The organism is Actinomadura sp. 6N118 (assembly GCF_044326415.1).
GTDB lineage: Bacteria > Actinomycetota > Actinomycetes > Streptosporangiales > Streptosporangiaceae > Spirillospora.
Map to the genome: position 1 here is coordinate 1 of NZ_JBIRAZ010000016.1, position 110610 is coordinate 110610.

The following is a 110610-nucleotide window of genomic DNA, read 5'->3' on the forward strand; positions in this document are numbered from 1 at the left end:
GCGGACCACCACCACACCGGTCCGCAACCACAAAGCCCACCGACCCCGCAAGGTCGACCATGTTTCCTAGGGCATCTGTAAAGCATCACCTGGGATCAATCCGTCAAGCATCAGGTGGGACTAGACAAGGCTGTGGGCCTTGGGTCGGATGTCGGTCAGCCGACTTGCTGCTGGTCCTCGTACCGGCGACGCCATGCTGCGCAGCGGATGACGTAGGCGGGAAGGTGCTTGGCTTCGAAGTCCTCGGCTGACCAGTCGTCGGTGCCCACTTCGGCTTCGGGGTTGCATGCGTAGGACCATGCATGGCGGCCGTCGACAAGGTCGATCCGCTTGAGCTCGTACACGGGGTCTTCGAACGCGTCCAAGGTGCGCCACTCGGCCGGGCTGAGTCCCGTCAGCAAATGACCCGTTGCGGTGGCGTCACCGGGGATGAGGCCGGGATAGACCCGTTCGGGAAGGGTGACGACTCGCCAGCCTTCGGCTGATGCGGGTTCGTGTTGAGGGACTCGGTCGATGAGGGCGAACAGGACCTCAGGAAATTGGAGGCTTCCATAGACGAACAGGGCCTCCGGGCCCACCGATAGCCGGTCCCTGTGGCCAGAGTTCTGCGAGGTCGGACGGGGTGAGCGGGGCTCGGTATGCGGCATGGAGTACCTCCCGGGACACCTTAGCGTCAGCCTCAGCGAGCGCGGCAAACCAGTCGAACCCGGCGGGATAGGCCCACATGTACGAGCGATGGGTGGCGTCGGTGCCTCGGTCGGTGAGGTACCCGGAGATCGTCTTATCTGTCCACCACGGGATCCAGGCGCGGAGGTGGTCGGCGCACTCGATTGCTGGGGTACCTGCGTTGAGCGCTCGGTGGACCTGGGCCAGGACGAGCTGTGCGTAGTGGGTGACCCAGACGCGTGTGATGAGCACCTTGTCGTCGGGCAGAACGAACAACGGCCATGCCTGGGCCAGCCCTTCGAGCATCACTTGCTGCGGCGCGTGGATGGACAACAGGCGGACCCACGGAACGTCTTCGGCCGCTGCTTGCGCGGTGAGGCTGGCGCTCTGGAGGCCGTGTCCGAGGACCTCGTGGAGTGCGAATTGTCGGGCGCCGACTTGGGTGAACTCGACGTTGGGGAGGTTGAGGCGGAGGCGGACGTCTTGGCCGGCGCCGTCCAGCCAGTACGTCCAGTACGCATCGATGTCGGCGGTCTCGATCGTCAGCCGGTAAGGCGCGGTGCTTGCGGTGGCTTCCCGGATGGCGGGTTCGAGGTCCTCGGCCGCCTGACGGATGGCGTCCGGCGCGTCACTGACGTCAAGCGGGCCTTCGAGCGTGCGGAGCTCGCTGTTGGTCTGCGGGCCCCATCCGATCCCCAGATCAGACAGTGCCGCGTGGGTGCGCTCGGCGCATTGCGCCATGTAATCCTCGGGCCACCCGGCGGCCGGGCACCCCTGCGTCGCGCGAACGTAGTCGTCAAGGGATGGACGCTCACCAAGGACGTGCCCGAGAAAGGCCAGATCTGCGTCCAGACGTGCCGCCAGGACGCCAGAAGCGGCGGGGCGTAGGGCCGCGAGTCTGCGATAGGCCGTGAGCCGGTCGGAGATTGGTTCGCCTTCCGGGCCGCCGGGGAAGCAGTCGAAATCAATGATCGGGGAGGCGCCCCGGCTGATCTCGTGCGTGTTCCATGCACGCAGAACGGCCTCGATGTCGTCACGCAGGCTCATGGGGTACATCCCATCGCAGTGTGAGGGCTTGATTGGGGCGTAGGTGGGTCCGCGTCAAGGTCATCACGACGTCGTCACCCTCGTAGTCCCACACAAGGTCGTCTTCGGCTGAGTTCTCCGACCCGTTCGGCTCCTCCTCGGTTGCCCAGCAACGCAGGAGCTGCCCGGCCCCCTGGTGACGAATGCGCAGCAAGTAGTGGCGGACGTAGCGGTGTACTGATTGCCGCCAGTAGTGGTCTGCAAGGAACTGTCCACCCTCACAGGTGAAACCGACCGTGGCCGACTCCCCCGGCTGGATCGGCGGCGAAATCTGGCAGGCGAACTTGGACAGGTTCGCTGTGTCATGCACCCGTTGAATCATGACGCGGTGGTCCGGGTCGCTGATGGGCACGATGCGGAGCTTGGCCTCTGTGTTCTCGAACCACACCTCACGGGCAAGCCTGCTCATCGGCTTGTCGCACAGGTTGAGCAAGTGGTGGCGGTAGGTCACACGAGACCAGCCATCAGGATCGATATCGATGTCTGCGGTCATCGACAACTCGACAATGTTCCCGGCGAGGCTGGCGAATTGCGCGGTCTCGTCATCGGTGAGCCGAAGTGCCTGCTGTAGCTCCAGCAGACGGCGGGCAAGCTTGCGGGCTTCCTCGGTGGCTTCTTCGACGGTGTCCAGTTGCGCGGGGGCAACCAGCGCAGAGGCGGGGGGTGGCGCCCCCCATTCGACGTCACCGCGTGGAGAGGCAAGGCGTTCATCGATGGCACTGAGGAGCTGAGTGGCGGTCTTCGACTGGACTGCCTGTGAGACGTCGGTGTCGTCTTCCGGGCCGTCATCCTGATCTCCGGGGACGCGCTCAAACAGTTGCTCAGCGGTCCACCCAGGGAACATCTTTTCCAGCACGCGGCACGCATCGGGGAAGGGCAGACCCTTGATCTCTCCGTTTGTCCAGCGGTGCAGCTGTGCCCGACTCGGCCCATGGCCGACCAGGGAAGGGTCAACCAGACGGGCGGCCTTGTCGTACTCGGCAGTGAATGTCCTGTGGGTCTGCCAGTGCCGCTCCTGGAGCAGAAATTTCAACCGCACAACGAGGGGGGTCGTCATGATCAAGCCTTCCGACACCGCGAACGTAGCACGAGACGAGACATAGAGGAGACGAGACGAGCACAAGGCGCACGAGATGCGCTACGCGCGGTATCGCTGTGCGACGCGTCTCCCGGTGAAGCTCATTGGTGTGATCGACGGCGGGACCGGTGACTGGGTGAGGGCGGCTCGATGGTCGTCCCCTGATCACCGGCCCCGTCTCCACCGAGGGGCGAACCGATGGAAACGAACATGGCGCTTGAGTTGGACCTTCTCGCCGAGTTGCGGGCCGCGCTTGTCGAAGAAGAGTTGACGTCCGACTTGCGCGAGGACTTGGCAGCGCTAGCGGTCTCCACCGATACGCCGGGCGTGTACCTGTGGGTTTTCGTCAGCTTCACCAACCGCTATTTCTCCTGGGCACGAGGTAACCACCAGCACCCGGTCAACGACGTGGCCGGGGCAGCCCGGCGCATCGCCACGCACGTCCGTGGTCTGCACCTGCTGGGCGGCGGCGAGGCGGGAGACGGCTCGTGAATGAGGCACAACGTGAGCACGAAATGCCCCGTGTAGTGCGAATCGACTCAGCGCGCTCAATGCAGCCAAACAGAAGGAGGGCGATCAGCCTGACAGAGGAAGAGCGGGAGATCCTGCTCAAGGAACTCGCCGAGATCATGGCCGAACTCGACGACCTCAAAGACCGGACAACTCAGGTGGCAGAGCGTGTCACCTCGGCGGAATCAAGCCCGATGGCTCACCCGGCATGACGTGTGTGATGCCGCCGATCTGGGAGGAGCGGACGTATGAGTTTTGAGCGGGGTCGGCATGCTGCGGCCGGTTGGGGGTTGTCGTCGGGTACCGGCCAGGGTTCGGCGCGGCAGAATTTTCGGCGTGCCTTTCTGGAGATGTTGAGCCGGGCTGCCAACGATCACCGGAACCTGGCCAGCGGGGTTGTGGAGCAGCGGGGTACCCCGATCACGAATGTGATCCGGGTCGATCCGGTGGCGGTGCGGGGTATGTCGGCTGACATTGCCGCTGATTTGCTGGCTGGCGAGTGGTGGTTCGTGTGGGCCAAGAACGGTGAACGCCTGGCCCCGTGCACGCAGATCGATCGGGCCGTGACCGTACTGGCCAACGAGTTGGGCTCTGGCCTGTGAGCCTTCAGGCCAGGAGCGGGGCCACTGAGTTTGCCGCTGTAGGCGAAGATCCGATCGACACCTCAGTTGCGCACTCGTCGCGGGTGTGGAACGGGTTGCTGGGCGGCAAAGACAACTATCCGGCGGATCGGCAGGCTGTTGAACAGCTGATCGAGCTGTATCCCGGCATCTTCGACGTGGCTGGCTGCTCGCGCTACTTCCATTCCCGGATGGTGCGGTACCTGGCTGGCGAGGAGGGCATCGGCCAGTTCGTCGATCTGGGTGTCGGGCTGCCGACCGTGGACAACACCCATGAGGTGGCAGGCCGGGTGACGCCCAATGCGCGGGTGGTCTACGTCGACAACGACCCCGTCGTGGCAGTGCACGCGCGTGCACTGCTGACCGGCCTGGGTGAAGTTGAGACCCACCACGTGCAAGCCGATCTGTGCCAGACCGGCGCGTTGATGACCGCCGTCGCTGAATCGCTAGACCTGACTCGTCCTGTCGCGGTGCTGATGACCTCGGTCATGCGGCACATCGACATTTGTGGCCCCGACGACGAGCAAGCCCGCGACATCGTGCGCCAGCTGGTGAAAGCGCTGCCTTCGGGTAGTCACGTGTCGATCTGTGAGGCCACGTCCACCGATCCGGGCCTGTGTGCTGCGGTCGATGACTACAACCAGTCCGGGGCTGATCCGTGGAGTCTGCGTACGCCTGACCAGCTCCGCGCGTGCCTGACGGTGCCCGACCTGCAACTGGTGCCACCCGGCATCGTCCCGGCCGAGCAATGGCATCCCGAACCTCAGCCCTTCGACACTCGGGACGTCCCTGCGTGGGGCGGGGTCTCTCGCGTCGTACGGCGGTCGGCGGCCGACTCGTGATCGGTCTCCCGGATCTGGGCGAAATGGTCGTAGCGATCCTCATCTACGGCACGGCCTGTCTCGGTGTCGGCCTGGCACTCGGCTACTTCATCGGCCGCACCTGACAGCCCCAGCCTCGGCCGTGGCGCGTCTATCTGCGCTGCGACACAAGGGCCGCGGCTTCCCTTTTCGCTGACAGGGTTGGGCCGGTCGATGGCCGCAGGCCACCCCGGAGGGAGTCAGCCGGCGCCGTGGCGGCAATTCCGTCTCAAGCATCATCCCAGGTAGAAGCCGCTGCCCGACCGCTACTCGCCTAGGGCGTGTTTTGAAAGTCGGAGGAGCCGTTAGCCGATGATTGGTGGCGGCGATGCGATACCGGGCGATGGGCCCGGACATCCACAGGGCGTCCATCGGGATCGCGAGCCGTCATCGTCCACTGCGTGGGCAGTGTCTCGATCTCTCCGACCGGGCACCCGGCAACCAGGATTTGTTCGCGAATCTCACACAGTTGCGCGTATGTTCCGACGCGCAGTCCCCATCCCGCCCGGCTCAGAGGGTCGAGATCAGCGGTGGGGGCAGTAGCGGTCTCGACGATCATCAGATGGTCGTCCCCGCCGACATCGATGACGGCGATCCGAGGATCAGAAGCAGTTGCAACGCGCCCGAACGCCAGCCGTGCTCCAAACACCTTCGTGTAGTACGTCACGAGCCGGTCGAGGTCGGTCGTGGACAGGGTCAGATGGTTGATTCCGTGCAGGTCAGGCATGATCAAGCCACTCTAGTACAGCCGCTATTCGGCGCCTGAGGCTTGTTTGGAACCGATCACAGCCACTCGTTTACCCACCGGCAACAGCGGCTCCAGCACGGCCCACTGCGCCGAGGTCAGATCACCACGACAACCCAAGATCATCCTGAAGTGGACCACCTTGTTGATCCACTTCTGAAACACGCCCTAGCCGTCCTTCGTTCGCTCGTCGATCTCGTCGAGCCTGGCGCCTAGGCGGCGGATCTGAGCCCGGATGTCCTGGAGTTGGGAGAAGAGGAGGGTGAACTCCTCACTCCGTTCCGCTGGGGCGGCTTCTCCGGCCTCTTGCGTGCCTGGGGATGCGATCACCGTGGCACCCCGCGCCCCCTGCCGGGTCGTGACCAGTCCCTCTTCTTTGAGGACTCCAATGGCGTTGCTGACAGTCATCCCAGAGACGCCGTACTGGGATGCGAGTTGGGTCCCTGGCGGGAGGGTCTCCCCCACCGGGTAGCGCCCTGACGCGATGTCCTGTCGCAGTTCATCTGCGATGCGTACGTACGGCTTGCGTCGGTCTACCGGGCCTTTTCCCATGTCAGCAAGTGTACGCCTCCGCCTAGGTCTCTAGGTACCTGAGGAAATTTCTGGCCAACCAGTTGACTTCGAAACATACCTAGGTACCTTTGTATGTAGGTAAGAAACCTCAACCCCTGGAGGGGCAATGCGCAACATCCCCGTCGACACCTCAGCTCTCACCTTCGTGTGCGTGTCCCCACCGCGCCCCAAGCTGATCAACCAGGACACCGGCGAGATCAAGCGAGACAAGAACGGCGACGACGTCTATCAGGTGGGTCTGTCGGCCGCGAACGAGTTGGGCCGCGTCGACCTGGTGAACGTGGCGATCACCGGCGACCCCGGCGTCACGATCGGCCAGATCGTCAACCCGGTCGGGCTGGTCGGCTTCTACTGGGAGCAGACCATCAACGGCGAGAAGCGCGCGGGCGTCTCCTTCCGCGCTGAGCAGATCGTCCCGGCGACGGTTGCGGCGGCTGCCTGATGGACGGGCAGACGTTCTCTGTGGTGCTCGGGGTCCTGGCCGCTGCGGCGGCCGGGCTCTGGGCCTGGCGTCGCTGGCACCCGCTGTCGTTCTGGTACGGCATCGGCTACCCGATCCGCATCGTGCGGGTCTTCCTGACCTGGCGGGCGGTGGCGGCGGGCTGCAAGCTCACGCGCTCCAAGCGCGCGTTCCGCGTCACGCTGGACGCGCTGCCGGTGGTAGGCCCGGCGGCCCGGTCGGCCGCTCAGGTGGTGGAGTACAAGCGGCGGGTCCGCCGTGTCGATGTCGAGCAGGCGCCCCGGCTGGGGCTGATGCTGCCGACCCCGTACGGGTGGCGGCTGCGGGTCAAGCTGCACGACGGGCAGATCCCCGAGGACTACGCCAAGGCCGCTGAACGGCTCGCGCACGCCTGGCGGGTGCACGGCGTGAGCGTCCTGGAGCACAAGCCCGGCCGTATCACCCTGCTCGCCACCCGACGTGACCCGCTGGTCCACATCACCCCGTCCGGTGGCGACTCGGGGGAGTTGCTGGTGGTGCGGTTGGGCCGTTTGGAAAACGGTGAGCCGTGGCTGATCGACTTCCGCACGGTGCCGCACTGGATGAACGTCGGCGCGACGCAGTCCGGCAAGTCCAACCTGTGCAACGCCATCATCAAAGCCTTGGCGCCACAACCGGTCGCGCTGGTCGGCTTCGACCTCAAGGGCGGTGTCGAGTTCACCCCATACCAACCGCGTCTGTCGGCGCGGGCCACCAACCGCAAAGAGTCCGTCGACCTCCTAGGGGATCTGGTGGGGGAGGTGGAGAACCGGATGGCGCTGTGCCGCGCGCACGGTGCCCGCAACGTGTGGCGACTGCCTGAGGAACTGCGGCCAATGCCGATCGTCGCCCTCGTGGATGAGGTGGCAGAGCTGTTCCTGATGGCCGACAAATCCGAGAAAGACGAGGTGTCCCGAACCGGTGTCGCGCTGCTGCGCATCGCCCAACTGGGCCGCGCGTTCGCCGTCTACCTCATCGTGTGCGGGCAGCGCATCGGCTCCGACCTCGGCCCGGGTGTGACCGCGCTCCGCGCCCAACTGTCCGGCCGCATCTGCCACCGCGTGAACGACCCCGAGACCGCCAACATGGCACTCGGAGACCTGGACCCCGCCGCCCTCGACGCGGCCCGTCTCATTCCAGCTGAGGCGCCCGGCGTGGCCATCCTGGCTGGGCAAGACGGCTCGTGGCATCGGGCCCGGTCGGAGTACGTCAGCGAAGAGGCCGCCGAAGCCGCCGCCTACGCCTACGCCGCGCTCGCCCCGGCCTGGGATGACCTGATCGGCCGCGACCTGACCGCCGCCGCCTAGCACCCCCCTTCACCCTTCGCGCCTGGTGTGAGCGCTGATCCACGCCACGTCCCTACCCGACCCATGCCACAAACCGCCCCGGAGGCTCCCATGGCTGCCCTCGTGATCACCCTCCGTCGTCCTCGTCCCGCCGCTCGTCCTGTCCGGTCTTCCTCGTCCGGGACGGCCGTCCCCGTCCCGGTAGTGGAGTGGGACGGCGTGCGGGGACTGCACATCGCGCACTGCCCGCGCTGCACCGACACTCACACCTCGTCCCTGTTCGATCAGACCGAGCAGTGGGCCGACACCCACCACTGCGATCCCGAACTGGCCGCACTCCTGGCCCACGTCACCGCACGGCGTACCGCATGACCAGGCGCATAGCCGGGGCCGTAGCCGACTCGGGGCCGGTACTGATCCTGGCCGTGATCGCGGCGGCGGGGTCGTTCACTCACATCCGTGACACCGCTGACGAGCACGGCCAGCACGGGTGGATGGCCTGGGCCATCGCGGTCTGTATCGACCTGACCTGCGTCATGGCCGCCCGCGAACGCCAGCGCGACAAGCGCCTGGGACGTGAGACGGCGTGGTTGTCGTGGCCGACGCTGGTCCTGGTCGGCGGCATCCTGCTCTCCCTGGCCGCCAACCTGGCCCAAGCCAACCCCACCGCGTGGGGCTGGATCACCGCCGCCACCCCCGCCGGCGCCTTCCTCGTCGCGGTCTCCATGCTCGAACGGCGCTCCTCCCGGCCCGAATATCCCGCGTCGGAGTCTGCGGTGCCTTTGGCCGCGATGGCCGCACCCCCGTCCTTCGGCCACCACACCGAACCGTCCCCGTCCGCACAGGTGCAGGACGGTCCCCGTCCCGAACTCCCGGCCGTCCCGGCCGCCAAGCCGCAGGACGGGCAGACCGCGTTGCCCGTCCCCGACTCCGCCCCCTCGTCCTCGTCTCCCGCGTCCGGTCCTGCGGCGGCGCTGGTGGAGTTCGCCCGCCGCGTGGCCGACGAGCACCAGGCCAAGCACGGCCGCCCCATCACCCGCGACACCTTGCGCGCCCGGCTCGGGGTGTCCAACCAACTCGCCTCTGACCTGCTCCGCCAGGTCCGCACCGAGACCGCCACCTAACCCAAGGGAGAGCCCGGCATGGAAAGCATCCTCGACACCCTCAAGACCTCGTCATGGCGGCTGCGCTGCCGGACCTGCAACCTCACCCGCCCTACCGACTGGGTCGCGCTGCTGACACTGCGCAGCGGCCCGTACTGCGCCGAGTGCGGCTCTGACCAGGTGACCGCCCAAGAGCCCACCACCGGAGCAGCCTTCGCGTTTCCCCGGCCGCTGGTGCCCGCGCTGGAACTGTCGGCGTGCTGCAACTGCGGCGGCGGTGGCCTGGACGCCTACGGCGACACCTGCCCGCACTGCAACGGCTACGGCAACTGCTCCCCGGCCACCAACTGACAGGGGATCGCTGATGCGCCGCTACTGCGTGCTCGCCGCGTTCTGGATCGTCCTGGCCCTGTTCCTGCTCCGCCACCCCACCGCAGCAGCCACCACCGTCAACGCCATCGCTCACGGCCTAGCCCTGCTCGCCGACGCCCTAGCCACCTTCGTCACAGCCCTCTGACCAGCCCGCAAGCGACAGGAACCGCCCTCATGGCACTCACGATCACCGACCACCACATCACCTCAGACCAGATCGACGACAGAGCCGAACTCCGCCCGACCGTCACGGGGGACGGCTCGGCCGCCTGGGGCGTGCACGGCCCGTTCACCGGCCCCCGCGCCAGTGGCCGACTCTTCGACCGCAACGCCGCCATCACGCTCATGACCCTCGCCGAAACCATCGCCCGCCCCCCAGCCGCAGACGACCGGATATGGCTCCACATCGCCGCCTGGTGCCAGGAGTTGCGAATCGCCCCGATCACGCCGGAACACCTCGGCCTTTGACACCCCCGGCGTGGCCGCACAAGCCGCCAAGCACATCCGGCCACGCCGGGGCTGGTCCCCAACCGCCTGATGCTCGGACAGGAGACGTCCCCATCGTGCCAAACCCCGTGGTGACCCCGGATGACGCTCGCCTGATGGCGTCCATCCTGGACCGCTTCGACTTCGACCAGTGGGCGGCCCGTGCCCGCGCGACTGGCGGTTGCGCCCAACCGGTGTACCTGCGTGGCACGGTCGACCACGTCCACGCCTCGACCGGCGAGAGTCTGCACCACTACACCACCGACCGTGAGCCGGATGGTGCTCTCCCGGTCGCGTGCAAGACCCGGCGGGCGTCCCGCTGCCCGGCTTGCGCCGAGATCTACCGCGCCGACACCTACCAGCTCATCCGCGCGGGCCTGGTCGGCGGCAAAGGCGTACCCGACACCATCACCGCACACCCGGCCGCGTTCGTCACCCTCACCGCGCCCTCGTTCGGACCCGTGCACACCCGCCGCGTCAAAGACGGCCGCCTGCTGCCTTGCCACCCACGCCGCGACGCCGTTCCATGCCCACACGGCGTTACACCCTCGTGCACGGCCCGGCACGGCGCCGACGACGCGCGGTTGGGTGAACCGCTGTGCCACGACTGCTACGACCATGCCGGGTCGGTGCTGTTCAACGCGCTCGCCCCGGAGCTATGGCGGCGCTTCACCCTGGCGCTGCGGCGCTACCTGGCCAAAGCCAGCGGACTGACACACAAAGAGCTACGCGAAGCACTGACGGTGTCGTTCGCCAAAGTCGCGGAATACCAGCGACGAGGCGTGGTCCACTTTCACGCCGTCATCCGCTTCGACGGCCCGGCCGGACCTGCCTCCCCGCCGCCCGCCTGGGCGACCTTCGGCTTGCTGGATGACGCTGTCCGGCATGCGGCGGGCGCAGTGTCGGTGACCTCCCCGGCCGCCCCCGGCATGCCCGCCCGGGTCCTGGCCTGGGGTGCCCAGGTCGACGTACGCGCCATCACCACCTCGGGAGACCTGACCGAGACGGCGGTTGCGGGCTACATCGCCAAGTACGCCACCAAAGCAACCGAATGTCTCGGCACCCTGGACCGCCGTTTGCACGCTGACGACGACCTGGCCGCTCTCAAGGTGACTGAGCACGCGCGGCGGCTGATGGCCGCATGCCTGCGCCTGGGCGCGCTGGAGGAATTGGCAGAACTCCGGCTCACCGCCTGGGCTCACATGCTCGGCTTCCGGGGCCACTTCTCCACCAAGTCCCGCCGCTACTCCACCACCCTCGGCGCGCTGCGCCAAGCCCGCATCGACTACATCCGCCAGCAGCAACCCGGCTGGCAACCCCCCGACAACATCGACCCCGCCCAAATCCTCGTCGTCGCCGAATGGCGCTTTGCCAGCCAAGGACTCACCCGCGCCGAAGCACTGGTAACCGCCGCCCTCACCGGCAGACAGCTACCGCCCGCCGACTCCACGCGGGTCGGCGCCAAGTTCCCCGACGCCCTGTGACACCTGACGAAAGGCCCTGCATGACTCCACTCCTGCTGACCGTTCCGGAAGCCGCAAAGGCGCTCGCGATCTCCCGCAGCAAGCTCTACCAACTCCTCGCCTCCGGCGCCATCCGGTCCGTCCGCATCCACGGCTCACGCCGCATCCCCACCGACGCCCTGACCACCTACATCAACTCCCTGATCGAGACCCGAGAGGCAGCCTGATGACCAACACCGCACTCGCAACACCCGACGAGTCCGACAAGCCAAAGAAGACACGCAAGGCCAAGCCACAACTTCGCGACGGCGTCATGAAGCGCGGCAATACCTGGTCCTACGTCATCCGCGTCACCGACCCCGAAACCGGCGTGAGCAAGCCCAAATGGGTCGGCGGCTTCGCCACCGAAGAAGCGCGCGACGAAGCACGCGTCAAAGCCCGGCGCGGCGAATACATCGACCGCAACACCATCACCGTGGCCGACTATCTCGATGAGTGGTTGGAGTCGCATGCGGTGGAGATCAAGCCCAAGACGCTCTCTGGCTACCGGTATCTGATCGAGCGGCACGTCAAGCCGCACATGGGCGGCATGCGTCTCCAGGCCGTTCGGCCGGCCCGGATTACCAAGCTCTACCGTGACCTCATCACCAGCGGCGGGCGCGACGGATCCGGGGTCTCACCTCGCACTGTGGCGCACGTCCACTCTGTGCTCCGTAAAGCGTTCGGGGATGCCGTCCTGGTCGACGAGATCTTGTCCTCCAACCCGACTCAACGAGCCAAGCGGCCACGCCTGCACCGGACTGAGCCTGGGGAGGTCTGGACTCCGGCTCAGCTTCGGGCCTTCCTGTCCGTGGCGAACGGGCACAGGCTGGCCGCGTTCTTCCACGTGGCCGCGTACACGGGTGCGCGACGCGGGGAGCTGCTCAATCTTCGCTGGTGTGACGTCGACCTCGACGGCGCCTCGCTCCAGATCAAGGGCTCGGCCGCGTTCGTCGATGGTCAGCGCATCGAGGGGACGACCAAGAGCGGCCGGTCCCGCGTCGTCAGCATCGACCAGGGCACGGTCCGGGTTCTGCGGGCGCACCGGCAGCGCCAGGCCGCCGACAAGCTCAAGGTGGGTGAGCACTGGAAGGGCTCCGACGACATCGACAATGGTCACGTCTTCACGACCGGATGGGGTGAGCCCGTGCACCCGGACACGGTCTCCTCGCTCATGCCCGCCTTGATCAAGCAGCACAACAAGCCCAAGGACGGCGAGGCTCCCGCCAGGCCGCTCCCCCATGCCCGGCTGCACGACCTTCGCCACATCCACGCGACGACACTGCTCCTGGCGGGCGTCCCGGTCCATGTGGTCGCCGCTCGTCTGGGCCACGCCGATCCCGCGATCACGCTCCGGGTCTACGCACACGTGATCAATGAGCAGCTTGCCGAAGCCGCTGACATCTTCGCCAACAAGATCAGCGGGGCGGCGTAGAGGCTGCTGTTAGCAAGCCTGTTAGCAAGAGGCCCCTTCCGATGATCGGAAGGGGCCTTTGACCTGGGAGCCGGCGAGGGGACTTGAACCCCTAACCTTCTGTTTACAAGACAGATGCTCTGCCAATTGAGCTACGCCGGCTTGCTCGTCCCGCATCGTAGTCGACTCTGCGGGTCGGGCGCTTCTGGGTATCAGGAGCGGAGGCGGGAGATCTCGTAGAGGGCGATGCCTGCGGCTACTCCTGCGTTGAGGGATTCGGCCTGGCCGGGCATCGGGATGGTGACCAGCATGTCGCAGGTGTCGGCTACCAGGCGGCCCAGGCCCTTGCCTTCCGAGCCGACTACCAGGACGAACGGGCCCGAGGCCACTTCGAGGTCTGAGACGGGGGTGCTACCTCGGGCGTCTAGGCCTGCCACGAAGCAGCCTGCTTGTTGGTATGCCTTCAGCTGGCGGGTCAGGTTGGTCGCCTGGGCTACGCGGACGGAGGCCAGGGTGCCTGCGGAGGTCTTCCAGGCGCCTGCGGTGACGCCGGCGGCGCGGCGTTCGGGGACTACTACTCCGGTTGCGCCGAATGCGGCGGCGGAACGGACGATGGCGCCCAGGTTGCGCGGGTCGGTGATGCCGTCCAGGGCGACGATCAAGGGGGCGGTGCCCTTGAGGAGGTCGTCGGGGTGGGCGTAGCGGTAGGGGCGGACCTGTAGGGCGATGCCTTGGTGGACGGCGCCGTCGGTGAGGCGGTCCAGCTCGTTCTTACCGGTCTCCAGGAGGGGGATCCGGCGGTCGGCGGCCATCTGGATCGACTCGCGGATGCGTTCGTCGGTGCCGGACATCACGTAGAGCGCGGTGCCCGGGACGCCGGCGCGGAGGGCCTCGACGACCGGGTTGCGGCCGGTGACGAGCTCAGGGCTGTCGCCGTCGCCTCGGCGCGCGCCGGCGGGGCGGCTGGAGGGGCGCGGTGAGTCGGTGGGGGCCGGGCGGCCTCCGCGGCCCATGGTCGGCGTGCCGGTGCGCTTGGCGTTCTTGGCGGCCCGGGCCTTCTGGCGCTTGCCGTGCCAGTGCCGGTCCTCGGCCTTGGGGGTCGGCCCCTTCCCCTTGCGCTTCGCCATTGTTCGGTATGCCCCTTGCGTCGGGTTGTTCGCCCGTCCGGGGCGACTCAGATGCGGGAGCGGACGCCCCCAAACAGTCAATTTTACGTGGTCTGGAGACTGCAGACGCTCAGTGGCGCTTGAGTTCCCAGCGGGGGCCGTGGGGGGTGTCCTCCACGAGGATGCCCGCTGCTGTGAGGCCGTCGCGGATGGCGTCCGCAGCGGCGTAGTCCTTGCGGGTGCGGGCGGCCTGGCGCTGTTCGAGTGCCACCTTGACCAGGGCGTCCACGACCAGGTGCAGATCGTCCTCGCCCTCCCTGGACCACTGCTCCGATAGCGGATCCAGGCCGAGGACGTCTGTCATTGCCCGGACGCTTGCCAAGTAGCGGCGGACCTGAGGCTCGTCCCCTGCGGCCAGCGCGTTGTTGCCTTCTCGGACGGTCTCGTGGACGACTGCCAGGGCCTGTGGAACGCCAAGATCGTCGTTCAGGGCCGCTATGAACGCCTCGGGTAGGGCTGCGGAGCCCGGGGCCTCCACAGCTGGCTCGGCTGCGCCGATTACCTCGGCGGCTCGTACTGCGAAACCCTCGATGCGCTGGTACGCGGAGACCGCCTCGCCCAGAGCCGCGTCGGTGTAGTCCATCAGCGACCTGTAGTGCGCAGCGGTCAGGTAGTAGCGGATTTCGGCTGGCCGAGCCTTGTCCAGGAGATCCGGCAACAGGACGACGTTGCCGACCGACTTGCTCATCTTCTCGCCGTCGACCGTGAGGAGCCCGTTGTGCAGCCAGTAGCGGGCGAACCCGTCACCGGCGGCCTGGGACTGCGCGATCTCGTTCTCGTGATGGGGGAAGATCAGGTCGACGCCGCCGCCGTGGATGTCGAACGTGGAGCCGAGGTACTTGGTCGCCATGGCCGAGCACTCCAGGTGCCAGCCAGGACGGCCCTCGCCCCAGGGGGTCTCCCAGTACGGCTCGCCCGGCTTGGCGCCCTTCCAGAGCGCGAAGTCGCGGGGGTCGCGCTTGCAGTCCTCGGTCGCGGTGTCCGCCGCGGAACGCATGTTCTCGATCTTCTGGTTGGACAGCCCGCCGTAGCGGTCCGTCCAGGAGTTCACGTCGAAGTAGACGTCGCCGCCCGAGGCGTACGCGTGGCCCTTCTCGATCAGGCGGCGCATCAGCACGATCATCTCGGGTACGTGGCCGGTCGCCCGCGGCTCGATCGTGGGCGGCAGGCAGCCGAGCAGGTCGTAGCCCTTGCTGAAGACGCGCTGGTTGCCCTCGGCCACCGCGAACCACGGCACGCCCGACTCGGCGGCGACAGCGAGGATCTTGTCGTCGATGTCGGTGACGTTGCGGGCGAAGGTGACCTCGTACCCCGAACGGCGCAGCCAGCGCAGCAGCACGTCGTAGATGACGCCCGAACGGAGGTGGCCGATATGCGGTGCGGCCTGCGGCGTCGCACCACACACGTACATCCCCACGCGGCCCTCTTCGAGAGGCTCGAACGTGCGGACGGTACGGGTGCTGGTGTCGTAAAGGCGCAAGCTCACCCGATCAGGTTATTGGATCCTCACCCGCGCGCGTGGCCGTGTTCAGGGAGAGAGGGCCGTGTTCAACGGGTTTGGGCGTGATCCGGCGTCACTCGGATGATCACGCGCTCGACCGATACGGGCGTCGAAGGCCCGGACCGGATCGCCGAGGCCGCTCCATGTCCTTGTCGCCGCCCGCAAGACTCCTTCGCCACCCATAACGGTCGGCTCTCCGCGTGTCGCACGCACTCCGGGATGATCAACGTGAAGATTAGGAGTAACCACCCCCCGGGCTGGTTAATCTCCCCGTGAAAGTTCCTGCACAGACCGCGAAACCCCCTGCCCAAGACCGCGCGACTCCCCGTACGGCCCGTCGGCACGCCCATCCGCTCTCCCCCGAGACGAGTTGAGAAGATGCCCTCCGATCGTTCCACCACTGCGCTGCGCCGCCTTCTCACCGTGTCCGCGGGCCTCGTCGTGGTCGTGCTCTTGGGCGGCGCGTTCGTCCTGACTTACGACGTCCTGCGGGAGCTCGCCGTAGCGGGCAAGGCCAGCAAGCGTTGGGCGCCCGTCTACCCGGTCATGGTGGACGCGCTCGTGGTGATGACGATCCTCTCCCTGGTGGTCAGCCGGCAGGCCAGGTGGTGGTCGAGGTGGATCCGATGGGTGCTCCTGCTCGTCCTGCTCAGCGGTGCTGCCGCGATCGGCGTACAACACTCGCTCTGGGGTTACGAATCCCTGCCTGACGAGCCGGTCAAGGCAGGCATCGCCGTCGCGCCCCACGCCATGCTCATCATCTCCGTATGGCTGTGGCTGACGATGTTCAAGCAAGTCCGTACCTCCACCGCCTCCGGCCCCACCGCAAGCCCCGAGCAACCAGACCACCCGGAACGCCCCGAACACTTCGAACACCCGGTGAACGAGCCTGCCGTCCCAGAGACAACCCACGCCGTCCCAGAGACAACCCACGCCGTCCCAGACCTGATCCCGTTCCCGGAGACCGCCCCGGCGCCGCAGCCACAGCCACACCCGGAACGAGAGCCCGAGCCGACCTACGAGACTGAACCCGACGAACGCGTTCCAGAGCCCCAGTCCCGGCCCCAGCCCCAGCCTCCCCGATTCCACACCCCCACCCACATCCCCGAGCCTGACCCAGAACCCGTCACGCGACCCGACGCCCACGACGAAGACCTCCAGGAAACCTCCCCTCGTCCTCCTGTGCCGGCGCTGCTTGCCACGGACGTCGAACTCGTACGAACGCGGCCGCGCGACGAGCCCAGCTCCGCCAACTTGGCGAAGACGACCCGTCCCGACATCGTCGTACCCCCTGCGCTTGACGCCGCCGAGGACGAAGCCGAGTTCCCCGTCATGGACCGCGCCGAGGACCCTGACGCCGGGGACGACGATCCCGTCACCCCAACTTCCCGCGAGCTCTGGGCAGGCGGCCCTCCCGAGCCGCCGCCCATCCCCGAGCCCATCCCCGAGCCCGAGTCCGAGCCCGAGTCCGAGCCCGAGGACGCGTCTGAGGATGCGCCCGCGCCTGCGCACACCCCTACTTCAACCCCCACTCCGGAAACCTCACTTACCTCCGACACCCCGCCCACCGCTGACACCCCGGCCTCGACTGCCAAAAGCCCCACGACCACCAAGGCATCCCTGGCGTCCACGCCACCCGCGACTTCCAAGGCTGAAGAAGAAGCCAAGGACGACGAAGACGAAGACGACAACGACGACAAGGATGGCGACCCTCGGATCTGGGATTGGCACCCGCCTTCGAGCAGGTTCCGCAGCTCCCCGACCCCGCCCGCCGACTGACCCGGGCCACCGCCACAGCCACAGCCACGGGTCGCCGCGCCTCGGCCCGAGTCAACGTAGGAACGTCGGGTAGACACCGGCCATGAGCCTCTTCACACGGCTCGTCGACGACGCCGCCCTCTTTTCTCCCTCATGTGCGCCCATGGAGGAAGCGCTGCCGGCCTACCGCGCCACGGCGCCGGCCTACCGTGCCGCGGCGACCGCCGCCGATCCAGTCGTGGGCCGCTTCCTGTGCTCCGCGTCCCGGATCGCCGAGTTGCGCACACATCTGATCCCCGAAGACCTGCTGGATCTCGGTCTGATCGCCGACACCGACCTGGCCGAGCTCCCCAAGGCCCTCGACGCCGTACGTTCCGAACCTCGCGTACGGCTCGTCGCGGTCGAGATCACGCTGCCCGAGGACGCCGACCAGGCCCGGGCCGCCGCCGTGACGATCGCCCGGCTGCCGTCCGACGTCCCCACGTACATCGAGGTACGGCGCGCGCCCGGCTGGCGGGACATCCTCGACCGCCTGGCCGCAGCACGCGCTCGCGGCGCACCGCTCGGCGCCAAGCTGCGCACAGGCGGGCTGGTCGGCGAGGCGTTCCCGTCGACAGCCGAGCTAGCCGCCTTCATCGTCGCCTGCGCTGAACGGGACGTGCCATTCAAGTGCACCGCCGGGCTTCATCGCGCCGTACGGCACACCGACCCGGACACCGGCTTCGGCCACCATGGCTTCCTCAACCTCCTCCTAGCGGTGTCCCGCGCCGTGACCCCCGCGTACGACCACTTCATGCAGCCCCTCGAACGAACGCTCCAGAGAATCCTCGACCGCACCGACTCCACCACCATGGCCGCCGACGCGACCAACAACACCTCACCCGAAACCACGCGCCGTCTCCTCACGTCCATCGGTTCGTGCGACATCGACTCGCCGCGCGCGGATCTGAGCGAGCTGGGCCTGGTCTAATTGGGCGATTTGGGGAACATAGGACCCCATGACGACGGTTTCGTGGGTTGAGGTCAGTGAAGACAGCGGCTTCGGCGTCGACCATCTGCCGTACGGAGTCTTCTCCAAGCCCGGCGAGTTGCCTTGTGTAGGCGTGGCCATCGGGGCCTACGTACTCGACCTCGCAGCGCTGTCCGCCGCGGGACTCATCGAGGACCGCCATTGGTTCGCCTCTGGCTCACTCAACGGCTTCATGGTTGCGGGACGCTCCGTCTGGCAGGCCAACCGGGCTCGCCTCACCGAACTCCTCACCGACGAAGCCCATCGCGGCGCCATCGAGCCGCATCTGGTGCCAGTCACAGAAGTGGACCTCCTGCACCCGATCGACGTTGCCGACTATGTCGACTTCTACTCGTCCCTAGACCACGCGACCAACGCCGGAAGAATCTTCCGGCCCACCGGCGACCCGCTGACGCCCAACTGGAAACACCTTCCGGTCGCCTATCACGGTCGTTCCGGAACGGTCTATCCCTCCGGAACGGCCATCGTCCGCCCCTGCGGCCAACGCCGCACCGCCCCGGACCAGGCACCCACGTACGGCCCCTGCCTCAAGCTCGACTTCGAGGCCGAGGTGGGCTTCGTCGCGGGCGTTCCCTCAGCCGCGGGCAGCCGCGTGGTTCCCGACTCTTTCGCCGACCACATCTTCGGCTTCGTCCTGGTGAACGACTGGAGCGCGCGGGACATCCAGTACTGGGAATCACAACCACTGGGCCCGTTCCTTGGCAAATCCTTCGCGACGTCCATCTCCCACTGGGTGACGCCGCTCGCCGCCCTGGAGGCCGCACGCGTCGTCCAGCCTGCCCAGGATCCGGCTCCGCTCCCCTACCTACAGGTGAACGAGCCGTGGGGACTGGACCTCGCCCTCGAGGTCCTGATCAACGATCAAGTGATCTCCCGGCCGCCGTTCGCCACCATGTACTGGAGCTCGCCCCAGCAGCTGGCGCACGCGACGGTGAACGGCGCGCCCCTGCGCACCGGCGACCTCTTCGCCTCCGGAACGGTCTCCGGCCCCGAGCGCGAACAACGCGGCTGCCTCCTGGAGCTGACCTGGAACGGCGAGGACCACATCGAACTCCCCGACGGAACCAAGCGCCTCTTCCTGGAAGACGGCGACACCGTCACCATGCGAGCCACGGCCCCGGGCACCTCCGGCGGCCGCATCAGCCTCGGCCAGGTCTCCGGCACGATCTACCCCGCCACCCCCTGAACCCCGCAAACAGAGCCCTGGCAAGCGCCGCTGCGTTGATGCGTGGGGACCGCGCAGGTTTTACGCGCGGGGACCAGGCTGGTTTACGCGCGGGGACCGGGCTGGTTTACGCCTGCGGACCGCGCAGGTTTATGCGTGGGGACCGGGCTGGTTTACGCGTGGGGGAAGACCAGGGCGGTGGCTATGGCGGCTATGCCTTCGCCTCGGCCGGTGAGACCCAAGCCGTCGGTGGTGGTGCCGGAGATGGAGACGGGGGCGCCGTGCAACGCCTCGCTGAGGGTCTTTTCGGCCTCGGCTCGGCGCTTGCCGATTCGGGGGCGGTTGCCGATGACCTGGATGGCGACGTTGCCGATGGCGAAGCCGGCTTCGTGGACGCGGCGTGCCACCTCGCGCAGGAGGGTGACGCCGGAGGCGCCGGCCCAGCGGGGGTCGGACGTGCCGAACACGGCGCCCAGATCGCCCTGGCCGGTGGCCGACAGGAGGGCGTCGCAGGCGGCGTGGGCCGCCACGTCGCCGTCGGAGTGGCCCTCGAGCCCCTGGCCGGGCCATTCGAGGCCGGCCACCCAGAGAGGACGGGGCTCGGCGTCAGGAGAAGCGAACGGGTGGACGTCGGTACCGACGCCCACCCGTGGAAGCTGTGTGCTCACGCTCAGGTCGCGAGGACCTCGTCGAGGAGGGCCTCGGCCTTGTCCTCGTTGGTCTTCTCCGCGAGTGCGAGCTCACTGACCAGGATCTGCCGGGCCTTGGCGAGCATGCGCTTCTCACCCGCGGACAGGCCGCGTTCCTTGTCGCGCCGCCACAGGTCGCGGACGACCTCGGCCACCTTGTTGACGTCGCCGGAGGCCAGTTTCTCCAGATTGGCCTTGTAGCGACGTGACCAGTTGGTCGGCTCTTCGGTGTAGGGTGCGCGAAGCACCTCGAACACCTTCTCCAGGCCTTCCTGGCCGACGACGTCTCGGACGCCCACGTCCTCGACGTTTTCGACTGGAACCTGAACTGTCAGGTCGCCCTTGTCGACCTTCAGGACCAGATAGGTCCTTTCCTCACCCTTGATGGTGCGAGTCTCGATGGCCTCGATCCGAGCAGCCCCATGGTGGGGGTAGACGACGGTGTCGCCGACCTGGAAAGTCATGTGACAAGTACCCCTTCCGCTACAGCCAGGGTAGCACGGACCCGGCAGTGGCTGAACCGGCCTTAAAGGCAAATCCGCAGGTCAACCCCCTAATTGGGGTCTTGACAAAGCTCCTGAACGGTGCATACCGCCCATGTTCCATGCCTAAAACGCACGTGCGACAGGACGGGCAGCGGCACCCAGAACACCTCCGAACATCCCCTCCCAGTATGCGGGAAGCGGCCCATACTGGGAGGTGCACATGCCGGACTGCCCGGGTACGAAGCGCCCGTATGGGTCGAATATGGGCGCGCGAACGAGGCTCGGCTGGACTGCAGGAGAGCGAGGTGCGGCGTGAGACCAGACGGCGACCCCGAGCCAGACGACTACGGCCTGCCACGTATCGACGTGGTGGTGCCGGATGACGCGCGAGAGCTCGAACGCGAGGTCGTCGCCTATCGCCGCGAGGAACGCCAGCGCCGTCGCCGGGCACGCACCCGCCGCCTGCTGCGCCCGTTCACCCGCTTCGGCGTCGCTGTGCCGATCATCGCCGGCGCCCTCCTGGTGGCCCTTTTGAGCGGGGCCCTGATGACCGCGTTCGGTCCGCGACCGGCCCCTCGCCCCACCACTTCGATGATCACCCCGTACCCCACGGCGCCCATCGGCCAGATCGGCGGCACCCTGCCCGACGGCGAGGTGACCGTGGTGTCCGGGCAGCGCAGGCGGCAGCGGCTCCAGGCGCTGCGGCCGGGCGTCCTCGCGGTCGTGCCGCCGTCATGCACCTGCGCCAAGCTGGTGGACGAACTCTCCACCAAGACCAAGGAGTACAGGGTCGGCTTCTGGCTCATGTTCGACCGCAGAGGCGATTCCACCTCACGCGAGGCATCCCTCAAGAAGCTGCGCGCCCTGCAGGGCGCCGTCCGCGGCGGGCCGGTCAACCTCGTCGAGGACGATCAGGGGTACATGGCCAGGACGTACGTGAAGCCCGGTGGCAAGCCGGCCGCCGTTCTCGTCGGGCCCGACGGGCTGGTGAGCGACATCGTGGACGACCCGCAGCCGGGGAACGAGCTGACCGAAAAGGTTCGGCGACTCCAGTGGCCGGCCACCCCGGCCACCCCCACCACCCGCAACGGATCCTGAGACTCGGCGCTGCGCCTGCGAAAAACCACCCCGACGCCGGAACTCCGGCCGGTCCTCGCTACGCTTCCCCTGGCGCTTCGCGCCGCCACTTTCTTCGACTACCCCTTTTTCGCGAGGAGATCGACGCCGTGATCCGTAACAGCCGTCGAGTGGTCGCGTTCGCCATCGCGGGCGCCGTCGCCATCGCGCCGGTGATTTCCGGCTGCGGCGCCGGCGAGACCCCTCAGTCCGCCGCCCCGACCCAGCTGACCGAGGCCGTCAACGCCTCGGTGCCTCAGGGCGACAAGGTGGCGAAGGTCGACATCCGCAACATGTTCCTGCTGGGCCCCGAGGCCGACAAGGTGTTCCCCCAGGGAAGCTCGCTGCCGCTCTACGCGACCTTGATCAACCAGGTCACGGCACAGGACCGGCTGGTCAGCGTCACCTCTTCCGACTTCGCCCAGGTGCAGATCTCCGGCGGCGCGGTGACGGTGCCACCCGCGCAGTCGGAGGGCGCCGGCTCCGCCGTGACGCTCGTCGGCCCCTCCTCCGCCGCCACCCCGGGCGCCAAGCCCACCGGCAACGCCACCAAGCCGACGACCAAGCCCACCGGCGAGACCAGCCCCTCACCGGGCGCGACCGGCAGCCCCACACCCACCGGTACTCCCGGCGCGACCGGCAGCCCGACACCCACCGGTACCCCGGGCGCGACCGGGAGCCCCAGCGCACCGTCCTCGCCCACGCCCACCGCACCGGCCACCGGCGCGCCGTCCGCTCCGGGCGCGGGGACCGGGAAGGCCCCGCTGGTCGTCCTGTCCGGTCTCACCCGCGAGCTGCGCGGCGGCGAGACCGTCAAGGTGAAGCTCCAGTTCGAGCAGGCCGGATCCGTCGAGGTCTCGGTGCCGGTGATCCCACAGCAGGGCGAGTTCGCCACGTACGCCCCGGTCTCCACCGGCGTCCCGGTGCCCGGCGCTGCCACCACCCCGGCCACCACGCCCAGCGGCGCCACCGAGCACGGCGGCGCCGAGAACGGCACCCCCACTCAGGGCGGCGGCCACGGAACGACCACCCCGACCGGCAGCCAGAGCCCGGCCGCTCACGGCTGATCCGCCCGCACCAGCTCGACCGTACGGCCTGCCTCACAACCCGAGGCAGGCCGTTCGCGTTCCACTATCGCCCGCCCGTGACAGGAACGGGCGCGGTCGTTCTTGGGATGCGGAACTGTTCTTGGCATGCGAAACGGCCCGCGCTGGGGCGGGCCGTTCGGGGTGAGCGCGGGGGTTTACGGCTCGAACTTATAGCCCAGGCCGCGGACCGTGACGATGTAGCGGGGGGTGGAGGGGGCGGTCTCGATCTTGGCGCGGAGGCGCTTGATGTGGACGTCCAGGGTCTTGGTGTCGCCCACGTAGTCGGCGCCCCAGACACGGTCGATGAGCTGCATGCGGGTGAGCACGCGGCCGGCGTTGCGGAGCAGCACTTCGAGGAGCTCGAACTCCTTGAGGGGAAGCTGGACCGCCTCGCCGTTCACGCTGACCACGTGGCGTTCTACGTCCATGCGGACCGGGCCGGCCTCCAGAGTGGCGGGGGCCAGTTCCTCGACCTCGCCCTGGCGGCGCAGGACGGCGCGCATCCGGGCGATCAGTTCGCGGGTGGAGAACGGCTTGGTCACGTAGTCATCGGCGCCCAGTTCCAGGCCGACGACCTTGTCGACCTCGCTGTCCTTGGCGGTCAGCATGATCACGGGGACGTTCGACTTGGCGCGGAGCTCGCGGCACACCTCGGTGCCGGGCAGGCCGGGCAACATCAGGTCGAGCAGCACGAGATCGGCACCGTTGCGGTCGAAGATGTCCAGCGCGTCGGGGCCCGTGGCCGCCACGGCGACCTCGAAACCCTCCTTGCGCAGGTTGTACGAAAGTGCGTCGCTGAACGACTCTTCGTCCTCGACGACGAGCACACGGGTCACGGTGTTGCCTCCCGGGCGGGTTTCCAAATTCGGCGGGTCGTTCCCTGATCAGGGGGTCGGTGGGGTCGGGTGAACGCTCGAGGCGTCGCCGTGCCTGCCCTCTCTTGTCTGAGGAGGCGGGTTGAGGAGCGGCAACCGGATGGTGAAGGTCGAGCCGGAGCCCTCCTTGCTCCAGACGACGACCTCGCCGCCGTGCTTGGTGGTGACGTGCTTGACGATGGCCAGACCGAGGCCGGTGCCGCCGGTCTGCCGGGAACGGGCCGGATCGACCCGGTAGAAGCGCTCGAAGATGCGTTCCAGATCGACCTCGGGGATGCCGATGCCCTGGTCGGTCACGTTGATCTCGACGTGGTGGTCATCGCACTGCCGGACGGCCACGACGACGCGGGTGTTGTCCGGGCTGTAGGCGACGGCGTTGTCGATCAGGTTGCGGATCGCGGTGGTGAGCAGTTCCTCGTCGCCGCGTACCTTCAGGCCGTCCTGGCCACCGCCGGTCAGCTCGATGTTCTTGGCGCCCGCCTTGATCTGGCACCGGTCCAGCGCCTCGACGATCACCCCGTCGAGCGCGACCGCGTGCAGCTCGGGCAGCGGCTCGTCACCCTGGATGCGCGATAGCGTCATCAGGTCCTGGACGAGGTTGTTCAGCCGGACCGACTCGTGCTGCATGCGGCCGGCGAAGCGGCGGACGGCCTCGGGGTCGTCTGCGGCGCTCTCCACGGTCTCGGCGAGGAGTGACAGTGCGCCCACCGGGGTCTTGAGCTCGTGGCTGACGTTGGCGACGAAGTCGCGGCGGATGGCCTCGACCCGGCGCATCTCGGTGAGGTCCTCGGCCAGTACGAGGACCTGCCCGTGGGAGCCGAGCGGCGCCACCCGGACGGCGAACCAGCGGCCCTCGGCCCGGTTGCGGCCCTTGGTCGGGGTCACCTGGATCTCCGTCTCGCGGATCTCACCGTCCCGGCGGGACAGCCTGGCCATCGCCAGCACCTCATCGACCACCAGCCGGTCGCCGCTGACCAGCCCGAAGGCGCGCGCCGCCGAACTGGCGCGCAACACCCGATCCTCGCTGTCGACCACGACGGCAGAGGACCGCAGGACGCTCAGCACCGACGCGACACCCGGCGGCAGCCCACTCTGGGGCGCGGCCGGGGCCGTGACCTGCTGGGCTCGCTCGCTCACGCGCACCGCCAATCCCGTAGCGAGCCCGATTGCGAGCCCGGCAAGCCCGGCAAGGCCTGCAACTATCTCTACCTCCACACTTCGGATCGTAAGTGCCATTCAGGCGGTTCCTGCACCAAGGGGCTATCCGACACGGTCTCGTTAGCCCAAAGTTCACCTCTATATGTAAGTTCATTCATGCAGATCAGGCAGGCTGTTGCGTGGACGAGTACGTCCTGCGATCAAGCATGGAGCCGTCCGTCAACCCCATACGCACCGAGGATGTTCAATTGCGCGACGCCTATCACGAGGAACTCGACTCCCTCTCCGACAAGCTCGTGGAGATGACCCGGCTGGTCAGGTCCGCAATGGCCCGCGCGGTGACCGCCCTCCTGGACGCCGACCTGCGGCTCTCCGAGGAGGTCATCAGCTCGGACGAGCATGTCAACAAGATCGACGCGGAGATCGAGGAGACGGTCTTCGACCTGATGGCACGCCAGCAGCCGGTGGCGGGCGACCTGCGGACGTTGGTCACCGCCATGCGGATGAGCGGTGACCTGGAGCGCATGGGGGACCTGGCCGTGCACATCGCCAAGACCGCCCGGCGCCGTCACCCCGAGTCCGCCGTTCCGCCGGTGTTGCAGGCCACGGTCCTGGAGATGGGCCAGATCGCGGAACGCATGATCGCCAAGACGGGCAGCGTCATCGCCTCCCAGGACGTCGAGATGGGCCTGGAACTGGACGCCGACGACGACCGGATGGACCAGCTCCACCGCAAGGTCTTCGACATCCTGCTGTCCCCGAAGTGGAAGTACGGCGTCGAGCCGGCCGTCGACATCACCCTGGCGGGCCGCTACTTCGAACGTTTCGCCGACCACGCGGTGCACGTCGCCGAGGACGTGGTCTACATGGTCACCGGGCAGCGCCCGGAGGAGATCATCGACTCGCCCGAAGCCCGTTCCTGATTTACACCGCGTTCCTAGCTCACACCGCATTCCTGACTCACACGCACTCCTGACTCACACGACAAAAGGGGCGCCTCCCTCTCCGGGAGGCGCCCCTCGTGTTCGTCGTGCAGGGCTTACTTCTTGCGCTTGCCCCTGCGGCCGCCGGAGGGGGCGGGCGGAGCGGGTGCGACCGGCGCGGGCGGGACCGGGGCCTTGGCCGCGGGGGCCTTGCCACCTGCGCCGGCACCCTGGTTCTTGACGGCCTCGATGGCTGCCTTGGCGGCCTCCGGGTCGAGGTACTCGCCGCCGCGCTTGAGGGGCGCGAAGTCGTCGTCGAGCTCGTACACCAGCGGGATGCCGGTGGGGATGTTGAGCTCGGTGATCTCCTCGTCCGAGACGTCGTCCAGGTGCTTGACCATGGCGCGCAAGGAGTTGCCGTGCGCGGCGACCAGCACGGTGTGGCCGGCGGCCAGGTCGGGCACGATCGCGTCGTACCAGTACGGCAGGAGCCGGTCGACCACGTCGGCGAGGCACTCGGTACGCGGGATCAGCTCGGACGGCAGGCTCGCGTAGCGCAGGTCGTTGACCTGGGACAGCGGGTCGTTGTCCTTGATCGGCGGGGGCGGGGTGTCGTACGAGCGGCGCCAGATCTTGAACTGGTCCTCGCCGAACTCCTCGCGCGTCTGCGCCTTGTTCTTGCCCTGGAGCGCGCCGTAGTGCCGCTCGTTCAGCCGCCAGGAGCGGCGCACCGGGATCCACAGGAGGTCGGCGACGTCGAGCGCGATGTTGGCGGTACGGATCGCGCGCTTCAGCAGCGAGGTGTGGACCACATCGGGAGTGAGGTCGTTGTCAAGGAGCAGGTCGCCACCCTTGGTGGCCTCGCCCTCTCCCTTCGCGGACAGGTCCACGTCCACCCAGCCGGTGAAGAGGCCCTCCGCGTTCCACACACTTTCGCCATGCCGGAGCAATACCAGGGTCGCCATGGCACCAGAGCTTATAGGGGGTGTGCGAACGCGGCGTCAGCGGCGGTCGGGGTCAGCGAACGAGGCGAAGGCCTGCAGATTGGCCAGGCTCTCGCCGCGCTTGACCCGCCAGTCCCACTCCCGCTGGATGGACGTCTTGAAGCCGCGTTCGAGCGCCTTGTCGAAGTTCTCGTCCGAGTACGTGAGCACGCAGCCCAGGATCCGGTCGATCTCCTCGGGACTGACGGAGCTCAACGGCAGCCTGCCCACGATGTGCACGTCGCCGACGTCGTCAAGAGCGAACCCCATCCCGTACATCCGGCCGTTCTTCTCCAGCAGGAACCGGTAGAACTCGGCGTGGTTCTCGTCGGGACGGCGGCAGAAGAACGCCTCGACGTGCAGGCTGTGGTCGCCGACGATCAGCCACGTCATGGTGGCCAGTTTGTGCTGGCCGGGGAGCTTGACGAAGAACGCCCCGGAACGCGGCACCTCGTACTCCAACTCGGCCGCACGCAGCGTCTCTTCGATCACGGCGACGGGATCGGTCGTGGTGGTCATGCGGACACCTCGGCGGAAACGGTCGGGGAAGCGACGGACGAAGCAACGGACGAAGCGGCGGACAACACCGGCGCCTCCGGCGCGAGGCGATGCCGACCGGTCGGGAACATGGTCAAGGCGCCTGTATACACCTCGAGAAGCCGATCGACGGTGGTGTCCCAGCCGAACGACTGCGCGTGTCGCACCGCGCCTCGGGCCAGCCGGGCGTGCAGGCCGGGCTCGGCGTGCAGGCGCCGCAGGACACGTGCGTAGTCGGCCGGGTCGTGCCCGCTGATCAGCACGCCGGACTCGCCGTCCTTGACGGCGGTGCACAGGCCGCCCACGGCGGCGGCGACCACGGGGGTGCCGCAGGCCTGCGACTCGACGGCGACGAGGCCGAACGACTCGTTGTGAGAGGGGACGACGGTGACGTCCGCCGCCCGGTACCAGTCGGCGAGCTCGCTCTGCGGAGAGGGCGGCTCGAACCGTACGACATCCGAGATGCCCAGCTCGGCGGCCAGCCGCTGCAGGCCCTCGGGCCGCGAACGCCCGCTGCCGCTGGGGCCGCCGACGACGGCCACGACCAATGTGGAACGCAGCGACGGGTCGTCCTTGAGCATCCGGGCCGCCGCGTGCAGCAGCACGTCGGGTGCCTTGAGCGGCTGGATGCGGCCGACGAAGAGCAGCACGTACGCGTCGCGCGGCAGGCCGAGGCGACGCCGGGCTGGGCCGGTGCGATGCGGCAGCAGCCCGGTGCTCCGTGAGAGCAGGGCGGACTCCGGCCGGAACAGCGACAGGTCGACGCCGGGATTGACGGTGGCGACCCGCTCGGGGTCGGCGCCGTAGAGCTCGATCAGCTCACGGGCTTCCTTGGCGGTGTTGGCGACGAGCTGGTCGGCGGACTCGACGACCTGCTCCTCCCCCAGCACGCGTGCCGCCGGCTCGGGGGTGTCGCCCACGGCCAGCGCGGCGTTCTTGACCTTGGCCATGGTGTGCATCGAATGGACGAGAGGCACGCCCCAGCGCCGCTTGGCGGCCCAGCCGGCCTGGCCGGACAGCCAGTAGTGAGTGTGCAGAAGGTCATAGTGACCGGGGTCGTAGGAGGCCTCGGCGCGCAGCACCCCGGACGTGAAGCCGCACAGCTCCGCAGGCAGCTCGGTCTTGTCTAGCTCCTCGAAGGGCCCCGCGACGACGTTGCGCACCAGCACCCCGGGGGCCAGCTCGACGATCGGCGGCAGCGCGCGGCACGTGGCGCGGGTGAAGATGTCGACCTCGATCCCCCGGGCGGCCAGCCGCTTGGCCACCTCGACGACGTAGACGTTCATCCCGCCCGCGTCGCCGGTGCCCGGCTGGTCAAGGGGCGAGGTATGCACGCTGATCGTCGCAACCCGGTTGACACGACGCGACACGGACACCACCTCCGGTTGTGCAACCTACCGGTCGCAAATTGTGTTCCCACCGGGCGGCATCCATGTGGGACAAACGTGATCAATAGGATCAATGTGTCAGTTGTCACCACTTTTCCTACTCACCAGTCAGTGAGGCTTTGCTTCACGGACCGTTCAAAACCTCCTGTTCCGGTCACGCCCCCGAGCCTGGGACGCTAGGCGCATGCGTAAGACGGCGGTTGTCACCGGAGCAAGCAGTGGGATCGGCGCGGCCACGGCCAGGAGGCTCGCCGCCGAGGGGTTCAACGTCGTGCTGGCGGCGCGGCGGCGGGACCGCATGGAGGCCCTGGCCAAGGAGATCACCGACGAGGTGCCCGGCGCCGGGAAGGTCGCGGTGGTGGTCCTGGACGTGACCGACCAGGAGTCGGTGGACGCCCTGGCGGCCGGGCTCGCCGAGTGCCACGTGCTGGTCAACAACGCCGGCGGCGCGATCGGCCTGGAGCCGGTCGCCGCGGCCGACCCGGCCGACTGGCAGGCGATGTACGACACCAACGTGCTCGGCCTGCTCCGCGTCTCCAAGGCGCTTCTGCCCAAACTGATCGCGAGCGGCGCGGGTCATGTCGTGAACATCACGTCCCTCGCCGCCCACGCCAACTATGAGGGCGGCGCCGGATACAACGCGGCCAAGCACGCCGCGTACGCGGTGAACGAGGTCATGCGGCTGGAGCTGGTGGCCGAGCCCGTCCGCGTCACGGAGATCGCGCCGGGGCTCGTCAAGACGGACGAGTTCAGCCTGGTGAGGTTCCGCGGCGACACCTCCAAGGCCGACAAGCCGTACGAGGGTGTGCCGGATCCGCTGGTGGCCGACGACGTCGCCGACTGCATCGCCTGGGCGGTCACCCGCCCGGCGCACGTCAACATCGACCGGATCGACGTCCAGCCGCGCGTCCAAGCGGCCCCCCACAAACTCCACAGAATCTGACCTGCACCGCGCGGCTAGCGGAATCATCACGGGATCGCCCTCATCGGAGAGGGGCCACGGCCGACCAGGGGAAGGTCACTTCGCCCAGACGCCAGCGGGCTCGGCCGCCGTATGGGGGGTGTGCGAGCACCGGGTGAGTGCGCGCCAGCAGGGAGACCGCCTCGATCCAGCGGGCGCGGGGGCCGAACGGCGAATGGGGGGCCGCGACCGCCCAGCAGCGGTCGAAGTCCCTGAGCAACGCGTGCACCCGTTCGCCGGGGACGTTGCGGTGGATCAGCGTTTTGGGCAACCGCTCGGCCAGCTCCGACGGCTGCCCAAGCGAGCCGAGATGCGCGGCGAACGTGATCGTCTGCGGCCCCGAGCGCGTCAACGTGACCCAGACCGCGCGCCGCCCGATCTCGTTGCACGTCCCCTCGACCAGGACGCCTTGCGGGGCCAGCTTCGCGCACAACCCGTCCCAGGCCTGCCAGGCGGCATCCTCGTCGTACTGCCGCAGCACGTTCAGCGCCCGGATCAGCACGGGCGGGCGGTCCACCGGCAGTTCGAAGCCGCCGCGCCGGAACGACAACCCCTCCAGCGGATGATCCGCCAGATACGCGAGACCGGCGGCCACCCGATCGGGTTCGATCTCGATCCCCACGACCTCCAGCCGGGGCGACACCGCACGCAAGCGCGTGTAGAGCTCGACCGTCGTCACCGGGGACGCGCCGTACCCGAGATCGACCGCCAGCGGGAGCTCAGCCGAACGCGACGGACCGGCCGAACGCGACGGACCGGCCGAACGCAACGGCCCTGCCGAATGCGACGGGCCGGTCGAACGCAACGGGCCGGCCTGTGTCGCGGCGATCCAGCGGTCGATGCGGCGCAGCCTGTTCGGTGCGGTGGTGCCGCGGGTGATCTCCCCCTCGGGCTTGCGCGCTCTGGCCACCCTGAGATTCTCCATGGCGGCTCTACCGAATGAGGGCGACCCACTGAATGAGATTCGGTAAGTAATCGTTTACGGTGATCCCAGGTAGCCGTCCCTGGAGGAATGCCGATGCCGCACCTCGACCTGGCCACCCTGCACGAGGCCGTCGCGGCCGCGATTCCCGACCGCGAATGCCTGGTCTGGGGAGGCGGCCGGATGACCTGGCGCGAGGTCGGCGAACGGAGCAAGCGGCTGGCACGCATGCTGCACGAGCACGGGCTGGGCCGCCACGGGGAAGCCACCCAGCCGTGGGAGTCCCCGCACGACCACCTGGCGCTCTACCTCCACAACGGCCCGGAGTACCTGGAGGGCCTGCTCGGCGCGCACAAGGCCCGGGCGTCCGCGTTCAACGTCAACTACCGGTACGTGGACGACGAGCTGGCTCAGCTCTTCACCGACGCCCACCCCGCCGCGATCCTCTTCCACTCGCGCTTCGCCGCCACCATCGGCCGCGTCGCCAAGCGCCTGGACGCGGCGCCGCTCCTCCTCCAGGTCGCTGACGACTCCGGCGAGAACCTGCTCCCCGGCGCCCTCGACTACGAGGCGGCCCTGGCCGCCGTGTCTCCCGATCCCCTGGACGTACGGCCGGACGCGGGCGACCTGCACATCATCTACACCGGCGGGACGACCGGACTACCCAAGGGCGTGCTGTGGCGGATCGGCGACCTCATGGCCGGCCCGCTCGGGCTGGCCCGCCGTGACGGCACCCCCATCACCGACCTGGACGAGGCCGTCGAACGCGCCGTCAACGGCCGCCATCGGGTGCTGATCGGCCCGCCGCTCATGCACGGGGCGGGCACGTGGTCGGCGCTCGGCGGCTGGTGCGGCGGTGCCTGCGTGGTCTTCCCCGGGCGCGTGGACGGGCTGGACGCCGCGGACCTGCTCGCCACCGCGGAACGCGAGCGGGTGACGCGCATGCCCATGGTCGGCGACGCGTTCGCCCGCCCGATCGTCGAAGAGCTGGACCGCGGCTCGTACGACCTGTCCACGGTGCGCACGCTGCTCAACTCGGCCGCGAGCATCAGCCCGGACGTCAAGCGGCGGCTCCTCGACCACCTGCCGAACGCGCACCTCCACGACGTCCTCGGCTCCTCCGAGTCCGGCTTCGCGGTGACCCGGCACGGCTCGGCGGACCGCCCGTTCGTCCCGGCACCTGACACCGCGGTGCTGAGCGCGGACCGCAGCCGCAAGCTCTCACCCGGCGAGGACGAGCTGGGCTGGCTGGCCAAGGGCGGCCGGTTGCCGCTCGGCTACCTGAACGATCCGGTCAAGACCGCCGCGACGTTCATCGTCCTCGACAGCGAGCGTCTCGTGGTGGCGGGCGACCGGGCCCGGCTCCGCGCGGACGGCACCGTCGAGGTGCACGGACGTGAGGCGACCACGATCAACACCGGCGGCGAGAAGGTCTTCGCCGAGGAGGTCGAGACCGTGCTGCGCGATCTCCCCGGGGTGGCCGACGCGCTGGTCGTCGGCCGGCCGAGCGAGCGCTGGGGCACCGAGATCGTCGCGGTCCTGCGCACCGCCCCGGACGCGGCACCGACCGACGACGACCTCCGGGAGGGCTGCGCCGCACATCTCGCCCGGTACAAGATCCCCAAGGCGTTCCTGCGGACGGAGCAGGGCCTGCGCCTGCCCAACGGCAAGGCCGACTACGCGGCAGCACGCACGATCGTCACTGCAGAATGAGATTCGGTTGAGCTCTGTACGCGGCAGGGTGCGACGGTGAATGCTGGCGGGATGCCGGATCTCACCTCGCTTCTCGCGGACCTCACGGACGAGGGTGACGCGCTCGACGCGCTGGTCGCGCCGCTTCCCGCCGACGCATGGGCCACACCGACACCCGCCAAAGGCTGGACGATCGCCCACCAGATCGCCCATCTCGCCTGGACGGACGATCAGTCGATCGCGGCGGCCACGGACGAGGAGGCGTTCAACGGGATCGTCGCCAAGGCGCTGGCGGACCCCGGCGGGTTCGTGGAGGCAGGGGCGGCCGACGGTGCCGCCGACGATCCGGCACGGCTCCTCGAACGCTGGCGGACGGGCAGACGCCAGGTAGTGGCGGCACTGGCGGCGGTGCCCGCGGGCACCCGGCTGCCGTGGTTCGGGCCACCGATGGGCGCGGCCTCGATGGCCACGGCCCGCCTGATGGAGACCTGGGCGCACGGCCAGGACGTCGCCGACGCGCTGGGCGTGCGGCGGGAGCCGACCCACCGACTGCGCCACGTCGCCCACATCGGCGTGCGGACACGGAACTTCGCGTTCAACGTCCGCGGGCTCACGCCGCCCGATGCCGAGTTCCGCGTGGCCCTCACGTCTCCTGACGGCGAGGAGTGGACGTGGGGCCCGGCGGACGCCGCGCAGTCGGTGACCGGACCGGCGCTGGACTTCTGCCTGCTGGTGACGCAGCGGCGCAACCGCGCCGACCTCGCCGTGACGGCCGACGGACCGGACGCCGACCGGTGGCTGGACGTGGCGCAGGCCTTCGCCGGCCCGCCCGGCCCCGGCCGCCCAGCGGAGTCGGCGCGGACCTGAGCATCAGAGTGTTCGTTGTCCCTGCTCGGGACATGACTTAGGCATGACCATCCTCATCGCGTACGACGGCTCGGACGACGCCAAGGCCGCGATCGATTTCACCGGCCGGCACGTGAGCCCGGCACCGGCCGTGGTGCTCGTCGTCTGGGAGCCGCTGCTCATGCAGATCGCCAGGTCCTCGGCCGCCCCGCCCGCCGCGTTCGTCGGCGACGATGACGCCGGGGCGGAACGGCGGCAGCGGCAGGAGGCCGAGGCGCTCGCGGCCGAGGGCGCCGAGCTCGCCCGGAGCGCGGGGCTGACCGACGTGACTCCGCGCGCCGAGGCGAGCAACGGCCCCATCTGGGCGACCATCGTGGACGTCGCCGACGAGATCGACGCCTCGCTCGTGGTCACCGGCACGCGCGGGCTGGCGCGGGTCACGTCCGTACTGCTCGGCAGCGTCTCGGACCGCGTCCTGCACCACGTCAAACGGCCGGTGCTGATCGTGCCGAAGATGACCGAGGACGCCGACGCCTGATCAGGAATTAGCCGACACCTGATCAGGAACTAAGGGCCTGCTCGAACGCCTCGTAGGCGTCCTCCGTGAACAGCACGAACCGCGCATCCGTGACCTTGGTGACCGTCGAGCGGACCGTGCCGACCGCGATGCGCGCCGCGTCGTGGATCGGCCACCCGTAGATCCCGGCCGAGACGGCGGGGAACGCCACGGACTGCACGCCCAGGTCGTCGGCCACGCGCAGCGCCTCCCGGTAGCAGGAGGCCAGCTGGTCGGAACGATCCTCGGACGAGGAGTAGACCGGCCCGACCGTATGGATCACCCAGCGGGCCGGGAGCCGCCCGGCCGTGGTCGCCACCGCCTGCCCGGTGGGCAGCCCACCCCCGTAATGGGAGGCCCGCAGCTTGCGGCACTCGTCCAGGATCGCCGGGCCGCCCCGGCGATGAATGGCCCCGTCGACGCCTCCCCCACCGAGCAGCGAGGAGTTCGCCGCGTTCACCACGGCGTCCACCTGCTGCTCGGTGATATCGCCCCGCACCAGCGTGATCTGCATCGATGTCACCTCCCCGGCAAGCCTTTCATCCGTCGCCTCAGCGCGTCGACGTCTCCAGCACCCTGCCGTCGCGGAGTTCCAGCCGGGAGCCGGTGAAGCGGCTGCGCAGCAGGCGGTCGTGGGTGACCACGACGAGGGTCCCCGCGTAGGCGGCGAGCGCCTCGTCGAGTTCCTCCACCAGCATCGGGGACAGGTGGTTGGTCGGCTCGTCAAGCAGCAGCAGGTCGACCGGGCGGCTCACCAGCCGTGCCAGCTCGACCCGGCGCCGCTGGCCGACCGACAGGGCCCCCAGTGGCAGCCGCAGGTCGTCCGGACGGAAGAGTCCGAGCCGGAGCAGCTCGTCCGCGTACTCGTCCGGGGTACCGGGACGGCCCGCCGCGTACGCCGCCAGAACGGTCCGCCGTGGCGGCCCGGCAATGCCCTCCTGCCGGAGATATCCGACGCGATCCGGACGCCGCACCGACCCCGCGTCCGGGACGAGTTCACCGGCCAGAACGCGCAGCAGCGTGGTCTTGCCCGCTCCGTTCGGACCTCCGATTAGCAGCCGCTCGCCCGGCATGAGCCGGAGCCCGTCCACATGAAGCCGACCTCCCACCGTCACATCGGAGAGCTCGATCGAATCCTCGTCGCTCGTTCCACCTGAGGTCCTCTCGCCCGCGATCCGCGCGTCTATGACCTGCCCGTCTACGATCTGCCCGTCTACGATCTGCCCGCCTGCGACCTCCCCGCCTGCGATCCGTGCGGTGAAGCGGAGCGGCTCGGGCGGCGGCGGCACCGCGTTCTCGCGCAGCGTCGCCAGCCGCTCGTTGGCGATCCGGACCCGGTTGGCCGTCCCGTGAGAGGACGACCGTGCCCGATGTGCGCCGTTGCCGGTGTTGGCGAGCGGCGCCTTACGGCCGAGCGTCGCAAGCCAGGCGCCGCCCGTCCGGACCAGACGTGATTGCCGTTCGACGTCGCCCTTCCACTCCTCGTACGCGCGCTCCCATCTGGCTCGTGCGGCTGCCTTGGCGGTGAGGTAGCCGGAGTAGCCGTCGCCGTACCGCCGTACGCTGCGGGTCTCGTGGTCGACTTCGAGAATGGTCGTGGTGATCCTCTCCAGGAACACCCGGTCATGGGTGATCGCGACGACCGTGCCGTGGTGGGTCCGGACGTAGTCCTCCAGCCAGGCCACCGCGGCGTCGTCGAGATCGTTGGTCGGCTCGTCGAGCAGCAGCAGTTCAGGCGCTGCCGCCAGCGTCGCCGCCAGCGCCAGCCTGGAGATCTGGCCGCCGGACAGCGTCGCGATCGGCCGTGCGCGGTCGAGTCCGGGGAGCCCGAGGCCGTGCAGGGCGATGTCCACCCTCGCGTCGGCCTCGTAGCCGCCACGGCGCTCGAACTCCAAGAGCAGGTCGCCGTACGCGGCGAGCTGCTCGTCGCTCGCCGATCCCAAGCCGGTCTCGGCGGCCCGCAACGCCGCCTCGATCTCCCGCAGGTCGGCGAGCGCCAGGTCGATGACGTCGGCGGCCGTGGCAGCGCCGCCGGCCAGACCTTCCACAAGGTCCAAGCTCTGCGGCAGGTACGCGAGCCCACCGGGAGCAACGACCGTGAGATCTCCGTTGTCGGGTGCTTCACGGCCCGCCATGAGCCTGAGAAGGGTCGACTTGCCGGAGCCGTTCTCGCCGATGACGCCGACCTTCTCGCCGGGCTTGATGGTGAAGGAGACCCGGTCGAGCACGACCCGGTCGTCATAGCGCTTCGTCACCTCGTTCAGCGTGAGCTGGGCGACGGAATCAGCAGATGGGGTACGCAAAAGACGCTCCTGTTCCCGGCCTGTAAAGAGGGCAGGCCGCATTCGAGCAGACAGAGGGGGCTGCGGATCGCGGGCGGAGGCGGCAGAACTGTCAGAGCTGTCAGAGCTGACAGAGTCGGCAGAGCCGCGCGCGATCAGAGGAACAGGAAACTCATGAGCGTGAGATTAGACGAACCGTCTCGTCTCGTCAAGCCCTTGGTGTATTCGCGCCGCGATGCGGTCCACGTCGCCACGTTCGGCCGGCGGCATCGGCGCTCCCACGGCCTCTCTCAGCCGGGCGGCCTCGGCCAGCGACTCGGCCGCCCGCTCGTACTCCCCGGCGAGCGACAACGCCCCCGCCATGCCTTCGAACGCCAAGGCGGTCGCTCGCGGATCGCCCGCGTGCCGCGCCGTCTCGACCGCCTCCCGCTGCCACTCCAGCGCCCGATCCGCGTCCCCGCGCAGCTCGGCGGTGAAGCCCAGTTCGGCAAGGATGAGCACCAGTCCCGAATGGGTCCCGAGCCGGCGGTTCCAGTCGAGCCAGGCGCGCAGATGGGCTTCGGCCGCGTCGAGCCGTCCCTGGCGGCGGGCCACGAGCGCGAGCCCGACCTCGGCATACTCCTGGCCGAACGTGTTGGACTGTTCCTCGGCAAGGCGTCGCGCGCGCTCAAGGAGCTGGCGGGCCCGCTCGAAGTCGCCTTGCAGCATCGTGATCCTGCCGAGGCCCGACAGCCGGTACGAGACGTCTGCCCAGAGGCTGAGCTCCTCGGCGACCCGCACGCCCTCCTCGTGCAGGCGGGCAGCCCGCTCGTAGTCTCCGACGATCTCGGCGTACATGCCGCGGTTCTCGGCGGCCTGGAGCCGCCCCCAGCGGTCGCCCAGCTCGGCGAAGATCTCGGCACTCTCAGTGGCGGCGCGATCGAGCGTCGTGAGGTCTGCCCGGAACGTCGCCTGGCCCGCCCTGGTCGCCAGCGCGGCCGCCAAGCCCCAGCGGTCGCCGGTCGCCCGGAAGTCGGCCAGCGCACTCGCCACGAGCTGTTCACTCGTGGCCAGGTCGCCGTAACTCAGATGGACGAAGCTGAGAAACCACAGGGCACGGGCCCGTTCGCCCTCGATCCACGTACCGGATGAGTCGCCGTCCTCCAGCCCGGGGACAGGCAGCTCCGCTCCCCTGCGGATGTCGTCGAAGTGCCCATCGCTGATCATCATCTCCAGTCCGGCCCGCCAGGCGGCGGCCCGGCGGACACACGGGTCGTCACTCCCCACGTGCGCGGCCAGCGCCACCGTCAGCGAACGGTATGCCTCGCGATAGCGGCCACGCAGGAACCAGTACCAGGTCAACGCATTGGCGAGGAGCAAGCCGTCCGGTGTCGCGCCGTACTCCGTCGCACTTTCGAGCGCGGCCCGCAGATTGCCGGTCTCGGCGTCGAGCCGGTCCAGCCAGGTCCGCTGATCGCAGCCGTACAGACACGGTTCGGCTTGCTGCGCGAGCGCGAGGTAGTACGCGAGGTGCCGCCGCCGCACGCGTTCGGTCTCGCCCGCTGCGTCCAGTTGCTCCAGGCTGTAGGCCGCGACCGACTCCAGCAGCCGGTACCGCGGCCCGCCGGGGCCGTCCACGGCGACGACCAGCGAACGATCCACGAGGCGCGCCAGCAGGTCGAGCACATCGGCGGCCTCGATCCCGGCACCCGAACAGACCGTCTCGACCGCCTCCAGCGTGCAGTCCCCGGCGTGCACGGCCAGCCGCCGCAGCACGATCCGTTCCGGCTCGGTCAGCAGCTCCCAGCTCCAGTCGATCATCGCGCGGAGCGTGCGCTGGCGTGCCGGGGCGTCCCGCCGTCCGGCCCCCAGCAACCGGAACCTGTCGTCCAGCCGGTCTGCGAGCCCGCGCACGCCGAGGGTGCGCACCCGGGTGGCCGCCAGCTCCAGCGCCAGCGGGATCCCGTCCAGCCGCCGGCAGATCGTCGCGATCACCTCGGCCGTGCCGGCCCCGTCCAGATCGGCTCCCGGTGCGGCGGCGGATGCCCGTTCGGTGAACAGCTGCGCTGCGCTGGACTCCGGCAGCGGCGGTACGGCCTGGACCACCTCACCGGCGATGGCCAGCGGTTCCTGGCTCGTCGTCAGGACGCGCAGCCCCGAATCGTCCCGGAGCAGCGTCTCCGCGAGCTTGGCGACCGGCTCGACCAGATGCTCGCAGTTGTCCAGGACCAGCAGCAGCCGACGGTCGCGAAGCGCCTGGACGAGCCGCTCCACCGGGCCCGCCGAGGCGTCGTCGCGGATTCCCAGGACCCTGCCGACCGCCTCCCCCACCTCATCCGGAAGCCGTCGGCCGGCGAGCTCGACGAACCAGACACCATCGGGAAAGCTCCTGGCACCGGCGAGCCGCGCGGCGACCTCCAAGGCCAGGCGCGTCTTGCCGACCCCGCCTGGGCCGGTGAGCGTCACCAGCCGAGCGGTGTCGAGTGCCTCGCTCGCTCGGGCGACGTCGTCCTCCCGCCCGACGAGGCCGGTCGGCGGGACAGGGAGGCGCGACTCAGGCAGGCTTGTCAACGACGCCGGAGCCCGGACCTGGATCGGCGCCTGCGCCGGCGCCGGCGCCGTCACCTGGGCCTGGGCACGATTGGTCGCCGGGGCGAGCCCGGGGGCCTGGTTGAGGATGGCCTGGTGGAGTTCGGCCAGTTCGGGGCTGGGGTCAAGGCCTAGTTCGTCTGCGAGGCGCTTGCGCAGGTCGGCGTAGCCGTCCAATGCCTCGCTCTGCCTGCCCGCGCGGTACAGAGCCCGCAGCTGAACGGCACGCAGCCGTTCGCGAAGGGGATGCCGGGCGACCACGTCGCTCAGCTCGTCCGCCAGTGAACCGTGCTCGCCCAGCTCAAGCCGGACCTCGGCGCGTTCCTCCAGCACAGTCAGCCGCTGCTCTTCGAGCCTGGTGATCGCGGCCCTGGCGAACGCGGCGTCCGTGAAATCGGCGAACGCGGGACCACGCCACAACTCCAGCGCCTCCGTGAACAGGCTCGCCCTGGCGCGGAGGTCGCTCGTCCGGCGAGCCTGGTCGAGCAACACCGCGAACCGCCCGGCGTCGACGTCACCGGGCTCGATCCGCAGCCGATAACCGGCTGGGCTGAAGGCGACCAGAGCTCGCGCGCCGGGCTCCGCCCGCTCCAGGGCGCGGCGCAGCTGCGACACCTTGGACTGCAGGGAGTTGGCCGGATTGGCCGGGAGGTCCTCACCCCAGAGGTCGTAGGCGAGCCGGTCCACCGGAACGGGACGTCCCGGATCCACGAGCAGGTCGGCCAGGAGAGCCCGGACCTTCGCTTCGGGAACCTGGACCTGACCGCCGTCAGCCGTCCACACGGCAAGCGGCCCCAATACCCCGAAACGCATGCTGATCACCGTAACCGACCGTCAGCGGACCATCAGTGGACCATGAGCGGCCTCTCCGATGCTCACCCCATGGCTGCCATTGTGACGACCACATATGACACCCGGCCGCGCGCCGGGCTCAAGGAATGGATCGGGCTGGCCGTGCTGGCCCTTCCCACCCTGTTGCTCGCCCTGGACATCACCGTGCTGTACCTCGCGGTGCCCGAGCTGAGCGCGGATCTGCGCCCGAGCAGTACCCAGACCCTATGGATCATCGACGTCTACGGCTTCATGATCGCCGGATTCCTGGTCACGATGGGCACGCTCGGCGACCGCATCGGGCGGCGGCTGCTGCTGATGACGGGCGCCGCCGCGTTCGGCGCCGCCTCCGCCGCCGCCGCGTACGCCACGTCCGCCGAGATGCTGATCGCCGCACGGACCCTCCTGGGCATCGCCGGTGCCACGCTGATGCCGTCCACGCTGTCGCTCATCAGCAACATGTTCCGCGACGCGCGGCAGCGCGGGCTGGCCATCGGGTTGTGGGCGACGATGTTCTCGGTGGGCATCGCCCTGGGCCCGGTGGTGGGCGGCTTCATGCTGGAGCACTTCTGGTGGGGCTCGGTGTTCCTGCTCGGTACGCCGATCATGGTTGTGCTGCTGGTGACCGCGCCGGTCCTGCTGCCGGAGTTCCGTGACACCCGGGCGGGCCGCCTCGACATGGTCAGCGTGCTGCTCTCGCTCGCGACGATGCTGCCGATCACCTACGGCCTCAAGGAGCTGGTCAAGCACGGCGTCGAGCCCGTGCCCGCCGTCGCCGCCGTGCTCGGTGTGGTGGCGGGCGTGCTGTTCATCCGCCGGCAGGGACGCCTCGCCGACCCGCTGATGGACCTGCGCCTGTTCGCCGACCGGGCCTTCTCGGGCGCGCTGCTGAGCCTGCTGATCAGCATCGGCGCCGTCGCCGGCATCTACCTGTTCGTCACCCAGTACCTGCAACTGGTGGAGGGCCTGTCACCGCTGAAGGCCGGGCTGTGGCTGCTGCCCGCCGCCCTCGGGATGGTGATCTCGTCCCTCCTGGCGCCGATCGCCGCCCGGCGTGTCCGGCCCGCGTACGTGATCAGCGGCTCGCTGGTGATCGCCGCGTTCGGCTACCTGCTGCTCGCCCAGGTCGACGCCCGCTCCGGCCTGCCGCTGCTGATCGCCGGTTTCATCCTGGTGTACGTGGGCGGCGCCCCCACCATTGCGCTCGGCACCGAACTGGTCGTCGGCTCCGCGCCCCCGGAGAAGGCCGGTGCCGCCTCGGCGCTGAGCGAGACGAGCACCGAGCTGGGCGGGGCGCTGGGCATCGCGGCGCTGGGCAGCATCGGCGCCGCCGTCTACCGCGACGAGATCGCGGCCGGACTCCCGGCGAACGCTCCTGAGGGGGTACGCGACACCTTCGCCGGAGCGATCTCCGCCGGAGTCGACGGCGATCTGCTCGACTCGGCCCGCGAGGCGTTCACCGCCGGGCTGAACACCACTGCCGCCGTGGGCGCCGCGCTCATCGCCGCAGTCGCGGTCATCGCGGTGGTCACGCTCCGCAGGGTGGGCCCCACCGGCGAAGCCGAGCCAGTCGGCACAGCCGGCGAGCCGGAACACGTCCCCGCCTGACGAGCAGCGCCTGACCAGCACCGCCCGACCACCGGAGTTCCGGTGGTCGGGCGGCCGGTCAGCTCTTTCGAGCGGTCAGTTCTTTCGAGGGGTCAGTCGTCGAAACCCTGGTCGTCCGGACCGTCGTCGTCGGTGCCCCGATCGTCCGGACCGTCGTCGGTGCCCTGGTCGTCTGCCACGTTCGACAGGACCTTGCCGGTAGCGGTGTCGACCGACAGGTCGCGCTTCTTGCCGTCCTTGCCGATCACCTCGACCTCCCAGACGTCACGGCCCATGTCACGGCCCTTGCCGTCGTCGTGGTCGTCGTCGAAGTCCACCGAGGCCACGTGGCCCGGCACGGCGCGCAGCGCGATGCCCGCCGCGTCGGAGGCGCTGACCTTCGCCGTCTGCACCGCCTTGACCTCGGCCGCCTGCTCGGCCCGGTCGTCGTCACCGCCATCGGCGGCGAGGGCGGTCGCCGTCCCACCGGCGGCGATCAAGCCCCCGGCGAGCACGGTCACCAGCAGCCTGCGGCCCGTCACGAGGTGGCGTACGTCGAGCTTCATCAAGATCCCTCCAGATCGGTGCGAACGTTCAGGACCCAAGCTGGCGGACGGACCTGAGGCACACCTGAAGCAACCTGAAGCCCGCTTCAGGTGGGTCTGGCAGCCTGGAGACCATGCGCCTGCTGATCGTCGAGGACGAACGCCGCCTGGCCGCCTCCCTGGCCAAGGGGCTGGTGGCCGAGGGCTTCGCGGTCGACGTGGTGCACGACGGCGGGGTGGGCCTGCGGCGTGCGATCGACCACGAGTACGACCTGATCGTGCTGGACATCATGCTGCCCGGCATGAACGGCTACCGGGTCTGCTCGGCCCTGCGCGCGGCCGGGGACGAGACGCCCATCCTGATGCTCACCGCGAAGGACGGCGAGTACGACGAGGCAGAGGGCCTGGACACCGGCGCCGACGACTACCTCACCAAGCCGTTCTCGTACGTGGTGCTCCTGGCCCGGATCCGCGCCCTGCTGCGCCGCCGTACGCGGGGCGGCTCACCCACGATCATCCTCGGCGACCTGACCGTGGACCCGGCGGCCAAGGCGGTGTCGCGCGGCGACACCGACGTCGAGGTGACGGCCAAGGAGTTCGCCGTCCTGGAGCACCTGGCCGTGAACGCGGGCCTCGTCGTGTCCAAGGGGCAGATCCTCGAACACGTCTGGGGTTTCGCGTACGACGGCGACCCCAACATCGTCGAGGTGTACGTGAGCGCGCTGCGCCGCAAGCTCGACGCCCCGTTCGGCCGCAAGTCGATCGTCACGGTCCGGGGGTCCGGCTACCGGCTCGCCACCGACGGGGGCTGACATGCCCAAGCCCTTTGCTTTTGTCCGGGTCGCGTCCGTCCGCGCCCGCACCACGGTGTTCGCCACCGCCGTCGTCGCCGTCGCGCTGGTGATCACAGGGCTCGCCGTCGTGCTGCTCCTGCGCACCAGTCTCGACCGGCAGAGTGACCTCCAGGCCGAGGTGACCGCACGAGAGGTCGCCTCGGAACTGGCCGCAGGCGTCCCGTACGCGCAGCTCGACGTGCCGGACGGCGACGAGCACCCCGTTCAGGTCGTGGACTCCTCCGGCCGGGTGGTGGCGGCCGGCGAGGATCTGAGCGCGATCAGCGGCGTCGACTCCCCCGCCGTGAAGCCGATCTCCCCGCCTGCGAATCCGACGGCGTCACCCAGTCCGCAGGATGATGACGACGACGACCGAGACGAGGACACCCCTCAGCGCGGGGAGGTCTCGGGGGACGTCCGCCGCAGCACCGGCAGCGCCACCGTGGACGGCGAAACCGCCGACTACCGGTTCGCGTCGATCGAGGTCACCACGCCGAGCGGCGAGACACTCACTGTGCACGCCGGGACCGCTCTGGCCACCGCGCGGCAGGCCGTGGGCACGGTCACCCAGGCGATGCTGGTCGGGCTGCCGTTGTTGCTGGCCGTCGTGGCGGGGGTGACCTGGCTGGTCACCCGGCGGGCGCTGCGGCCGGTGGCGGCGATCCGGACCGAGCTCGCCGAGATCACGGCCTCCAGCGATCTGACGCGCCGCGTACCGGTGCCCGCCTCGCGGGACGAGGTCGCTGGGCTGGCCACGGCCACCAACGAGACCCTCGCGGCGCTCGAACGGTCCGTCGAACGGCAGCGCGGCTTCGTCGCGGACGCCTCACACGAGCTGCGCAACCCGATCGCCTCGCTCCGGACCGAGCTGGAAGTTGCCGCGGCGCATCCCGAGCTGCTGGACCTGGACGGGCTCACCACGGAGGTCGTCCGGCTTCAGCACCTGGCGGCCGACCTGCTGCTGCTCGCGCGGCTGGACGCCGGCGAACAGTCCGTCAGGCCGAAGCCGGTCGCGCTCGCCGACCTGCTCCGCGAGGAGGTCGAGCGCCGCGAATCGGCCGATCGGCTGCCCATCGGCATCGAGATCAAGGCCGCTCCGCAGGTGCTGGGCTCGCGCGACCGGCTCGCGCGAGCGCTGGGCAACCTTCTGGACAACGCGCAACGACACGCTTCCTCGCAGGTGAACGTCACATTGTGGGAAGACGGCGATCAGTGGGTAGTGATGGATATCACTGACGACGGTCCTGGAGTACCACCGGACGACCGGGAGCGGATCTTCGAACGATTCGTCCGGCTCGACGATGCCAGGAGCCGTGATGAGGGTGGCGCGGGGCTCGGACTGGCGATAGCCCGTGACCTGCTACGGGTTCAGGGGGGTACGCTCACGGTGGAAGCTGCCCCGGGGGGAGGAGCGCTCTTCCGAATGCGGTTGCCCCTCCGGAACGCGCGGACGGAAGATCATGGCCGAGCGTAGCCGGATGGAATACCGCGAGTGAGGGGCATTTCGCCGTGCCGGGCGTGACCTGGAGAGAGTCTCTGCCTATCCTTCCTGGAAGGCGGCCACAAAGGCGTGCAGTCGTGGAGGTACCCCCCTTGAAGATTCTTGTCGCCGGTGCAACCGGTGTCGTCGGCAGTCGGCTGGTCCCCCTGCTCGTGCAGGCAGGCCATGAGGTGACCGGGACGACCCGGTCCGCCGACCGTGCCGACGCCATCGCCGCGCAGCAGGCCAAGCCCCTCGTCCTGGACGCCTTCGACTCCCCGGCCGTGCATGACGCGGTGCTCGCGGTGCGTCCGGACGTCATCGTCCACCAGCTCACCGATCTCAGCGGGGAGGACTTCGCAGCCAACTCCCGGCTGCGCGTCCAGGGCACCCGCAATCTGGTGTCGGCCGCGAAGGCGGCCAACGTCGAGGTGATGATCGCGCAGAGCATCAGCTGGCTGTACGTGCCGGGTGACGCGCCCGCGGTCGAGGACGACGCCCTCGACCCGACGTTGCCGCCCTATGAGGGCGTCGCCGCGCTGGAGGAGGCCGTCGCGGAGCTGCCGCGCGGCGTCATCCTGCGGTACGGCGCGCTCTACGGACCCGGCACCTGGTACGCACCGGACGGTGCGATCGCCGACCGGGTCCGGGCGGGAAGCCTGCGGCCCTCGCCGGCGTGGACCTCGTTCGTGCACGCCGACGACGCGGCCGCGTCCGTCCTGGCCGCGCTCGACTGGCCCGCCGGCCCGGTCAACATCGTCGACGACGAGCCCGCGACCACCGCCGACTGGCTGCCGGTCTACTGCGCGGCGCTCGGCGTCCCGCTCCCGGACCGGGGCACCGCGCGGCATGCCGCCGCGACGGGCCGGCCGGCGTCCAACGCCAAGGCGCTCGACCTGGGCTGGAAGCCGCAGATCCCGTCCTGGCGTGTGGGCTTCGCGGCGATGGAGGTGTCCAACCAGGCCTGACCTGCGCCGGTCAGCCAAAACCTGCGTTGATCAGCCGAACCTTCCTTGATCAGCCGAACTGGAAGGATCGTTTAGCCAGCCCGTACCAGAATCCGTCGATCACTGACCGTCCCTCGGTGCCTGCCGCGCCCAGGGCGACGAAGAGCGGCGCGAAGTGCTCGGTCCGCGGATGGGCGATCCGCGCCGCCGGGGCCTTGCCGGCGAAGTCCAGCACCTGATCCACGTCGCCCGCCCTGATGGCCTGTTCGGCCCACTCGTCGAACTCGGCGGACCAGGCCGGCGGCGCACCCTGCGCGTCGGGGTTCATCTCCCGCAGGTTGTGCGTGGTGAAGCCGCTCCCCACGATGAGCACGCCTTGGTCCCGCAGCGGCTCCAGCCGCTTCCCCACCTCGAAGAGCCACTCGGGTTCGAGCGTGGGCAGGGACATCTGCAGCACCGGGATGTCGGCCTCGGGATACATCTCCACGAGTGGTACGTAGGCCCCGTGGTCGAGCCCGCGTTCGGGGTCCTGTTTCACTCCGGGCAGCAGTTTGCGTACGTCCTCGGCGAGTTTCGGCGCTCCGGGCGCCTCGTACTTCACGTCGTAGTAGTGCTGCGGAAAGCCCCAGAAGTCATAGATCAACGGCACCGTGCGGGTGGCGCCGATGCTCAACGGCGCCTCCTCCCAGTGCGCCGACACCATGAGGACCGACGCGGGCCGTGGCAGATCCGCCGACCAGGCCGCGAGCTGGCCGGTCCAGACGGCGTCGTCGGCCAGCGGCGGCGCGCCATGGCTGAGATAGAGCACCGGCATCCGCGTCATGGCGACCTCCGTGGCGAACTCCGCGACAAATACTTGAATCTTCAAGTGACACTCTACGCCGAAATGGTTGATTCTTCAAATCTTGAGTGCTCAAGTAGAATGGGGTCATGACGCGGTGGCTGGACGAGGACGAGCAAGAGACCTGGCGGGCGTTCCTGTGGACGACCCGCCTGCTCAACGACGCCCTGGAGAGCCAGCTCCAGCGCGACTCCAACATGCCGCACACCTACTACATGATCTTGGCGATGCTCTCGGAGTCCCCGGGCCGCACGCTCACCATGAGCGAGCTGGCCCAGATCGTGCGTTCCTCCCCCAGCCGCCTCTCCCACGCGGTCAACCGGCTGGAGGAGAACGGCTGGGTGACCCGCACCAAGCACCCCACCGACCGCCGGACGACTCTCGCGAAGCTCACCGACGAGGGCTTCGAGGTCCTGAAGGCCGCTGCCCCGGGCCATGCGGAGGCCGTCAGGCAGAACCTCTTCGATCCCCTGACCCGTGAGCAGGTCACGCAGCTCCGCGAGACCCTCCACACCCTTCTGGAGTCCCTCGACACAGAAGGCAAATGCCGCGATGACTGATCCGCAGGCCAGGCGTACCGAAATGCCTGTCTGTCCAGGTCAGCTTAGCTCCGTCTCAAACTCCACCTCATAGGACTTGGCCTCGGGGTAGGCGGCGGCGAGGAGTCGTTCGGCCTCATCGACGATGGCGGTGCGATCGACCTTGGACACGGGCTCGAACAGCTCGATGCGGATGGTCGCGACACCGCGCTTCTTCTCGTGCTTCCACATGCCGTGGACGAAGCCGTCGACGAGGACGGCGGCGCGGATGATGCCGTTCACGGTGAAGAGGCGTTTGCGGTGCTCCTCGGAGACGATCCGCGCCCGGTCGGCGTGCGACAGCGTGAGGTTGTCGAATTCCGGGATCAAACGGATCGGAGCCGGGGTCTCAGGATCGGGGCGGGGTGCGTCAGGCAGGTCGTAGAGCACCTTGCCGTTCTCGTCGGCGAACGTGACGAGCTCGGGCGCGAGCCGTTCGACGACCTCACCCAGGCCGGTCAGGCCTGACCAGTGCTGCGCGTCCTGAACAGTGGCCGGGCCGAACGCGGCGAGGTAGCGCAACACCAGGCGGTCGAGGGAGGCCTCGGTGTCGAGTGAACGGCCCAGCCAGTCTTCGAGAGGGACGTGGGTGGCCAGGCCGCTCTTGCCCCAGAGGCCGCGCGGCGGAATCTGGGCGAGCGGGATCACGGTCCGTGCTGCCCAATTGAGCAGCTCGGGTTCTCCACCGGGAAAACGTTCGGCGAGGAGGGCACGCATCTCCTTGTCGGTGCGGGGCTCCTTGAAGAGCTCGCGCACGGCGGCCTCGACGGCGGGCAGGTCGATGCCGCTCAGGTCCCGCCCGTTCCCGGTCCTGACGAAGCGGTCCATGATGACCTGCGTGAGCGGCCGCAGGGCCAGCGCGTCGCGGGCGCTGACCAGGTGGAGGGTGCCGCGCATGAGGACCGTGCGGACCGCCGACCGTTCGGTGAGCAGGGTGGCCAGCTCGCCGAACTCGAAGCCCGCCAGGCGGCTCCACAGGCCGAAGTACGGCGGGGTGGGAGCCTGCGCCTGCATGCCCACCAGGTGCTCGATGGCGTCGAGGGCAGAAAGCTCGTGCCGGTCGAGCAGGAGCTGGCGGGCCAGCAGGGCGCGGTTCAGCGACCGACGGTCGGTTTTAGTCGTCATACCGTCCTCTCAGCTCCTGCCAGTTCGGAGGGGGGCCGGGGAGCTCCTCCGAATCCGCCAAATGGAGCGAGTCCAGAAACAGCTCCAGATAACGGTGTTGCAGTCGGTTCATCCGTTCATCGTCCCCGATGCGGATGGTGTGCAGGTGCTCCAGAAGCACCGAGATGTCACCGACCTCGATGTCACGCCGGAGCGCGCCCGCCTCCTTGGTGCGGTCAAGCAGGCGCTGGGTGGCCGTGTGGATGTCGCGGCCCTTCTGCGCCATCTCGTCGGTGACGGGAAAGCTGCCGGCCAGCCGCATGGTCACCGATCCCGCGCCGATGTCGAGGCAGCGGCGCATGAAGTCGGCGAACGCGGTCCATTCGTCCCGGTCGTCGTCAAGCGCCGCCTGAACCTGCGCGAGATAGCGGTCCATCCCATCGTCGGCCAGCCGCTGGAGCAGCTCTTCCTTGCTCTTGTACCGGCGGTAGAGAGCGCTGATGCCGACTCCGGCGTGCTCGGCCACCGCCGAGATGGGGGCGCCCGGATCGGCGGTGAACACGGCCCGCGCCGCGTCTCGGATAAGTTGATCGTTCCTGGCCGCCTGCGCCTTCCGGCCGCTCATGGGAGCTTGCGTCGTGGTCTCCATGCCTCCCATAGTATGGGAACGAATCATTCCGTTCTATATTGCCGCCCCGAAATTTTCTCTGTACACTGTACGACATTAATGCCTCCCCGGACTCGTGAAGAAGGGCCCACCTCCATGAACGACGAACGGCAACGGCGTCCCGCGGACAGCCACGATTTGATCAAGGTTCGCGGCGCCCGGGAGAACAACCTCGCCGACGTGTCGGTCGACATCCCCAAGCGCCATCTCACGGTCTTCACCGGGGTGTCCGGCTCGGGCAAGTCCTCCCTGGTGTTCGGCACCATCGCGGCCGAGTCGCAGCGCCTGATCAACGAGACCTACTCGGCGTTCCTCCAGTCGTTCATGCCGAACGTGGGCCGCCCGGACGTCGACGCGCTGCACAACCTGAGCGCCGCGATCGTCGTGGACCAGGAGCGGATGGTCGCGAACGCGCGGTCCACGCTGGGCACCGCGACCGACGCGTTCACGCTGCTCCGGATCATCTTCAGCCGGCTCGGCGAGCCCCACGTCGGCCCCGCCTACGCGTTCAGCTTCAACAACGCGGCGGGCATGTGCCCCGAGTGCGAGGGACTCGGCCGCAAGTCCGACATCGACGTCGACGAGCTGGTCGACCGCGAGCTGTCGCTGAACGAGGGCGCGATCACCGTGCCCAACTTCGCCGTGGACTCCTGGTACTGGAAGAACCTGGCCGAGTCGGGGTTCGTCGATCCGGACGTCAAGCTGAAGGACTACACCGAGCAGCAGTGGGAGGACTTCCTCCACAAGCCCGCCACCAAGATGAAGATCGGCGGGATGAACACCAACTACGAGGGCCTCGTGGTCAAGGTGCAGCGGATCTACCTCTCCAAGGACCGTGAGGCGATGCAGCCGCACATCCGCGCGTTCGTCGACCGGGCCGTGACGTTCACGACCTGCCGCGCGTGCGGCGGCGCCCGGCTCAACCCCGAGGTCCTCGCCGCCAAGATCAAGGGCCGCAACATCGCCGACTGCGCGTCGATGCAGATCAACGACCTGGCCGGGTTCATCCGGGACATCGACGCCCCCTCGGTCGCGCCGCTGCTCACCGCGCTGAGCGAGACACTGGACTCGCTGGTCGAGATCGGCCTCGGCTACCTGAGCCTCGACCGCGAGTCCGGCACGCTGTCCGGCGGGGAGGCGCAGCGGGTCAAGATGATCCGTCACCTCGGCTCCCCGCTGACCGACATCACCTACGTCTTCGACGAGCCGACGGTCGGCCTGCACCCGCATGACATCCAGCGCATGAACGACCTGCTGCTCCGCCTCCGCGACAAGGGCAACACCGTCCTGGTCGTCGAGCACAAGCCGGAGACGATCGAGATCGCCGACCATGTCGTCGACATCGGCCCGGGGGCGGGCATCAACGGCGGGCAGATCTGCTACACCGGCGACGTGGCGGGGCTCCGCGCGTCCGGCACCCTCACCGGCCGCCACCTGGACCACCGGGTCCGGCTGCGCGACGAAGTGCGGCAGCCCACCGGCCAGATCTCGATCGAGGGCGCCACGCTGCACAACCTGCGGGACGTGAGCGTCGACATCCCCACCGGCGTGCTGACCGTGGTCACCGGTGTCGCCGGATCGGGCAAGAGCTCGCTGATCCACGGCTCGCTCTCCAAGCGGGAGGACGTGAACGTGGTCGACCAGTCGGCGATCCGCGGCTCCCGGCGCAGCAACCCCGCCACCTACACCGGCCTGCTCGACCCGATCCGCACCGCGTTCGCCAAGGCCAACGGCGTCAAGGCCGCGCTCTTCAGCGCCAACTCCGAGGGCGCCTGCCCCAACTGCAAGGGCATCGGCCTGGTCTACACGGACCTGGCGATGATGGCCGGGGTGGCGTCGGACTGCGAGGAGTGCGAGGGCAAGCGCTTCACCCCCGAGGTGCTCACGTACGAGCTGCGCGGCAAGAACATCAGCGACGTCCTCGGCATGTCGGTGACCGAGGCCCGCGACTTCTTCACCGAACGCCAGGCCCGCGCGATCCTCGACCGGCTCGCCGATGTCGGCCTGGGCTACCTCAGCCTCGGCCAGCCGCTCAACACCCTGTCCGGCGGCGAACGCCAGCGGCTCAAGCTCGCGATCCGGATGGCCGAGAAGGCGGCGACCTACATCCTGGACGAGCCGACCACCGGCCTGCACCTGGCCGACGTGGACCAGCTCCTTGCCCTGCTCGACCGGCTGGTCGACGACGGCAACACGGTCATCGTGATCGAGCACCACCAGGCCGTGATGGCGCACGCCGACTGGATCATCGACCTCGGCCCTGGGGCAGGGCACGACGGCGGCCAGATCGTCTTCACCGGCACGCCCGCCGACCTGGTCGCCAAAGCCGACACGCTCACCGCCCAGCACCTCGGCAAGTACGTCAGCAGCTAGTTATCCATTCGTCCCACGGCCCCCTCGGCAGCACCGCCGAGGGGGCCGTACGACGTCCGGCGTAGTTCACAAGCCGCCCACGGGCGGACGCGCCAGCACAGACCCGCCAGAGACGGTTCTCGCATCCACCGATGCGAGAGGGAGATGTGCTGATGCGATCGTCGAAACTCCTGGCGTTCACTCCTTCGCCAGCGCCGGATCGTATCTCCACCGGTGGTATGGGCAGCGCTACAGGTCGATCGGCTTCACCTTCGACCGTGGTTCGGCCAGCGGCGAGCCGGGTGGACCGGCCACCCCGGCTCCTCCTCCGGCGCCCGGCTGGTTCGAGTACCCGTTCGGCCGCGTCGCGTCCGAGCAATTCGTGCTGGACCTGCGCGCGGATGCCCGCCCGCCGTACGGACGTGGCTGAAGGCGCCCGCCACCACGCGCGGCCTCATCTGGCAGGAGTCGTCCACGATGACCGGTGGCTCGCTCGCGCAGTGGTTCGACGCGATCGTCCACCGCCAGACGATCTCGCCTCAGCGGCCCATTCAGGTCGGTAAGGCCGGTTGACGGCGGGACGACCTTGGCGCATTATGAACATATGTTCATGAACGAGCGTTCATGATGAGGAGGCGGGGATGGTCCGGATCGTCAATACGGAGCAGGCGGAGGCCTGGAACGGCTACGAGGGACAACACTGGGCGGACAATCACGACCGCTACGAGGCCACGAACGGCGGGTTCAACGACCGGCTCCTGGACGCGGCCCGGATCGGCGAGCGGGATCGGGTGCTCGACATCGGCTGCGGCAACGGGGGGATCACGAGGTTGGCCGCGCGGCGGGCACGGCTCGGGCAGGCCGTCGGCGTGGACCTGTCGGTGCCGATGCTCACCCGGGCCCGTGCCACGGCCGCCGAGGAGGGCGTGGAGAACGTGCGCTTCGAGCAGGGCGACGTGCAGGTACATCCGTTCCCCGAAGGCGGGTTCGATGTCGCGATCAGCCGGTTCGCGGTCATGTTCTTCGCCGACCCGGTCGCCGCGTTCGGCAATGTCGCGCACGCCCTGCGCCCGGGTGGCCGCCTGGCGTTCGTGAGTATGGCGGGCCTCGGTGGCACCGATCTGGGCGCGGTCCTCGCGGCGGCGGCCGAGCACCTGCCGGGCTGGCAGACGACCTCCGAACCCGACCGATCCGGACCGCTCTCGCTGGCCGGCCCGGACCACGTCCGGACGGTGCTCACCGCGGCGGGCTTCCAGGACGTCACCGCGGAACAGGTCGAAGCGGAGGCCTCCTGGGGCCGGGACGCCGCGGATGCGGCCGAGTTCTTCACCGGCTGGGGCCCGGTCCGCTTCCACCTCGGGGGCGCCGATCCGGGCCCGCTCCGCAAGGCGGTTGAAGAAGCGATGCGACCCTTCGAGCGCGCGGGCGCCGTCCGGCTGCGGTCAAACGGCTGGCTGGTGCGAGCGACCCGATGAAGCGAATCGTGATCTTCGGTGGGTACGGCGCGGTCGGGCGGGAGGCGGCCGCCTTGCTGGCCGGCTGGTATCCGGGCGCGGTGGTCGTGGCGGGGCGTGCACCTGAGAAGGCCCCGCCGGTCCCGGACACCACGTCCCTCCGGGTCGACCTGCGCGAGCCTGCCGATCTCGACCGGGCGCTCGACGGGGCCGACGCCGTGCTCATGTGTGTCGACCAGGACAATGCGCGGGTGGCTCGCGCATGTCTGGAACGCAGCGTGCACTATGTCGACGTCTCCGCTTCGTACGAGTTGCTCTCAGGGATCGAGCGCCTTGACGGGCTCGCCACCGAGCGGCAGGCGACCGCCGTGCTCAGCGTCGGGCTCGCCCCCGGTGTCACGAACCTGCTGGCCCGCACATGCGCGGAGCGTTCCGGCGGGGAGGACGTCGAGATCGGCGTCCTGCTGGGCTCCGGGGAGGCGCACGGACCGGCGGCGCTGGCCTGGACGCTTGACGGGCTCGGCTCGATGGGGACGTCCTGGCGGATGCGCTTCCCCGCACCGTACGGGGCCCGGAAGGTCCACGGCTTCCCGTTCTCCGACCAGCACACGCTGCCCCGCACGCTCGGAGTGGGACGCGTCGCGACCGGGCTCTGCCTGGACTCACGCGCCATGACGGGCATGCTGGCGGCGGCCAGGACGCCCGGCGTCTCACGGCTGCTGCGCGTCCGGCGAGTGCGAGGCGTCGTTCTGGCGGCCTTGAGCAAGGTGCATTTCGGGAGCGACGGATTCGCCGTGACGGCCTCCTCTGGCGCCTGCACCGCCTCGGTCACGGGCCGCAGGCAGAGCCGCGCCTCGGGGATCGTCGCCGCCCTGGTCGTGCGGCGTCTGGATTCGCTTCCGGCGGGCGTACGGCATCTGGACGAGATCGTTGAGCCGACCGCCTTCCTGGCCGAGCTCGCGAGGTACGGCTTCGAGCTGACGGCGTCCCCGCTCACTACGATGCCGGTTGATGTCACCTAGAAAAGCGGCCGTGCTGCGTGACGGCGGCGGCGAGCAGAGCCTGCGCGACCATCTGATCGCCACCGCCGAACGCGTCATCGCCGAACGCGGGACGGTCGGGCTCACCGTGCGCGGGATCGCCCGCGAGGCCGGCGTCGCCGACGGCGTGCTCTACAACCACTTCGCGGACAAGGAAGAACTGCTCGCGTACGGCCTGCGAGCCCACGTCCGCCGGGCCGAGCAGGGTCTCAGCGACCTGCCCCGGCCTGGCGACGGGAGCATCGAGGACAACCTGCGGGCGTACGTCATCTACGGGCTGGCGATGCACCAGGCGATCGTGCCGGCGTTCACCGGGCTCTACTCCCAGCCGAAGGTCCTCGCCAGATTCGCCGAGCTCGGCGAGCCGGGCGAGGACTGGCGGGATCGCCTGAGGGGCTACCTGCGAGCCGAGGTGGAACGCGGGCGGCTCGCGCCCGCCGCCAAGGTGGACGCCGCGGCCAGGATGATCGTCGGCTTCTGTCACGAGTCGGTCATGGCTGCGCTCTTCCACGAGGTGGCAGGACCCGAACCCGATCAGGCGGATGTGGACGACCTCGTCACAGTCGTCCTGCACGGGATCGTAAGTTCGTAGATAATCCGTCAACAAATCAAATTGCTAGACTGGGGACATGACTGCCATGGCCCCCTCCCGCGCCGAGCCCGACCTGTCCTTCCTGCTCGACCGCACCAGCCACGTCCTGCGCACCCAGATGGCGGCCGCGCTCGCCGAGATCGGGCTGACCGCGCGCATGCACTGCGTCCTCGTGCACGCTCTCGAAGAGGAGCGCACCCAGATCCAGCTGGCCGAGCTCGGCGACATGGACAAGACGACGATGGTGGTGACGGTCGACGCCCTGGAGAAGGCGGGCCTCGCCGAGCGCCGGCCCTCCAGCAAGGACCGGCGCGCGAGGATCATCGCGGTCACCGGGAAGGGCGCGCAGGCCGCCGCCCGCAGCCAGGAGATCGTCGATGGTGTGCACAGGGCCGCGCTCGAATCCCTCTCCAAGGACGATCGCGATGACCTCTTGCGGATCATGAACCTCCTGGTCAGCGGGCATCTCGGGACCCCTGCGGAGGCCCCCGCACAGGCGCGCCGGGCACGGGAGAGCACCAAATAGTTCTCTCAAGGATCGTCTGTAACGGAACTATCTGCTACGGTCTCTCTATCGGTTGCTGCACAAGGCTGCGCAAGGAGAGACCAATGTCGAACACCGCACCCCCCGCCGCCAGATCGCGCTGGCTAGCGCTGACCGTCCTGTCCGCGGCGGGGTTGATGACGATCCTGGACGGCAGCATCGTGACCGTGGCGATGCCGGCCATCCAGAGCGACCTCGGCTTCTCGCCCGCCGGTCTGAGCTGGACGGTGAACGCCTACCTGATCGCGTTCGGCGGCCTCCTGCTCCTGGCCGGGCGGCTCGGGGACCTGATCGGCCGCAAGACGATGTTCCTCGCGGGGAACGGCGTCTTCACCGCCGCCTCGCTGCTGGCCGGGGCGGCCACCACCCCGGGCATCCTGATCGCCGCGCGGTTCCTGCAAGGCGTCGGCAGCGCCATGGCCTCGGCGGTCGTGCTGGGGATCCTGGTGACGCTGTTCACCGAGCCGCGTGAACGGGCGAAGGCGATCGGCGTCTTCAGCTTCACCGGCGCCGCGGGCGCCTCGATCGGCCAGGTGCTGGGCGGCGTGCTCACCGACGCCCTCAACTGGCACTGGATCTTCCTGATCAACCTGCCGATCGGCCTGATCACGATCGCGGTGGCGATCCCGGCCCTGCCTCGCGACCGCGGTCTCGGGCTCTCCTCGGGAGCGGACATCGCCGGTGCGGTCCTGGTCACCACGGGCCTGATGCTGGGCATCTACACCGTCGTCAAGGTCGAGGAGCACGGCTGGCTCGCCGGCCACACCCTGGGACTCGGCGCCCTCTCGCTCGCCTTGCTCGCCGCGTTCATCGTCCGGCAGGCCACGGCCCGGACCCCGCTGATGCCGCTGCGCGTCTTCCGCTCGCGCAACGTCTCCGGCGCCAACGTCGTGCAGATGCTGACCCTCTCGGCGATGTTCGCCTTCCAGATCATCGTCGCGCTCTACATGCAGAAGGTCCTCGGCTACAGCGCTCTCGAAACCGGGCTGGCCATGCTGCCCGCCGCGGTCGCGATCGGCGGCGTGTCCCTCTTCGTCTCGGCGCGCCTGATCGCCCGCTTCGGCACCCGTACCGTCCTGGTGACCGGCCTGGCGCTGCTGTTCGGCTCGATGGCCTGGCTCGCCCGCATCCCGGTGAACGGGGACTACGTCACCGACCTCCTCCCCGTGATGTTGCTCATCGCGGGCGGCGGCCTCGTCCTCCCGGCCCTGGCCAACCTGGGCATGTCCGGCGCGAAGGCTGACGACGCGGGGCTGGCCTCCGGCCTCTTCAACACCACGCAGCAGATCGGCATGGCGCTCGGCGTCGCCGTCCTGTCCACCCTGGCCGCCGCCAAGACCGAACGGCTGCTCGGCGAGGGCAAGAGCCAGGCCGTGGCGCTGACCGACGGCTACCACCTCGCGTTCATGGTCTCCGCCGGGCTCCTCGTGGCCGCCCTCGTCGTCGCTCTCATCGTCCTGCGCGAGCCCAAAACGGAGGCCACCCCCGTCGGTAAGGCCTCCACCGAGACCCCGGCCCAGCCCGTCGCGACCGCCTGAACCGTTGCTAAGACCATGGTCAGATCTCAGCAATCCGGGTGTTTCCATCCGGAAGGTCCGTCACATCACCAAAGCTGGGGGGCTTCGGCTTGAGTACGGTCTCTCGCTTCCTTCCCGGCCTCGGATGGGGCGGGTTTTGCGCCACCTGCCCGCCCGCTCCCGGCCTTGCGACCGGGCGCGGTTTGGGTGCGGGTCTTACGGTCGGCTCTGCGAGGCTTCGACGCTCGCGCGTCCCGGTCTCCGGCCACTCCGGTACCGGTCCTGCATTCCCCGACGTCGTCCTCGAGCTGGTCCAGTGTGCCGTCGAGGTAGGCCGCTGCCAGGGCGGCCAGGTTGCGGGCTGCGTTCTCGTCCCGATCCAGCACCACAGGACACTGATCGCAGTCGAACACCCGGACGTGCAGCGCCAGCTTGGCTTTCGCCGCACCGCACGCCGAGCAGGTCTTGGAAGAGGGGAACCACCGGTCGGCTACGTGCAGGGCGCCGCCGTTCCAGCCGGTCTTGTAGGCGAGTTGGCGGCGGATCTCGGCGAACCCCGCATCACCGATGCGGCGGGCCAGGCGTCGGTTGCGCAGCATCCCGGCCACGTTCAGATCTTCCACCACCACATGCCCATATTCACAAGCCAGCCCGGTGGTCAGCTTGTGCAGGGCATCCCGGCGGAGGTTGGCCACCCGGTGGTGCACCCGGTTGCGTTCGGCGTTGGCCTTCTCCCACCGCCGCGAGGGTTCCTGCCCGGTGCGGCGATCCGGGCCCCGGCGGCGCGACACCCGACGCGACAACCTGCGCAGTTGCGACAGGGCCTTGTCCAGGTGAGCCGGGTTTGGTTCGTACCGCGCCTGGCCGCTGGTTTCGGCGATCACGGCCAGATGCTTGACGCCCAGATCCACCCCCACAGCCGTTTCCGGCCGCACCGGGGTGGCGGGGACGCGTTCGACCTCGACCTGCAGACAGCAAAACCACCGACCTCGCTCATGGCAGATCGTGGCCGACAGGACCCTGGCCCGGCCGTCGGCGATACGGCGCTCCAGCTTGCGGGTCGATTCGTGGGTGCGGACCGTGCCGATCCTGGGCAGGGTGATGTGACGCCGATCCTGCTCGACGCGGATGCGGGCACCGTAGCTGAAACGGCACGACAGCCGGGCCCGCCGCTTGCTCTTGCGCCGCGGGCGGCCCATCTTCGGGCCTTTGCGGGAGCCGGACTTGGACGCGGCGTAGTTGGCGAACGCCGCCGCCGCATGTGCGAGGCCGGTGTTGTAGGCCTCCTTGGAGTTCTCCGCCCACCACTCACAGAACCTGGGGTCGGTGTGCTTGATCCGGTTGAATTCCTTGCGCAGCGTCGGCAGCGACCAGCCCCGCCACGGCGTCAACTCCTCCTCGCTCACCCCGTAGGAGGTCTCGGCCGCACGCTGCCACCAGGCCGCGGTCACCCACTCCACCGCCCAGTTGTAGGCCATGCGCGCCCCACCGCAGTGCGACCGCATCGCCGCGTCCTGAGCCCGGTTGGGGTCCAGCGCGAACTTGAACGCCTGGACCACGTATCCCGGGCGCGGCTTGAACTTCCTCACACCACGAGAAGCTACCGAGCGTCACCGACAAAACTCATACCGCAGCGGCACAAGCGATCGACATCACACACCCCGGCGAGACAAACAACCATGGATGACCACAAATAACCAATGAATCAGCAGCAGATGGCAGGCCCCACTCGACGCTTTAAAGGAGACTGAGATGGCGACTGAGACGAACGAGACCGAGACCGAATATGGCCCGGGACAGGGCCCCGGAGCCCGGCTCCTGTCCGAGGAGGAGATCGACGCGATCCTCACGCGCGGGCAGTTCGGCGTCCTGGCAACCGTCAAGCGCAGCGGTCACCCGCATCTTGCCTCGATGGTCTACACGTGGGACGCGGCGGCGCGGACGATCCGGATCTCGTCGGCCGAAGGCCGGATCAAGGTGCGCCATCTTGAGCGCGACCAGCGCGCCGTGCTGCACGTCCAGGGCGACACCGTGCTGTCCTATGCGGTCGCCGAGGGCGAGGCGGAGGTGTCCGAGGTGAGCACCGTGGCGGGTGACTCGACTTCCCGGGAACTGCTCGCCATGGTCGGGGGCTTCGCGGACCCGGCGGACGAGGCGGCGTTCCTCGACCAGATGGCGAAGGACCGGCGCGTGGTGATCAGGCTCCGGGTGGAACGGGTCTATGGGACGGCGCTGGACGCCCCGGCCAGCGGCTGACCAGGGCGTAAACGGCTCAGTGCGGCAGCGTGTACAGCAGGATGGGGATACCAGCGATGATCGGCACCGCCACCATCGCCGCCACCCGGGTGGACCGGCGCGGGGCCTCCGGCTCAAGTAGCCGGTTGACCCGTGCCATGACCGGGATGCCGTCGGTGGTCGCGGCGCCGAGGGTGCCGGACGGGGCGGCCGGCGGCCGGGCCGCGGCGAACCGCAGCAGCGCGGTGGCGAGCTCACGCGGGGCGCGGTGGTGCTTGGCCCGGTCGTCGGCGGCCATCTCGATCAGCAGCTCCACGGCGTCGAGACATCGCCCGACCAGCCGGATCTGCGGGAACACCTGCCGGAGCGAGGCGAACGGCAGCAGGACCAGGTCGTGGCGCTCGCGGGCGTGGGCGCGCTCGTGCGCCAGCACCGCCGCCAGCTCGGCCGGGTCGAGCAGTTCGAGGGTGCCCGCGCTCACGACCACCTTGGACGAACGGACACCGGGCACGCAGTACGCGGCGGCCTCCGGGTGGTCGAGGACGAGGGTGTCGGGGACGGCGGAGTCGCGGCGCGAGACCAGTGCCAGCAGCGCCCGGTGCCGCCGCCGGGCCCGCACCACGCGGAACACCGCGTACATCAGCATGGCCAGCAGGACCGCGGTGAGGCTCACCGCCGCGAACAGGGCGGTCACGTGGGTCGCGTCGAGCCGCCCGGCCTGGTCGGAGAAGAGCACGGGCAGGCCGCCGGCGACACCCTTGCCATAGGGCAGCAGCGCCATGCCCAGCAGGGTGCCGATCGTGGCGAGGCCCCAGCTCAGGCCGAGGGCCTGCCAGAGGGCGATCGCGGTCCGGGGAGCGCGCCACGTCCAGCGCGCCTTGGACAACAGGTGCGCCCCGCCAACGGTCCCCATTGACATCAGTGCGAGCAGGGCGGTGCCGGTCATGCCGGTGGCTCCTTGCGCGTGAGGCCGAGCAGGGCCTCGCGGATCACGGCGGCCTCGTCGTCGGAGACCGAACGGACGAAGTGGGCCAGGGCGGCGTCGCGGTCACCGGTCTCGTTGAGGGCGCCCAGCATCAGCTCGGCGACATATCCCTCACGGCTCGCGGAGGGGCTGTAGCGCCAGGCGCGCCCGTCGCGCTCGCGCTCGAGGAAACCCTTCTTGGCGAGCCTGTCGAGCACGGTCATGACCGTCGTGTGCGCGAGGTCGCGGTCGCCGGCGAGGGCACGGCTCACGTCGCGTGCGGTGGCCGCCCCGTGACCGGCGTCCTCCCGCGCCCAGAGAATCTCCATGACCGTGCGTTCAAGCTCTCCCAGACCCTTCACGGGGTCCAGATTAACCGACTGAGAGGCATGTCACCACGGCAGGTAGTACTACCGATCCAAGTACTACAGCTTGTAGTACTACATTCTGTCGTATGAGCTCCGTAGCGCTCCTCGCGGATTTCTCCGCTCTTGCCGTGGACCCCGCCGCCCCGCTCGTGGACCCGGCCCACGGTGCCGCGACGCCGGCCGACTTCATGGCCGCCCGCCAGCAGATGGCCTTCACCCTGGGCTTCCACATCATCCTGGCCAGCATCGGGATCGGACTCCCGGCGCTGACCCTCCTCGCCGAATGGAGGTCACTCCGCACCGGCGACCGCGTCTACGCCGAGCTGGCGCGGCGCTGGATGAAGGCCGCGGGTGTGCTGTTCGCGGTCGGAGCCGTGTCCGGCACAGTGCTGTCGTTCGAGATGGGCACGCTGTGGCCGGGCTTCATGGACAAGTACGGCCAGGTGTTCGGCGCGGCCTTCGCGTTGGAGGGCATCGCGTTCTTCATCGAGGCGATCTTCATGGGCGTCTACCTCTACGGCTGGGACAGGCTCTCGCCGCGCGCCCACTTCGTGACCGGCATCCCCGTCGTGATCGCGGGTCTGCTCTCCGCCTCGTTCGTGGTCACCGTCAACTCCTGGATGAACCAGCCGCGCGGCTTCAAGCTGGTGGACGGCAAGGTGACCGACGTCGACCCGCTGGCGGCGATGTTCAACCCGGCGACCCCGGTCCAGGCCGTCCACTTGATCCTCGCCTCGCTCATGGTCTGCGGTTTCATCGTCGCCTCCGTCTACGCCGTCGCCCTGCTCCGCGACCACCGCGCAGGCCGTGTTGACCGCTACCACCGGCTCGGCTTCGCGATCCCGTTCACCCTCGGCGCGGTCTGCGCCCCGCTGCAGGTCGCAGTCGGCGACTGGGCGTCCCGCTTCGTCGCCGACAACCAGCCGATCAAGTTCGCGGCGATGGAGGGCATCGAGCACACCCAGGACGGGGTGCCGTTCAAGTTCGCGTTCATCGAGATCCCGAACGCGCTCTCGCTCATGCTGAAGTTCGACTCGAAGGCCACGCTGCGCGGCCTCGACGCCTTTCCCGAGGACGTCCACCCGCCCGCCGAGGTCGTGAAGACCTCGTTCGAGATCATGATCGCGATCGGCATGGCCCTGCTGGCGCTGGCTGCCTGGTGGGGCTTCGCCTGGTGGCTGCGGCGCCGCTCCGCCGCGGGCCAGGCCGGGGCGCTCGCCAAGCACCGCGACCTGCCCTGGAAACCCTGGTTCCTGCGTGCCGCGAGCCTCGCCGGAGTCGCCGCCGCCATCGCGATGGAGGCCGGTTGGACGACCACCGAAGTCGGGCGCCAGCCATGGATCGTGTACGGAGTGATGCGCACCGAGGAGGCCGTCAACCCCAACCCCGGCCTGCGTTTCGGCCTCTACATCGTGCTCGTCGTCTACGCCGTCCTCGCGATCGCCACCATCAGCGTCCTGCGGCGCATGCGCCGCCAACCACCCGAACCCGAGCCCGCCGCGGACGCGCCCACACCCCGACCCGCCGCGGACGCTCCCGCTCCGCGCGACGACGACCATGAGGAGGCCGGAGTCCGATGAGCTACCCGGACATCGCCCTTGGCCTGATACTGCTGGGCCTCTCCGCCTATCTGCTCTTCGGAGGCGCCGACTTCGGCGCCGGCCTGTGGCATCTGATCTCGCCCCGGCGTTCCGACAAGGACGTCATCGAGCACGCCATGGGTCCGCTGTGGGAGGCCAACCATGTCTGGCTCATCTTCGTCATGGTGATGACCTGGACCGCGTTCCCGCCCGTCTTCGCCGACATCATGGCCGCGCACTGGGTGCCGCTCTCCCTGGCCGTCCTCGGCATCGTCGCCCGGGGCAGCACGTTCGTCTTCAGCAAGGCGGTCCCCGACCAGAAGACCTATGCCTGGCTCTTCGGAGCTTCCTCGGTCGTGACACCGTTCTGCCTGGGCGCCGTCGCGACCACGGTGGCCACCGGCGAATCCACCTGGCTCAGCTTGCCCGGCATCTATGGCGGCATCCTCACAACCGCGCTCTGCGCGTATCTGGCGGCCGTCTACCTGATCTGGGACGCGCGGCGCCTGGCCGACGCGGACGCGACGCTGCGCTTCCGCGGCTACGCCCTCCTTAGCGGAGTCGTCGTCGGTCTCCTCGCCCTCCCTGGTGCCGCCGCGTTGGGCGTGCACTCTCCCCTCATCCTGGTGTCCACTGCGGCGGGCATTGTCTCCCTCGCCCTCGTGCTGCGCCGCAACTACCTGGCTGTACGGGTCACCGGTGCGCTCGCCGTCGTCACGGTCCTCTGGGGTGCCGCCGGGATGGCCGACCTCGATCTGGACTCGGCCGCCGCCCACGACGCCGCCCTCCAGGTCGTCTTCGTGGCACTGGCCGTGGGCGCCCTCATCCTCGTGCCCTCCATGACCTGGCTCTACGTCCTCTTCCAGCGCGCCGAGACCCGACCCGATGACGGGAGCCGTCAGGCGTTCAGGTAGTGGAAGCCCGGTTTGGGGTGCATCAGGAAGTCGTGGTGGGAGATGTTCCAGGCGTACGCGCCCGCCATGGCGAACGCCACCACATCGCCCACCGCGACCCGCCCTGCCGGGACCGTCCTCGCGAACACGTCCTTGGGCGTGCACAGTTGACCGACCAGCGTCACGGGCTCATCGGTCGCGGGCCCCGGCGCGCCCTGAGGGATCACGACGAACGGCTGGTCGTGCTGCTTGGTGACCGGCGTGCGCAGGTGCATGGTCCCGCCACGCAGGATCGCGTACCACTCGCCGTGGGCCCGCTTGACGTCGAGCACGTCGGTCACGTACCAGCCGCAGTAGACGCTCATGGCGCGTCCGGGCTCGATCCGGAGCGTCTCCCCGGGCAGTGCCAGTTCGGTGATGCCCTTCGCATACGTGCTCCAGTCGAAGAGACGTCCGGGGTCGGAGTAGTCCACGGCCATTCCGCCGCCGAGGTTGATCTCTGGAGCCGGCAGGTCGAAGCGGGCGCGGGTCCAGGTCAGGATCTCCTCGGACTGCTGGAGCATCTCGGGGGCTTCGAGCCCGGACGCCAGGTGCGCGTGGAAGCCCTTCAGGCGGATCCAGGGCGCGGCGGACAGGATCTCGCGGCAGCTCTCGATCGCCTCGGGGTCCATGCCGAACGGGCCCGACATCGCCAGCGCGACGCCGTCCCGCCGTCCCGCCAGGTTGACCCGCAGCAGGACGTCGACCTCGCGTCCGGTCTCGCGTGCGAGCGTCGCCAGGCGGGTCAGCTCATAGGGGCTCTCGACATGGACGCGGTCGACGCCCAGCCTCAGTATCGACGCCAGCTCGGGGTCGGTCTTGCCAGGACCGCCGAAGGCCAGGCGTGCATCGGGGAGCACCCGGTGGACGTGCTCCAGTTCGCCGCCCGAGGCGACCTCAATGCCGTCCACGTACGGCTCTAGCGCCCGCAGGACGGGCGCCTCGGCGTTCGCCTTCGCCGCGTAGTAGAGCTCCGGCGCGCCGGGCACGGACAGCGCCTCCCGGATCGCCGCCGCGTGCGACCGCAGCGCCCGCAGGTCGTAGACGAACGCGGGCAGCCCCTCGTCCTCGATGAGCGCGACCGCCCGTTCCCGCGCGTCATCAGTGATCATCAAGCCTCCTCGTCGATGGCGCCGCTGCCCGCCGCGAACTGCTCCGCGAACTGCGCGGCGAACGTCTCGTCGCCCAGGGCGGCCCGGAGCTTCGCGGTGATCCTGTCAACGTCGGCGCGTTCGGCGGGCGGGAGCGGCGCGTCGACACCGTCCCGGAGTGCGGCGGCCGTGCCCAGGTGCCGTGCGCCAAGGGCATGCTCTCCCGCGGCGGCAGCGGCACCGGCCAGCCCCTCGTACGCGAGTGCCATCGAACGGGGGTCACCGGCATCGCGGGCGGACTCCAGGCTCTCCTCGTGCAGGGAACGGGAGGTTTCCGCGTCGCCGCGCAGTTCGGCGATGAAGCCGAGCTCCGCGAGGATCAGCGCTTGCGCGAGCGGGGAGTCCACCTCACGGTTCCAGGCCAGCCAGCGGCGGAGGAGGGCTTCGGCCTCGTCGAGGCGTTCCTGCCGCCGGTAACTCAGCGCCAGCCCGAGTTCCGCGAACTCCTGGCCGACCGTGTAGCCCTGCTCGGCGGCGCGCTCGCTAGCCCGTTCGTGCAGTTCGTCGGCTCGGGCATGGTCGCCGTTGAGCAGGGCGATCCTGCCCAGGAGGGACAGCCTGTCGCTGACCTCGCTCCACAGCCCGAGCTCCTCAGCCATCCGCAGCCCGTCCCGGTGCAGGCGGCCCGCCTCGGCGTAGTCGCCGGTGATCTCCGCGTGGATGCCCAGCGCGAACGTGGCGTGCACCCGGCCCCACTGGTCGCCCAGCTCGGTGAAGAGCTCCATGCTGCGCCGGCCGTCCTCCGCCAGCGCCTTGAGGTCGCCGCGTACCAGTGCCTGCCGGGCCAGCGCGCTGAGCGCGGCGGCCGTCCCCCACCGGTCGCCGATCGCCCGCGTCACCTCCAGCACCTCGGTGGCCAGCTGTTCCTCGGCCGTCCGCTCGCCGATCCCGAGGTATGCGAGGCTCCGGAACGACTCGGCGCGGATCCTGCGGGTGAGCGCTGCGATTTCGCCAGGCCGGGACGGCGGCACGGCAGGCTCCGCGGGGTCTTGGCTCTTTCCCATGCGGAGGCTGAACGCGGCGCGCCAGACACGGGCCGTCCCCGCCTCGTCCTCGCTGCCATCATCGGTGCCGCCCGCCGCGAGTGCGACCGTGAGCGCGGCCGTGAGCGAGCGCAGGCCCTCACCGAGCCGACCCCGGAGTACCCAGTACCAGGCCAGCGAGTTGACCAGCGGCAGGCCACCGCCCCGTTCGAGCGCGAGCCGTAGGTTGGACGTCTCGGCGTCCAGTCGCCGCAGCCACTCCCGCTGCGTGGGGCCGCGCAAGTACGAGTCGGCCAGGGCGGCCAGCTCGGTGTAGTAGCGCCGGTGCCGCCCTTCGATCTCCTCGACCTCGCCGGCCTCCCGCAACCGCTCGTAGCAGTACGCGGCGACCGACTCCAGTAGGCGGTACCTCATCCCGTCCGTACCGGAGGAGACCACGACCAACGAACGGTCCACCAGCCGCGCCAGCGAATCCAGCACGTCGAGCCCGTCCTCGCCGCTGACCCGTTCGGCCGCTTCGAGCGTGCAGCCGTCCGCGTGCACGGCCAGCCGCCGCAGAACCGTGCGTTCGTCCTCGCCAAGCGGCTCCCAGCTCCAGTCGATCATCGCCCGCAGCGTGCGCTGCCGCTCGGGCGCGTCGCCGTATCCGCTGCCCAGCACCCGGAACCGGTCGTCGAGACGGGACGCCAGCTCGTGGACGCCCAGGACGCGGACGCGCGTGGCGGCCAGTTCGAGGGCGAGCGGGAGGCCGTCCAGACGCCGGCAGATCGCGGCGACGGCGTCCGCGTTGTCCGGCGTCACGCTGAACCCGGGGCTGCCCGCGGCGGCACGGGCGGCGAAGAGCTCCACGGCACTGGACTCGGCGAGCGGCGGCACGTTCCACAGCTGCTCGCCCGTGGTGCCGAGCGGGCGCTGGCTGGTGGCCAGGACGGACAGGCCGGGCGCGGTACGCAGGAGAGCGGCGGTCAGCTCGGCGGCTTCGGTGACGACCTGCTCGCAGTTGTCCAGGATGAGGAGCATCCGCTTGCCGCGCAGCGCCCCGGCGAGCCGGGCGGGCAGCCCCTCGGCGCTCTCGTCACGGATTCCCAGTGCCACCGCGACCAGCTCGGCCACCGCCTCCTGGCACGTCGCGCTGACCAGCTCGACGACCCACACCCCATCGGGGAAACGGCCGGTGAGCTGGCGAGCGGCCTCCAGGGCCAGGCGTGTCTTGCCGACGCCGCCAGGGCCGGTCAGCGTCACCAGCCGACCTGTGTCCAGGAGCGCGCCGATCTGCCGTACCGCCTCCGCACGGCCTACCAGGTCAGTGAGGGGAACGGGCAGGTTGGTACGCGGCGCGGGGGCCGGTGGCGAGCCCAGGGACGGGTCCTGTTCGAGGATGGACTGGTAGAGCGCGGCGATCTCGCGGCCGGGATCCACGCCCAGTTCGTCGGCCAGGCGTTCGCGGAGCTCGTGGTAGGCGGCCACCGCCTCGCTCTGGCGCCCCGCCCGGTAGAGGGCCCGCATATGGGCTGCGCGCAGCCGTTCCCGGAGCGGATGGCGGGCGACCAGGTCCCCGAGCTCGTCCGCGAGCATGGCGTGTTCGCCCAGTTCGAGCCTGGCCTCGGCGAGCTCCTCCCACGCGGTCAGGCGAAGCTCGTCCAGCCGGGTCCGTTCCGCCCGGGCGAACTCCTCGTCGGCGAAGTCGAGCAGCGCCGCTCCACGCCACAGTGCCAGCGCCTCGCCAAGCAGATCCGCGCGGGCCTGAGGACTGTCGGCGGCGCGCGCCCGGCTGACGAGGAGCTGGAACCGCCCGCTGTCCACGGCGTCGGGCGCCACGTTCAGCAGGTAGCCCGGCGGCTGCGACACCAGCAACTTCCGCCCGCCCGGATCGGCGGCGTCGAGGACGCGCCGCAGCTGGGACGCCCGGGTCTGCAGCGAGGCCGCGGGATTGGCCGGGAGATTCTCGCCCCACAGCACGTCGATCAGCCGGTCGGCGGGCACGACCCGGCTGGGGTTCATGAGCAACTGGGTCAGCAGGGCACGCACCTTGACCTCGGGGATCCGCACCTGACCGCCCTCGGCTGTCCACACGGCGAGCGGACCGAGCACCCCGAAACGCATGCTCGTGAATCTACTGGAGGACTGCTGAAGGACCGCCCTGAACCGGCCCTAAGTCCGCCCTGAGGCCTGCTGGAGTGCGCTCGCGCAGAGTGCGGCTTGAAGGGAGGGACCGATGGTGCGAATCGCGATCGTCATCGCCGGCGCCGCCGACCACGCGGACCGGGCGGTGGCCGAATGGCTCACCGGGCGCGTCCACGCGCGCGGCGACGCCGAGGTGGACCTGCTCGACCTCGGCGCCGCCTGCCTGCCGGACTCGCCGGCCGGCCGCCTGCCGACGCCGCCTGCGGTGCGCGATCTGACCCCGTGGCTCGGCGCCGCGAACGGCTTCCTGCTCGTGCTGCACGGCACGCCGCCGGATCAGCTACGCCAAGCCGTCTCCTGGTGCGCCGACTGCTGGCGGGCCAAACCCGTAGGCCTCATCTGGTACGGGGCCGTACCGGACGCCGAGGCGGAGGTGGAGATCTGCGCCAAGGAGCTCTGCGCTCTGGAGGTCTGTGCTCTGGAGGTCCGTTCCCTGCTCGATTCGGTCGGGGCGGTCACGGTCGGCGAAGCCGTCCACTTCGCCGACCGCGACCGCTCCGGCCAGGCCGATCTGATGCTCGCCGAACTCGTGTCCCGGGCACGCGAGATCCCTACATCCCCAATCACTGAAACCCCCTGGAGTAATTGATCATGTCTGTTCCCACCACCGCCGCCGGCGCGCGCGCCGGGGCGAAGGAGTGGCTCGGCCTGGCCGTGCTGCTCCTTCCGACCACCCTGTTGTTCCTGGCGATGACGGTGTTGTTCCTCGCCACCCCGCAGATCGCCGCCGATCTCGGGCCCAGCAGCGGCCAGCTGTTGTGGATCAATGACATCTACGGGCTCGTCATGGCGGGGCTCCTCGTCGCGATGGGCACCGTGGGCGACCGGCTGGGACGCCGCAAGATCCTGCTGTTCGGCGCCGCGGCGTTCGGGCTCGCCTCGGTCGCGGCGGCCTTCGCGCCGGACGCCGGCTGGTTGATCGTGGCACGAGCCGTCATGGGCGTCGGCGCTGCGGCGGTGATGCCGTCCACGCTCTCGCTGATCAGCAACATGTTCCAGGACGAGCGCCAGCGCGGTACCGCCATCGGCCTGTGGGCGGCCTCGATCTCGGTCGGCGTCGCGATCGGCCCGCTCGTCGGCGGTCTGCTGCTGGAGTCGTTCTGGTGGGGTGCGGCCCTGCTGATCGGCGTGCCCGTCATGGCGCTGGTCCTGGTCGCCGCGCCGCTGCTCGTTCCCGAGTACCGGGCGCCGCAGGCCGGTTCGCTGGACCTGCCGAGCGTGCTGCTGTCGATGGCCTCGCTGCTGCCGATCGTGTACGGGATCAAGGAGTTCGCCAAGCACGGCCTCAACGGGACCGCGATCGCGACTGCCGCCGTCGGGCTGCTGTTCTCGGTGCTGTTCGTCCGCCGCCAGCTCAAGCTGGCCAACCCGCTGCTGGACGTACGGCTGTTCGCGAACCGGACCTTCAGCGGTGCGCTGGGTGTCTTCCTCTTCTCCGCGATCGCGCTCGGCGGGGTCTACCTGCTCTTCACCCAGTACCTGCAGCTGGTGGCTGGGCAGTCACCGCTGGAGTCCGGCCTGTGGATCCTGCCCGCGGCGCTCGGTCTGGTGGCCGTCTCGATGCTGGCTCCGAAGATCGCTCGTAAGGTGCGTCCCGCCTACGTGGTGGGTGGCGGCACGCTCTTCTCGGTGGCCGGCTACCTCGTGCTGACCCAGGTCGAGGCGTCCGGGCTGACCCTGCTGATCATCGGCTTCTACCTGCTCTACCCGGGCATCGCCCCGACCATGGCGCTCGCCACCGGGCTGGTGATCGGATCCGCCCCGCCGGAGAAGGCGGGCGCCGCCTCCGCGGTCAACAGCACCGCGAGCGACCTCGGCGTCTCGCTCGGCATCGCCATCCTGGGCAGCATCGGCGCCGCGATCTACCGGTCCGAGATGCCCGCCGACGTCCCCGCCGCGGCGGCCGACACCCTGCCAGGCGCCCTGGCCGCCGCCGAGGACCTGCCCCCCGCCCAGGCCTCCGCGCTGGTCGAGCAGGCACGTGACGCCTTCGCCGAAGGTCTGAACATCGCCGCAGGCGGGGCCGCACTCCTGGCCGCACTGGCGGCGGTCCTCGCGATCACGTTGCTCCGCCGCGTGCCCCCGACCGGCGAACCGGCACCCGCCGACGACGCACGGGAGGACGAACTGCTCCAGGTCTGACGCCAACCACGAAGGTCAGGGTGGGCACCGGTCAGGGTGGGCTTCGGCCTGCCCTGACCGTGTGCGTGGGTCAGCCGACGGGTTCGAACTCCAGCTGTTCGGCGGTCTCCTTGCGGCCAGTGGGCGGGGTGGGCTGGGCCGGGCGCTTGCGGCCGGGCCACCACCAGTTGGCGTGACCGAGCAGGCTCATCAGCGCCGGTACGAGGACCAGCCGGACGATCGTCGCGTCCACTGCGACTGCCACCGCGAGGCCGAGGGCCATCATCTTCACCGTCGGGTCGGGCTGCGGGACGAAGCTCCCGAAGACGAAGATCATGATGAGCGCGGCCGAGGTGATGAGGCGAGCGGTGGCGCCGATGCCGATCACCACGCTCTCGTGCGGGTCGCCCGACCGTTCGTACTCCTCCTTGATCCGGGACAACAGGAAGACCTCGTAGTCCATGGAGAGTCCGAAGATCAGGGCGAACATGAAGAGCGGGACGAACGACATGATGGGGATCGCCTGGTCCACCCCGAGCAGCTGGATGCCCCAGCCCCACTGGAAGACCGCGGTCACGACCCCGAACGAGGCGCCGATGGACAGCAGGTTCATCAGCGCGGCCTTGATCGGAACGATGATCGAGCGGAAGGCGATGATCAGCAGCACGAGGGCGACGCCGACGACCGCGACGACCACGATCGGCATGCGGTCCCCGACCGTGTCGGCCAGGTCGATGATCGCCGGGTTCTCGCCGCCGAGGTAGACGGTGGCGCCGGGATGTTCGGCGAGCACGGCCGGGATCTCGGTGCCGCGCAGCCGGTGGACCAGGTCCGTGGTCTCCTCGACATGCGGCGCGGTCGCCGGGATGACCTGGAGCAGCGCGGTGGTGCCGGTGATGACGGGCTCGGCGGTGAACGCCACGCCCGGCACCTCGGAGACCCGCTGCTTGAGCGCCTGGCCGAGCACCACGGCCTGCTTGTCGGGCTTCTTGGTCAGGTCCGGCGCGCCCTTGGGCAGCGGGATCGGCGGCTTCTCGGCGCTGGGAGCCGGCGTCACCGTTCCCTGCGGGCCGGTGAGCCCCGTGAGCCCGTCCGGCCCCTTGATGGTGGGCACCTGTCGTTTGGCCGGGCTGGGGCGTTCCTCCTTGCCCGCCTGCTTGCCAGGCACCTTCGCGACGATGACGAACGGGCTGTAGTGCCCCGCGCCGAATTCCTTGGCGACGACGTCGTACGCCTGCCGCGAGTCCGTCTTGGGCGAGGCGATGCTGTCGGCCATCACCCCGAACCGCAGGCTGAGAGTCGGCACGGAGAGCGCCAGCAGCACCAGCGTCGCCGCGATCGCGTACGGCCAGGCGTTGCGGTCGACGTGGCGCCCCCACGTCATCCAACGCGTGGAGCTGCGGTCGGGCCGTACGCGCGGCAGCTTGTAACGGTCGATGCGCGTGCCGAGCGCGCCCAGGATGGCGGGCAGCAGGGTGAGCGCGCCGAGCACCATGAGGCCGACCGACAGCGCTGAGGCGAGCCCGATCCGGCCGATGAACGAGATGCCGGACAGGAAGAGGCCGCAGATCGCGAAGACGACCGTTCCCCCGGCGAACACCACGGCATGCCCGGAGTGCGCCATGGCGCGCCCGACCGCCGTCTCCACGTCGTCGCCGTCGGCCAGCTGCTGGCGATAACGCGTCACGATGAACAGCGCGTAGTCGATGCCGGCGCCGATGCCGAGCATCGCGGCGACCATCGGCGCGGTCGGATGCACCTCGACCGCCGACGCCGCGAAATGGATCATCGAGTAGGCGATGACCATCCCGCACAGCGACACCAGGATCGGGATCCCGGCGGCCAGGAACGAGCCGAAGGCCAGCAGCAACACCAGCATGGCGAGCATGATCCCCACGCCCTCCTGCGGGCCGCCCTTCGGCTGGTTGAGGATCATCGCGACGATGCCGCCGAACTTGACGTCCAGCCCGGCCATCCGCGCCGGCTCCACCGCCTCGTCGAATCTGTCCAGGTCGGCGGCGCTGACGTCGCCCATCGTGCCCTTGAGGTTGACCCGGATCACGACGGCGTCGTGGCTCTTCATCCCGCCCATGCCCTGGATGTACGGGTTCTCGGCGAAGGCGACGCGGTCGAGCGCGGTCAGGTTCTCGATGGCCTTGCCCACGGTGAGCGCGACCCGCCAGTCCCCCGGGCTCGCGTCGGCCGTGGAGTGGAAGACCACGGTGGCGGTGGGTCCGGTCATCGCGGGGAAGTCCTGGCGCAGGGTGTCGATGGCGCGCTGGGTCTCGGTGCCGGGGAGGGAGCTCTGCTGGACGAACATGCCGCCCTGGGTGACCCCCAGGACCCCCGCCCCGAGCATCAGCAGGATCCAGAGCTCGAAGACGGCGCGCCGTCGCCGTACGCAGAGGCGTCCCAGCCTCTCCAGTGTTCGCGCCATGATCCGCAGAAAAACACGCTCGGTGCATTTTTGCAATAGCTGCAAGTTTGCAGTCGTGTTAGTGTCCGTGACATGGGTCACGTTGAGGGGTTGCGCGAGCGGAAAAAGCAGCGCACCCGCCGGACGATCGCCTCTGAGGCGCTCCGTCTCTTCGCCGAACGCGGCTACGAGGAGACGACGATCGCCGACATCGCCGAGGCCGCCGACGTGTCACCCCGCACGTTCTTCAGCTACTTCCCGAGCAAGGAGGACGTCGTCTTCGCCGAGATCGATGACCGGCTCGCCGAGGTGGCCGACCGCCTCACCCGACGGCCACCCGGCGAGCCCCCCATCAAGACCATCCGGCGCAGCATCGTCGACATCATGGAGGCCCTGGTCACCGAGCACGGCGCCTACGGCGCCGTTCAGGTGCAGCTCATCCTCGAACGGCCCGGCCTGCGGGCGTGCGCCCTCCAGCGCATGACCGCCACCCAGCAAGAGCTGGAGCAGCACCTGCGCGACCTCTGCCCCGGCATCAGCGAGATCGACGCCGTCGCCGTCTCGGGGGTCGCCATCGGCGGCATGCAGTCGGTCATCGTCCACTGCCGCCGGCACGGCTACTCCCCAGAGGCCATGCGCGACGCCCTGGACCGCACCATCACCCTCGTCGAAAACGGCGTCTGCTCCGTAGCCGCCCTCAACGAAGCGCCCGCCACGGAGATCAGCAAAGCCCCGCCTGCCCCAAACCAGCGACCCCGGCCCGCACGCGAGCGCGCTAACGGGTCGTGAAGCGAGCCGAAGGCGAAGCTTCACGAGAGATCGCGAAGCGATGCCGCGATCGCCGCTTTTGCGGTTCGGCGGCCGAGCCGCCAGGCGAGGCGGTCGAGGCCGCCAAAGCCATAAATACAGCGTCAGTCGGAGACCTTGATGCGGAGGCGGCGGAAGCCGCGGCCTTTGTTCTCCACCTTGGCGACCTGGATGCGGCCGATCTGCTTGGTGGATGCGACGTGGGTGCCGCCGTCCGCCTGGGTGTCCAGGCCGACGATGTCGACGATCCGTACGTCCTCGACCTCCGGCGGCACCAGGTTGGTGGCCGTCCGGATGATGTCGGGGATCTCGAACGCCTCCTTGCGCGGCAGTTCCTTGACGTCGATGCGCCGGTCCGCCTCGACCTCGGCGTTGCAGGCGTCCTCCACCGCCTGCTTGAAGCCGGGTGGCACCTCGCGCAGGTCGAAGTCCATGCGGGCCGCCAGCGGCTCCATGTTGCCGCCGGTCACGAGGCAGCCGTAGTCGCGGAAGACCACGCCGCAGAGCAGGTGTAGGCCCGAGTGGGTGCGCATCAGCGCCGTACGCCGAGCGTCTTCGACGGCTCCCGTCACGGCGGTGCCTGCGGGCGGGATCGGGTCGCCCTCCACCGGGATGAGCTCAAGGTCGCCGCCCTTGCGGACCCCCGCGATGCGGGTTTGCACGCCCTGCCAGAGCAGCACGCCCTCGTCCGGCGGCTGGCCGCCCCCGCCCGGATAGAACGCGGACCGGTCCAGGACGATGCCCTCGGGGCCTGAGGCGAGTACGAGCGCGTCCCATTCGCGTAGCGACTGGTCGTCGAGTTCGAGACGAGCCGTACGCCCGTGGTGATGTGTCCCCATAACCGACACCCTAGGCCCGCGTTGGGATCACCAAGGGCCGTACGGGCCGGAACCGGAGTTGCCGCCGCCCTTTTTGTTCTTGTACGGCTTGACGGCGGGTTTCACGTCGGCGAGATAGATCGCGGCGACGATGAACGCGGCGATCGGGAGGAACGACAGCAGCGACAGGATGCCGGCCGCGCCGCCAAGGCCCACCACGTTGGCCACCACCAGCAGGATCAGCCACAACTTCTTGGTCTGCTTGTCGGCCGCCGGGAAGGCGCCCTCGGGTACCTGGAGCACGTCGATCAGCGCGATGACCTCGAAGACGAACGCGACGATCGCGAGGAACCAGAAGAAATAGAACAGCCCTGACATCATCGTGCGATCACCACTCTTGTCGCGGCCATGGACCTCGTGCCCCTTCAGAGTAGTCAACGACGAGGCCCGGCCGGATGATCCCGGCCGGGCCTCGTTCATGTCAATCCGAAGAGCGACGGCTCAGGCGTCGGTCTTCTTGGACGCGGCAGACTTGGTCTGGGTCTGCGCGGTCTTCTTCTGCTGCGCGGCCCGGGCCTTGGGCGCGGGCTTCGCCTCGGTGATCTCGGCGACCTCTTCGGCCTCGCGGTGCACGACCTTCTTGCCGCGCTCGGCGAGCTCGTCGATGAACCCGACGGTCCGGGTGCCGAAGTGGGTCACGTACGCGACCGCGGCGCCGGGCAGGTCCTTGACCTCGACCCGGTCCTGCACCTTGGTCGCGGCCTCACGGACCTCGCCGCGGTACTTGCCCACGGTCTCAAGGACCTGCTCGCGGACCTGGCCGCGGTACTTGTCGACGGTCTCGCGGAGCTCGCCCTGGTACTTGGTGGCGGTCTCGCGGGCCTTGGTCACCTGCTCGGGCAGCTCGCGCACCTTCTCGGCCGCGAGGTCGCCGCCGCCGATGAACGTGTAGACGGCCTTGTTCTCGCGGAGGTTGCTGGCAAGCGTCATCCGGCCTCTTCCTTTCCTTCTGGTTGGTGCTCGGTCAGCACGTCGGCAGCTTCGTTCTCCTTGCGGAATGACACATAGATGTCCAGCAGCACTTGTTTCTGCCGCTCCGTGAGGAGCAGGTCGGCCCGCAGGGCGGCCTCCACGTCTGTGTCGGCCTCGCGTTCCTCGAGAATTCCGGCCTGGATGTACAACGCCTCGGCGGAGATCCGCAGACCCTTGGCGATCTGCTGCAGTATCTCGGCGCTCGGCTTGCGCAGGCCTCGCTCGATCTGGCTCAGGTAGGGGTTGGAGATCCCCGAGACGTCGGCGAGCTGCCGGAGCGAGATCTTCGCCCGTGTGCGCTGCTCACGGATGTACTCCCCAATGGAGCCGACCTTCGAACTTGCCATGTCTCCACCTTGCGTCATGGTGCTTGCAATTGCAAGCACGCTGCTAGCACTTGACCTGTGAGTCCAGACACATTACGCAAACCCGCATGTCGGCGGCGTTATGGAGGTAACAGGACGGTGCTCAGTTGACCGATGAGGGCGGTTGATCGATCAGGTCAGTTGACCAATGATGCGGGCGCGGTCCATGTGTTGCAGACGGAGAGCTTCTGGCCCTGGAAACCCTTGACCACCCACCCCGCGTAGTTGCGGCCGGAGCCGTGGTCGCGCCGGTCGGCCGGCTGCCGCTCGTCGCCCCGGCCCTGCACGTCCACGATCATCGCGACGTACTGCTCCCGGGTCATCCCGATGGTGCGGCGCTCGGCCCCCAGGAAGGCCCCGGCGAAGCACTGCGCCTGGAGCTCGATGCGGCGGCTCGCCGCGTTGCGGCCCGTGATGTCGGACTGCTCCATCTCCTGATGCCCGTACGACAGGATCCCCGAGCTGTCCTGCACGTGATGGCCGTACTCATGCGCGATCACACGGGCGAAGACGGCGAAGTGCGACAGGGACTCGCCGCCGGAGGTCTCGACGATGTGCCGCAGTCCCACGTACATCGTGTTGTTGGCCGGGCAGTAGAACGCCGACGCCCCCGGGCTCGGGTAGGTGCCGCACGGGCTCCGGCCCGGACCGCTCCAAAAGACCCGCTTGGGGGGCGTGAAGGGCACGTCCGCCTTGGCGAACTGCCGCGTCCACGAGGTGTCCAAGCATGAGCTCAACGCGTTCATGAACCGGTCCATCGAGGCGACGCCCGGGCCGATCTGCGGCACCTGGCACTGGACCGGTGTGAGCGCGCCCGTGCCGTAGAGCTTGTTATTCGTGACCGTCTCGCGGGTCACCGCTTCGCCGCCCCGCGTACCCGGCCGCCCGAACTGGCCGCTGGCCCCGTCGCCGAGGGACGAGACGACCGAGAAGCCCAGAATCGCCAGGACGCCGAGCGCGGCCACCACACCGACCAGTCCCACCACGAGACCGCTGGCCGTACGCCGCTGCGGATGGCGCGGGGGCTGGTAGTGATACTGCGGCGGTACGCCGCCAGGACCAGGCAGGCGGTATGGCGGTGCCGGTGTGGGCGCCGGGGGAGGGTGGTGGCCTGCCATAGCAAAAAATCATCCCATAGTGGCCGCCCTTAACCTTGCCTACCTGCCGTACCGGTACGCTTTGCCGCCATGTTGAGTCGCCTGCGGCCAATGGTCGCCTCTCTGGCCGTCGCCGCGCTCATCCCGTTGACCACCGGCGCCGCGTTCGCCGACGACGCCACCACCGCGGCGCCCGAACGGGTGATCAAAGACGAGGTCACGCTCAAGGTCGGGCCGGGCGGCGTCACGCATGCCCGCGAGACGATCGTCTACGAGTTCGGCGGCACCCGCGAGCTCAGGCGGACCTTCGTCACCCGCAGCCACGACAGCGTGACCCGCGACCGCGTCTACAAGGTCGAGAACGTCAAGGCGACCAGCCCGGACGGCGGCCCGGCGAACGTGTCCACGTCCAACTCGGGCACCCGCACCACGGTCAAGGTCTCGGGCCCCGCCCCGTTCACCGGCCGCAAGACCGTCGTCCTCGACTACGACGTCCGCGGCATCGCCACACCCCTCGGCGGCATCGAGGAACTCCGCTGGACCGCGCTCGGCGGGTGGAAGGTCCCGATGGACGCCGCCCGGGTGACCGTGGACGCCGGCACGATGATCCGCAGCATCAACTGCTTCGCCGGGCCGCTGGAGGGCTTGACCGGCTGCTCGCAGTTCTTCACCGACCACACCCGCACGCGCGGCGAGTTCCGGCATGACCAGCTGTTGCCGGACGAGTACGTCACGGTGGTCGTCGGCCTCCCCGCGGGAACCACCAAGGCCCAGCCGATCTACGAGCGCCGGCACACCGTGGCGACCGCGTTCTCGGTCAACGGCATCACCGGCAGCGCCCTCGCGGGCCTCCTCCTGCTCCTCCTCGGCGGCGTGATCGCCCTCTACCTCCTCCGCGGCCGAGACGCCCGGGTTGTCGCCCAGAAAGCCGCCGAGGGCGACCACGCCCCCCTGGCCGGCTCGGAATTCGAGCCGCCGGACGGCGTCCGGCCAGGCCAGATCGGCACCCTGATCGACGAGCAGGCCGACGTCATCGACGTGACCGCCACGATCGTCGACCTCGCCGTCCGCGGCTACCTGCTGATCGACGAGGAGGACCGCGAGGTCACCGGCCGCCTGGACTGGGAGCTCCAGCGCCTGGAACGCCCGGCGGACGACCTCCTCCCCTACGAGCGCCTGCTCCTGGACTCGCTCTTCACGGCCCCCGACGGCACCCCCCGTACCGCGGTGAAGCTGTCAGCCCTGGGCGGCACGTTCGCCAACAACCTGGCCAAAGTCCGGTCCGCGATGTACGACGACGTGGTCGCGCAGGGCTGGTTCGCCCGCCGCCCGGACAGGGTGCGCTCCCGCTGGACGATCACCGGCTTCATCCTCACCGGCGTCGGCGTCCTGGGCACGATCGCGCTGGCCCTCTTCACAGACCTCGCCCTGGTCGGACTCGCCGTGATCATCGCGGGCGCGGCGCTGGCGTACGGCGGCCAGTACATGCCGGCCAAGACGGCCCACGGCGCGACGGTCCTCGCCCACATCATCGGCTTCCGCGCGTTCCTGGAACGCGGCGAGATCTCAGAGAACGACGAGATCGCCGCCCGCCAGCGCATCGCGCTCTTCTCGCGCTTCCTGCCGTACGCCGTGGTCTTCGACCTCGTCCCCAAGTGGGCCAAAACCGTCGAGAACGCGGGAGAGCGAGCCAAGGGCGCCGACAACCTCTACTGGTACGAAGGCCCCGCCGAGTGGGACCTCTCCAAGTTCGCCGAGTCGATGCGCACCTTCACGCTCACCACCTCAGGCTCGATCTCCCAGTCCAGGGGCCTGTGATTGGACCTCTCCTGGCGGGTAGGGGCCCAGTACAGGAGGTGAACGGCATGCTGGCAGAAGCATCCCCGACCGGTGCGAACATCCTTCTGATCGTCGGGCCGATCATTCTCGCTCTGGCACTCGTCGCATGGCTGGGGCTGACGTGGTACGCCAAGCAGAAGCGCCTGCCCCATCCGGAACGCCTGCACGGCAAGGCGACCAAGCGAGGCCCCGTAGCAGGCGGCATCATCGAAGGCGACCCAGGCCAACGCAAGCCATAAAGGCAAGCCCTCAGCCCCCACCCCTTCCGGCCGAACAGGTGGGAGAGCGGGGGGAGTTGGGGAGCGGGGGTAACTGCCACGCAAGACCCCCGCCCCCTGGGCTACGTCAGTCGGCGATCATCCCGCCGCTGAGGTTGGCGATCGCCCCTGTCATCGCGCTGGAGCGGTCCGAGGCGACGAAGGCGGCCACGTTGGCGATCTCAGCGACCGTGGGCAGCTGCTTGCGCAGTGTCCGGTCGGCCATCCGGGCCGCGAACGCGTCACCAGTGATGCCATAGGCATCAGCGTGCAGGCCGTACACCTCAGACAGCTGCGGCGTTTCAGGCATCCCCGCCGCGTTCAGACAGACGACACGGACGCCATGCGGGCCCAGCTCGGCCGCCAAACCCCGCGACAGCGCCTCAATCGCCGCCCACGCCGGCGCCATACCGCCCATGAGCGGAACTGCCGTCCGCGACGGAGACGCCGTGATCGTCAAGATCACACCGGATCCCTGGCCGGTCATGCGCCGCGCGGCAGCCCTCGCCGTCAGGAAGTTGGCCTTGGGGTAGGTGGCCATGGGCAAATCGAAAGCGTCGAACGACAGGTCGGCCAGCGGAGTGCCCTGAATGCCTGTCTGGGGAAGGCTGATCGCGTTGAACGAGACATCGAGGGATCCGGCATTCCGGACCACCGCATCGGCGTGCGCTTCGACGGCAGCCTCATCCAGTACGTCCACCGAGGCGACATCGGCGACGCCACCCGAGGCCTGGATCTTTTCCGCGACCGTCTCCAACGCGGCGGTGGTACGCCCAGCAAGGAAGACCCGTGCGCCCTCCGCGGCGAAGGCGTGAGCGACCGCGCTTCCGATGGCTCCGCTCGCTCCGTAAACAATGGCGTTCTTCTTTTCCAGCAACACTGCTACTCCTGGTTGTTGGATTTGCCTGCTTATGACGCGACGGGCCCTGCTGCTACGAGCGTCGCGTTCTGGCGCTCGAGCGCCTTGGCGTCACCGATGCGCCAGCCTTCGGCCATGGGCTCTGACAGTGGATCGGGAAAGATGTCCTCCTCACCTCTCTCGACTCCGTCGAAGATGGCTTGCGCGACGGACTCCGGAGAGGCCTTGGGTATGTCGAGGTCGCGGACCATGTCGGTGTCCACGGGACCGGCCAGGACGGCATGAACCCCCACGCCACGTCCGGCCAGAAGAGCGCGCAGCGATTGGGACAGAGAGAATGCGGCTGCCTTTGAGACCGAATAGGCCGGCATGACCGGCAAGGCGGCAAAGGCCGCCACCGACAGAACGTTGACGATGGCTCCCCGAGAACGGGTCAGCAACGGCAGGAAGGCCTGGGTCACGTCATACGTGCCGAAGAGATTGACGGCCAGGTGCCGTTCGAGCGTGGCACGATCGCTGAGGTCATCGAAAAGCGCCAGGCCGGCGTTATTGACGAGGATGTCGAGAGACCCGACCCTCTCGACAGCCGCCCGGGTCTGCGCCGCGTCAGTCACGTCCAGGGTGAGGGGCGTGACTCGCCGATCTGAGTGGGCCAGGGGCTGGCGCGTACCGGCATACACCTGTTTCGCGCCTCTCCTCAAGGCCTCCTCGACCAGCGCCTGCCCGATGCCACGATTGGCCCCGGTCACCAGAACCACTTTGCCTGCGATCGTCATACGAGTACGGCTCCTCACGTGTCCCGACGCCCGGATCGTCCGGCCGTCACAGATACAGAACCCACGACGTCTGGAAACTGGGCGCGCATCAACCGCCCAGTTCACGGCTCGGCCGGTGTCGATACCAAGAAGACGTGACGCGGAGGTGGACTGATGACAACCGGCCTGATCAACAGGGCACGGGCGGGAGACGGCGAGGCGTTCCGGGAGTTGACCGAGCCGTACCGCCGAGAGCTGCATATGCACTGCTACCGGATGCTCGGGTCCTTCCAGGACGCCGAGGACGCCCTGCAGGACACGCTGCTGGCCGCCTGGCAAGGCCTCGGAGCGTTCGAGGGACGCGCCTCGGTCCGCACCTGGCTCTACCGGATCGCCACCAACCGGTGCCTCAACGCGCGTCGCTCGGCCAACCGGCGCCAGGCCAAGGAGTGGGACATCCCCGACATTGACCCCCCAGAGCCGACCCGGCTCGGTGAAGTCGTCTGGCTCGAACCGTATCCCGACGCCCTCCTGGAGAACGTGCCGCTCGACCCCGAGGCACGCTACGAACAGACCGAAGCCCTCTCCCTGGCCTTCGTGACCGCCCTGCAGGTCTTGCCCGCCCGCCAGCGCGCCACGCTCATCTTGCGCGAGGTACTCGGATACCACGCCAATGAGGTGGCCGACATGCTCGACTCGACCGTCGAATCAGTCAACAGCGCCCTCAAACGGGCCCGCGCCGCCCTGCAGCACCGCCTGCCGCCGACAGACGAGCGCCAACCGCCTCCCGCCCCCGGGTCACCCGCCGAGCAGGCGCTCGTGGCAAAGTTCGTCCACGCTTACCAGTCCGGCGATGTCGACGCGCTGGTCGCCTTGCTCACCGCCGATGTCCGCGTCTCCATGCCACCGATCCCCCTCGAATACCACGGCCGCGACGCCGTGGCCCGCTTCTACGCCAGCATCATCCGCCAAGACCGGACGTATGACCTCGTCCCGACGCGGGCGAACGGTCAACCGGCGTTCCAGGCCTACCTTCTCGCCCCCAACGGCATCCGACACGCAACCGGCCTCCTCGTCCTCACCCTCACCGGCGACCAGATCTGCGCCGTGACCCGCTTCGACAACAGCGTGCTCCCGTCGTTCGGGCTGCCACGCGCACTCCCAGGCTGAAAGCTGGGGGATCGAGGAGTTCGATGGCGGCCAGATCCTCACCGGGTCCACGGCACGTGCACGATCGACTCCGGCCGTAGTGGCCATTCGGCGATGGTGAGGCTGAGCCGGTCGTCGTGGGGGAACCGGTCGTCCTCGTCGCGTGGCAGTGCGCTGCGGACGAAGCAGCGGTGCAGCAAGAGTTCCCGGCGCTGGTCCAGCGGGTCATCGTCGTCGAGTCGGTCAGCCGGGCGTTGCGGAGGGTCCTCACCGATGTCCACCTCGCCGTCCCAGTTGAGGTGCAGGCCGTCCTCGTCGGAGTAGAACCGGTGGAAGCTGGTTCGCCATTGCGAGTTGGAACCCCAGCCGTGCGACAGGTCACTGGTGGGACGCGGATCGCGACGGGAGGCGAAGTACAGCGTCGAGGTCGTGGCCACCGCGGCGTCGATCAGGTGTCGGGGAGCCCGCACCCGCACACCGGCCCGGCTGAACAGCAGGTCACCGAACCAGAAACCCGGCCACAGCACCTCCTCCAGGGTCACGCGCGTCGCGCCCGGATCCTGCACCACGGCGAAGATCTCGTGGTGGAACGGGGAGAACGCCTCGGCGTGTTCGAACGGAGTCAGCCCGATATCGGTGAAGAACCTCGTGTACGCAGCCAGCCCGTCGGACTCCAGCCTCCGGGAACCAAGCCAGCCAGGGGTGGCGGTAACCCGCCATCCGCCGAGCTCCAACCTGTGGGTGGTGCTGCCCTCGATGACAGCACGTCCTCCGGTGACACCGAACCCGGCGGGCGGGTCCCCCTCGGGGCAGAAGAGTTCGATCAACTGGTCGCTGACCCGGCTCAGCGCGTACAGCTTCATGATCCGCCACCGCTGCTCGTCGTCCCCGCCGGCGGGTATCCGCTCTCGCCTGCGCAGCGGCGCCAACTCGGCCAGATGGTCGGCCGCCATCCGCTGCTGACCAGCCAGATATCGCTGACGCCCAGCGACGTCGTCATGGTGGTCGTGCAGATCTTCGTACAGCCGGCGGAAATAGCCCCAGTCGAGTCCCATGGCGCGATCATGACCCCGCCGTTCCACACCGGCAACGACATTTCAGGGTGCCCGGTGGCTCAGGATCGTGCGAGGAGACAGACGCGTGGCCCCCGTCCGTCGGGTGCTTTGCCGGTGATCTCCGGTGGCCGCCAGGGTGGAGATCATCCTTGCCGGAGGATGTGCGACATGAGGGGCATATCCGCAGATAAACGGCATTGACCGGCCCGTGGGGCGGTGCTGGGCTGGGAGGAGCGAACGAACAGATCACGCATCCAACGGGGGGAATGACGATGGCTCTTGGCGACCAGATCGGTCATGACACCGGACAGATCACGGGGACGCGGATCCTGCCGGGCGAGTCAGGCGAGCCGAAGGTGGAGGTGTCGTTCGAGGCACGGGGCCACCTGCTCAACGAAGAGATCACGGACATGGGGACGTACGTCTCGCGTAGGCGGCCGGACGGCTCCCTCTACGGTGACGGCCAGGGCGTCACCATGACCGCGAGCGGCGAGACCGCCCTCTGGAAGGGCTCGGGGGTCGGCAAGCTCCTGCGCAACGGAGCGACCTCGTGGCGCGGTGCCATCTACTTCCAGACGGAGTCCGAGAAGCTCTCACGCCTCAACGGCATAGCCTGCGTCTTCGAGTACGAGGCCGACGAGAGCGGCAAGGTCGAGTCCAAGACCTACGAGTGGAAGTAGCCGCTTCACACGAGCGCGCAGTGCCCTGGGCCAGAGGGCACTGCGCGTCTCGGTCACCCCGCGAGCAGACTCGCGACCACTCGATGTCGTAACCGACAAACAGGGAAACATCTCACGGTTCAGCCATCAGGAGTCCGTCCCGCAAGCCACCGGGGGCGAAGTGATTCGGAACGAGATCAGTCAGCGGCCACCGGTTCCACGTCCAGCACCGCCTTGCCCGCGATGCGCCGGTCCAGCAGTACCTGGGCGGCCTCGGTGACGCGCGTCCACGAGCCGCGCCAGTCGACCTCCGGGGAGAGCCTCCCGGCCGCCACGAATCCCAGCAGGATGGCTATGTCGGGGCCGACCTCATGGACGTCGCCGAACGTACTCATCGTCTTGGACGGGCCGATGAAGAAAAGCGAGTACGGCGCGAACTCCGCTGGCTGGTCGGACGCCCAGCCGATGTTCTGCACAGCCCCGCCCGGCGCGAGGAGTTCCCAGGCGGCGGCCAGTTGCGGTCCACCAACGTTGTCGAGAATGAGGTCGACCGGTCGGTCGATACCCTCCAGGCCGACCACCACCTCGTGGGCGCCCAACTCGGTCAGGCCGCCGGCGCGGGCCGCCGATCCCACCGAGGCGATGACATGGGCACCGCCCAGGGCCGCCAGCTGGACGGCATAGCGGCCGACGCCTCCGGCCGCGCCGGTGATCAGCACCCGGCGTCCCAGGATGGAGCGGGAGCGCAACGTGCGCAGCGCGGTGATACCGGCCATAGGCAGTGCCGCGGCGTCAGCGAGGTGGACTGGGGCGGGGACTTCAGCCACCGCGGTGGTGTCCACGGCCATCCGCTGGGCCCACGCGCCGGCACCGAATGCCGCGACTCGAGCGCCTACGGCCGGTCCGGTGCCGTCCGTCGCGGCACGGACGACGACACCGGAGGCGTCGTAGCCGTGCACGGTTCCGGCCGGGCGCTGGCTGGCACCAGCTACCTCGCCGCGGTTGAGCGAGATGTGCCGCACCTCGATCATCAACTGGTTGGGCGCCGGGTGAGGTTCGGCTGCCGTCCCAAGACGTAGGGAACCGGGGACGTCGGGATCAACGACGAGCGCGCGCATGTTCATCAAGAACTCCTCCGTGGACGGCAGCATCCGGACTAACAGTCCGCTTAGTGCACGGTATCCTATCCGGACTGATAGTCCGTCTCAGTGGGGAGCGCCGATGGCCCAACAGCGCGCCGAACGCGCCGACGCGGCCCGCAACCGCCGCGCGGTGCTACACGCGGCTGAACAGCTCCTGGCCGAAGGTGGCGGAGAGCATGTGTCGCTCGATCGCGTTGCCGCCCTTGCCGGAGTCGGGAAGGGCACCGTGTTCCGTCGATTCGGCAACCGCGCCGGGCTGCTGCAGGCGCTGCTGGAGGAAAGGTCCCGCGAGCTACGCGACGCGATCACGAACGGCCCGCCGCCTTTGGGACCTGGAGCACCCACCCGGGAACGACTGCTCGCCTTCCTCGACCAGCTTGGCGCGATCGCCGAAGGCAACGCCGTGCTGTTGTCCGCACACGAGCAAGCCTGCGCCGAGGACAAGTACAGCGACCCCAGCTACCAATCCTGGCATCGCCATCTCCGCGCCCTGCTAGCCGACGAACGCCCCGATCTCGACGCCGACTTCCTGGCCCATGCCGTCCTCGCTGTCTTCGACGGCGACCTGATCCGCCATATGACACCGCCCGACGACCCTCGACGCTTCACCCGTTCCATCCAGCGAATGGCCACGGCACTCCTCGACCGTGGGGCGGTGGTTGTTTCATAACGGAATGCACAACCGGCGCAGGTCGCGGTGTATTGCCAGCGATCACTTGGGGTCGTATGTAGAGTACTAACCATGGGCTATGTAGAGTTCGAGCGACGCAGGAACGGTTCGGGGCGGTCCGGGGTGTTCGTTGCCTGGGAGTTGCTGGCATGGCTGGGGATCGTGCTCGCCGCAGTCGCGGCGGCCGTGCTGGCGGTGCTGACGCCTGCGGTGGCCCGGCCGGTCAGTGTGGCGGCGGCGGTGGCCGGCCTGCTGCTTGCTGTGTACGCCGCGGTGCGGGGAAGTGGGACACGGTGAGCCGGGGCCCGCGGATGACGCTGCAGACCCAGATGGTGCTGCGCCAAGCGCTCCTGGAGCCGGGCCGTGAGTGGTACGGGCTGGAGATGGTGCAGGCCACCGAGCTGCCCACCGGCACCGTCTATCCGATCATCACCCGGCTGGAGCAGGTCGGCTGGATCACCTCCCGCTGGGAAGAGCCCGCCGAACAGCGCGACACCGGCGCCCTCGGCCGTCCCCGCCGCCGCTACTACCAGCTCACACAGGAGGGCGCCGAGAACGCCCGGCTCGCCCTGGCCAAGGCCCACGCCAACCGCGCCACCGCCCCCAAGCCCTGGGGTTCGCTACGCCCGCACACTCCTGGGACCACTGCGTGATCCGGAAAGGCCGTCGCCGCACACCTGACCTCGAGTACGAGTTCACCCGCTTCGCTGGCGTGGTCCGCGCTGGTGCAGATCGTGCGGCGCGCAGGGCCGAGGACGCGGCGGCGGACATGGCGGCGGACTCGGCGATGTACGCGGAGGACGTGGCACGGCATGCGCGGATGGCTGCGGATGCGGCGGCGAACGCGGCGGATACGGCGAAACATGCGGCAACGGACGCGGCAAGCGCGGTGGTGTACGCGAAAGACACGGTGAGGTGTGCGGTGGCGACGGCGGACGCGGCGGTGAGAGTGGTGTACGAGTCATACTCGGTGCGCCCGATGCATGCGGCGGCGAACGCGGCGAACGCGGCGGTGAACGCGACGAATGCGGTGCCGTCGAGGGACGCGGTGCACGCGATGGGCGCGGCGGAGCTACGGGGTCACGTGCGACAAATGGCGACCGCGGCGGTGGCGGCGTTGGACACGGCGGCAGCGGTGTTCGATCAGATGGAGCCGGCTGCGACGGTTCTGGTGCGGCGGCCAGGGCGGGTGACGGTGCAGCTGGTGGAGCTGGCGGTGGCGGCGTTGCCGGCCGTGCACCGGGCGCGGTACGCCGAGGAATGGCTAAGCCTGCTCGCCGAGCTGCCCACCCACCGGGCCCGGGCCGGGCACGTGCTGTCCATCCTGTCCGGCGCACCCCGCCAGGCCTGGACGCTGCGTCGTCCCCTCAAACCCGCCCCGCCAGCCCGACACGGGGTGGCTGGACGCGCACTCAAATAGGCAGCCCCCGTGGCGAGGGTTCCAGGTCGCTGGCCATAAAACGATCATGGGAAACCTCGCCTCATTTCCGCAGGCGAACCCTTGGAATCACTCGTCTAGAGGATCAGTTCATCCCGCCTCACATGGGCAAGGAGGTCGGCGAAGCCATCAGTCGACAGGGTTAGGTGACCAGCATCGGGGGCCCTTGCTGTCCCACACGCCTATGATGCGCGAAAGCTTCCCAGCTTCTAGCGCGGCGTCAGTCCCGCTACGACTGGCCTTTTGGCATGCCGCCGTCATCGGCGGCCCTCCATTGCCTGCGCTATGACCTCAGTGGACGCACCCCCCAGGAAGCGCGTGATTTTCGATACTGTCGAATTTCAGGCGGAACGAACGTCCTCCTTGGGGCCATACCCCCCACCCCAACGCCCACCCCAAACAACCAGCCACACCATCAGCATCCACAACCACTTGACACCGACACTCGCCGCTTAACTTCCCGGCATTGCGGGCTCCGCCCCCACACCCCCGCCCCTTCAGTGGTGCATACCTTCAGGGCGGCAAAAGCCACCCGAGGGTGACCCGAGCAGGCCGAATACCAACAGAAAGAAACCTTCGTAGCTTTTAGAAGGATCCCCATTCCGCTTCTTGTCTGCCAGGCCCATATGTCAGGGCATATCCATGCCGGTAGGCCCAATTCTCTGCATGTCGGCGAAGGTGAGGCGATCCAGAGTTGAGATAAATTACCGCCACCTCTTCGTCGTTCATGAAATCGAGAGCCGCCGCCATCATTCCCAGTGCAGCGTCTCTTCCGAGCCTTATCGCCAAGAGAAGCAATGTCCGTTTGAAGTTTCGCCCATAGAAGGCCTTGACAAGCGCATGCAGGTAGATGGGGTCGTCGACCTTCCGGAGTCGACTGAACTGAACTCTCCCTCTCCGTTCATTGATCCAGCTCCCATGGATGCTCAAGTTGGCCGCCGTGTCGATAAAGAGATCCACGGTCGTGCGCACCTCTGGCATCCGAGAGGGCGGCAGGCCAGCCTTGTTTGTGCGGCACTCATCTGCACCGAATGCCATAAATATGTCGGCTAGCTCTCTAGCGCGGCCATGATAGTAAGCCAAATGAAGAAGGGTGTCCCCAAATTCGTCCTGCTCGCAAAGCAGTTCCCGAGACGGCGAAAGATCGCAAATCTTCTCAGCAGAAGAAATATTGATAGCCTTGACTATTTCTTCCCATGTCGTTTCGCGTCGCGCTCTCTTGAAGAAACTCATGACAATGCGACCTCAAGGACGGTCGGAGCAATGACAGGGTTCCTGTCTCCCAAGCCTCAGGATGCACAACCGCGCATATGGAACGCAATCCCTGGAAGCCAGGCCTTAGAGGGAGTTTTGTGACGGAGTGCAGGCGCTCGGCCTCAACGTCGCCATGCTGACACTGGTCACCCTCGCCACATCTCGGCCGCGGTCGCCCGCGTTCAGTTCGGAAGGAAGCGCGTAGGCTCGCCGATGTCCAGGTCTGCGCGCCGCACGGGACGTCCGTCCCGTGCGGCGCGCATCAGTGCCAGCCCGCCGTCGGCGTAGGTGTGGCAGAGCTCGGCCAGTTCCAGGTCGCCGCCCGGCCGGAACCAGTGGGATACCGCGGTGCACATCTCCAGCAGTCCGATGGTCAGCACCTTGGCGTTCGGCACTGTGAACGTCCCGGCGGCGACGCCGTCCTCCACTGTGCGGCGCCAGATGCCCTCATACGAGTCGCGCAGGTCGAGCACGCGTTCCCGGCGCTCGCCGGAGAGGGCCCGCAACTCCGTATCACTGACGATCTTGGCCAGCCGGTCGGTGACATGGACCCACACGTGCTGCTCGATCAGCATCGCCAGTCGCTCGGGCGGCGGCTGCAGCACCTGGCATGCTTCCTCTGCGGCGCGCCTGAGTGGCTCGGTGCTGGCGATCATGATGGCCACCAGCAGGTCGTCCTTGCTGCCGAAGTGGTGGTAGAGCGACGAGAGCGTGACGCCGGACTGTGCGGCGATGTCGCGGATGCCCGTACCGTGAAATCCTCGCTCGGCGAACAGACCGATGGCCGCCGAGCGGATACGGCGAGGCGTTTCACCCGCTTCCGCAGCAGGCGTGCGCGGCATCGAAGGCTCCTCCCCGATCACAAGGCCGTCCCGGTAACGCGAACCTATCCGATGCCGTGATCATTGCCGGTCAGCCCGCCATGGTCAGCCCGCCGCTGACAGACAGGATCTGACCAGTGACGTGGGCGGGAGCCGTGGCGAAGAAGGCCACCGCCGCGGCGATCTCCTCCGGCCGGGCCAGGCGACGGTTCGGTGTCGCGCGGACGATGGCGTCCATGGTGCCCGCGGCCCGCTCGTCCTGCTTGATCTCCTCCAGCAGCGGCGTGTCCGTGGGCCCTGGGCACACGCAGTTCACGGTGATGCCGCGGCCTGCGGTCTCGCGGGCGATCGACTTGGTGAACGCGATCGTGCCTCCCTTGCATGCGGCGTAGACGGCCTCTCCGGAGGAGCCGACGCGCCCGGCGTCGCTGGCCACGTTGACGATCCGGCCGCCACCTCGCTCGAGAAGTCGCGGGATGGCCAGGTGGGTGGCGTTGAGGACGCCTTTGAGGTTGATGTGGATGAGCTTGTCCCACAGTGCAGGGTCGGTGTCGGTGAAGCGTTGCACGTGGTCCCACCCGGCATTGTTGATCAGGACGTCCAGGCCGTTCATGCGCCGGCAGGCGGAGTCCATGGCCGCGCCCAGGCCCGTGTGGTCGCCGACGTCGGCGCTCACTGCGAAGGCGGCGGGCACCTCTCTCGCGAGCGTCTCCGCCGCCGCCGTGTCAAGATCGACAATCGCGACGGTCGCGCCGGACACGGCGAGCCTGCGAACGATCGCGGCGCCGATGCCTTTCGCGCCGCCGGTCACGATCGCGGCGGTGCCGTGAAGTGCGATTTCATGGCTGGTTGGAGAATCGTCGCTCATCATGAGAACCCTGTCGTCGATAGATGGCTGGAAGGCCCCGGTGAGGTCAGTCACGGGCCTGCCCGTCAAAGGTGGTGTCGCCGACCCCGCCTGCCTTGAGCGCGCGTTTCTCGATCTTCTCGGTGGGCGTCTTGGGCAGCGGGCCTGTGAACTCGACGTATCGCGGCACCATGGGGCGCGGTAGCCGCTCGCGGCAGTGGGCGAGCAATGCCTCTGCGTCCAGTTCGGTGCCGTCCCGAAGCGACACCATGACCATCACGTCTTCTTCGGTGAGTTCGCTCGGAACGCCGAACGCGGCCACTTCCAGGACGGCAGGGTGCTCGCCGATGACGGCTTCGATATCCAGTGCGGAGATGTTCTCACCACGCCTGCGGATCACGTCCGCCCCGCGTCCCACGAAGTAGAAGAAACCGTCCTCGTCGCGGCGGGCGAGATCTCCGGTGTGGAACCACAGATCGCGCCAGGCCCGAACGGTGGCCTGTGGCATGCCGGCGTACTCGCTGAGGATCACGTGCGGTTCGAGGGGCCGGACGCAGATCTCGCCGACCTCACCGCTGGGCATCTCGAATCCGTCGGGGTCGAGGATCCTGACATCGAAAGGGCGGACGGGCCGACCGCACGAACCTGGGCGGCGTGGCTCACCCGGGCGGTTGTACAGCACAATGCCCGTGTCGCTGAGACCGTACACCTCGACCAGCTCGACGCCGAACCTGCGCTCGAACTCCCCAGCCCAAGCAGGAAGCGGAACTCCCCAGCCGAGCCGGGCCGGGTTATCCGCGTCATCGGGCGCCGGCTCCTGGTTGTACAGCATGGTCAGGGTCGCGCCCATGAAGTCGAACACCGTCGCCTGATAGTGGCGTATCTGCTGCCAGAACCGTCGTACGGAGAACCGCTCCACCAACGCCGCGGTGGCGCCCAGCACGAACGCGGGAGCCACGGTGAAGATGGCCGCGTCGGCGTGGAACAGCGGGAACGGGCAGAAGAGCACATCGTCCTCGGCCAGGCCGAGCTGCTCGGTGAAGATCTCCGCTTGCCGGAGCACGTACCGATGTGGCAGCACGCATGCCTTCGATCGGCCGGTGCTGCCGGAGGTGAACAGCAGAATGCCGGGATCGCCGGGGCGGGTCTCGTGCCGAGAGGCGACGCCCGGGTGTGCCGTCAGCTCCTGCCACGGCCGGGCCGGGATCGCGCCGACGCGCGTTCCGGTGCCGCCACGGACAAAGACCAGGCGCAGACTCGTGCCCTTCGTCGTCCCTTCGAGCACCGGCAGGAACCGGTCGTCGACGATCGCGACCTCGGCCTCGGTCATCGGCAGCACGGTCGCGAGCCCATCGCCGAGCAGCGCCGTGTTCACCGGTGCCGCCACGGCGCCGATCCGGCTCAGCGCCAGCCAGGCGACGACGAACTCGACACAGTTAGGCAGGACGAAGGCCACGGTATGTCCGGCGCGCACGCCGTGCTCAGAGAGAGCGGCAGCCACCGACCGAACCTGCGCGGCCAGCCCGCCATAGGTGAGCATCTCGTCCTCCACCCGCAAAGCGGGATGGTCGGGCCGCGTCCGTGCATGCCCATCGACGAGATCGCTGAGCGTACGCGCGTCCCCCATCACTGCCCTGTCCTTCCGTCCGCGTGACGAGCAGCGAAATCACGAAGTCCCGCTTCGGCCGCACGGCCACGCCGGGCCCTCCCCACGGCCACCGCCTCTCGCGCCAGCGCACTCACGATGGCCTCATCACCCACATCGTTCATCAACCGCCGAGTCAGTCGGATGGCCTGCGCTCGACTCGCCAGTTCCTCGGCTAGCGCGATGGCCCTGTCCAGGACACGGTCGTCCGGCAGCACCTCGCCGACCAGGCCAGCCGCGAGCGCCCACTCCGCGTCGAACCTTCTCCCAGTGAGCACCATGTCGCGTGCGCGCCCGTGCCCAACGATGGCGGGCAGCAGCACCGAAGCCCCGTTCGTGCACACCAGTCCCCACACCACCTCAGGGCATGCGAACACGGCACCGTGAGCGGCCACCCGCAGGTCGCAGGCAAGCGTCAACTCCAGCCCGCCCCCCATCGCCACACCATTGATCGCTGCGATGCTCGGCTTGCTCAACTCAAGCAAGGTCCTGGTGACCCGTTGGAGCAGTTCGATGGTCTCGTCGAACACCTCGGCGTCGGTGCGCGCCGCCTCGGACAGATCATCGCCCGAGCAGAATCCGGGCCCGGCGCCGGTCAGCACGACGGCCTCCGTCCGTTCGGACCGCTCCGCCTCGGCAAGCACAGCCATGAGATCGCACAGCATCTGACGGGACAGCGCGTTCCGCACCTCCGGTCGATTAAGCGTCACCACGGAGACGGGCCCTCGCTGGTGGAGCAGCACGTGTCCGGGGCGGCTGGCAGTACCGGATTCAAGCGACATAGAGTTATTGTATCGATCGATCGATACAATACAAGGAGGATTATGGACCGCTACGCGACCTACCAGCGGCTGGACCTGAGCTGGGCATCGGACGGCGTACTGAAGGTGACCATCGACAACCCCGGCCGCGCCAATGCCCTTGACGCGGTGGGCCACGCCGAGATCACTCGCATCTGGCCCGACGCCGAAGCCGACGAGCGGGTCCGCGCCGTTCTGGTCACCGGAGCCGGTCGCACGTTCAGCGCCGGCGGCGACCTTGACTGGATACAGAGCCTCGCCGATGACCCGCAGGCCCGCATCGCCGGGCTGCGCGAGGCCCGGGAACTCGTGACCAACCTCATCGAGTTCACCAAGCCCGTCGTCTCATCGGTGCGTGGAGCGGCGGTCGGAGCGGGACTCGTCGTGGCGCTGCTCGCCGACGTCTCTGTGGTCGCCAAGAACGCCCGCCTGATCGACGGCCATACGAGACTGGGCGTCACCGCGGGTGATCACGCGCCTCTCGTCTGGCCGCTGCTGTGCGGGCTGGCCAAGGCCAAGTACTACCTGCTGACCTGCGAGCCACTCGACGGCGCGGAAGCGGAGCGCATCGGCCTGGTCTCACTTGCGGTCGACGAGCGTGAGGTCCTCGAACAGGCCACCGACATCGCCACCCGGCTCGCAGGCGGTGCCCCCACCGCCCTGAGGTGGACCAAACAAGCTCTCAACTCCTGGCTTCGGGCAGCAACCCCGCACTTCGACGCTGCACTGGCACTCGAGTTCCTCGGGTTCGCCGGCCTGGAGGTGCAGGAGGGCATCGCGGCACTACGGGAGAAACGTGCTCCCACGTTCTGACCAGGCGGGCGGGAAGGACGCGCCTCAACAGCGAATCTCAGGTCGGAGAGCGGAGCAGCGATGGCGAACACGATGCACTAAAGAGGGTGCTTTGTTGGCGTTCGCTCCGATTCAGGGGAACAGGCCGGGTTCGAGTTCAGAGAGGATGTCCCGCCCGACCAGGCGCTTGAGCTTTGCGCGTATGGCTTCGACGTGCCGGGGCTCGGTCCCGGTGTCCAGGGCGCGGCACAGCTGTTTGGCGCGGAGATCACCGTCAGTGCGCGATCCGGGTCGTGCTGAGGACGGAAGCTGCAACGCACTTCAGTTGGCCAGTCTGAGCACACACAAGTGCTCAGACGGGGCACGGACGGGTCAGTGCTGTTCCGCCGATCGTTCGTCGCGAAACTGCTGGCGGCGGCCGGCGCAGGGCTGACTGGCCTCGGACAAGCTGGCCGCCGTGGATCTGGGTTCTCCCTGGTTCGACGTCTGCCGGGCTTGGATCGGCTTTTGGGTCATTCTGTGGGCCGGTCAGCCTGGTTCGCCTCGCGGAGAGCCGCCCAGGCGTCCGCTACGGGACCGACGTGCGCGAGCTTGTCAGGGTTGTTCACCGTGCGGATGGTCTGGATCTGTCCGTCGAGTACACCGTCCGGACCATGTCCAGGTCGACCGAACTCGGGACCTGATCGTAGGCGTCTTGTGGTGAGACCTGCCCGGAGCCGGTGATGCCGGCGTTGTTGATCAGTACGTCGAGGTGGCCGAAGCGCTCCTCGACCCGCCTCGCGGCCGCCCTGGCGGTGGTCTGGTCGGTGACGTCCAAGGTGACCGTGTGCACGTCGCCGCCGCCCGCCGCGCGCATCGCCGCAGCGGCCTCCTCGCCACGCCGCTGGTCTCTGGCCCCGACCAGGACCGTCATGCCCAGCGCAGCGAGCTGCTCGGCAACCGCACGGCCGATCCCCTTGTTCGCCCCGGTGACCAGCGCGATCTTCTGGTGTGTGGTCTGCTCGCTCATGACCAGCTCCTTGCTACAGGTGGCGTGTTCTTCTCAGAACCTGCTTTCGAACACGAGACGAGACAGCCCCGCCATCCCTGACATGAGGACAGGAAAAAAGGGTTGGGAGCGTGCACCGTGACCACGCTAGCCAGTGCATGTGGGCGTGCTTTGCCGGTGATCTCCGGTGCCGCCAGGGCGGAGATCATCTTTGCCGGAGGATGGGCGATATGAGGGGCATATCCACATTGACCGACCTGTGGGGCGGTGCTGGGCTGGGAAGAGCAACCGCATGTCCAACGGGGGAGGAGCGACGATGGCTCTTGGCGACCAGATCGGTCATAACACCGGACAGATCACGGGAACGCGGGTCCTGCCGGGCGAGCCGGGCGAGCCGAAGGTGGAGGTGTCGTTCGAGGCACGGGGCCACCTGCTCAACGAAGAGATCACCGACATGGGGACCTACGTCTCGCGCAGGCGGCCGGACGGCTCTCTCTACGGTGAAGGGCAGGGCTTCACCGTGACCGCCAGCGGCGAGACCGCCCTCTGGAAGGGCTCGGGGGTCGGCAAGCTCCTGCGCAACGGAGCATCCTCGTGGCGCGGAGCCATCTACTACCAGACCGAGTCCGACAAGCTCTCACGCCTCAATGGCATCGCCTGCGTCTTCGAGTACGAGGCCGACGAGAGCGGCAAGGTCGAGTCCAGAACCTACGAGTGGAAGTAACCGCTCCACACGAGCGCGCAGTGCCCTGGGCCAGAGGGCACTGCGCGTCTGCGAAAAGGCTCGCGACCGCGGCGGTCTCCAGCCGCTCGATGAGCGAGGCCAGCCTCCTCTGGATGGGCAGCCCGCCGCCCGCAGGCCGTGTCGTTTCGTTTCGTAGTAGCTCAGCGATTCTCTCAGCGGGAGTGAGCCATCCGCTGACTCTTTCACTACGGCTAGGCCGACCTTGCCGGCGACCTGTATCCGAGGCACGGAGTGTTCTGCTGTTCGCGGAAGCGGCTGGGCAGGCGCTTTGGGGTGCGTCAGGGTGTCGGTATGGCCGATGTGAGCCCTTACACTCCCGCTGCCCGTCGTGTCCTGGAGTCTGCGTCCGCCCATGCGGCCGCGCTCGGGCACCAGAGCGCTGACACCGGCCACCTGCTGCTCGGGCTCATCGCCGGGCAGGGACAGGGAATGGCCGGTGCGGTGCTGGACGAGATGTCGGTGGAACTGGCCGCCGTGCAACGCGAGGTAGAAGAAACGCTCGGGCTCGGCAAGTCGCTGGGGCAGAAGGATGTTCCGCTATCGGAGGCGGCGTGGCGGGCGGTGGAGTTCGGGCTGCGTGAGAACCCGGTCGCCGGACCACGACGCGTCGGGACCGATCATCTGGTCCTCGGCCTGTTGGCAGAAGGCGGAGTAGCCGCCCGGGTGCTGCGAGCGCACGACGTCACGCCAGAGCGGTTTCGTGCCGCCCGCGACGGCCTGCAATGGGCGTGCTACGGATGCGCTGAGGGGCGTACGGGCGAGGCTCATCCACCGGCGGCCCTGCCCGTGGAACTAGAAACGCTCATCAACCAGTTCCACGCACGACACCAGGCCAGGATCGTCGCGATCGAGTCCGAAGACTACGAGCTGGCGGCCGGGGAGCGGGATCGAGAGAAGGAGACGTTGCCCCACGGTGTGGCGGCAATGGACGAGCAGACGGCCAAGTCCCATCTCGTCAGCGCTCTGGAAGAGGTGATGCGCCTGCGCCAGCGGCTGGACCGCCTGGCCGCAGAACTGGGCCACCACTGATACCTGCTGAAGACGCGCCAGCCCTCCGCCACAAACCCAGGCCCGGCAGCGGTGAGCCTTACACCCAGCTCAGCGGTGTTACCCCTGCGGAAGAGCCGCACCCAGGTGACATCGTTGATCACCAGGCCTCGTGGACACTGAGCAGCTCTGCCACTGAGCGACCGATCCCAACGCAGCGCCGAACCGTCTGGTTCGGCTAAAGGGTCAGGTCGTCCCGCTTCACACGGGCGAGGAGGTCTGCGAAGCCATCCGCCGACAGCGTGAGGTGACCCGCACCGGGAGCCTTGCTATCCCGCAGGCCGACGAGTCCGTTCAGATTCGCGGCCTCGACGCAGTCTTGACCACCCTCATCTCCGCCGCCGCTGTAGCTGGACTTGCGCCAGTTGATCATCCGATCCGCTCCAGTGCCTGTTGCAAGAGGTCTCGTGAGGAGTTCCGAGGAAGGGCACTCGCTCCGATTTGAGCCCAACGTACCCCGAAACGGCGGACTTCTGTGTCCCCCTGGATTAGCCGACCCCCACCTGGAGCCTCAACGAACGCAAGGTCCCCCTTCTCCATGGTTAGTCCGTTGAAGGAGCCGTTGAGTCCCTGGTAGAAGCCAGTGGACTGCGGGATGATCTGTATCGTGACGTTTCGCATATCGCCAGCGTCACGAAGCAGAGTGAGCTGCTCACGCATGATTTCCGGCCCACCGATGGGACGGTGGAGAACGCTCTCATCGAGCAGCACCCAGACGAACGGCGGGTTTTTCCGAGTCAGCACTTCACGCCGTTTCATGCGCTCCTCGATGGTCGCCTCGACGTCTTCGACCATGCGAGCACCTGCTATGAGAGCGCGAGCGTACTCGGGTGTCTGGAAGAGGCCTGGGACGAGCGAGAGTCGGTAGAAGCGGATCTCCAGTGCTTTCGCCTCATACTTCGTGTACTCGGCGAACCAGTCTGGATCGTGTGCGGTGCGCGCATAGCGCACAAGGCGTGCGAAGTGGCCATTGAGGCGGAAGTGATCGTCCAGCCGATCGGCATGGTCTTCGTTCATATTCCAGCCATCCCGGGCATGTTCGATGTTCGACACAGTATGTCGGCTGGCGCTCATGACTTGACCAAGCTGGGCGAGGGAGAGACCTTCGCGCTCCCGCCAGAATCGCAGTTCAGACGCTATCCAGTCCTTGAACGACGTGTCCGGATCCAATGACTCGATGGGGGCCACAGGTCACGCTCCGGTGTTTCGGATGTGTCATCGACACGCGACAAGTTAGCTCTGTCGGGGCATTCTCGTCAGCAGATTCCCGAAGACGCGAAGGTCAGTCAATGATGATCACAAGTTCACCGAACGCCAGCGAAGATCCGTTCATATTCACCGTGGTATTGAAGCCGGTGAATACTGCGATCAAGGAAGCTCGCGACATCGCGGCGTTTGCGTGGTCGTACTGGAATCTTGGCGACGACTACATCATGCGGCTGGTCGTCTCCGAATTGATCACCAATGCCGTCAAGGTGTCGAGAGATGATCAGCTCATCGTCCTCCGCTGCTATCTCGGTGCCGGCGGGTCTCCGGTCATCGAAGTGTGGGATCAGTCTCCGGAGCCGGTCGTCATGAAGAACGCTGATCTGACCTCAACGGATGGGCGCGGGATCTTCCTGGTGGACCAGCTTGTCGACGGCTGGACGGTCGAAAGCCTGGCTGAGGGCGGAAAGCTGATCCGGGTCGTGCTGAGGACGGAGGCCGTGGCGAACTGACGGGCGATGGACGTCCGTTCCGGCCCACCGTTGGCGGCCTCTGCTGGAGCATCTGGGCGACGAGTTCGCCGCGGTCGGGATCCTCACCGATACAGCCTGGCGTGAACACAGCCGTGCATCGTCACGCGTTCGTCCCCTGATGGCTTCGCCGACTTCCTTACCCGTGTGAAGCGGGATGAATTGAAGGTCTAGCCGAACCCAGCGTGAATCAGTCGTTCAGTGGCAGGAACGTGCTGGGTGATGTCGCTGCCGGTGGGAGCAGTGCAGGCGGCAGGCGAGGTGAGATCTGAATGGCTGACCGAGTGACCCCCCGCAGTATGTCGCGCCCGGCTCCATCGACAACCCGGCGATTCAGCGAGCCCTCGTTCGTCCTGGAGTAGGGGTGCGGCTGGCCGGACGAAGGTGCCGGGGGCGGGGGAGGCCGGACGGGCGGGGTCGGCCGGCCTCCCGGGAACGTTGCAGGGGAGGTCAGAGCTTGATGGTCACGGTTCCCTGGTGCACGCCCGACTTGACGACCTTGCCGTAGACCTTCGTGCCCTTCTTGTAGGTCAGGTTGACCTTGGGCCACTGGGCAGCGCAGAGGCCGTACTGGCACCTGACCGTCATCTTTTTGGCCTTCTTGCCGCCGCCGTAGTAGGTCATCTGCAGGACGGTTCCTTCTGAGGCGCCCAACAGCTGGATGGTCGCCTTATTTACCTTGACGTACTTCTTTCCCTTCTTGTTGATTGCGGTCGTCTTGAGGTTCATGCAGACGTTCGTTCCCTTTTTGCACGCCTTCGGGCTGCCCAGGGCGCTGGCCGGCCCGGACTGGGCCGTCTGCGAACGCTCGTCCTGCGGTTGCGCAACGCCCGCCGAAGCGGGCACGGCGGATGCGAAGGCGAACGCCCCGGTCGCCAGCGCGGCGGTCGAAACCGCTGCCGCAATTCTCTTGCCCATGTGGACGGTCCCTTCGATGGAAGTTGTCCCCGATGATCTTGACTGGCCCGACTGTGGCGAGACGATAGGTTCGATTCAGGGACAAAAGAAGAGGTGAGACGCAAGATAGTTCTGGGGGGCTAATGCGATTAGTTCTTGAGCATCTTGCATCCATGCCGGAACCGACCCCAAGGCGGGGCTTGATCTTGACGCGTAGGATGTCTGACATCTTATGTTTCGGGAGGTTCTGCGGTGGCGTTGAGTCCTGTGCCTGGCCGGTCGGCTGTCGAGGCGGTGCTTGAGCAGCTTCAGGGTGAGGTGACGGCGGGGGCTTGGCGAGTTGGCGACCGGATTCCTGGGGAGTTCGAGCTTGCTTCGCAGCTCGGGGTGAGCCGGCCTGCGGTGCGGGAGGCGATTCGGGCTTTGTCGCATGTCGGCGTGCTTGAGGTGCGGCGGGGCGATGGGACTTACGTGCGGAGTGGGGCTGATCCTCGTCCCTTGCTACGGAAAGTTGAACGGGCCAGTTTGCGGGACGTCTTCGAGGTTCAGTTGGCGTATGACGTGCAGGCGGCTCGGCTTGCCGCGCGGCGCCGGACGGATGCGGATCTCGTTCGGCTTGACGAGTTCCTGGCTGCACGGGCGGCTGCGACTGGTGCGGAGGAGTTCGGGGCTGCGGACGCGCGATTTCACTTGGGGGTTGTGGAGGCCACCGGAAATCCTGTGCTGATCGAGGCCTGTCGGTTCTTTATGCGGCGGCTTGGTGAGGCCTTGAGCACGCTGCGGCTCGATCAAGCGGTCCCGGAGGCCAGTCAGGAGGCCCATCAGGCCGTGGTCGACGCCATCGCCCTCCAGGACGCCGAGGCTGCGGGGCGGGCGGCTGCGGCGATCGTCGAGCCCAGCCTGGCCGCGCTGGAGGCGCTGGTCGAGGGTCCGCGGTGAGCCGGCGGGCGCTCATCGGGCAGCTGGTCTTGATCGTCCTGGTCGCGGTCAATCTGCGGCCCGCCATCGTGGCGGTCGGGCCGGTGCTGACCGAGATCAGCGACGAGTTCCGGCTGTCGGGTACGGCTGCGGGGGCGTTGACCACGCTGCCGCTGGTGTTCTTCGGCGCGTACGGGTTGCTGGCGGCGTTCCTGCGACGGGCACCGCGGAACGAGTCGTTGCTGATCGCGGCCATGGTCCTGCTGATGGCCGGACTGGTACTGCGGCTGGCGGGTGCTCCGGTCGCGTTGTTCGCCGGATCGCTGGTGGCCGGGATCGCGATCAGCATTGGCAACATCGTGATGCCCGCGATCATCAAGCGCGACCATCCGGACTCGATCACCACGGTGACGGCCGTTTATACGGTGGCGCTCACCGGCGGTGCCGCTGTGTCGCAGGGGTTGGTGGTGCCTGTCGAGCATGCCCTGGACAGTTCGTGGCGGGTGCCGCTGGGTTTGCTGGTGATTCCTGCGGGCCTTGCGGCGGTGGTCTGGTTGCCTAGGGCCCGACGTGCGGCAGATGCGCCTTCTGTTGGATCTTCCTCGCGTGCGCTGGCCGCGCATGTCTGGCGTTCCCCGTTGGCGTGGCAGGTGACCGTCTTCATGGGGGTCCAGTCCCTGCTGGCGTACGTGGTGGTCGGCTGGCTACCGACGATCTGCCAGGACCGGGGCATGGCCGAGGCGTCGGCTGGGTACGTGCTGGCGCTGTCGAGCCTGATGCAGGCCGTGGGGTCGCTCTGCGTGCCGTTGCTCGAACGGAGGATGCGCGATCAGCGGCCCCTCGTCGGCGCCTTGGTGGTGGCGAGCCTGATCGGGTTCACCGGGATCGCATGGGCTCCGATCGGGTCGGTGTGGCTGTTCTCCGCCGTGCTGGGCCTCGGGCAGGGCCTCGGGTTCGCGACGGCGCTCTCGTTCATCGGCCTGCGGGCGCAGGACGCCCGGGTGGCCGCGCAGCTCTCCGGGATGGCCCAGGGCGTCGGCTATATGATCGCGGCGATGGGTCCGCTGGCCATCGGCGCGCTGCATGATGCGACGCATGGTTGGACCGTTCCCATCGTCGTGACGCTCGTGGTCGTCGCCGGGCTCACGATCCCCGGCCTGGCCGCGGGCCGCAACCGTGCCGTCACGGTGCCGGTCGAGCCCACGCCAACGGCAAAGAGAGCACCTTCCAGGTCAAAATGACCTTAAATAGTGCCGTTATCTGCGGCCACAATGATCCACCCGTCCGACCCTTCTGTACCTTTAAGGGACCATCTGACGAACAACCGGCACAGGGAGTTGGTCGCATGGGATCAGAGATCGCGGTGGCGACCGGTAACAGGCTCGGCGATGGACTCGGGCTGTGGCTCGGGCCGCCCGTCCTCGCGTTGGCACTGATCACCTTCGCGTACTTCATCGCGTTCGGTCTCAAGAAGACCAACGCCGCATGGCGGGCAAGGCGGCGGGGCGAGCCGTTCGAGACGTTCAACGTGCCGGAACAGGGCCCGCGGAGTCTTGAGGTAGGGCACGAGGTCGGTGGCGGCTTCTACCACTACTCGCCGGGAATCTACTCGCACAGCTACTCACCTGAAGAGGCCGCGGCTCACGAGTCTGAGCAGAAAACGGAACTGCTGCCCTCCTAGAGGCCACCGCCGAAGAGACCCTCGGCCGGGCGGATGGCGCCGACGGTCCCATCGCCGCCGTGCAGCCGGACCGTCGCCAGGTCCTCCAGCACCGCGGCGTCCACCTCCGGCGCGGTGTCGATGCCGAGCGCCCGCAGGAGAGCGACCGTCACGGGCGTCCGGGCCCGCATTGAGCCGTCGTCGACCTTCACGGCGCCAGCACGCCCGTCCGCGTACGCGAACGCGTCCACGCCCTCCGCACCGCACTTGACCACCAGCCCCGGGACGGCGTCCATCAGCAGCCGCTCCTCTCGGCGCGTCCCGGACGTCCACGCCGGATGCTCGCGCATCGCGTCCGCCACCTGGCGTTCCGGCGTCCCGGGCTCTGCCAGCACGAGGGAACGGAACGCTGTGGCCACCCCGATCACCGAGATCGCGAAGAGCGGCGCGCCGCACCCATCTACGCCGACCGCCACGGGCTTCTCGCCGGAAAGCTCCTCCACGACGCCCCACACGGCCTGCTGGAGGGGGTGCTCAGGCGCCAGATAGGACTCGGTCGGCCAGCCGGCCACCACACAGGCGGCGAGCATCCCGGCGTGCTTGCCCGAGCAGTTCATCCGCAGCCGCGACCGGTCACCGCCGCCCCGGGCCACCTCCAGTCCGACCTCTGGTTCGAGCGGCCACTGCGCCGGGCATTGCAGAAGGTCTGCGGACAGTCCCGCCCCGGCGAGGATCTTCTCCGCGCCCTGAACGTGGAAGTCCTCCCCGGAGTGGCTGCCCGCAGCCAGGGCGAGCAGCTCACCCTCCAGGTCGAGGCCGGACCGGAGCATCGCGACCGCCTGCATCGGCTTGTTGGCCGAACGCGGGAAGATCGGACGTTCGGGCGTGCCCGTGCGAACGGTCACCGAGCCCCCGGCATCGAGCCCGATCGCGGACCCACGGTGCCACGACTCCACGAAACCGGAGCGCTCCACCTCAACCAAAACCGGATTGAACTGCATGTTCACCTCTAAAAAGCCCGGACGTTCCTTACCAGGATATTGCCAGCAAATACCCAGGTCGGGATACTCCCCGAACGGAGGTTCAGGCGGTGGATCAGGCAGAGGTTCAGGCGGTGATCGTGGCGGTGGATCAGGCAGAGGTTCAGCGGGGTCTTACGCCTAGGAACTCTCGGGCCTCGGCAGTGTCCATTGGGGGGCGCTGAGCGAAGCGGGCGATGGCCGCCGCCCGTTCGACGAGTTGGGCGTTCGAGGCCACCGCTTCTCCTCTCGCGTAGGTCAGCGTGTCCTCCATGCCGACCCGCAGGTGGCCGCCCGCCGACAGCGCCGCGTACATCACGGGCAGCGACGTCCGGCCCACTCCGGTCGCCGACCAGGTGGCGCCTTCGGGCAGCGCGTCTACCGCCGCCACCAGCGTGCGCGTGTCGCCTGGCATGCCGCCGGGTACGCCCATCACCAGATCGCAGTGGACGTGTCCGCCGTACGGCGGGCCGTGTTTGTCCAGCAGCCGGTGCAGCGCGGCGACCTGGCCGAGATCGAAGAGCTCGAACTCCGGAACGATCTCCAGCTCCTGGGTCCGCCGGTAGAGCTCCACCATGAACGGCCACGGGTTCATGAAGACGTCGTCGCCGAAGTTGACCGTGCCACAGGTCAGCGAGCACCCGTCAGGGCCCGCCTCCAGCACCCGCAGGCGATCCTCGTACGGATCGGTGACCGCCCCGCCGGTCGACAGCTGGACGATCAGGCCCGTCGCCTCCCGCAACGCCTGGACCGTGTCGCGCAGCCGCACGAGGTCGAGCGTGGGCCGTGCCGCGTCGTCGCGGATATGGACATGGATGACCGCGGCTCCCGCGGCCTCGCAGTTCTTCGCGGTCTGCACCAGCTCGTCGAGCGTCACCGGCAGAGCCGGGACCTCGGCCTTCGCCGATTCGGCGCCGGTCGGCGCCACCGTGATGAGCGTCATTGCTCCCATGCTCGAATGATCTGTCCTGCGAAGGCCCTCCCGCAAGTGAGGCGCACGGGACATCATGGGCGGCGATGAGGTTTCAGGTGCTGGGCCCGCTGGCCGCGAAGGACCCCGACCGGGGTGCCGTCGAGCTGGGTCCGCGCCGCCAGCGGTTGGTCCTCGCCCGCCTCCTGGTCGCGGGCGGCGGGGTCGTCCCGGCGGAACGCATCATCGAGGAGCTGTGGCCCGACGACCAGCCGGTCCGCGCGCTCGGCACCCTCCAGTCGTACGTGTCGCACCTGCGCCGCGCGCTGGAGCCGGACCGGCCGCCGCGGGCCCCGGCGACCCTGCTGGTGAGCGCGCCGCCCGGGTACGCGTTGCGCGCCGAGGTCGTCGACGCGCGGCTCTTCGAGGAGGAGGTGCGCGCCGCCGACCAGAGCCCGGACCCGGACGAGGCGCTGCACATGCTGGAACAGGCGCTGGGCCGTTGGCTCGGGCCCGCGTACGCCGACGTCGGCGATCAGGAATGGGCGCGGCCGGAGGTCCTGCGGCTGAACGAGCTGCGCGCGCACGCGGTCGAACGGCGCGCCGCCCGCCTCCTCGAAACGGGCCAGCCCGCCGTCGCCGCCGGGGACCTGGAGGCCTTCCTGGCGGCCGAGCCACTGCGTGAGGAATCCTGGCGGCTGCTGGCGATCGCGCTCTACCGCATGGGCCGTCAGGGCGAGGCCCTCGGCGCGCTGCGGCGGGCTCGCACGATGCTCGCCGACGAGCTGGGCGTCGATCCCGGACCGGGCCTGCGGGACGTGGAGACGGCGATCCTCGCGCAGGACCCGGTGCTGGACGCCGTCCCGCAGATGAAGCCGCTGGAGATCGTCGAGCCCCCGCAACGAACGGCGGCCGCCCCGCCCACGACCGTCCCGTCTCCAGGGAACGTGCCCGAGACGGGTCTCTTCGGCCGCGCGAACGATCTGGAACAGCTGACCAGGACCGCCCAGGCCGCCGCGGCGGGCCGGCGCCTGCGCACGGCGCTCGTCCACGGCGAACCCGGCATCGGCAAGACCGCCCTGCTCGAAGTCCTCGCGGTCGGCCTGGCCACGGCCGGCTGGCGGGTGGCATGGGGTCGCTGCCCAGAGGCGGGCGGGGCCCCGCCGCTGTGGCCCTGGCACCAGGTCATCACGACCCTCGTCGGAGAGCCGCCGAACGCCGCTGACCGGTTCCAGACGTCACGGGTGGTCATTGACCGGTTCGCCCGCACCGCCGACAGCAGGCCGGTGGCCGTCCTGCTCGACGACCTGCACATCGCGGACGAGGGCACGCTGGCCGTTCTGCGGGACGTGCTGGGCGGCCCGCCGCCCGCCATGCCCGTGCTGATCGTGGGCACCTACCGGTCGGCCGAGGTGAGCGGCCCCCTCGCCGACACGCTCGCGGTGTTCTCCCGCCAGGGGGCACTCCGGTTGCCACTCGGGCCGCTGCCCGACACCGACGCGGCCGCTCTCGTGCGGGCGGTCCAGGCCGAAGAAGGCACCGCCGACCGGGTCGATCCAGGGGCGGTCGCGAGCATCGTCGAACGCGCCGGCGGCAACCCCTTCTACCTGCGCGAACTCGCTCGTCTCCCGGTCGGCGCACCGGAGGACGCCGCGTTCATCCCGCCACCGGCGCCCCCGGCACCGGCGCCCCCGCCACCAACCGCCTCCGAGGGCACGACCGACCCGGACGCCGCAGAAGTACCGGCCGGGATCGCCGAAGTGATCAGGCTGCGCATCGCCCGGCTGCCCGCGCTCACCCGCAACGTCCTGCGCGTGGTGGCCGTGATCGGGCGCGAGGCGGACGTCCGGCTGGTCGTGGCGGCGCAGCGGCAGGACCCGGACGACGTCTACGACGCGTTGGAAGCGGCGGTCGTCGGCGGCCTGCTGGAGGAGCCGGCCGCGGGACGGGTGCGCTTCGCGCACGTGCTGGTGCGCGACACGGTGTACGGGGATCTGCTGCGGCTGCGGCGGGCCCGCCTGCACGCGGACGTGGGCGCCGCAGCCGAACGGATCTTCCCCGGCGCGCTGGCCGAGCTGGCTCACCACTTCTCCGAGGCGGCGGTGCTCGGTGAGTCCGACAAGGCCGTGCGCTACTGCCGGGCCGCCGCCGAGGCCGCGGAGCGCGCCTTCGCCTACGCCTCGGCGCTGGAGCTGTGGGAACGAGCCCTGGCCGCGTTCGACCGGGACGGCATGTCGGGCGACCCGCGGACGCGCACCGAGCTGCTCATCGGCCGGGCCCGCGCGGCGCAGCTCGCCGGACGTCCGCGCTGGGCCCACGATCTGCGCGGCGAGGCGATCCATGCCGCCGAGGCGATCGGCGACCCGGAGCTCACCGCCCGCGCGATCGTCGCGATCGACACCCCGACGCTCTGGTACAGCCGGCCGCGCGGGCAGATCGACATCGACCTGATCAAGCTGATCCGGCGCACGCTGCCGGCGGTGCCGGACGCGCTCAAGGCCGGGCTGCGGACGACGTACGCGCTGGAAGCAGGCCTCCACCATGATCCGGACGGGGCGGTCGAGGCAGCCACCGCCGCGGTCGAGTGGGCCCGTGAGGCGGGCGAGACGGCGGTGCTCGCCGGCGCGCTCAACGCCCTCTACTTCACCGAACGCCGGCCGGGACGGTACGCGGAGGTCACGCGGGTGGCCCTGGAGCTCGAACGGCTCGGCCGGGACGAGCGAATGCCCGGGGTCGAGGCGCTGGGGCTACTGGCCCGCTGCGTCGAACTGGGCGCGAACGGCGAACTCGACAAGATCGCCTCCCTCACCTCTGCCGTCGCCGAGCTGGCCGACCGGTACGAGCTGCCGGTGTTCCGGATGCAGGTCCACTTGGCAGAAGCGGCCCGCGAGCTCGTCCAGGGCGATCTGGACACGGCCGCGCAGTCCTTCGCCGCAGTCGCCGAAACCGCCGCGAGCCGGGAGATGTGGGACGTCACGGGTGCCGGGGTGATCGGACGGCTCTGCGCACGGCAGGCGGCCGACGAGATCGCCTCCGCCGAGCAGGACGCGCGGCTGATCGCCTCGTTCGACGCCGTGGTGGGCACGCCGATGCACGCCTGCACGATCGCGGCGCGCGGCGACGCCGAGGCGGCGCTCACGCTGCTGAGGAAGGCCTCCGAGCCGCCCCGGGACCAGCTGTGGCTGCTGCTGGAGGGTTTCCGCGCCGACGCTCTGACACTGGCCGCCACGACTCTCGGCAACGCGCCGAATCCGAGCACCGGATCGGCTCCCGGCACCGGATCGGCCCGCAGCACTGGGTCGGCTCCCAGCACCGGATCGGCTCGCAGCACTGGGTCGGCTTCCGGTACTGGATCGGCTCCCGGCGACGCTCCCGGCACAGCGTCGGCTCCCAGCGGCGCTACCGCGCCCGGCACCGCGCCCGACTCGGCGCCTGACGCGGTGGGACACAGCGGCCCGGCCAGCCCCCGCGAACTGGCCGGGCCGCTGTACGAGCGGCTGCTCCCCTATGAGCCGTTCGTCTGTGGCGGCGAGACGATGGGCTTGCACATCGGCCCCGTGGCGGCGCGGCTGGCCCGGCTGGCCGGGCTCCTCGGCCTCCCCAAGGCCGTGGCCGCCGGCCATTGGGAGGCCGCGCTCGCCCTGGGCCGCCGCGCCCGTGCCCCGCGCTGGCAACGCGAGGCGGAAACGGCCCTCGAACGTCTGAACACCGAGGATCCCGAACGGTGATCAACTGAAGAGCGTCCCGTGCAGACGCTCGTACCTCCTCCTGAAGAGCCGCAACGCCAGCCGGAACGTGACCGGGGTCTTGGTCATGGCCACCGTGTCGTCCGCCGGGATCACCGCCGCCCACCAGGAGGCGATGAACCACAGGCGCCGCTTGGGATAGGCCCTGGTGACGGCACGTTCCCAGCGGTCGAAATCCTCCACGGACACGTACCGGGAGATGGCCGGGAAGATGTCCCGTTCCTCCTCTGTGATGTGCTCGTCGAGGAGGTCGCGCAGCCGCGCGGACTCGACCGCCAGTGCCTTGCGGGCCAGCTCGTTGGACGGCGCAGCCCGCAGGCCCGCGGTCGCGGTGCAGAGCGCGGCGAGGATCGGGTCCAGCTGGTCGTGGTCGACGCTCAGCGGCTCGATGTCCACCGCGCCCAGCGCCGACGCTCGCACGACCGGGAAACCGATCTCGTCCTCGTACCGGTGATGGTGCCGGATGTCGGACACGAACAGCTCGACGAACCTGTCCAGCGCCTTGGCACGACGCTCGGTCAGGACCGTCTCCCCGGCGCGCAACTGCCCGGCGAGATCAGCGAGCTCGTGGGCGCCGCGCTGGATCGCCCGGTGGGCGATCGTGTAGAGCCGCAGATCCACCTGCGGATCGGACGGCCGGCGAGGCCGCACCGTCAGCACCCTGTCCTCTCGCATGGACCCAAGCTTGGACCCGCCCACTTGGAGGCCACTTTCAGAACTCTTGAACGCACCCGGCAGAATCAGGAGACATGCGCGCTGTAGTGCAGAGAGTGAGTCAGGCGGACGTGACCGTGGACGGCCGCGTCGTGGGGGCGATCGAGGGACCGGGCCTCATGGTCCTGGTCGGGGTGACGCACGACGACACCCCGGACAAGGCACGCAGGCTGGCCGCGAAGTTGTGGGGGCTGCGCATCCTGGAGAACGAACGTTCCGCCTCGGACCTGAACGCCCCGCTGCTGGTGATCAGCCAGTTCACGCTGTACGGGGACACCCGCAAGGGCAGGCGTCCGGGCTGGAGCGACGCCGCGCCCGGCCCGGTGGCCGAGCCGCTGGTGGAGGCGGTGGTGAACGAGCTGCGCGCGCTCGGCGCCAAGGTCGAGACCGGGATCTTCGGCGCCGACATGAAGGTCGGTCTGGTCAATGACGGCCCGATCACCCTGATCCTCGAAATCTGATCCACGAAATCTGATCGTCGAACGCTGAACCCAACCCGGCCGCCGCCGTTCAGAAGCCGTAGACCATCCCGACGATCGTCACGGCGGTGCCGAGCGCGGCCAGGATGATCAACCCGCGGTCGGTCTGTGCGAGACGGCCCCGGACCTCCGACGAGACGACCAGGACCCCTGTCTCCCGCTCGGCATTGGGGGCGGGGCGCTTGCGGAACGGGTTCCGGAGTCCGGCCAGGCGCCACACCGCGTCGTTCTTCACGGACTGATGGGCGGCCCCGCACGCGAACAACCGCCCGCGGGCGGGCTCCCGGCAGGAGTACCCCTGCCGCGTCATGACCCGGCAGATCGTCGGCACGAGCAGGAACTGGTAGAGGCACCACAACAGCAGCCCGATGAGCGCCAGCCGCCACGACCGGAACCACCAGGCGGCCAGGAGCAGCACCGCGAACCCGCCCCACCAGACCAGTGCCGACTCGCGACGGCGCCTGCGACGCAGACCTCGCGCACCCTTCTTCGCGGTCGGCGGTTCCTCGTTCCCCCGGTTCGCCACCATCGGCAGGGCCCCACCCAATCTTGACCGGCTGACCAAGCCCGATCCACCGCTTGGCCCCTGTGATGTGAGACAGGGCGGCGACCGATCGGGGCATCATCCATGACAGACGATTTCCCCGTACGGTAGGCGGTTTACGCCCGGTTTACGGCCGATTTGCAGCTGTCCTGCGCAACTCGATTTTCGCGTTGGCGCCGGTGTCCGGGGAGACCACGACCTCCTGGCTCGCGGCCACCCCACCGGCCAGCAGCTCGGCGTCCACCGGGACGTTCCGCTTGACCAGCGCGAGCGCGATCGGGCCCAGCTCGTGGTGGCGCGCCGCCGACCCCACGAAGCCGACCGTACGGCCCCCCGGAATCTCCACCGGGTCGCCGTGTGCCGGAAGTGTGTCCACGCTGCCGTCCAGGTGGAGGAAGACGAGCCGGCGCGGTGGCCGCCCCAGGTTGTGCACCCGGGCAACGGTCTCCTGGCCCCGGTAGCAACCCTTGCTGAGGTGAACGGCCGAGTCGATCCAGCCCATCTCGTGCGGGATCGCCTTGTGGTCGGTGTCCAGGCCCATGCGCGGCTTGTGGGCTGCGATGCGGATCGCCTCGTACGCCCACATCCCGGCGGGTCGCAGATCACCGTCGGCGAGCGCCGCCAGCGACAGCCCGGCAAGATCCGGAGAGGCCCCTCCGGCATCAGCATCGGCGTCAACGTCAGCGCGGGCGTGAGCGTCATCAACGGCATCGGCGTCGCGTGCCACGATGCGCGTCTCGGTGCCGGAGGCGTCCGGCCAGACCAGCGTCCCGCCCAGACCGGCAGGCCCGGTGACGACGGCGTACCGCTCGCTCACGTCCGTCACCTCGACCCGCATCATGAAGCGCATCTTGTCGAGGAACTCCACCAGGGACGGCGCCGCGCCCGGCTCGACGTGCACCCAGACGGCCTCGCCGTCGTCGATCATGGGCAGGTGGTGCTCGATGTGCCCGTTCGGGCTGAGCAGCAGCGCCTCGGTCGGCTCACCGGGCCGGAGGCCCTCCAGATGCTGGCTCAGCAGGCTGTGCAGCCAGCGGAGCCGGTCAGCACCCTCGACACGGACGACACCGCGGTTGCTCCGGTCGACGAAGGCCTTGCCCGCCTCAAGGGCGCGCTGTTCGTGCGCGGGCTCGCCGTAGTGCGAGGCGACCTCCTGGTCGGGCGAATCGGCGGCGACGGCTCCGGGCAGCTTCAGCAGCGGGCTTTCCATGAGCTCCAGACTATTTGGTCGGGCAGTCCTTGCAGCGGCCGAAGACCGTGAGGTGATGCACGTCGGTCTCGAACCCGAAGTCGCGTTCCAGTACCTCGGCCAGCCCGGCGGCGACCTTGGGGTCGACGTCGGTGACCGTCTCACAGCCGCGGCAGACCAGATGGATGTGCTCGGCGTCCTCGGCCAGGTGGTAATTGGGCGGGCCGTGGCCCAGGTGGGCGTGCTTGACCAGCCCCAGCTCCTCCAGGAGCTCCAGGGTGCGGTAGATCGTGGAGATGTTGACGCCACGAGCCGTGCGCTGCACCTCGGTGCAGATCTCCTCAGGCGTGCCGTGCTCCAGCGCGGTCACCGCTTCGAGGACGAGCTGCCGCTGCGGGGTGACGCGATAGCCCCTCGACCTCAGCTCCTCCTGCCACGTCTCGGCCATGCTCAGAGTCTATGTGCCCGGGGTCTGGGATGAGATCGCGAAAATCCGCTTGCCCGATTCCGTTCGGCTCGCATAACTTGCGAAGTACGCGCGAAAGGAGGTGGTCCAGACAATGCATAGTTCTAGGACTCGCGAGGTGGCTGTCCGCTAGTCGCCGTTCCGCCTCGGAGCCGCCGCCCCTGGCGGCGGCACGCACGGTCGCGACGGTGACCGGCGAAAACCAGGCAGTTACCCGATCCTCGGACCGGTGGACCCGTCCTGTCCGCCCCCCGCCACCCGGCGGGAAGGTCCGGGGATCGTTTAATTCCCGGGGCCTGCCAGGCGTCCAGACGCGTCCAGCTTCCAGAACGTGTCAGGTGACCTTCTTGAGCTGCGCGGACAGGTGCGACTGGAGGGGCTCCCCCACCGCCGCCATCTCGTACACCCAGCCGAGGTCGCGCTTGCCGTCCTTCTCCGGCATCAGGCCGTACAGGCGCTTGCCGCCGGTGACCTCCTTGGCCGTCTTGGTCCGCGCCACCACGTCGCTGAGCAGCTCCACCCGGTGGAACGCGACGTTGCCGACGTAGATCTCAACGATCCCGGTGGGATGCGCGAGCGTCACCTCGACCTGGTTGCCCGGCTGCGGCCGCCAGTAGCCGGTCTCGGTCGCGAGCGGCCGGCCCAGCGAACCGTCGTCCTCGATGAGCCAGCTGCGGCTGGAGTAGATCAGGAACGGCTTCCCGTTGTGGGTGAACGAGATCTCCTGCCCGAAGCGGAACTCCTTGATCGTGGGATAGTCGCCGACGCCGGCGCCTTCCCACGTGCCGAGCAGGAACTTCAGGGGTTCGAGGTCGGGGTGCAGCTGAGGCTCCATGTGCACCGAGCGTAGCGGCTACCGGAGCCGCGACAGCCGTACGACAAGCAAGACGGCGCCGACCGCCATCAGCCCGAGCACCCCAACCAGAATCGCCGCGTTCACCATGCCGCTCACGGAGGGGGACGCTACCGCTTTCGCATCCCCTGCGGGGTTAGGGTGCCAGTATGGCGAGATCTCTGGTGATCAAGGCGACGGCTGGGGCCGACGGCGCGGAGCGGTGCAATCAGGCCTTCACGGTCGCGGCGGCCGGTGTCGCCAGCGGCGTGCCGGTGTCCCTCTGGCTGACGGGCGAGTCCGCGTGGTACGCGCTGCCCGGCCGTGCCAAGGAGTTCGAGTTGCCGCACGCCACGCCGCTCGACGACCTGCTCGACGTGGTGCTCAAGGGCGGCCAGGTGACGGTCTGCACGCAGTGCGCGGCGCGGCGCGACATCGGCCAGGACGACGTGATCCAGGGCATCCGCATCGCCGGTGCGCCGACGTTCGTCGAAGAGGCCACCGCGGACGGGGCACAGGCGCTCGTCTACTGATCCTCGGCTCGGGGGCCACGGCCAGGGTGATCTGCGTCGCGGCGGCGTCGCTGATTGATCCGCCGTAGATCGGACATAAGGCTCGACGACCCGTCCCCGAGGGAGGCCGTGTGATCGAGATCCCGGTGTGGCTCTGGGGTGCGACGATCGGCCTGATCGTGGCGCTGTTCGTGTTCGACCTGCTGGTCGCCGTGCGCAGGCCGCACGCGGTCGGACTGCGCGAGGCCACGTTCTGGTCGGTGTTCTATATCGCGGTCGCGATCCTCTTCGGGCTCGCGCTCTTCCCGCTGGCCGGCTCGGGCGCCGGCACCGAGTACTTCGCCGGCTGGGTGGTGGAGAAGAGCCTCTCGGTCGACAACCTCTTCGTCTTCGTGATCATCCTGTCCCGCTTCAGCGTGCCCGAGGAGTACCAGCAGAAGGTGCTGCTGTTCGGCATCGCGGCGGCGCTGGCGCTGCGGGCGGTCTTCATCGCGGTCGGCGCGGCGGCGATCAGCATGTTCTCGTTCACGTTCCTGATCTTCGGCCTGGTGCTGCTGTGGACGGCCGTCCAGCTGATCCGGCACCGGAACGAGGATCCCGACGTCGACGACAACTTCCTGGTCCGCCGGACGCGCAAGATCATGCCGCTGACCACCGACTTCCACGGCGGCCGGATGTTCGCGCACGAGGACGGGCACCGGGTGATGACGCCGATCTTGCTCGTCTTCGTCGCGATCGGCAGCACCGACCTGCTGTTCGCGCTGGACTCGATCCCGGCGGTCTACGGCGTCACCGAGGAGCCGTTCATCGTCTTCGCCGCCAACGCCTTCGCCTTGCTGGGCCTGCGGGCGCTGTTCTTCCTGGTGGAAGGGCTTCTCGTGCGGCTGGTCTACCTGGCGATCGGGCTGTCGCTGATCCTGGCCTTCATCGGCGTCAAGCTGATCCTCGCGTTCGTGCACGAGGACGTCAGCAAGTCCGTGCCCGAGATCCCCACGCCGCTCTCGCTGGCCGTGATCCTGCTGGTCCTGGTGGTCACCACGGTCGCCAGCCTGGTGCGGTCCAGGTCCCACCCGGAGGAACGCGCGCACGCCGCTTCCCTGCGCAAACGCAAGCGCAAGCGCAAGGAGGAAGAAGAGGAACCCGCCCGCTCGTAGGCGGGCGGGCCCCCAGGGCTCGCTGTCAGCCGGTGGTGACGACGGCGTTAAGGCGTTCCTCGCGCAGCCGTCCTGCCCAGGAGTCGTCGATGGGCTGGAGTTCGGCGCCCACGGCCCAGCGGAGCACGAGATCGGCAAGGCCCGGGTTGCGCACCAGCGCGGGGCCGTGCATGTACGTGCCGAGGATCCGGCCCGCGTAGGCCCCCTCGGTACCGTCGCCGCCGCCGTTGCCGATGCCCGCCACGACGCGGGCGAGCGGCCGGGCACCCGAGCCGATGTAGGTGGCGCCCTGATGGTTCTCGAAGCCCGTGATGCGCGGCACGTTCAGCTCGCTGGCGACATCGCCCACGACCTCGCCGACCGCGCGCTGCTCACCACGGCCACTGCGGATGTCCAGCAGACCGAGGCCGGGCACCGGCTGCCCCTCCTCGCCGCCGAACTCGTGACCGAGGATCTGGTAGCCGGCGCAGACCGCGAAGATGACGGCACCGCGCTCGGCGGCGACCCGCAGGCCGCCGTCGTTGCGGAGGCGCTGCGCCGCCAGGATCTGCGGCCGGTCCTCACCGCCGCCGAGCAGGTAGACGTCGCCGTCCGGCGGCACCGGCTCGTCCGACCGCAGGTGCACGGTCTCGGTCGGGA

General features: G+C 68.9%; 115 protein-coding genes and 1 tRNA gene (1 of these 116 only partly in view). 61 read left to right on the forward strand and 55 right to left on the reverse strand.

The features are described from left to right. Nucleotides 1–155: 155 nt before the first annotated feature. From ACH34W_RS35200 to ACH34W_RS35210, 3 genes are read right to left on the reverse strand one after another with little or no spacing between them, the layout of a single operon-like run. The gene (locus ACH34W_RS35200) at nt 156–578 is read right to left on the reverse strand and encodes a gamma-glutamylcyclotransferase family protein (protein WP_395965478.1); all 423 of its coding nucleotides are present in this window, start codon (nt 576–578) and stop codon (nt 156–158) included. Then, nucleotides 532–1713, reverse strand: coding sequence for a hypothetical protein (locus ACH34W_RS35205; RefSeq protein ID WP_395965479.1), 1182 nt, complete (start codon nt 1711–1713; stop codon nt 532–534). Before ACH34W_RS35205 ends, ACH34W_RS35200 begins: the two co-directional genes overlap by 47 nt. Next, nucleotides 1700–2809 carry a hypothetical protein gene (locus ACH34W_RS35210; RefSeq protein WP_395965480.1) on the reverse strand — a complete coding sequence of 370 codons (1110 nt, stop codon included), beginning with the start codon at nt 2807–2809 and terminating at the stop codon, nt 1700–1702. Before ACH34W_RS35210 ends, ACH34W_RS35205 begins: the two co-directional genes overlap by 14 nt. A 231-nt stretch (nt 2810–3040) precedes the next feature. Between ACH34W_RS35210 and ACH34W_RS35215 the strand changes: the two genes are divergently transcribed. From ACH34W_RS35215 to ACH34W_RS35230, 4 genes are read left to right on the forward strand one after another with little or no spacing between them, the layout of a single operon-like run. Further along, on the forward strand, nt 3041–3322 hold the full coding sequence (locus ACH34W_RS35215; protein WP_395965481.1) for a hypothetical protein: 282 nt from the start codon (nt 3041–3043) through the stop codon (nt 3320–3322). Then, nucleotides 3319–3552, forward strand: a complete 234-nt coding sequence (locus tag ACH34W_RS35220) for a hypothetical protein (protein ID WP_395965482.1) — start codon at nt 3319–3321, stop codon at nt 3550–3552. Before ACH34W_RS35215 ends, ACH34W_RS35220 begins: the two co-directional genes overlap by 4 nt. Nucleotides 3553–3588: 36 nt before the next feature. Continuing rightward, nucleotides 3589–3942 (forward strand): hypothetical protein, encoded by a 354-nt coding sequence (locus tag ACH34W_RS35225; protein WP_395965483.1) that lies wholly within the window; start codon nt 3589–3591, stop codon nt 3940–3942. Next, nucleotides 3939–4802 carry an SAM-dependent methyltransferase gene (locus tag ACH34W_RS35230; RefSeq protein ID WP_395965484.1) on the forward strand — a complete coding sequence of 288 codons (864 nt, stop codon included), beginning with the start codon at nt 3939–3941 and terminating at the stop codon, nt 4800–4802. The genes ACH34W_RS35225 and ACH34W_RS35230 overlap by 4 nt, the downstream gene beginning before the upstream one ends. 292 nt (nt 4803–5094) lie before the next feature. Here the strand turns inward: ACH34W_RS35230 and ACH34W_RS35235 are convergent, their stop codons facing one another. After that, complete coding sequence (locus ACH34W_RS35235; RefSeq protein WP_395965485.1) at nt 5095–5547, reverse strand: VOC family protein; 453 nt, start codon at nt 5545–5547, stop codon at nt 5095–5097. A gap of 186 nt (nt 5548–5733) precedes the next feature. Further along, nucleotides 5734–6117 (reverse strand): GntR family transcriptional regulator, encoded by a 384-nt coding sequence (locus ACH34W_RS35240; protein ID WP_395965486.1) that lies wholly within the window; start codon nt 6115–6117, stop codon nt 5734–5736. 127 nt (nt 6118–6244) lie between these two features. On the opposite strand from ACH34W_RS35240, the gene ACH34W_RS35245 reads away from it, so the two are divergent. From ACH34W_RS35245 to ACH34W_RS35290, 10 genes are all read left to right on the forward strand, one after another. Next, nucleotides 6245–6580 carry a hypothetical protein gene (locus tag ACH34W_RS35245; RefSeq protein WP_395965487.1) on the forward strand — a complete coding sequence of 112 codons (336 nt, stop codon included), beginning with the start codon at nt 6245–6247 and terminating at the stop codon, nt 6578–6580. Beyond that, complete coding sequence (locus ACH34W_RS35250) at nt 6580–7923, forward strand: FtsK/SpoIIIE domain-containing protein (protein WP_395965488.1); 1344 nt, start codon at nt 6580–6582, stop codon at nt 7921–7923. Before ACH34W_RS35245 ends, ACH34W_RS35250 begins: the two co-directional genes overlap by 1 nt. A 90-nt stretch (nt 7924–8013) precedes the next feature. After that, a complete protein-coding gene (locus tag ACH34W_RS35255; protein ID WP_395965489.1) occupies nt 8014–8274 on the forward strand; it encodes a hypothetical protein in 261 nt (86 codons plus the stop codon). Next, nucleotides 8271–9026, forward strand: a complete 756-nt coding sequence (locus ACH34W_RS35260) for a DUF2637 domain-containing protein (RefSeq protein WP_395965490.1) — start codon at nt 8271–8273, stop codon at nt 9024–9026. Before ACH34W_RS35255 ends, ACH34W_RS35260 begins: the two co-directional genes overlap by 4 nt. An 18-nt stretch (nt 9027–9044) precedes the next feature. Further along, complete coding sequence (locus tag ACH34W_RS35265) at nt 9045–9356, forward strand: hypothetical protein (protein ID WP_395965491.1); 312 nt, start codon at nt 9045–9047, stop codon at nt 9354–9356. 13 nt (nt 9357–9369) lie between these two features. Beyond that, nucleotides 9370–9522 carry a hypothetical protein gene (locus tag ACH34W_RS35270; protein ID WP_395965492.1) on the forward strand — a complete coding sequence of 51 codons (153 nt, stop codon included), beginning with the start codon at nt 9370–9372 and terminating at the stop codon, nt 9520–9522. 29 nt (nt 9523–9551) lie between these two features. Next, nucleotides 9552–9845, forward strand: a complete 294-nt coding sequence (locus tag ACH34W_RS35275; protein WP_395965493.1) for a hypothetical protein — start codon at nt 9552–9554, stop codon at nt 9843–9845. Between the two features lie 134 nt (nt 9846–9979). Next, on the forward strand, nt 9980–11347 hold the full coding sequence (locus tag ACH34W_RS35280; RefSeq protein ID WP_395965494.1) for a replication initiator: 1368 nt from the start codon (nt 9980–9982) through the stop codon (nt 11345–11347). Nucleotides 11348–11367: 20 nt separating this feature from the next. Continuing rightward, nucleotides 11368–11553, forward strand: a complete 186-nt coding sequence (locus ACH34W_RS35285; protein ID WP_395965495.1) for a helix-turn-helix domain-containing protein — start codon at nt 11368–11370, stop codon at nt 11551–11553. Next, nucleotides 11553–12800: a tyrosine-type recombinase/integrase gene (locus ACH34W_RS35290; protein WP_395965496.1), complete on the forward strand. Its 1248-nt coding sequence runs from the start codon at nt 11553–11555 to the stop codon at nt 12798–12800. The genes ACH34W_RS35285 and ACH34W_RS35290 overlap by 1 nt, the downstream gene beginning before the upstream one ends. Nucleotides 12801–12868: 68 nt before the next feature. Here ACH34W_RS35290 and ACH34W_RS35295 read toward each other — a convergent pair. From ACH34W_RS35295 to cysS, 3 genes are all read right to left on the reverse strand, one after another. Next, a tRNA-Thr gene (locus ACH34W_RS35295) sits at nt 12869–12941 on the reverse strand. Between the two features lie 50 nt (nt 12942–12991). Beyond that, a complete protein-coding gene (rlmB, locus tag ACH34W_RS35300) occupies nt 12992–13906 on the reverse strand; it encodes a 23S rRNA (guanosine(2251)-2'-O)-methyltransferase RlmB (RefSeq protein WP_395965497.1) in 915 nt (304 codons plus the stop codon). Nucleotides 13907–14015: 109 nt separating this feature from the next. Further along, a complete protein-coding gene (gene cysS, locus ACH34W_RS35305) occupies nt 14016–15431 on the reverse strand; it encodes a cysteine--tRNA ligase (protein WP_395965498.1) in 1416 nt (471 codons plus the stop codon). Between the two features lie 393 nt (nt 15432–15824). On the opposite strand from cysS, the gene ACH34W_RS35310 reads away from it, so the two are divergent. From ACH34W_RS35310 to fahA, 3 genes are all read left to right on the forward strand, one after another. Then, a complete protein-coding gene (locus ACH34W_RS35310) occupies nt 15825–17225 on the forward strand; it encodes a DUF2637 domain-containing protein (RefSeq protein ID WP_395965499.1) in 1401 nt (466 codons plus the stop codon). A gap of 82 nt (nt 17226–17307) precedes the next feature. Further along, nucleotides 17308–18174, forward strand: a complete 867-nt coding sequence (locus ACH34W_RS35315; RefSeq protein WP_395965500.1) for a hypothetical protein — start codon at nt 17308–17310, stop codon at nt 18172–18174. A gap of 28 nt (nt 18175–18202) precedes the next feature. Beyond that, nucleotides 18203–19420, forward strand: a complete 1218-nt coding sequence (gene fahA, locus ACH34W_RS35320; protein ID WP_395965501.1) for a fumarylacetoacetase — start codon at nt 18203–18205, stop codon at nt 19418–19420. Nucleotides 19421–19572: 152 nt separating this feature from the next. Here the strand turns inward: fahA and ispF are convergent, their stop codons facing one another. Together ispF and ACH34W_RS35330 are read right to left on the reverse strand one after the other, a co-directional pair. Further along, nucleotides 19573–20046 (reverse strand): 2-C-methyl-D-erythritol 2,4-cyclodiphosphate synthase, encoded by a 474-nt coding sequence (ispF, locus tag ACH34W_RS35325; RefSeq protein ID WP_395965502.1) that lies wholly within the window; start codon nt 20044–20046, stop codon nt 19573–19575. 23 nt (nt 20047–20069) lie between these two features. Then, on the reverse strand, nt 20070–20552 hold the full coding sequence (locus ACH34W_RS35330) for a CarD family transcriptional regulator (RefSeq protein ID WP_151561586.1): 483 nt from the start codon (nt 20550–20552) through the stop codon (nt 20070–20072). Between the two features lie 333 nt (nt 20553–20885). Here ACH34W_RS35330 and ACH34W_RS35335 point away from each other — a divergent pair, with 333 nt between their 5' ends. Continuing rightward, a complete protein-coding gene (locus ACH34W_RS35335; RefSeq protein WP_395965503.1) occupies nt 20886–21671 on the forward strand; it encodes a hypothetical protein in 786 nt (261 codons plus the stop codon). A gap of 128 nt (nt 21672–21799) precedes the next feature. Next, a complete protein-coding gene (locus tag ACH34W_RS35340) occupies nt 21800–22756 on the forward strand; it encodes a hypothetical protein (RefSeq protein ID WP_395965504.1) in 957 nt (318 codons plus the stop codon). Between the two features lie 176 nt (nt 22757–22932). On the opposite strand, the gene ACH34W_RS35345 is transcribed toward ACH34W_RS35340, so the two are convergent. Then, nucleotides 22933–23613: a winged helix-turn-helix domain-containing protein gene (locus ACH34W_RS35345; protein WP_395965505.1), complete on the reverse strand. Its 681-nt coding sequence runs from the start codon at nt 23611–23613 to the stop codon at nt 22933–22935. Nucleotides 23614–23661: 48 nt separating this feature from the next. Further along, on the reverse strand, nt 23662–24867 hold the full coding sequence (locus ACH34W_RS35350; protein ID WP_395965506.1) for a sensor histidine kinase: 1206 nt from the start codon (nt 24865–24867) through the stop codon (nt 23662–23664). A 191-nt stretch (nt 24868–25058) separates the two neighbouring features. On the opposite strand from ACH34W_RS35350, the gene phoU reads away from it, so the two are divergent. Then, nucleotides 25059–25733 (forward strand): phosphate signaling complex protein PhoU, encoded by a 675-nt coding sequence (phoU, locus tag ACH34W_RS35355; protein WP_395965689.1) that lies wholly within the window; start codon nt 25059–25061, stop codon nt 25731–25733. Between the two features lie 116 nt (nt 25734–25849). Here phoU and ACH34W_RS35360 read toward each other — a convergent pair whose 3' ends face one another. Genes ACH34W_RS35360 through mshA form a run of 3 tightly spaced genes read right to left on the reverse strand, consistent with a single transcriptional unit; the run spans nt 25850 to nt 28623 of the window. Then, nucleotides 25850–26698 carry a phosphoglyceromutase gene (locus tag ACH34W_RS35360; RefSeq protein ID WP_395965507.1) on the reverse strand — a complete coding sequence of 283 codons (849 nt, stop codon included), beginning with the start codon at nt 26696–26698 and terminating at the stop codon, nt 25850–25852. A gap of 36 nt (nt 26699–26734) precedes the next feature. After that, on the reverse strand, nt 26735–27235 hold the full coding sequence (locus tag ACH34W_RS35365; RefSeq protein WP_395965508.1) for a YbjN domain-containing protein: 501 nt from the start codon (nt 27233–27235) through the stop codon (nt 26735–26737). Next, nucleotides 27232–28623, reverse strand: coding sequence for a D-inositol-3-phosphate glycosyltransferase (gene mshA, locus ACH34W_RS35370; protein WP_395965509.1), 1392 nt, complete (start codon nt 28621–28623; stop codon nt 27232–27234). Before mshA ends, ACH34W_RS35365 begins: the two co-directional genes overlap by 4 nt. Before the next feature lie 202 nt (nt 28624–28825). Here mshA and ACH34W_RS35375 point away from each other — a divergent pair, with 202 nt between their 5' ends. Further along, the gene (locus ACH34W_RS35375; RefSeq protein ID WP_395965510.1) at nt 28826–29584 is read left to right on the forward strand and encodes an SDR family NAD(P)-dependent oxidoreductase; all 759 of its coding nucleotides are present in this window, start codon (nt 28826–28828) and stop codon (nt 29582–29584) included. Nucleotides 29585–29624: 40 nt separating this feature from the next. On the opposite strand, the gene ACH34W_RS35380 is transcribed toward ACH34W_RS35375, so the two are convergent. Beyond that, the gene (locus ACH34W_RS35380; RefSeq protein ID WP_395965511.1) at nt 29625–30527 is read right to left on the reverse strand and encodes a class I SAM-dependent methyltransferase; all 903 of its coding nucleotides are present in this window, start codon (nt 30525–30527) and stop codon (nt 29625–29627) included. Between the two features lie 93 nt (nt 30528–30620). On the opposite strand from ACH34W_RS35380, the gene ACH34W_RS35385 reads away from it, so the two are divergent. Genes ACH34W_RS35385 through ACH34W_RS35395 form a run of 3 tightly spaced genes read left to right on the forward strand, consistent with a single transcriptional unit; the run spans nt 30621 to nt 33600 of the window. Then, nucleotides 30621–32237, forward strand: a complete 1617-nt coding sequence (locus tag ACH34W_RS35385; protein WP_395965512.1) for an AMP-binding protein — start codon at nt 30621–30623, stop codon at nt 32235–32237. A gap of 51 nt (nt 32238–32288) precedes the next feature. After that, nucleotides 32289–33083, forward strand: a complete 795-nt coding sequence (locus ACH34W_RS35390) for a TIGR03084 family metal-binding protein (protein ID WP_395965513.1) — start codon at nt 32289–32291, stop codon at nt 33081–33083. Nucleotides 33084–33126: 43 nt separating this feature from the next. Next, on the forward strand, nt 33127–33600 hold the full coding sequence (locus tag ACH34W_RS35395) for a universal stress protein (RefSeq protein ID WP_395965514.1): 474 nt from the start codon (nt 33127–33129) through the stop codon (nt 33598–33600). A gap of 22 nt (nt 33601–33622) precedes the next feature. Here the strand turns inward: ACH34W_RS35395 and ACH34W_RS35400 are convergent, their stop codons facing one another. From ACH34W_RS35400 to ACH34W_RS35410, 3 genes are all read right to left on the reverse strand, one after another. Next, nucleotides 33623–34132 (reverse strand): O-acetyl-ADP-ribose deacetylase, encoded by a 510-nt coding sequence (locus ACH34W_RS35400; RefSeq protein WP_395965515.1) that lies wholly within the window; start codon nt 34130–34132, stop codon nt 33623–33625. Between the two features lie 37 nt (nt 34133–34169). Then, nucleotides 34170–35921: an ABC-F family ATP-binding cassette domain-containing protein gene (locus ACH34W_RS35405; protein WP_395965516.1), complete on the reverse strand. Its 1752-nt coding sequence runs from the start codon at nt 35919–35921 to the stop codon at nt 34170–34172. A 165-nt stretch (nt 35922–36086) separates the two neighbouring features. After that, nucleotides 36087–39281 (reverse strand): AfsR/SARP family transcriptional regulator, encoded by a 3195-nt coding sequence (locus ACH34W_RS35410; RefSeq protein WP_395965517.1) that lies wholly within the window; start codon nt 39279–39281, stop codon nt 36087–36089. 69 nt (nt 39282–39350) lie between these two features. Between ACH34W_RS35410 and ACH34W_RS35415 the strand changes: the two genes are divergently transcribed. Further along, complete coding sequence (locus tag ACH34W_RS35415; RefSeq protein WP_395965518.1) at nt 39351–40907, forward strand: MFS transporter; 1557 nt, start codon at nt 39351–39353, stop codon at nt 40905–40907. Between the two features lie 92 nt (nt 40908–40999). Here the strand turns inward: ACH34W_RS35415 and ACH34W_RS35420 are convergent, their stop codons facing one another. Then, nucleotides 41000–41452, reverse strand: coding sequence for a PepSY domain-containing protein (locus tag ACH34W_RS35420; protein ID WP_395965519.1), 453 nt, complete (start codon nt 41450–41452; stop codon nt 41000–41002). A 113-nt stretch (nt 41453–41565) separates the two neighbouring features. On the opposite strand from ACH34W_RS35420, the gene ACH34W_RS35425 reads away from it, so the two are divergent. From ACH34W_RS35425 to ACH34W_RS35435, 3 genes are all read left to right on the forward strand, one after another. Further along, nucleotides 41566–42243, forward strand: coding sequence for a response regulator transcription factor (locus tag ACH34W_RS35425; protein WP_395965520.1), 678 nt, complete (start codon nt 41566–41568; stop codon nt 42241–42243). Nucleotide 42244: 1 nt separating this feature from the next. Next, a complete protein-coding gene (locus ACH34W_RS35430) occupies nt 42245–43738 on the forward strand; it encodes a sensor histidine kinase (RefSeq protein WP_395965521.1) in 1494 nt (497 codons plus the stop codon). A gap of 119 nt (nt 43739–43857) precedes the next feature. Then, nucleotides 43858–44712 carry an NAD-dependent epimerase/dehydratase family protein gene (locus ACH34W_RS35435; protein WP_395965522.1) on the forward strand — a complete coding sequence of 285 codons (855 nt, stop codon included), beginning with the start codon at nt 43858–43860 and terminating at the stop codon, nt 44710–44712. Nucleotides 44713–44761: 49 nt separating this feature from the next. Here the strand turns inward: ACH34W_RS35435 and ACH34W_RS35440 are convergent, their stop codons facing one another. Further along, nucleotides 44762–45514, reverse strand: coding sequence for a dioxygenase (locus ACH34W_RS35440; protein ID WP_395965523.1), 753 nt, complete (start codon nt 45512–45514; stop codon nt 44762–44764). A gap of 107 nt (nt 45515–45621) precedes the next feature. Here ACH34W_RS35440 and ACH34W_RS35445 point away from each other — a divergent pair, with 107 nt between their 5' ends. Further along, nucleotides 45622–46092, forward strand: coding sequence for a MarR family winged helix-turn-helix transcriptional regulator (locus ACH34W_RS35445; protein ID WP_395965524.1), 471 nt, complete (start codon nt 45622–45624; stop codon nt 46090–46092). Nucleotides 46093–46131: 39 nt separating this feature from the next. On the opposite strand, the gene ACH34W_RS35450 is transcribed toward ACH34W_RS35445, so the two are convergent. Both ACH34W_RS35450 and ACH34W_RS35455 read right to left on the reverse strand, forming a co-directional pair. Then, complete coding sequence (locus ACH34W_RS35450) at nt 46132–47235, reverse strand: winged helix DNA-binding domain-containing protein (protein ID WP_395965525.1); 1104 nt, start codon at nt 47233–47235, stop codon at nt 46132–46134. After that, nucleotides 47225–47863 carry a TetR/AcrR family transcriptional regulator gene (locus ACH34W_RS35455; RefSeq protein ID WP_395965526.1) on the reverse strand — a complete coding sequence of 213 codons (639 nt, stop codon included), beginning with the start codon at nt 47861–47863 and terminating at the stop codon, nt 47225–47227. The genes ACH34W_RS35450 and ACH34W_RS35455 overlap by 11 nt, the downstream gene beginning before the upstream one ends. Before the next feature lie 114 nt (nt 47864–47977). On the opposite strand from ACH34W_RS35455, the gene ACH34W_RS35460 reads away from it, so the two are divergent. The 7 genes from ACH34W_RS35460 to ACH34W_RS35490 all read left to right on the forward strand — a co-directional run bounded on the left by ACH34W_RS35460 (nt 47978) and on the right by ACH34W_RS35490 (nt 55401). Further along, nucleotides 47978–50254: an ATP-binding cassette domain-containing protein gene (locus ACH34W_RS35460; protein WP_395965527.1), complete on the forward strand. Its 2277-nt coding sequence runs from the start codon at nt 47978–47980 to the stop codon at nt 50252–50254. 157 nt (nt 50255–50411) lie between these two features. Beyond that, nucleotides 50412–50663 carry an erythromycin esterase family protein gene (locus tag ACH34W_RS35465; protein WP_395965690.1) on the forward strand — a complete coding sequence of 84 codons (252 nt, stop codon included), beginning with the start codon at nt 50412–50414 and terminating at the stop codon, nt 50661–50663. Between the two features lie 211 nt (nt 50664–50874). Beyond that, a complete protein-coding gene (locus ACH34W_RS35470) occupies nt 50875–51708 on the forward strand; it encodes a class I SAM-dependent methyltransferase (RefSeq protein ID WP_395965528.1) in 834 nt (277 codons plus the stop codon). Next, entirely contained in the window at nt 51705–52709 is a 1005-nt protein-coding gene (locus ACH34W_RS35475; protein ID WP_395965529.1) for a saccharopine dehydrogenase family protein, read from the forward strand. The genes ACH34W_RS35470 and ACH34W_RS35475 overlap by 4 nt, the downstream gene beginning before the upstream one ends. After that, complete coding sequence (locus tag ACH34W_RS35480) at nt 52699–53319, forward strand: TetR/AcrR family transcriptional regulator (RefSeq protein ID WP_395965530.1); 621 nt, start codon at nt 52699–52701, stop codon at nt 53317–53319. Before ACH34W_RS35475 ends, ACH34W_RS35480 begins: the two co-directional genes overlap by 11 nt. Nucleotides 53320–53356: 37 nt before the next feature. Then, a complete protein-coding gene (locus ACH34W_RS35485) occupies nt 53357–53845 on the forward strand; it encodes a MarR family winged helix-turn-helix transcriptional regulator (protein WP_395965531.1) in 489 nt (162 codons plus the stop codon). Between the two features lie 83 nt (nt 53846–53928). Continuing rightward, nucleotides 53929–55401 (forward strand): MFS transporter, encoded by a 1473-nt coding sequence (locus ACH34W_RS35490; protein ID WP_395965532.1) that lies wholly within the window; start codon nt 53929–53931, stop codon nt 55399–55401. A gap of 65 nt (nt 55402–55466) precedes the next feature. Here the strand turns inward: ACH34W_RS35490 and tnpB are convergent, their stop codons facing one another. Then, complete coding sequence (gene tnpB / locus ACH34W_RS35495) at nt 55467–56969, reverse strand: IS607 family element RNA-guided endonuclease TnpB (protein WP_395965533.1); 1503 nt, start codon at nt 56967–56969, stop codon at nt 55467–55469. Between the two features lie 163 nt (nt 56970–57132). Here tnpB and ACH34W_RS35500 point away from each other — a divergent pair, with 163 nt between their 5' ends. Then, on the forward strand, nt 57133–57636 hold the full coding sequence (locus tag ACH34W_RS35500) for a TIGR03618 family F420-dependent PPOX class oxidoreductase (RefSeq protein WP_395965534.1): 504 nt from the start codon (nt 57133–57135) through the stop codon (nt 57634–57636). 16 nt (nt 57637–57652) lie between these two features. Here the strand turns inward: ACH34W_RS35500 and ACH34W_RS35505 are convergent, their stop codons facing one another. Both ACH34W_RS35505 and ACH34W_RS35510 read right to left on the reverse strand, forming a co-directional pair. Next, nucleotides 57653–58561, reverse strand: coding sequence for a M56 family metallopeptidase (locus ACH34W_RS35505; protein WP_395965535.1), 909 nt, complete (start codon nt 58559–58561; stop codon nt 57653–57655). Next, on the reverse strand, nt 58558–58941 hold the full coding sequence (locus ACH34W_RS35510) for a BlaI/MecI/CopY family transcriptional regulator (RefSeq protein WP_151561537.1): 384 nt from the start codon (nt 58939–58941) through the stop codon (nt 58558–58560). The genes ACH34W_RS35505 and ACH34W_RS35510 overlap by 4 nt, the downstream gene beginning before the upstream one ends. A gap of 92 nt (nt 58942–59033) precedes the next feature. On the opposite strand from ACH34W_RS35510, the gene ACH34W_RS35515 reads away from it, so the two are divergent. Both ACH34W_RS35515 and ACH34W_RS35520 read left to right on the forward strand, forming a co-directional pair. Continuing rightward, complete coding sequence (locus ACH34W_RS35515; RefSeq protein WP_395965536.1) at nt 59034–60527, forward strand: cytochrome ubiquinol oxidase subunit I; 1494 nt, start codon at nt 59034–59036, stop codon at nt 60525–60527. Continuing rightward, entirely contained in the window at nt 60524–61441 is a 918-nt protein-coding gene (locus ACH34W_RS35520; RefSeq protein WP_395965537.1) for a cytochrome d ubiquinol oxidase subunit II, read from the forward strand. Before ACH34W_RS35515 ends, ACH34W_RS35520 begins: the two co-directional genes overlap by 4 nt. On the opposite strand, the gene ACH34W_RS35525 is transcribed toward ACH34W_RS35520, so the two are convergent. Together ACH34W_RS35525 and ACH34W_RS35530 are read right to left on the reverse strand one after the other, a co-directional pair. Further along, nucleotides 61426–62571, reverse strand: coding sequence for a type III PLP-dependent enzyme (locus tag ACH34W_RS35525; RefSeq protein WP_395965538.1), 1146 nt, complete (start codon nt 62569–62571; stop codon nt 61426–61428). The genes ACH34W_RS35520 and ACH34W_RS35525 overlap by 16 nt on opposite strands. Then, nucleotides 62571–65696 carry a BTAD domain-containing putative transcriptional regulator gene (locus ACH34W_RS35530; protein ID WP_395965539.1) on the reverse strand — a complete coding sequence of 1042 codons (3126 nt, stop codon included), beginning with the start codon at nt 65694–65696 and terminating at the stop codon, nt 62571–62573. The genes ACH34W_RS35525 and ACH34W_RS35530 overlap by 1 nt, the downstream gene beginning before the upstream one ends. A 112-nt stretch (nt 65697–65808) precedes the next feature. Here ACH34W_RS35530 and ACH34W_RS35535 point away from each other — a divergent pair, with 112 nt between their 5' ends. Both ACH34W_RS35535 and ACH34W_RS35540 read left to right on the forward strand, forming a co-directional pair. Beyond that, on the forward strand, nt 65809–66366 hold the full coding sequence (locus tag ACH34W_RS35535) for an NAD(P)H-dependent oxidoreductase (RefSeq protein WP_395965540.1): 558 nt from the start codon (nt 65809–65811) through the stop codon (nt 66364–66366). A gap of 2 nt (nt 66367–66368) precedes the next feature. Beyond that, nucleotides 66369–67919 carry an MFS transporter gene (locus ACH34W_RS35540; RefSeq protein ID WP_395965541.1) on the forward strand — a complete coding sequence of 517 codons (1551 nt, stop codon included), beginning with the start codon at nt 66369–66371 and terminating at the stop codon, nt 67917–67919. 70 nt (nt 67920–67989) lie between these two features. Here the strand turns inward: ACH34W_RS35540 and ACH34W_RS35545 are convergent, their stop codons facing one another. Next, nucleotides 67990–70335 carry an MMPL family transporter gene (locus ACH34W_RS35545; RefSeq protein ID WP_395965542.1) on the reverse strand — a complete coding sequence of 782 codons (2346 nt, stop codon included), beginning with the start codon at nt 70333–70335 and terminating at the stop codon, nt 67990–67992. A 72-nt stretch (nt 70336–70407) separates the two neighbouring features. On the opposite strand from ACH34W_RS35545, the gene ACH34W_RS35550 reads away from it, so the two are divergent. Beyond that, nucleotides 70408–71103 carry a TetR/AcrR family transcriptional regulator gene (locus ACH34W_RS35550; protein ID WP_395965543.1) on the forward strand — a complete coding sequence of 232 codons (696 nt, stop codon included), beginning with the start codon at nt 70408–70410 and terminating at the stop codon, nt 71101–71103. A gap of 122 nt (nt 71104–71225) precedes the next feature. On the opposite strand, the gene ACH34W_RS35555 is transcribed toward ACH34W_RS35550, so the two are convergent. The 5 genes from ACH34W_RS35555 to ACH34W_RS35575 form a co-directional block, all read right to left on the reverse strand. Further along, complete coding sequence (locus ACH34W_RS35555) at nt 71226–71960, reverse strand: alanyl-tRNA editing protein (RefSeq protein ID WP_395965544.1); 735 nt, start codon at nt 71958–71960, stop codon at nt 71226–71228. Between the two features lie 27 nt (nt 71961–71987). Continuing rightward, nucleotides 71988–72320 (reverse strand): DUF2516 family protein, encoded by a 333-nt coding sequence (locus tag ACH34W_RS35560; RefSeq protein ID WP_395965545.1) that lies wholly within the window; start codon nt 72318–72320, stop codon nt 71988–71990. Between the two features lie 120 nt (nt 72321–72440). Next, nucleotides 72441–72929: a hypothetical protein gene (locus ACH34W_RS35565; RefSeq protein WP_395965546.1), complete on the reverse strand. Its 489-nt coding sequence runs from the start codon at nt 72927–72929 to the stop codon at nt 72441–72443. Beyond that, nucleotides 72926–73318: a helix-turn-helix domain-containing protein gene (locus ACH34W_RS35570; RefSeq protein ID WP_151561525.1), complete on the reverse strand. Its 393-nt coding sequence runs from the start codon at nt 73316–73318 to the stop codon at nt 72926–72928. Before ACH34W_RS35570 ends, ACH34W_RS35565 begins: the two co-directional genes overlap by 4 nt. 155 nt (nt 73319–73473) lie before the next feature. After that, a complete protein-coding gene (locus ACH34W_RS35575) occupies nt 73474–74454 on the reverse strand; it encodes a neutral zinc metallopeptidase (RefSeq protein WP_395965547.1) in 981 nt (326 codons plus the stop codon). 90 nt (nt 74455–74544) lie between these two features. Between ACH34W_RS35575 and ACH34W_RS35580 the strand changes: the two genes are divergently transcribed. After that, the gene (locus tag ACH34W_RS35580) at nt 74545–76251 is read left to right on the forward strand and encodes a DUF2207 domain-containing protein (protein ID WP_395965548.1); all 1707 of its coding nucleotides are present in this window, start codon (nt 74545–74547) and stop codon (nt 76249–76251) included. 47 nt (nt 76252–76298) lie between these two features. Further along, entirely contained in the window at nt 76299–76511 is a 213-nt protein-coding gene (locus ACH34W_RS35585; protein ID WP_395965549.1) for a hypothetical protein, read from the forward strand. Nucleotides 76512–76617: 106 nt separating this feature from the next. Here the strand turns inward: ACH34W_RS35585 and ACH34W_RS35590 are convergent, their stop codons facing one another. Together ACH34W_RS35590 and ACH34W_RS35595 are read right to left on the reverse strand one after the other, a co-directional pair. Next, entirely contained in the window at nt 76618–77409 is a 792-nt protein-coding gene (locus ACH34W_RS35590) for an SDR family NAD(P)-dependent oxidoreductase (RefSeq protein WP_395965550.1), read from the reverse strand. A gap of 29 nt (nt 77410–77438) precedes the next feature. Beyond that, nucleotides 77439–78164 carry an SDR family NAD(P)-dependent oxidoreductase gene (locus ACH34W_RS35595; RefSeq protein ID WP_395965551.1) on the reverse strand — a complete coding sequence of 242 codons (726 nt, stop codon included), beginning with the start codon at nt 78162–78164 and terminating at the stop codon, nt 77439–77441. Nucleotides 78165–78317: 153 nt separating this feature from the next. Here ACH34W_RS35595 and ACH34W_RS35600 point away from each other — a divergent pair, with 153 nt between their 5' ends. Continuing rightward, nucleotides 78318–79313 (forward strand): sigma-70 family RNA polymerase sigma factor, encoded by a 996-nt coding sequence (locus ACH34W_RS35600; protein WP_395965552.1) that lies wholly within the window; start codon nt 78318–78320, stop codon nt 79311–79313. Between the two features lie 38 nt (nt 79314–79351). Here ACH34W_RS35600 and ACH34W_RS35605 read toward each other — a convergent pair whose 3' ends face one another. Next, nucleotides 79352–80347, reverse strand: coding sequence for a hypothetical protein (locus ACH34W_RS35605; RefSeq protein WP_395965553.1), 996 nt, complete (start codon nt 80345–80347; stop codon nt 79352–79354). 266 nt (nt 80348–80613) lie between these two features. Here ACH34W_RS35605 and ACH34W_RS35610 point away from each other — a divergent pair, with 266 nt between their 5' ends. Further along, entirely contained in the window at nt 80614–81027 is a 414-nt protein-coding gene (locus tag ACH34W_RS35610) for a hypothetical protein (RefSeq protein ID WP_395965554.1), read from the forward strand. 176 nt (nt 81028–81203) lie between these two features. Here the strand turns inward: ACH34W_RS35610 and ACH34W_RS35615 are convergent, their stop codons facing one another. Then, on the reverse strand, nt 81204–82130 hold the full coding sequence (locus ACH34W_RS35615; protein WP_395965555.1) for a zinc-binding dehydrogenase: 927 nt from the start codon (nt 82128–82130) through the stop codon (nt 81204–81206). A gap of 97 nt (nt 82131–82227) precedes the next feature. Between ACH34W_RS35615 and ACH34W_RS35620 the strand changes: the two genes are divergently transcribed. The 4 genes from ACH34W_RS35620 to ACH34W_RS35635 all read left to right on the forward strand — a co-directional run bounded on the left by ACH34W_RS35620 (nt 82228) and on the right by ACH34W_RS35635 (nt 84238). Continuing rightward, the gene (locus ACH34W_RS35620; RefSeq protein ID WP_395965556.1) at nt 82228–82818 is read left to right on the forward strand and encodes a TetR/AcrR family transcriptional regulator; all 591 of its coding nucleotides are present in this window, start codon (nt 82228–82230) and stop codon (nt 82816–82818) included. A gap of 72 nt (nt 82819–82890) precedes the next feature. Then, the gene (locus tag ACH34W_RS35625) at nt 82891–83115 is read left to right on the forward strand and encodes a hypothetical protein (protein ID WP_395965557.1); all 225 of its coding nucleotides are present in this window, start codon (nt 82891–82893) and stop codon (nt 83113–83115) included. Between the two features lie 14 nt (nt 83116–83129). Continuing rightward, a complete protein-coding gene (locus tag ACH34W_RS35630) occupies nt 83130–83471 on the forward strand; it encodes a PadR family transcriptional regulator (RefSeq protein ID WP_395965558.1) in 342 nt (113 codons plus the stop codon). Then, nucleotides 83468–84238, forward strand: a complete 771-nt coding sequence (locus ACH34W_RS35635; protein WP_395965559.1) for a hypothetical protein — start codon at nt 83468–83470, stop codon at nt 84236–84238. Before ACH34W_RS35630 ends, ACH34W_RS35635 begins: the two co-directional genes overlap by 4 nt. A 603-nt stretch (nt 84239–84841) precedes the next feature. Here ACH34W_RS35635 and ACH34W_RS35640 read toward each other — a convergent pair. The 5 genes from ACH34W_RS35640 to ACH34W_RS35660 all read right to left on the reverse strand — a co-directional run bounded on the left by ACH34W_RS35640 (nt 84842) and on the right by ACH34W_RS35660 (nt 89605). Next, nucleotides 84842–85489, reverse strand: a complete 648-nt coding sequence (locus tag ACH34W_RS35640; RefSeq protein WP_395965560.1) for a hypothetical protein — start codon at nt 85487–85489, stop codon at nt 84842–84844. Nucleotides 85490–85692: 203 nt separating this feature from the next. Then, nucleotides 85693–86352 carry a TetR/AcrR family transcriptional regulator gene (locus tag ACH34W_RS35645; protein ID WP_395965561.1) on the reverse strand — a complete coding sequence of 220 codons (660 nt, stop codon included), beginning with the start codon at nt 86350–86352 and terminating at the stop codon, nt 85693–85695. Nucleotides 86353–86422: 70 nt separating this feature from the next. Then, nucleotides 86423–87199, reverse strand: coding sequence for an SDR family oxidoreductase (locus ACH34W_RS35650; protein ID WP_395965562.1), 777 nt, complete (start codon nt 87197–87199; stop codon nt 86423–86425). Between the two features lie 46 nt (nt 87200–87245). After that, entirely contained in the window at nt 87246–88805 is a 1560-nt protein-coding gene (locus ACH34W_RS35655; protein ID WP_395965563.1) for an AMP-binding protein, read from the reverse strand. Beyond that, the gene (locus tag ACH34W_RS35660) at nt 88805–89605 is read right to left on the reverse strand and encodes an enoyl-CoA hydratase/isomerase family protein (protein ID WP_395965564.1); all 801 of its coding nucleotides are present in this window, start codon (nt 89603–89605) and stop codon (nt 88805–88807) included. Before ACH34W_RS35660 ends, ACH34W_RS35655 begins: the two co-directional genes overlap by 1 nt. Nucleotides 89606–89647: 42 nt before the next feature. Here ACH34W_RS35660 and ACH34W_RS35665 point away from each other — a divergent pair, with 42 nt between their 5' ends. Further along, on the forward strand, nt 89648–90436 hold the full coding sequence (locus tag ACH34W_RS35665; protein WP_395965565.1) for an enoyl-CoA hydratase/isomerase family protein: 789 nt from the start codon (nt 89648–89650) through the stop codon (nt 90434–90436). A 583-nt stretch (nt 90437–91019) separates the two neighbouring features. Here the strand turns inward: ACH34W_RS35665 and ACH34W_RS35670 are convergent. Next, nucleotides 91020–91424 carry an SDR family oxidoreductase gene (locus ACH34W_RS35670; protein WP_395965566.1) on the reverse strand — a complete coding sequence of 135 codons (405 nt, stop codon included), beginning with the start codon at nt 91422–91424 and terminating at the stop codon, nt 91020–91022. Nucleotides 91425–91719: 295 nt separating this feature from the next. Here ACH34W_RS35670 and ACH34W_RS35675 point away from each other — a divergent pair, with 295 nt between their 5' ends. Then, nucleotides 91720–92127 carry a hypothetical protein gene (locus ACH34W_RS35675; protein WP_395965567.1) on the forward strand — a complete coding sequence of 136 codons (408 nt, stop codon included), beginning with the start codon at nt 91720–91722 and terminating at the stop codon, nt 92125–92127. 312 nt (nt 92128–92439) lie between these two features. After that, a complete protein-coding gene (locus ACH34W_RS35680; protein ID WP_395965568.1) occupies nt 92440–93177 on the forward strand; it encodes a Clp protease N-terminal domain-containing protein in 738 nt (245 codons plus the stop codon). Between the two features lie 196 nt (nt 93178–93373). Here the strand turns inward: ACH34W_RS35680 and ACH34W_RS35685 are convergent, their stop codons facing one another. Both ACH34W_RS35685 and ACH34W_RS35690 read right to left on the reverse strand, forming a co-directional pair. Next, the gene (locus tag ACH34W_RS35685) at nt 93374–93568 is read right to left on the reverse strand and encodes a DUF397 domain-containing protein (RefSeq protein WP_395965569.1); all 195 of its coding nucleotides are present in this window, start codon (nt 93566–93568) and stop codon (nt 93374–93376) included. Further along, nucleotides 93565–94383, reverse strand: a complete 819-nt coding sequence (locus ACH34W_RS35690) for a helix-turn-helix domain-containing protein (protein ID WP_395965570.1) — start codon at nt 94381–94383, stop codon at nt 93565–93567. Before ACH34W_RS35690 ends, ACH34W_RS35685 begins: the two co-directional genes overlap by 4 nt. A 101-nt stretch (nt 94384–94484) precedes the next feature. Between ACH34W_RS35690 and ACH34W_RS35695 the strand changes: the two genes are divergently transcribed. Continuing rightward, nucleotides 94485–94913, forward strand: coding sequence for an ATP-binding protein (locus tag ACH34W_RS35695; protein WP_395965571.1), 429 nt, complete (start codon nt 94485–94487; stop codon nt 94911–94913). A gap of 468 nt (nt 94914–95381) precedes the next feature. Here ACH34W_RS35695 and ACH34W_RS35700 read toward each other — a convergent pair whose 3' ends face one another. Beyond that, entirely contained in the window at nt 95382–95849 is a 468-nt protein-coding gene (locus ACH34W_RS35700) for a hypothetical protein (RefSeq protein ID WP_395965572.1), read from the reverse strand. A 297-nt stretch (nt 95850–96146) separates the two neighbouring features. On the opposite strand from ACH34W_RS35700, the gene ACH34W_RS35705 reads away from it, so the two are divergent. From ACH34W_RS35705 to ACH34W_RS35715, 3 genes are all read left to right on the forward strand, one after another. Further along, nucleotides 96147–96767, forward strand: a complete 621-nt coding sequence (locus ACH34W_RS35705; protein WP_395965691.1) for a FadR/GntR family transcriptional regulator — start codon at nt 96147–96149, stop codon at nt 96765–96767. Then, the gene (locus ACH34W_RS35710; RefSeq protein WP_395965573.1) at nt 96764–97987 is read left to right on the forward strand and encodes a CynX/NimT family MFS transporter; all 1224 of its coding nucleotides are present in this window, start codon (nt 96764–96766) and stop codon (nt 97985–97987) included. The genes ACH34W_RS35705 and ACH34W_RS35710 overlap by 4 nt, the downstream gene beginning before the upstream one ends. 104 nt (nt 97988–98091) lie before the next feature. After that, on the forward strand, nt 98092–98427 hold the full coding sequence (locus tag ACH34W_RS35715; RefSeq protein ID WP_395965574.1) for a hypothetical protein: 336 nt from the start codon (nt 98092–98094) through the stop codon (nt 98425–98427). Here ACH34W_RS35715 and ACH34W_RS35720 read toward each other — a convergent pair. Both ACH34W_RS35720 and ACH34W_RS35725 read right to left on the reverse strand, forming a co-directional pair. Continuing rightward, complete coding sequence (locus tag ACH34W_RS35720; RefSeq protein WP_395965575.1) at nt 98424–99407, reverse strand: asparaginase; 984 nt, start codon at nt 99405–99407, stop codon at nt 98424–98426. The genes ACH34W_RS35715 and ACH34W_RS35720 overlap by 4 nt on opposite strands. Nucleotides 99408–99549: 142 nt before the next feature. After that, on the reverse strand, nt 99550–100368 hold the full coding sequence (locus tag ACH34W_RS35725; RefSeq protein WP_395965576.1) for a 3-keto-5-aminohexanoate cleavage protein: 819 nt from the start codon (nt 100366–100368) through the stop codon (nt 99550–99552). Between the two features lie 74 nt (nt 100369–100442). On the opposite strand from ACH34W_RS35725, the gene ACH34W_RS35730 reads away from it, so the two are divergent. Then, the gene (locus ACH34W_RS35730; RefSeq protein WP_395965577.1) at nt 100443–104063 is read left to right on the forward strand and encodes a BTAD domain-containing putative transcriptional regulator; all 3621 of its coding nucleotides are present in this window, start codon (nt 100443–100445) and stop codon (nt 104061–104063) included. Here the strand turns inward: ACH34W_RS35730 and ACH34W_RS35735 are convergent, their stop codons facing one another. Continuing rightward, a complete protein-coding gene (locus ACH34W_RS35735) occupies nt 104064–104756 on the reverse strand; it encodes a hemerythrin domain-containing protein (RefSeq protein ID WP_395965578.1) in 693 nt (230 codons plus the stop codon). Between the two features lie 74 nt (nt 104757–104830). Between ACH34W_RS35735 and dtd the strand changes: the two genes are divergently transcribed. Then, nucleotides 104831–105256, forward strand: coding sequence for a D-aminoacyl-tRNA deacylase (gene dtd, locus ACH34W_RS35740; protein ID WP_395965579.1), 426 nt, complete (start codon nt 104831–104833; stop codon nt 105254–105256). A 49-nt stretch (nt 105257–105305) separates the two neighbouring features. Here dtd and ACH34W_RS35745 read toward each other — a convergent pair whose 3' ends face one another. The 4 genes from ACH34W_RS35745 to ACH34W_RS35760 form a co-directional block, all read right to left on the reverse strand. Continuing rightward, nucleotides 105306–105803 (reverse strand): hypothetical protein, encoded by a 498-nt coding sequence (locus ACH34W_RS35745; protein WP_395965580.1) that lies wholly within the window; start codon nt 105801–105803, stop codon nt 105306–105308. Nucleotides 105804–105945: 142 nt separating this feature from the next. Then, nucleotides 105946–107028 (reverse strand): YgfZ/GcvT domain-containing protein, encoded by a 1083-nt coding sequence (locus ACH34W_RS35750; RefSeq protein ID WP_395965581.1) that lies wholly within the window; start codon nt 107026–107028, stop codon nt 105946–105948. Between the two features lie 10 nt (nt 107029–107038). After that, the gene (locus tag ACH34W_RS35755) at nt 107039–107455 is read right to left on the reverse strand and encodes a Fur family transcriptional regulator (RefSeq protein WP_395965582.1); all 417 of its coding nucleotides are present in this window, start codon (nt 107453–107455) and stop codon (nt 107039–107041) included. Nucleotides 107456–107807: 352 nt separating this feature from the next. Further along, nucleotides 107808–108308 carry an FABP family protein gene (locus ACH34W_RS35760; RefSeq protein ID WP_395965583.1) on the reverse strand — a complete coding sequence of 167 codons (501 nt, stop codon included), beginning with the start codon at nt 108306–108308 and terminating at the stop codon, nt 107808–107810. A gap of 167 nt (nt 108309–108475) precedes the next feature. On the opposite strand from ACH34W_RS35760, the gene ACH34W_RS35765 reads away from it, so the two are divergent. Together ACH34W_RS35765 and ACH34W_RS35770 are read left to right on the forward strand one after the other, a co-directional pair. Beyond that, complete coding sequence (locus tag ACH34W_RS35765) at nt 108476–108838, forward strand: DsrE family protein (RefSeq protein WP_395965584.1); 363 nt, start codon at nt 108476–108478, stop codon at nt 108836–108838. Nucleotides 108839–108948: 110 nt separating this feature from the next. Further along, complete coding sequence (locus ACH34W_RS35770) at nt 108949–109971, forward strand: TerC/Alx family metal homeostasis membrane protein (protein ID WP_395965585.1); 1023 nt, start codon at nt 108949–108951, stop codon at nt 109969–109971. A gap of 25 nt (nt 109972–109996) precedes the next feature. Here the strand turns inward: ACH34W_RS35770 and ACH34W_RS35775 are convergent, their stop codons facing one another. Further along, nucleotides 109997–110610, reverse strand: partial view of a type 1 glutamine amidotransferase gene (locus ACH34W_RS35775; protein WP_395965586.1) — the 3' portion only. Its footprint extends 133 nt past the window's final position; only the last 614 of its 747 coding nucleotides appear in the window; its start codon lies off the right edge, out of view; its stop codon occupies nt 109997–109999.

Bases quoted from the DNA above. Each gene is read 5' to 3' on its own strand.
- ACH34W_RS35235 (WP_395965485.1), bottom strand. From the start codon at position 5,547: ATGCCTGACCTGCACGGAATCAACCATCTGACCCTGTCCACGACCGAC.
- ACH34W_RS35490 (WP_395965532.1), top strand. From the start codon at position 53,929: ATGTCGAACACCGCACCCCCCGCCGCCAGATCGCGCTGGCTAGCGCTG.
- ACH34W_RS35620 (WP_395965556.1), top strand. From the start codon at position 82,228: ATGGCCCAACAGCGCGCCGAACGCGCCGACGCGGCCCGCAACCGCCGC.
- ACH34W_RS35240 (WP_395965486.1), bottom strand. From the start codon at position 6,117: ATGGGAAAAGGCCCGGTAGACCGACGCAAGCCGTACGTACGCATCGCA.
- ACH34W_RS35630 (WP_395965558.1), top strand. From the start codon at position 83,130: ATGACGCTGCAGACCCAGATGGTGCTGCGCCAAGCGCTCCTGGAGCCG.
- ACH34W_RS35680 (WP_395965568.1), top strand. From the start codon at position 92,440: ATGGCCGATGTGAGCCCTTACACTCCCGCTGCCCGTCGTGTCCTGGAG.
- ACH34W_RS35540 (WP_395965541.1), top strand. From the start codon at position 66,369: ATGTCTGTTCCCACCACCGCCGCCGGCGCGCGCGCCGGGGCGAAGGAG.
- ACH34W_RS35260 (WP_395965490.1), top strand. From the start codon at position 8,271: ATGACCAGGCGCATAGCCGGGGCCGTAGCCGACTCGGGGCCGGTACTG.
- ACH34W_RS35470 (WP_395965528.1), top strand. From the start codon at position 50,875: ATGGTCCGGATCGTCAATACGGAGCAGGCGGAGGCCTGGAACGGCTAC.
- ACH34W_RS35500 (WP_395965534.1), top strand. From the start codon at position 57,133: ATGGCGACTGAGACGAACGAGACCGAGACCGAATATGGCCCGGGACAG.
- ACH34W_RS35745 (WP_395965580.1), bottom strand. From the start codon at position 105,803: ATGGTGGCGAACCGGGGGAACGAGGAACCGCCGACCGCGAAGAAGGGT.
- ACH34W_RS35575 (WP_395965547.1), bottom strand. From the start codon at position 74,454: ATGGCAGGCCACCACCCTCCCCCGGCGCCCACACCGGCACCGCCATAC.
- ACH34W_RS35210 (WP_395965480.1), bottom strand. From the start codon at position 2,809: ATGACGACCCCCCTCGTTGTGCGGTTGAAATTTCTGCTCCAGGAGCGG.
- ACH34W_RS35535 (WP_395965540.1), top strand. From the start codon at position 65,809: ATGGTGCGAATCGCGATCGTCATCGCCGGCGCCGCCGACCACGCGGAC.
- ACH34W_RS35455 (WP_395965526.1), bottom strand. From the start codon at position 47,863: ATGGAGACCACGACGCAAGCTCCCATGAGCGGCCGGAAGGCGCAGGCG.
- ACH34W_RS35675 (WP_395965567.1), top strand. From the start codon at position 91,720: ATGGCTCTTGGCGACCAGATCGGTCATAACACCGGACAGATCACGGGA.
- ACH34W_RS35450 (WP_395965525.1), bottom strand. From the start codon at position 47,235: ATGACGACTAAAACCGACCGTCGGTCGCTGAACCGCGCCCTGCTGGCC.
- ACH34W_RS35460 (WP_395965527.1), top strand. From the start codon at position 47,978: ATGAACGACGAACGGCAACGGCGTCCCGCGGACAGCCACGATTTGATC.
- ACH34W_RS35600 (WP_395965552.1), top strand. From the start codon at position 78,318: ATGACAACCGGCCTGATCAACAGGGCACGGGCGGGAGACGGCGAGGCG.
- ACH34W_RS35555 (WP_395965544.1), bottom strand. From the start codon at position 71,960: ATGGGGACACATCACCACGGGCGTACGGCTCGTCTCGAACTCGACGAC.
- ACH34W_RS35215 (WP_395965481.1), top strand. From the start codon at position 3,041: ATGGCGCTTGAGTTGGACCTTCTCGCCGAGTTGCGGGCCGCGCTTGTC.
- ACH34W_RS35670 (WP_395965566.1), bottom strand. From the start codon at position 91,424: ATGAGCGAGCAGACCACACACCAGAAGATCGCGCTGGTCACCGGGGCG.
- ACH34W_RS35390 (WP_395965513.1), top strand. From the start codon at position 32,289: ATGCCGGATCTCACCTCGCTTCTCGCGGACCTCACGGACGAGGGTGAC.
- ACH34W_RS35265 (WP_395965491.1), top strand. From the start codon at position 9,045: ATGGAAAGCATCCTCGACACCCTCAAGACCTCGTCATGGCGGCTGCGC.
- ACH34W_RS35425 (WP_395965520.1), top strand. From the start codon at position 41,566: ATGCGCCTGCTGATCGTCGAGGACGAACGCCGCCTGGCCGCCTCCCTG.
- ACH34W_RS35760 (WP_395965583.1), bottom strand. From the start codon at position 108,308: ATGGAGCCTCAGCTGCACCCCGACCTCGAACCCCTGAAGTTCCTGCTC.
- ACH34W_RS35205 (WP_395965479.1), bottom strand. From the start codon at position 1,713: ATGAGCCTGCGTGACGACATCGAGGCCGTTCTGCGTGCATGGAACACG.
- ACH34W_RS35530 (WP_395965539.1), bottom strand. From the start codon at position 65,696: ATGCGTTTCGGGGTGCTCGGTCCGCTCGCCGTGTGGACAGCCGAGGGC.
- ACH34W_RS35615 (WP_395965555.1), bottom strand. From the start codon at position 82,130: ATGAACATGCGCGCGCTCGTCGTTGATCCCGACGTCCCCGGTTCCCTA.
- ACH34W_RS35475 (WP_395965529.1), top strand. From the start codon at position 51,705: ATGAAGCGAATCGTGATCTTCGGTGGGTACGGCGCGGTCGGGCGGGAG.
- ACH34W_RS35420 (WP_395965519.1), bottom strand. From the start codon at position 41,452: ATGAAGCTCGACGTACGCCACCTCGTGACGGGCCGCAGGCTGCTGGTG.
- ACH34W_RS35285 (WP_395965495.1), top strand. From the start codon at position 11,368: ATGACTCCACTCCTGCTGACCGTTCCGGAAGCCGCAAAGGCGCTCGCG.
- ACH34W_RS35580 (WP_395965548.1), top strand. From the start codon at position 74,545: ATGGTCGCCTCTCTGGCCGTCGCCGCGCTCATCCCGTTGACCACCGGC.
- ACH34W_RS35515 (WP_395965536.1), top strand. From the start codon at position 59,034: ATGAGCTCCGTAGCGCTCCTCGCGGATTTCTCCGCTCTTGCCGTGGAC.
- ACH34W_RS35315 (WP_395965500.1), top strand. From the start codon at position 17,308: ATGAGCCTCTTCACACGGCTCGTCGACGACGCCGCCCTCTTTTCTCCC.
- ACH34W_RS35270 (WP_395965492.1), top strand. From the start codon at position 9,370: ATGCGCCGCTACTGCGTGCTCGCCGCGTTCTGGATCGTCCTGGCCCTG.
- ACH34W_RS35720 (WP_395965575.1), bottom strand. From the start codon at position 99,407: ATGCAGTTCAATCCGGTTTTGGTTGAGGTGGAGCGCTCCGGTTTCGTG.
- ACH34W_RS35735 (WP_395965578.1), bottom strand. From the start codon at position 104,756: ATGCGAGAGGACAGGGTGCTGACGGTGCGGCCTCGCCGGCCGTCCGAT.
- ACH34W_RS35525 (WP_395965538.1), bottom strand. From the start codon at position 62,571: ATGATCACTGATGACGCGCGGGAACGGGCGGTCGCGCTCATCGAGGAC.
- ACH34W_RS35750 (WP_395965581.1), bottom strand. From the start codon at position 107,028: ATGGAAAGCCCGCTGCTGAAGCTGCCCGGAGCCGTCGCCGCCGATTCG.
- ACH34W_RS35375 (WP_395965510.1), top strand. From the start codon at position 28,826: ATGCGTAAGACGGCGGTTGTCACCGGAGCAAGCAGTGGGATCGGCGCG.
- rlmB (WP_395965497.1), bottom strand. From the start codon at position 13,906: ATGGCGAAGCGCAAGGGGAAGGGGCCGACCCCCAAGGCCGAGGACCGG.
- ACH34W_RS35570 (WP_151561525.1), bottom strand. From the start codon at position 73,318: ATGGCAAGTTCGAAGGTCGGCTCCATTGGGGAGTACATCCGTGAGCAG.
- ACH34W_RS35485 (WP_395965531.1), top strand. From the start codon at position 53,357: ATGACTGCCATGGCCCCCTCCCGCGCCGAGCCCGACCTGTCCTTCCTG.
- ACH34W_RS35400 (WP_395965515.1), bottom strand. From the start codon at position 34,132: ATGCAGATCACGCTGGTGCGGGGCGATATCACCGAGCAGCAGGTGGAC.
- ACH34W_RS35660 (WP_395965564.1), bottom strand. From the start codon at position 89,605: ATGTCGCTTGAATCCGGTACTGCCAGCCGCCCCGGACACGTGCTGCTC.
- ACH34W_RS35560 (WP_395965545.1), bottom strand. From the start codon at position 72,320: ATGATGTCAGGGCTGTTCTATTTCTTCTGGTTCCTCGCGATCGTCGCG.
- ACH34W_RS35645 (WP_395965561.1), bottom strand. From the start codon at position 86,352: ATGCCGCGCACGCCTGCTGCGGAAGCGGGTGAAACGCCTCGCCGTATC.
- ACH34W_RS35765 (WP_395965584.1), top strand. From the start codon at position 108,476: ATGGCGAGATCTCTGGTGATCAAGGCGACGGCTGGGGCCGACGGCGCG.
- ACH34W_RS35685 (WP_395965569.1), bottom strand. From the start codon at position 93,568: ATGATCAACTGGCGCAAGTCCAGCTACAGCGGCGGCGGAGATGAGGGT.
- ACH34W_RS35585 (WP_395965549.1), top strand. From the start codon at position 76,299: ATGCTGGCAGAAGCATCCCCGACCGGTGCGAACATCCTTCTGATCGTC.
- dtd (WP_395965579.1), top strand. From the start codon at position 104,831: ATGCGCGCTGTAGTGCAGAGAGTGAGTCAGGCGGACGTGACCGTGGAC.
- ACH34W_RS35430 (WP_395965521.1), top strand. From the start codon at position 42,245: ATGCCCAAGCCCTTTGCTTTTGTCCGGGTCGCGTCCGTCCGCGCCCGC.
- ACH34W_RS35725 (WP_395965576.1), bottom strand. From the start codon at position 100,368: ATGACGCTCATCACGGTGGCGCCGACCGGCGCCGAATCGGCGAAGGCC.
- ACH34W_RS35440 (WP_395965523.1), bottom strand. From the start codon at position 45,514: ATGACGCGGATGCCGGTGCTCTATCTCAGCCATGGCGCGCCGCCGCTG.
- fahA (WP_395965501.1), top strand. From the start codon at position 18,203: ATGACGACGGTTTCGTGGGTTGAGGTCAGTGAAGACAGCGGCTTCGGC.
- ACH34W_RS35480 (WP_395965530.1), top strand. From the start codon at position 52,699: ATGTCACCTAGAAAAGCGGCCGTGCTGCGTGACGGCGGCGGCGAGCAG.
- ACH34W_RS35275 (WP_395965493.1), top strand. From the start codon at position 9,552: ATGGCACTCACGATCACCGACCACCACATCACCTCAGACCAGATCGAC.
- ACH34W_RS35695 (WP_395965571.1), top strand. From the start codon at position 94,485: ATGATGATCACAAGTTCACCGAACGCCAGCGAAGATCCGTTCATATTC.
- ACH34W_RS35410 (WP_395965517.1), bottom strand. From the start codon at position 39,281: ATGCGTTTCGGGGTATTGGGGCCGCTTGCCGTGTGGACGGCTGACGGC.
- ACH34W_RS35595 (WP_395965551.1), bottom strand. From the start codon at position 78,164: ATGACGATCGCAGGCAAAGTGGTTCTGGTGACCGGGGCCAATCGTGGC.
- ACH34W_RS35545 (WP_395965542.1), bottom strand. From the start codon at position 70,335: ATGGCGCGAACACTGGAGAGGCTGGGACGCCTCTGCGTACGGCGACGG.
- ACH34W_RS35280 (WP_395965494.1), top strand. From the start codon at position 9,980: ATGGCGTCCATCCTGGACCGCTTCGACTTCGACCAGTGGGCGGCCCGT.
- ACH34W_RS35610 (WP_395965554.1), top strand. From the start codon at position 80,614: ATGACGATGGCTCTTGGCGACCAGATCGGTCATGACACCGGACAGATC.
- ACH34W_RS35565 (WP_395965546.1), bottom strand. From the start codon at position 72,929: ATGACGCTTGCCAGCAACCTCCGCGAGAACAAGGCCGTCTACACGTTC.
- ACH34W_RS35445 (WP_395965524.1), top strand. From the start codon at position 45,622: ATGACGCGGTGGCTGGACGAGGACGAGCAAGAGACCTGGCGGGCGTTC.
- ACH34W_RS35415 (WP_395965518.1), top strand. From the start codon at position 39,351: ATGGCTGCCATTGTGACGACCACATATGACACCCGGCCGCGCGCCGGG.
- ACH34W_RS35655 (WP_395965563.1), bottom strand. From the start codon at position 88,805: ATGGGGGACGCGCGTACGCTCAGCGATCTCGTCGATGGGCATGCACGG.
- ACH34W_RS35605 (WP_395965553.1), bottom strand. From the start codon at position 80,347: ATGGGACTCGACTGGGGCTATTTCCGCCGGCTGTACGAAGATCTGCAC.
- ACH34W_RS35755 (WP_395965582.1), bottom strand. From the start codon at position 107,455: ATGGCCGAGACGTGGCAGGAGGAGCTGAGGTCGAGGGGCTATCGCGTC.
- ACH34W_RS35730 (WP_395965577.1), top strand. From the start codon at position 100,443: ATGAGGTTTCAGGTGCTGGGCCCGCTGGCCGCGAAGGACCCCGACCGG.
- ACH34W_RS35225 (WP_395965483.1), top strand. From the start codon at position 3,589: ATGAGTTTTGAGCGGGGTCGGCATGCTGCGGCCGGTTGGGGGTTGTCG.
- ACH34W_RS35650 (WP_395965562.1), bottom strand. From the start codon at position 87,199: ATGAGCGACGATTCTCCAACCAGCCATGAAATCGCACTTCACGGCACC.
- ACH34W_RS35640 (WP_395965560.1), bottom strand. From the start codon at position 85,489: ATGAGTTTCTTCAAGAGAGCGCGACGCGAAACGACATGGGAAGAAATA.
- ACH34W_RS35520 (WP_395965537.1), top strand. From the start codon at position 60,524: ATGAGCTACCCGGACATCGCCCTTGGCCTGATACTGCTGGGCCTCTCC.
- ACH34W_RS35665 (WP_395965565.1), top strand. From the start codon at position 89,648: ATGGACCGCTACGCGACCTACCAGCGGCTGGACCTGAGCTGGGCATCG.
- ACH34W_RS35700 (WP_395965572.1), bottom strand. From the start codon at position 95,849: ATGGGCAAGAGAATTGCGGCAGCGGTTTCGACCGCCGCGCTGGCGACC.
- ACH34W_RS35290 (WP_395965496.1), top strand. From the start codon at position 11,553: ATGACCAACACCGCACTCGCAACACCCGACGAGTCCGACAAGCCAAAG.
- ACH34W_RS35625 (WP_395965557.1), top strand. From the start codon at position 82,891: ATGGGCTATGTAGAGTTCGAGCGACGCAGGAACGGTTCGGGGCGGTCC.
- ACH34W_RS35330 (WP_151561586.1), bottom strand. From the start codon at position 20,552: ATGACTTTCCAGGTCGGCGACACCGTCGTCTACCCCCACCATGGGGCT.
- ACH34W_RS35245 (WP_395965487.1), top strand. From the start codon at position 6,245: ATGCGCAACATCCCCGTCGACACCTCAGCTCTCACCTTCGTGTGCGTG.
- ACH34W_RS35365 (WP_395965508.1), bottom strand. From the start codon at position 27,235: ATGACCACCACGACCGATCCCGTCGCCGTGATCGAAGAGACGCTGCGT.
- ACH34W_RS35380 (WP_395965511.1), bottom strand. From the start codon at position 30,527: ATGGAGAATCTCAGGGTGGCCAGAGCGCGCAAGCCCGAGGGGGAGATC.
- ACH34W_RS35395 (WP_395965514.1), top strand. From the start codon at position 33,127: ATGACCATCCTCATCGCGTACGACGGCTCGGACGACGCCAAGGCCGCG.
- ACH34W_RS35385 (WP_395965512.1), top strand. From the start codon at position 30,621: ATGCCGCACCTCGACCTGGCCACCCTGCACGAGGCCGTCGCGGCCGCG.
- ACH34W_RS35360 (WP_395965507.1), bottom strand. From the start codon at position 26,698: ATGGCGACCCTGGTATTGCTCCGGCATGGCGAAAGTGTGTGGAACGCG.
- ACH34W_RS35505 (WP_395965535.1), bottom strand. From the start codon at position 58,561: ATGACCGGCACCGCCCTGCTCGCACTGATGTCAATGGGGACCGTTGGC.
- ACH34W_RS35310 (WP_395965499.1), top strand. From the start codon at position 15,825: ATGCCCTCCGATCGTTCCACCACTGCGCTGCGCCGCCTTCTCACCGTG.
- ACH34W_RS35255 (WP_395965489.1), top strand. From the start codon at position 8,014: ATGGCTGCCCTCGTGATCACCCTCCGTCGTCCTCGTCCCGCCGCTCGT.
- ACH34W_RS35550 (WP_395965543.1), top strand. From the start codon at position 70,408: ATGGGTCACGTTGAGGGGTTGCGCGAGCGGAAAAAGCAGCGCACCCGC.
- ACH34W_RS35715 (WP_395965574.1), top strand. From the start codon at position 98,092: ATGGGATCAGAGATCGCGGTGGCGACCGGTAACAGGCTCGGCGATGGA.
- ACH34W_RS35250 (WP_395965488.1), top strand. From the start codon at position 6,580: ATGGACGGGCAGACGTTCTCTGTGGTGCTCGGGGTCCTGGCCGCTGCG.